This is a genomic window from Agromyces sp. P2_B3 (genome assembly GCF_056404815.1).
This window is the reverse complement of record NZ_JBFUDH010000006.1, coordinates 57,672-169,302: the sequence shown is the minus strand read 5'-3', so window position 1 is coordinate 169,302 and position 111,631 is coordinate 57,672. Positions and strand designations below refer to the sequence as shown.

At 70.8% G+C, this 111,631-nt stretch carries 108 protein-coding genes and 3 tRNA genes (2 of these 111 only partly in view); 60 read left to right on the top strand and 51 right to left on the bottom strand.

Going from position 1 to position 111,631, the window contains the following annotated elements; genetic code table 11:
• Positions 1-1,248, top strand: the 3' portion of a protein-coding gene (locus AC1DZA_RS11445; protein WP_476772838.1) for an amidohydrolase. The gene continues 459 nt to the left of window position 1, outside the view; the window shows 1,248 of its 1,707 coding nt (coding positions 460-1,707); its start codon lies beyond the left edge, outside the window; the stop codon is at positions 1,246-1,248.
• A gap of 68 nt (positions 1,249-1,316) precedes the next feature.
• On the top strand, positions 1,317-2,207 hold the full coding sequence (locus AC1DZA_RS11440) for a DNA-methyltransferase (RefSeq protein WP_476763197.1): 891 nt from the start codon (positions 1,317-1,319) through the stop codon (positions 2,205-2,207).
• 28 nt (positions 2,208-2,235) lie between these two features.
• On the opposite strand, the gene AC1DZA_RS11435 is transcribed toward AC1DZA_RS11440, so the two are convergent.
• The 5 genes from AC1DZA_RS11435 to AC1DZA_RS11415 all read right to left on the bottom strand — a co-directional run bounded on the left by AC1DZA_RS11435 (position 2,236) and on the right by AC1DZA_RS11415 (position 8,148).
• Entirely contained in the window at positions 2,236-3,264 is a 1,029-nt protein-coding gene (locus tag AC1DZA_RS11435; protein ID WP_476763198.1) for a LacI family DNA-binding transcriptional regulator, read from the bottom strand.
• Positions 3,265-3,313: 49 nt separating this feature from the next.
• On the bottom strand, positions 3,314-4,753 hold the full coding sequence (locus tag AC1DZA_RS11430) for a GH1 family beta-glucosidase (RefSeq protein ID WP_476772867.1): 1,440 nt from the start codon (positions 4,751-4,753) through the stop codon (positions 3,314-3,316).
• A 29-nt stretch (positions 4,754-4,782) separates the two neighbouring features.
• A complete protein-coding gene (locus AC1DZA_RS11425) occupies positions 4,783-5,682 on the bottom strand; it encodes a carbohydrate ABC transporter permease (RefSeq protein WP_396133115.1) in 900 nt (299 codons plus the stop codon).
• A gap of 5 nt (positions 5,683-5,687) precedes the next feature.
• A complete protein-coding gene (locus AC1DZA_RS11420; RefSeq protein WP_476772837.1) occupies positions 5,688-6,791 on the bottom strand; it encodes a carbohydrate ABC transporter permease in 1,104 nt (367 codons plus the stop codon).
• A 79-nt stretch (positions 6,792-6,870) separates the two neighbouring features.
• The gene (locus AC1DZA_RS11415) at positions 6,871-8,148 is read right to left on the bottom strand and encodes an ABC transporter substrate-binding protein (protein ID WP_396133113.1); all 1,278 of its coding nucleotides are present in this window, start codon (positions 8,146-8,148) and stop codon (positions 6,871-6,873) included.
• Positions 8,149-8,392: 244 nt separating this feature from the next.
• Here AC1DZA_RS11415 and AC1DZA_RS11410 point away from each other — a divergent pair, with 244 nt between their 5' ends.
• Together AC1DZA_RS11410 and AC1DZA_RS11405 are read left to right on the top strand one after the other, a co-directional pair.
• Positions 8,393-9,205, top strand: coding sequence for a M15 family metallopeptidase (locus tag AC1DZA_RS11410; RefSeq protein WP_476761270.1), 813 nt, complete (start codon positions 8,393-8,395; stop codon positions 9,203-9,205).
• 4 nt (positions 9,206-9,209) lie between these two features.
• On the top strand, positions 9,210-10,577 hold the full coding sequence (locus tag AC1DZA_RS11405) for an MFS transporter (RefSeq protein ID WP_476772836.1): 1,368 nt from the start codon (positions 9,210-9,212) through the stop codon (positions 10,575-10,577).
• Between the two features lie 26 nt (positions 10,578-10,603).
• On the opposite strand, the gene AC1DZA_RS11400 is transcribed toward AC1DZA_RS11405, so the two are convergent.
• A complete protein-coding gene (locus AC1DZA_RS11400; protein WP_476772835.1) occupies positions 10,604-11,200 on the bottom strand; it encodes a CGNR zinc finger domain-containing protein in 597 nt (198 codons plus the stop codon).
• A gap of 95 nt (positions 11,201-11,295) precedes the next feature.
• Here AC1DZA_RS11400 and AC1DZA_RS11395 point away from each other — a divergent pair, with 95 nt between their 5' ends.
• On the top strand, positions 11,296-11,520 hold the full coding sequence (locus tag AC1DZA_RS11395) for a hypothetical protein (RefSeq protein WP_476772834.1): 225 nt from the start codon (positions 11,296-11,298) through the stop codon (positions 11,518-11,520).
• A 204-nt stretch (positions 11,521-11,724) separates the two neighbouring features.
• Positions 11,725-13,044 carry an amidase domain-containing protein gene (locus tag AC1DZA_RS11390; RefSeq protein ID WP_476772833.1) on the top strand — a complete coding sequence of 440 codons (1,320 nt, stop codon included), beginning with the start codon at positions 11,725-11,727 and terminating at the stop codon, positions 13,042-13,044.
• Here AC1DZA_RS11390 and treZ read toward each other — a convergent pair.
• From treZ to AC1DZA_RS11365, 5 genes are all read right to left on the bottom strand, one after another.
• On the bottom strand, positions 13,026-14,822 hold the full coding sequence (treZ, locus tag AC1DZA_RS11385) for a malto-oligosyltrehalose trehalohydrolase (RefSeq protein ID WP_476772832.1): 1,797 nt from the start codon (positions 14,820-14,822) through the stop codon (positions 13,026-13,028). The genes AC1DZA_RS11390 and treZ overlap by 19 nt on opposite strands.
• Entirely contained in the window at positions 14,819-17,149 is a 2,331-nt protein-coding gene (gene treY / locus AC1DZA_RS11380) for a malto-oligosyltrehalose synthase (RefSeq protein WP_476772831.1), read from the bottom strand. Before treY ends, treZ begins: the two co-directional genes overlap by 4 nt.
• A 54-nt stretch (positions 17,150-17,203) precedes the next feature.
• Entirely contained in the window at positions 17,204-19,462 is a 2,259-nt protein-coding gene (glgX, locus tag AC1DZA_RS11375; protein WP_476772830.1) for a glycogen debranching protein GlgX, read from the bottom strand.
• Between the two features lie 148 nt (positions 19,463-19,610).
• Positions 19,611-21,245 (bottom strand): phosphoglucomutase (alpha-D-glucose-1,6-bisphosphate-dependent), encoded by a 1,635-nt coding sequence (pgm, locus tag AC1DZA_RS11370; protein WP_476772829.1) that lies wholly within the window; start codon positions 21,243-21,245, stop codon positions 19,611-19,613.
• A 53-nt stretch (positions 21,246-21,298) separates the two neighbouring features.
• Positions 21,299-22,591, bottom strand: a complete 1,293-nt coding sequence (locus AC1DZA_RS11365; protein WP_476772828.1) for a DUF445 domain-containing protein — start codon at positions 22,589-22,591, stop codon at positions 21,299-21,301.
• An 80-nt stretch (positions 22,592-22,671) separates the two neighbouring features.
• On the opposite strand from AC1DZA_RS11365, the gene pheA reads away from it, so the two are divergent.
• The 4 genes from pheA (at position 22,672) to AC1DZA_RS11345 (ending at position 25,164) form a co-directional block, all read left to right on the top strand.
• On the top strand, positions 22,672-23,625 hold the full coding sequence (pheA, locus tag AC1DZA_RS11360) for a prephenate dehydratase (protein WP_309975104.1): 954 nt from the start codon (positions 22,672-22,674) through the stop codon (positions 23,623-23,625).
• Positions 23,626-23,714: 89 nt separating this feature from the next.
• The gene (locus AC1DZA_RS11355; RefSeq protein WP_476772827.1) at positions 23,715-24,329 is read left to right on the top strand and encodes a hypothetical protein; all 615 of its coding nucleotides are present in this window, start codon (positions 23,715-23,717) and stop codon (positions 24,327-24,329) included.
• Positions 24,326-24,625 carry a hypothetical protein gene (locus AC1DZA_RS11350; RefSeq protein WP_476772826.1) on the top strand — a complete coding sequence of 100 codons (300 nt, stop codon included), beginning with the start codon at positions 24,326-24,328 and terminating at the stop codon, positions 24,623-24,625. The genes AC1DZA_RS11355 and AC1DZA_RS11350 overlap by 4 nt, the downstream gene beginning before the upstream one ends.
• A complete protein-coding gene (locus tag AC1DZA_RS11345; RefSeq protein WP_476772825.1) occupies positions 24,622-25,164 on the top strand; it encodes a hypothetical protein in 543 nt (180 codons plus the stop codon). The genes AC1DZA_RS11350 and AC1DZA_RS11345 overlap by 4 nt, the downstream gene beginning before the upstream one ends.
• A gap of 253 nt (positions 25,165-25,417) precedes the next feature.
• Here the strand turns inward: AC1DZA_RS11345 and AC1DZA_RS11340 are convergent, their stop codons facing one another.
• Entirely contained in the window at positions 25,418-26,440 is a 1,023-nt protein-coding gene (locus AC1DZA_RS11340) for a diacylglycerol/lipid kinase family protein (protein ID WP_476772824.1), read from the bottom strand.
• A 43-nt stretch (positions 26,441-26,483) separates the two neighbouring features.
• On the opposite strand from AC1DZA_RS11340, the gene serS reads away from it, so the two are divergent.
• The 6 genes from serS (at position 26,484) to AC1DZA_RS11310 (ending at position 31,699) form a co-directional block, all read left to right on the top strand.
• On the top strand, positions 26,484-27,752 hold the full coding sequence (gene serS, locus AC1DZA_RS11335; protein WP_476772823.1) for a serine--tRNA ligase: 1,269 nt from the start codon (positions 26,484-26,486) through the stop codon (positions 27,750-27,752).
• A gap of 8 nt (positions 27,753-27,760) precedes the next feature.
• Positions 27,761-28,579, top strand: coding sequence for an HAD family hydrolase (locus AC1DZA_RS11330; protein ID WP_476772822.1), 819 nt, complete (start codon positions 27,761-27,763; stop codon positions 28,577-28,579).
• A gap of 107 nt (positions 28,580-28,686) precedes the next feature.
• Positions 28,687-29,979, top strand: a complete 1,293-nt coding sequence (locus tag AC1DZA_RS11325) for an LCP family protein (RefSeq protein ID WP_476772821.1) — start codon at positions 28,687-28,689, stop codon at positions 29,977-29,979.
• 121 nt (positions 29,980-30,100) lie between these two features.
• Positions 30,101-30,185 (top strand) — tRNA-Ser (locus AC1DZA_RS11320).
• 35 nt (positions 30,186-30,220) lie between these two features.
• Positions 30,221-31,522, top strand: coding sequence for an LCP family protein (locus tag AC1DZA_RS11315; protein ID WP_476760948.1), 1,302 nt, complete (start codon positions 30,221-30,223; stop codon positions 31,520-31,522).
• 88 nt (positions 31,523-31,610) lie between these two features.
• A tRNA-Ser gene (locus AC1DZA_RS11310) sits at positions 31,611-31,699 on the top strand.
• A gap of 81 nt (positions 31,700-31,780) precedes the next feature.
• Here AC1DZA_RS11310 and AC1DZA_RS11305 read toward each other — a convergent pair.
• Entirely contained in the window at positions 31,781-32,002 is a 222-nt protein-coding gene (locus tag AC1DZA_RS11305) for an amphi-Trp domain-containing protein (protein ID WP_476772820.1), read from the bottom strand.
• 135 nt (positions 32,003-32,137) lie between these two features.
• Between AC1DZA_RS11305 and AC1DZA_RS11300 the strand changes: the two genes are divergently transcribed.
• Positions 32,138-32,923, top strand: a complete 786-nt coding sequence (locus tag AC1DZA_RS11300; protein WP_476772819.1) for a maleylpyruvate isomerase N-terminal domain-containing protein — start codon at positions 32,138-32,140, stop codon at positions 32,921-32,923.
• Between the two features lie 161 nt (positions 32,924-33,084).
• On the opposite strand, the gene AC1DZA_RS11295 is transcribed toward AC1DZA_RS11300, so the two are convergent.
• On the bottom strand, positions 33,085-34,002 hold the full coding sequence (locus AC1DZA_RS11295) for a LysR family transcriptional regulator (RefSeq protein ID WP_476772818.1): 918 nt from the start codon (positions 34,000-34,002) through the stop codon (positions 33,085-33,087).
• An 82-nt stretch (positions 34,003-34,084) separates the two neighbouring features.
• Between AC1DZA_RS11295 and AC1DZA_RS11290 the strand changes: the two genes are divergently transcribed.
• Positions 34,085-35,062 carry a DMT family transporter gene (locus tag AC1DZA_RS11290; protein WP_476772817.1) on the top strand — a complete coding sequence of 326 codons (978 nt, stop codon included), beginning with the start codon at positions 34,085-34,087 and terminating at the stop codon, positions 35,060-35,062.
• A gap of 14 nt (positions 35,063-35,076) precedes the next feature.
• On the opposite strand, the gene AC1DZA_RS11285 is transcribed toward AC1DZA_RS11290, so the two are convergent.
• Positions 35,077-35,439, bottom strand: a complete 363-nt coding sequence (locus AC1DZA_RS11285; protein ID WP_476772816.1) for a carboxymuconolactone decarboxylase — start codon at positions 35,437-35,439, stop codon at positions 35,077-35,079.
• Positions 35,440-35,569: 130 nt separating this feature from the next.
• Positions 35,570-36,280, bottom strand: a complete 711-nt coding sequence (locus AC1DZA_RS11280; RefSeq protein ID WP_476772815.1) for a TetR/AcrR family transcriptional regulator — start codon at positions 36,278-36,280, stop codon at positions 35,570-35,572.
• Positions 36,281-36,472: 192 nt separating this feature from the next.
• On the opposite strand from AC1DZA_RS11280, the gene AC1DZA_RS11275 reads away from it, so the two are divergent.
• The 5 genes from AC1DZA_RS11275 to AC1DZA_RS11255 are packed head-to-tail and all read left to right on the top strand — an operon-like array spanning position 36,473 to position 43,395.
• Positions 36,473-38,131 (top strand): amidohydrolase, encoded by a 1,659-nt coding sequence (locus AC1DZA_RS11275; protein WP_476772814.1) that lies wholly within the window; start codon positions 36,473-36,475, stop codon positions 38,129-38,131.
• 16 nt (positions 38,132-38,147) lie between these two features.
• On the top strand, positions 38,148-39,821 hold the full coding sequence (locus AC1DZA_RS11270; RefSeq protein WP_476772813.1) for an ABC transporter substrate-binding protein: 1,674 nt from the start codon (positions 38,148-38,150) through the stop codon (positions 39,819-39,821).
• 48 nt (positions 39,822-39,869) lie between these two features.
• On the top strand, positions 39,870-40,829 hold the full coding sequence (locus tag AC1DZA_RS11265; RefSeq protein ID WP_476760939.1) for an ABC transporter permease: 960 nt from the start codon (positions 39,870-39,872) through the stop codon (positions 40,827-40,829).
• Positions 40,826-41,686 carry an ABC transporter permease gene (locus AC1DZA_RS11260; RefSeq protein WP_476772812.1) on the top strand — a complete coding sequence of 287 codons (861 nt, stop codon included), beginning with the start codon at positions 40,826-40,828 and terminating at the stop codon, positions 41,684-41,686. The genes AC1DZA_RS11265 and AC1DZA_RS11260 overlap by 4 nt, the downstream gene beginning before the upstream one ends.
• Entirely contained in the window at positions 41,683-43,395 is a 1,713-nt protein-coding gene (locus AC1DZA_RS11255; protein WP_476772811.1) for a dipeptide ABC transporter ATP-binding protein, read from the top strand. Before AC1DZA_RS11260 ends, AC1DZA_RS11255 begins: the two co-directional genes overlap by 4 nt.
• A gap of 21 nt (positions 43,396-43,416) precedes the next feature.
• Here AC1DZA_RS11255 and AC1DZA_RS11250 read toward each other — a convergent pair whose 3' ends face one another.
• Both AC1DZA_RS11250 and AC1DZA_RS11245 read right to left on the bottom strand, forming a co-directional pair.
• Positions 43,417-43,614, bottom strand: coding sequence for a hypothetical protein (locus AC1DZA_RS11250; RefSeq protein WP_476760936.1), 198 nt, complete (start codon positions 43,612-43,614; stop codon positions 43,417-43,419).
• Between the two features lie 32 nt (positions 43,615-43,646).
• The gene (locus AC1DZA_RS11245) at positions 43,647-43,940 is read right to left on the bottom strand and encodes a hypothetical protein (protein WP_476772810.1); all 294 of its coding nucleotides are present in this window, start codon (positions 43,938-43,940) and stop codon (positions 43,647-43,649) included.
• Positions 43,941-44,071: 131 nt separating this feature from the next.
• On the opposite strand from AC1DZA_RS11245, the gene AC1DZA_RS11240 reads away from it, so the two are divergent.
• Positions 44,072-44,479: a hypothetical protein gene (locus AC1DZA_RS11240; protein ID WP_476772809.1), complete on the top strand. Its 408-nt coding sequence runs from the start codon at positions 44,072-44,074 to the stop codon at positions 44,477-44,479.
• Positions 44,480-44,622: 143 nt separating this feature from the next.
• A complete protein-coding gene (locus tag AC1DZA_RS11235) occupies positions 44,623-45,054 on the top strand; it encodes a hypothetical protein (RefSeq protein ID WP_476772808.1) in 432 nt (143 codons plus the stop codon).
• Between the two features lie 34 nt (positions 45,055-45,088).
• Here the strand turns inward: AC1DZA_RS11235 and ku are convergent, their stop codons facing one another.
• Complete coding sequence (gene ku, locus AC1DZA_RS11230) at positions 45,089-46,081, bottom strand: non-homologous end joining protein Ku (RefSeq protein WP_476772807.1); 993 nt, start codon at positions 46,079-46,081, stop codon at positions 45,089-45,091.
• A gap of 155 nt (positions 46,082-46,236) precedes the next feature.
• Between ku and AC1DZA_RS11225 the strand changes: the two genes are divergently transcribed.
• Positions 46,237-48,801 (top strand): ATP-dependent DNA ligase, encoded by a 2,565-nt coding sequence (locus tag AC1DZA_RS11225; protein ID WP_476772806.1) that lies wholly within the window; start codon positions 46,237-46,239, stop codon positions 48,799-48,801.
• A 32-nt stretch (positions 48,802-48,833) separates the two neighbouring features.
• On the top strand, positions 48,834-49,178 hold the full coding sequence (locus AC1DZA_RS11220; RefSeq protein WP_476761244.1) for a DUF7882 family protein: 345 nt from the start codon (positions 48,834-48,836) through the stop codon (positions 49,176-49,178).
• Between the two features lie 3 nt (positions 49,179-49,181).
• Here the strand turns inward: AC1DZA_RS11220 and AC1DZA_RS11215 are convergent, their stop codons facing one another.
• The 3 genes from AC1DZA_RS11215 to AC1DZA_RS11205 are packed head-to-tail and all read right to left on the bottom strand — an operon-like array spanning position 49,182 to position 51,337.
• Positions 49,182-50,153 carry a DNA topoisomerase IB gene (locus AC1DZA_RS11215; protein ID WP_476761245.1) on the bottom strand — a complete coding sequence of 324 codons (972 nt, stop codon included), beginning with the start codon at positions 50,151-50,153 and terminating at the stop codon, positions 49,182-49,184.
• Positions 50,154-50,160: 7 nt separating this feature from the next.
• Positions 50,161-50,427: a DUF7218 family protein gene (locus AC1DZA_RS11210; RefSeq protein ID WP_476772805.1), complete on the bottom strand. Its 267-nt coding sequence runs from the start codon at positions 50,425-50,427 to the stop codon at positions 50,161-50,163.
• A gap of 25 nt (positions 50,428-50,452) precedes the next feature.
• Positions 50,453-51,337, bottom strand: coding sequence for an SDR family oxidoreductase (locus AC1DZA_RS11205; protein WP_476761247.1), 885 nt, complete (start codon positions 51,335-51,337; stop codon positions 50,453-50,455).
• A gap of 274 nt (positions 51,338-51,611) precedes the next feature.
• Here AC1DZA_RS11205 and AC1DZA_RS11200 point away from each other — a divergent pair, with 274 nt between their 5' ends.
• From AC1DZA_RS11200 to AC1DZA_RS11190, 3 genes are all read left to right on the top strand, one after another.
• Positions 51,612-51,776 carry a DUF2207 domain-containing protein gene (locus AC1DZA_RS11200; RefSeq protein WP_162529547.1) on the top strand — a complete coding sequence of 55 codons (165 nt, stop codon included), beginning with the start codon at positions 51,612-51,614 and terminating at the stop codon, positions 51,774-51,776.
• Between the two features lie 100 nt (positions 51,777-51,876).
• Positions 51,877-52,269 carry a DUF7882 family protein gene (locus tag AC1DZA_RS11195; RefSeq protein WP_309975016.1) on the top strand — a complete coding sequence of 131 codons (393 nt, stop codon included), beginning with the start codon at positions 51,877-51,879 and terminating at the stop codon, positions 52,267-52,269.
• A 44-nt stretch (positions 52,270-52,313) separates the two neighbouring features.
• Positions 52,314-52,532 carry a hypothetical protein gene (locus AC1DZA_RS11190; RefSeq protein WP_476761248.1) on the top strand — a complete coding sequence of 73 codons (219 nt, stop codon included), beginning with the start codon at positions 52,314-52,316 and terminating at the stop codon, positions 52,530-52,532.
• Positions 52,533-52,589: 57 nt separating this feature from the next.
• Here the strand turns inward: AC1DZA_RS11190 and AC1DZA_RS11185 are convergent, their stop codons facing one another.
• The gene (locus AC1DZA_RS11185; RefSeq protein WP_476772804.1) at positions 52,590-53,084 is read right to left on the bottom strand and encodes an SRPBCC family protein; all 495 of its coding nucleotides are present in this window, start codon (positions 53,082-53,084) and stop codon (positions 52,590-52,592) included.
• A gap of 127 nt (positions 53,085-53,211) precedes the next feature.
• Positions 53,212-53,535: a DUF7882 family protein gene (locus AC1DZA_RS11180; RefSeq protein WP_159600946.1), complete on the bottom strand. Its 324-nt coding sequence runs from the start codon at positions 53,533-53,535 to the stop codon at positions 53,212-53,214.
• A 122-nt stretch (positions 53,536-53,657) separates the two neighbouring features.
• Between AC1DZA_RS11180 and AC1DZA_RS11175 the strand changes: the two genes are divergently transcribed.
• From AC1DZA_RS11175 to AC1DZA_RS11160, 4 genes are all read left to right on the top strand, one after another.
• On the top strand, positions 53,658-54,833 hold the full coding sequence (locus AC1DZA_RS11175; protein WP_476772803.1) for an alcohol dehydrogenase catalytic domain-containing protein: 1,176 nt from the start codon (positions 53,658-53,660) through the stop codon (positions 54,831-54,833).
• A gap of 115 nt (positions 54,834-54,948) precedes the next feature.
• Entirely contained in the window at positions 54,949-56,331 is a 1,383-nt protein-coding gene (locus AC1DZA_RS11170; RefSeq protein ID WP_476772802.1) for an extracellular solute-binding protein, read from the top strand.
• On the top strand, positions 56,328-57,302 hold the full coding sequence (locus tag AC1DZA_RS11165) for a carbohydrate ABC transporter permease (protein WP_476772801.1): 975 nt from the start codon (positions 56,328-56,330) through the stop codon (positions 57,300-57,302). The genes AC1DZA_RS11170 and AC1DZA_RS11165 overlap by 4 nt, the downstream gene beginning before the upstream one ends.
• On the top strand, positions 57,299-58,264 hold the full coding sequence (locus AC1DZA_RS11160; protein WP_476761253.1) for a carbohydrate ABC transporter permease: 966 nt from the start codon (positions 57,299-57,301) through the stop codon (positions 58,262-58,264). The genes AC1DZA_RS11165 and AC1DZA_RS11160 overlap by 4 nt, the downstream gene beginning before the upstream one ends.
• Before the next feature lie 65 nt (positions 58,265-58,329).
• On the opposite strand, the gene AC1DZA_RS11155 is transcribed toward AC1DZA_RS11160, so the two are convergent.
• The 5 genes from AC1DZA_RS11155 to AC1DZA_RS11135 all read right to left on the bottom strand — a co-directional run bounded on the left by AC1DZA_RS11155 (position 58,330) and on the right by AC1DZA_RS11135 (position 61,246).
• Positions 58,330-58,611 carry a hypothetical protein gene (locus tag AC1DZA_RS11155; RefSeq protein WP_476772800.1) on the bottom strand — a complete coding sequence of 94 codons (282 nt, stop codon included), beginning with the start codon at positions 58,609-58,611 and terminating at the stop codon, positions 58,330-58,332.
• 134 nt (positions 58,612-58,745) lie between these two features.
• The gene (locus AC1DZA_RS11150) at positions 58,746-59,096 is read right to left on the bottom strand and encodes a PRC-barrel domain-containing protein (protein ID WP_476761255.1); all 351 of its coding nucleotides are present in this window, start codon (positions 59,094-59,096) and stop codon (positions 58,746-58,748) included.
• Positions 59,083-59,550, bottom strand: coding sequence for a PRC-barrel domain-containing protein (locus AC1DZA_RS11145; protein ID WP_476761256.1), 468 nt, complete (start codon positions 59,548-59,550; stop codon positions 59,083-59,085). Before AC1DZA_RS11145 ends, AC1DZA_RS11150 begins: the two co-directional genes overlap by 14 nt.
• The gene (locus tag AC1DZA_RS11140; RefSeq protein ID WP_476772799.1) at positions 59,547-60,776 is read right to left on the bottom strand and encodes an Nramp family divalent metal transporter; all 1,230 of its coding nucleotides are present in this window, start codon (positions 60,774-60,776) and stop codon (positions 59,547-59,549) included. Before AC1DZA_RS11140 ends, AC1DZA_RS11145 begins: the two co-directional genes overlap by 4 nt.
• Positions 60,773-61,246: a hypothetical protein gene (locus AC1DZA_RS11135; RefSeq protein ID WP_476761258.1), complete on the bottom strand. Its 474-nt coding sequence runs from the start codon at positions 61,244-61,246 to the stop codon at positions 60,773-60,775. Before AC1DZA_RS11135 ends, AC1DZA_RS11140 begins: the two co-directional genes overlap by 4 nt.
• Positions 61,247-61,353: 107 nt before the next feature.
• Between AC1DZA_RS11135 and AC1DZA_RS11130 the strand changes: the two genes are divergently transcribed.
• From AC1DZA_RS11130 to AC1DZA_RS11095, 8 genes are all read left to right on the top strand, one after another.
• Positions 61,354-62,361 (top strand): LacI family DNA-binding transcriptional regulator, encoded by a 1,008-nt coding sequence (locus tag AC1DZA_RS11130; RefSeq protein ID WP_476772798.1) that lies wholly within the window; start codon positions 61,354-61,356, stop codon positions 62,359-62,361.
• 398 nt (positions 62,362-62,759) lie between these two features.
• Positions 62,760-64,445: a glycoside hydrolase family 13 protein gene (locus AC1DZA_RS11125; protein ID WP_476772866.1), complete on the top strand. Its 1,686-nt coding sequence runs from the start codon at positions 62,760-62,762 to the stop codon at positions 64,443-64,445.
• A 79-nt stretch (positions 64,446-64,524) separates the two neighbouring features.
• A complete protein-coding gene (locus AC1DZA_RS11120) occupies positions 64,525-65,883 on the top strand; it encodes an ABC transporter substrate-binding protein (protein WP_476772797.1) in 1,359 nt (452 codons plus the stop codon).
• A gap of 108 nt (positions 65,884-65,991) precedes the next feature.
• A complete protein-coding gene (locus AC1DZA_RS11115; RefSeq protein ID WP_476772796.1) occupies positions 65,992-66,972 on the top strand; it encodes a carbohydrate ABC transporter permease in 981 nt (326 codons plus the stop codon).
• On the top strand, positions 66,969-67,958 hold the full coding sequence (locus tag AC1DZA_RS11110; protein WP_476762975.1) for a carbohydrate ABC transporter permease: 990 nt from the start codon (positions 66,969-66,971) through the stop codon (positions 67,956-67,958). The genes AC1DZA_RS11115 and AC1DZA_RS11110 overlap by 4 nt, the downstream gene beginning before the upstream one ends.
• Before the next feature lie 77 nt (positions 67,959-68,035).
• Positions 68,036-68,434, top strand: a complete 399-nt coding sequence (locus AC1DZA_RS11105; RefSeq protein WP_476772795.1) for an MmcQ/YjbR family DNA-binding protein — start codon at positions 68,036-68,038, stop codon at positions 68,432-68,434.
• An 89-nt stretch (positions 68,435-68,523) separates the two neighbouring features.
• Positions 68,524-68,596 (top strand) — tRNA-Arg (locus tag AC1DZA_RS11100).
• Between the two features lie 275 nt (positions 68,597-68,871).
• On the top strand, positions 68,872-70,575 hold the full coding sequence (locus tag AC1DZA_RS11095; protein ID WP_476772794.1) for a GNAT family N-acetyltransferase: 1,704 nt from the start codon (positions 68,872-68,874) through the stop codon (positions 70,573-70,575).
• Between the two features lie 317 nt (positions 70,576-70,892).
• On the opposite strand, the gene tal is transcribed toward AC1DZA_RS11095, so the two are convergent.
• A complete protein-coding gene (gene tal / locus AC1DZA_RS11090) occupies positions 70,893-72,005 on the bottom strand; it encodes a transaldolase (protein WP_476772793.1) in 1,113 nt (370 codons plus the stop codon).
• A gap of 119 nt (positions 72,006-72,124) precedes the next feature.
• Here tal and AC1DZA_RS11085 point away from each other — a divergent pair, with 119 nt between their 5' ends.
• Positions 72,125-73,168, top strand: coding sequence for a CorA family divalent cation transporter (locus tag AC1DZA_RS11085; RefSeq protein WP_476772792.1), 1,044 nt, complete (start codon positions 72,125-72,127; stop codon positions 73,166-73,168).
• Between the two features lie 7 nt (positions 73,169-73,175).
• On the opposite strand, the gene AC1DZA_RS11080 is transcribed toward AC1DZA_RS11085, so the two are convergent.
• From AC1DZA_RS11080 to upp, 5 genes are all read right to left on the bottom strand, one after another.
• Entirely contained in the window at positions 73,176-73,469 is a 294-nt protein-coding gene (locus AC1DZA_RS11080; RefSeq protein ID WP_309974958.1) for a hypothetical protein, read from the bottom strand.
• An 87-nt stretch (positions 73,470-73,556) separates the two neighbouring features.
• Positions 73,557-74,234, bottom strand: a complete 678-nt coding sequence (locus tag AC1DZA_RS11075; RefSeq protein ID WP_476772791.1) for an HAD family hydrolase — start codon at positions 74,232-74,234, stop codon at positions 73,557-73,559.
• Positions 74,235-74,287: 53 nt separating this feature from the next.
• The gene (locus tag AC1DZA_RS11070) at positions 74,288-74,770 is read right to left on the bottom strand and encodes a MarR family winged helix-turn-helix transcriptional regulator (RefSeq protein WP_309974952.1); all 483 of its coding nucleotides are present in this window, start codon (positions 74,768-74,770) and stop codon (positions 74,288-74,290) included.
• A 241-nt stretch (positions 74,771-75,011) separates the two neighbouring features.
• Positions 75,012-75,800: a winged helix-turn-helix domain-containing protein gene (locus AC1DZA_RS11065; RefSeq protein WP_309974948.1), complete on the bottom strand. Its 789-nt coding sequence runs from the start codon at positions 75,798-75,800 to the stop codon at positions 75,012-75,014.
• 508 nt (positions 75,801-76,308) lie between these two features.
• Complete coding sequence (gene upp, locus AC1DZA_RS11060) at positions 76,309-76,941, bottom strand: uracil phosphoribosyltransferase (protein WP_476763796.1); 633 nt, start codon at positions 76,939-76,941, stop codon at positions 76,309-76,311.
• Between the two features lie 45 nt (positions 76,942-76,986).
• Between upp and tadA the strand changes: the two genes are divergently transcribed.
• Positions 76,987-77,469 carry a tRNA adenosine(34) deaminase TadA gene (gene tadA / locus AC1DZA_RS11055; protein WP_476763795.1) on the top strand — a complete coding sequence of 161 codons (483 nt, stop codon included), beginning with the start codon at positions 76,987-76,989 and terminating at the stop codon, positions 77,467-77,469.
• A 3-nt stretch (positions 77,470-77,472) separates the two neighbouring features.
• Here tadA and AC1DZA_RS11050 read toward each other — a convergent pair whose 3' ends face one another.
• Together AC1DZA_RS11050 and AC1DZA_RS11045 are read right to left on the bottom strand one after the other, a co-directional pair.
• The gene (locus AC1DZA_RS11050) at positions 77,473-78,246 is read right to left on the bottom strand and encodes a glutamine amidotransferase-related protein (RefSeq protein ID WP_476772790.1); all 774 of its coding nucleotides are present in this window, start codon (positions 78,244-78,246) and stop codon (positions 77,473-77,475) included.
• Positions 78,243-79,205 (bottom strand): cation diffusion facilitator family transporter, encoded by a 963-nt coding sequence (locus tag AC1DZA_RS11045; protein WP_476772789.1) that lies wholly within the window; start codon positions 79,203-79,205, stop codon positions 78,243-78,245. The genes AC1DZA_RS11050 and AC1DZA_RS11045 overlap by 4 nt, the downstream gene beginning before the upstream one ends.
• 23 nt (positions 79,206-79,228) lie before the next feature.
• Here AC1DZA_RS11045 and proC point away from each other — a divergent pair, with 23 nt between their 5' ends.
• From proC to AC1DZA_RS11030, 3 genes are all read left to right on the top strand, one after another.
• Positions 79,229-80,080, top strand: a complete 852-nt coding sequence (proC, locus tag AC1DZA_RS11040; protein WP_476772788.1) for a pyrroline-5-carboxylate reductase — start codon at positions 79,229-79,231, stop codon at positions 80,078-80,080.
• Positions 80,077-81,378, top strand: a complete 1,302-nt coding sequence (locus tag AC1DZA_RS11035) for a beta-N-acetylhexosaminidase (protein ID WP_476772787.1) — start codon at positions 80,077-80,079, stop codon at positions 81,376-81,378. The genes proC and AC1DZA_RS11035 overlap by 4 nt, the downstream gene beginning before the upstream one ends.
• 145 nt (positions 81,379-81,523) lie before the next feature.
• A complete protein-coding gene (locus AC1DZA_RS11030; RefSeq protein WP_476772786.1) occupies positions 81,524-82,984 on the top strand; it encodes an APC family permease in 1,461 nt (486 codons plus the stop codon).
• Positions 82,985-82,994: 10 nt separating this feature from the next.
• On the opposite strand, the gene AC1DZA_RS11025 is transcribed toward AC1DZA_RS11030, so the two are convergent.
• The 6 genes from AC1DZA_RS11025 to kdpF are packed head-to-tail and all read right to left on the bottom strand — an operon-like array spanning position 82,995 to position 90,753.
• The gene (locus AC1DZA_RS11025; protein ID WP_476772785.1) at positions 82,995-83,699 is read right to left on the bottom strand and encodes a response regulator; all 705 of its coding nucleotides are present in this window, start codon (positions 83,697-83,699) and stop codon (positions 82,995-82,997) included.
• The gene (locus AC1DZA_RS11020; protein ID WP_476772784.1) at positions 83,696-86,185 is read right to left on the bottom strand and encodes a DUF4118 domain-containing protein; all 2,490 of its coding nucleotides are present in this window, start codon (positions 86,183-86,185) and stop codon (positions 83,696-83,698) included. The genes AC1DZA_RS11025 and AC1DZA_RS11020 overlap by 4 nt, the downstream gene beginning before the upstream one ends.
• A 6-nt stretch (positions 86,186-86,191) precedes the next feature.
• On the bottom strand, positions 86,192-86,797 hold the full coding sequence (gene kdpC, locus AC1DZA_RS11015; RefSeq protein ID WP_476761026.1) for a potassium-transporting ATPase subunit KdpC: 606 nt from the start codon (positions 86,795-86,797) through the stop codon (positions 86,192-86,194).
• Positions 86,798-86,824: 27 nt separating this feature from the next.
• On the bottom strand, positions 86,825-88,942 hold the full coding sequence (gene kdpB / locus AC1DZA_RS11010; protein ID WP_476772865.1) for a potassium-transporting ATPase subunit KdpB: 2,118 nt from the start codon (positions 88,940-88,942) through the stop codon (positions 86,825-86,827).
• A 48-nt stretch (positions 88,943-88,990) separates the two neighbouring features.
• Positions 88,991-90,664 carry a potassium-transporting ATPase subunit KdpA gene (kdpA, locus tag AC1DZA_RS11005; RefSeq protein WP_476772783.1) on the bottom strand — a complete coding sequence of 558 codons (1,674 nt, stop codon included), beginning with the start codon at positions 90,662-90,664 and terminating at the stop codon, positions 88,991-88,993.
• Positions 90,664-90,753, bottom strand: coding sequence for a K(+)-transporting ATPase subunit F (kdpF, locus tag AC1DZA_RS11000; RefSeq protein WP_476761024.1), 90 nt, complete (start codon positions 90,751-90,753; stop codon positions 90,664-90,666). Before kdpF ends, kdpA begins: the two co-directional genes overlap by 1 nt.
• A gap of 297 nt (positions 90,754-91,050) precedes the next feature.
• On the opposite strand from kdpF, the gene AC1DZA_RS10995 reads away from it, so the two are divergent.
• Complete coding sequence (locus tag AC1DZA_RS10995) at positions 91,051-91,446, top strand: hypothetical protein (protein ID WP_476761023.1); 396 nt, start codon at positions 91,051-91,053, stop codon at positions 91,444-91,446.
• A gap of 6 nt (positions 91,447-91,452) precedes the next feature.
• Here the strand turns inward: AC1DZA_RS10995 and AC1DZA_RS10990 are convergent, their stop codons facing one another.
• The 5 genes from AC1DZA_RS10990 to AC1DZA_RS10970 form a co-directional block, all read right to left on the bottom strand.
• Positions 91,453-91,938, bottom strand: coding sequence for a GbsR/MarR family transcriptional regulator (locus AC1DZA_RS10990; RefSeq protein ID WP_476761022.1), 486 nt, complete (start codon positions 91,936-91,938; stop codon positions 91,453-91,455).
• 29 nt (positions 91,939-91,967) lie between these two features.
• A complete protein-coding gene (locus AC1DZA_RS10985; RefSeq protein ID WP_476772782.1) occupies positions 91,968-93,590 on the bottom strand; it encodes an ABC transporter permease in 1,623 nt (540 codons plus the stop codon).
• Positions 93,587-94,519 (bottom strand): ABC transporter ATP-binding protein, encoded by a 933-nt coding sequence (locus tag AC1DZA_RS10980; protein ID WP_476772781.1) that lies wholly within the window; start codon positions 94,517-94,519, stop codon positions 93,587-93,589. The genes AC1DZA_RS10985 and AC1DZA_RS10980 overlap by 4 nt, the downstream gene beginning before the upstream one ends.
• A gap of 99 nt (positions 94,520-94,618) precedes the next feature.
• On the bottom strand, positions 94,619-95,287 hold the full coding sequence (locus AC1DZA_RS10975) for a potassium channel family protein (RefSeq protein WP_309974914.1): 669 nt from the start codon (positions 95,285-95,287) through the stop codon (positions 94,619-94,621).
• Positions 95,280-96,722 carry a TrkH family potassium uptake protein gene (locus tag AC1DZA_RS10970; RefSeq protein ID WP_476761019.1) on the bottom strand — a complete coding sequence of 481 codons (1,443 nt, stop codon included), beginning with the start codon at positions 96,720-96,722 and terminating at the stop codon, positions 95,280-95,282. The genes AC1DZA_RS10975 and AC1DZA_RS10970 overlap by 8 nt, the downstream gene beginning before the upstream one ends.
• A gap of 74 nt (positions 96,723-96,796) precedes the next feature.
• On the opposite strand from AC1DZA_RS10970, the gene AC1DZA_RS10965 reads away from it, so the two are divergent.
• Positions 96,797-97,237 (top strand): ArsR/SmtB family transcription factor, encoded by a 441-nt coding sequence (locus AC1DZA_RS10965; RefSeq protein WP_309974908.1) that lies wholly within the window; start codon positions 96,797-96,799, stop codon positions 97,235-97,237.
• A 3-nt stretch (positions 97,238-97,240) separates the two neighbouring features.
• On the opposite strand, the gene AC1DZA_RS10960 is transcribed toward AC1DZA_RS10965, so the two are convergent.
• Entirely contained in the window at positions 97,241-97,750 is a 510-nt protein-coding gene (locus AC1DZA_RS10960) for an N-acetyltransferase family protein (RefSeq protein ID WP_476761018.1), read from the bottom strand.
• 142 nt (positions 97,751-97,892) lie between these two features.
• On the opposite strand from AC1DZA_RS10960, the gene AC1DZA_RS10955 reads away from it, so the two are divergent.
• From AC1DZA_RS10955 to AC1DZA_RS10930, 6 genes are all read left to right on the top strand, one after another.
• Entirely contained in the window at positions 97,893-97,991 is a 99-nt protein-coding gene (locus tag AC1DZA_RS10955) for a 30S ribosomal protein bS22 (RefSeq protein WP_003792170.1), read from the top strand.
• A gap of 110 nt (positions 97,992-98,101) precedes the next feature.
• Positions 98,102-98,371: a glutaredoxin family protein gene (locus tag AC1DZA_RS10950; protein WP_476761017.1), complete on the top strand. Its 270-nt coding sequence runs from the start codon at positions 98,102-98,104 to the stop codon at positions 98,369-98,371.
• 43 nt (positions 98,372-98,414) lie between these two features.
• The gene (locus AC1DZA_RS10945; RefSeq protein WP_476772780.1) at positions 98,415-99,974 is read left to right on the top strand and encodes an FAD-dependent oxidoreductase; all 1,560 of its coding nucleotides are present in this window, start codon (positions 98,415-98,417) and stop codon (positions 99,972-99,974) included.
• Between the two features lie 106 nt (positions 99,975-100,080).
• Positions 100,081-102,462, top strand: coding sequence for a sulfatase-like hydrolase/transferase (locus tag AC1DZA_RS10940; RefSeq protein ID WP_476772779.1), 2,382 nt, complete (start codon positions 100,081-100,083; stop codon positions 102,460-102,462).
• Entirely contained in the window at positions 102,459-103,406 is a 948-nt protein-coding gene (locus tag AC1DZA_RS10935) for an HAD family hydrolase (protein ID WP_476772778.1), read from the top strand. Before AC1DZA_RS10940 ends, AC1DZA_RS10935 begins: the two co-directional genes overlap by 4 nt.
• Before the next feature lies 1 nt (position 103,407).
• Positions 103,408-105,042, top strand: coding sequence for a SulP family inorganic anion transporter (locus tag AC1DZA_RS10930; RefSeq protein WP_476772777.1), 1,635 nt, complete (start codon positions 103,408-103,410; stop codon positions 105,040-105,042).
• Between the two features lie 34 nt (positions 105,043-105,076).
• Here AC1DZA_RS10930 and AC1DZA_RS10925 read toward each other — a convergent pair whose 3' ends face one another.
• Positions 105,077-106,000, bottom strand: coding sequence for a formylglycine-generating enzyme family protein (locus tag AC1DZA_RS10925; protein WP_476772776.1), 924 nt, complete (start codon positions 105,998-106,000; stop codon positions 105,077-105,079).
• Positions 106,001-106,429: 429 nt separating this feature from the next.
• Between AC1DZA_RS10925 and AC1DZA_RS10920 the strand changes: the two genes are divergently transcribed.
• The gene (locus AC1DZA_RS10920; RefSeq protein ID WP_476772775.1) at positions 106,430-107,161 is read left to right on the top strand and encodes an endonuclease domain-containing protein; all 732 of its coding nucleotides are present in this window, start codon (positions 106,430-106,432) and stop codon (positions 107,159-107,161) included.
• Positions 107,162-107,270: 109 nt separating this feature from the next.
• On the opposite strand, the gene aspS is transcribed toward AC1DZA_RS10920, so the two are convergent.
• Positions 107,271-108,617: an aspartate--tRNA(Asn) ligase gene (gene aspS, locus AC1DZA_RS10915; protein WP_476761991.1), complete on the bottom strand. Its 1,347-nt coding sequence runs from the start codon at positions 108,615-108,617 to the stop codon at positions 107,271-107,273.
• Between the two features lie 89 nt (positions 108,618-108,706).
• Between aspS and AC1DZA_RS10910 the strand changes: the two genes are divergently transcribed.
• From AC1DZA_RS10910 to AC1DZA_RS10895, 4 genes are all read left to right on the top strand, one after another.
• On the top strand, positions 108,707-109,663 hold the full coding sequence (locus AC1DZA_RS10910) for a Dyp-type peroxidase (protein WP_476772774.1): 957 nt from the start codon (positions 108,707-108,709) through the stop codon (positions 109,661-109,663).
• Positions 109,664-109,764: 101 nt separating this feature from the next.
• Positions 109,765-110,409: a histidine phosphatase family protein gene (locus AC1DZA_RS10905; RefSeq protein WP_476772773.1), complete on the top strand. Its 645-nt coding sequence runs from the start codon at positions 109,765-109,767 to the stop codon at positions 110,407-110,409.
• Positions 110,410-110,420: 11 nt separating this feature from the next.
• A complete protein-coding gene (locus AC1DZA_RS10900) occupies positions 110,421-111,041 on the top strand; it encodes a TlpA family protein disulfide reductase (RefSeq protein ID WP_476772772.1) in 621 nt (206 codons plus the stop codon).
• A gap of 13 nt (positions 111,042-111,054) precedes the next feature.
• A protein-coding gene (locus AC1DZA_RS10895; RefSeq protein WP_476772771.1) for a cytochrome c biogenesis CcdA family protein crosses the window boundary here: on the top strand, positions 111,055-111,631 show its 5' portion. Its footprint extends 179 nt past the window's final position; 577 of the gene's 756 nt are visible here — the first part of the coding sequence; it begins with the start codon at positions 111,055-111,057; its stop codon lies beyond the right edge, outside the window.

Sequence of the window (111,631 nt, the reverse complement as noted above, 5' to 3'; positions counted from 1 at the left end):
GCCGACGGCGGCGACATCGCCTGGGGTCGCCCCGAGCGGCATCCGGTCAGCGGTGAGCCGACGGGCTGGGTCACCGACTTCTACACCAGCGCCATGACGCAGGCCGGGCTCGCGGAGCTGCAGCGCGACATCCCGATGTACTCGCCCGAGCGCCGGTACCGCAAGCTCCGGTCGAGCATGCGGATGGCGACGTCGCTCGGCATCACCACCGTGGTCGAGCCGCAGGTTCCGCTCGCCGAGCTGCCGCTGTTCGAGCGGGCGCTCGCCGAGGGCGTGCTCTCGTCGCGCGTGATCGCCGCGCTGTTCCATCCGGTCGGGGCGGATGCCGCGTTCCGCGCGCAGCTCCGCGACGCCGTCGACTCGGCGCCGGCGCGCGACCGCCTGCGCCTCGGGCCGGTCAAGCTCTACGCCGACGACGTGATCGAGCCGCACACGGCGCTCATGCTCGAGGACTACGCGAACCGGCCGGGGCAGCGCGGCCGCCCGAGCTACGCCGACGGAGAGCTCGGTGCCGTGATCCGCGAGCTCGACCGGCTCGGCTTCCAGACCCACACGCACGCGACGGGCGATGCCGGCATCCGGCTCGCGCTCGACGCGATCGAGGGCGCGGCCCGGGCGAACGGAACCCGGGACCGGCGTCACGGGATCGTGCACGTCGAGTGCCTGCATCCCGACGACCTCCCGCGGTTCCGCGCCCTCGGCGTGACCGCCGCGATGCAGCCCAGGCACTGCTCGCCCGACCTCGTCGCGGGCACCTGGATGGAGAACGTGGGGGAGGAGCGCTGGGATCGCGCCTGGCGGTTCCGGAGCCTGCTCGACTCGGGGGCGACCGTCGCGTTCTCGAGCGACTGGCAGGTCGGCGAGATGGACCCGCTCGTGGGCATGTACTCCGCCGCGACCCGCGCCGGCCTCGACGGTTCGGATGCCTGGACGGTCGGGGAGCGCGTCGGCCTCGACCGGTCGCTCGAGGCGTACACGGTGCACGGCGCCCGCGCCTGGCACGCCGAGGCCTCGCTCGGCCGGATCGCACGGGGGATGCTCGCCGACCTCGCCGTGTGGTCAACCGACCTCTCCGGCCTCGAGCACGATCCTGCGGCGCTCCTCGACGCGCACGCCGAGCTGACCGTCGTGGGCGGGGGGATCGCCTACTCGGCGGGCGCCCTCGCCGAACCCGCAGGAGGCGAGGCGGCGGCCGACCCCGTCGCGGCGCGAGGCGGGCAGGACGACGCCCACGTGCACGCGCACTGACGCGGCGTGCCTCCGCCACGGCACGCATCCGCCCAGCGCACCACGCACCGCTGGGGCAGACTGGACCCGTGCCAGCCGACGAGCCCGACCGCATCATCCACGCGGACAACCTCGACGTGCTGCCCACCCTGCCCGACGGCTCGTTCACGCTCGTCTACCTCGACCCGCCCTTCAACACCGGGCGCGCGCAGGCCCGGCAGGCGATGCGGCACGAGCGGGTGCTGCCGACGGATGCCGCCGAGCCCGCGGCATCCGGAACCATCACCGGGTTCGCGGGCAAGCAGTACCGGCGGGTACGGGGCGACCTGCTGCGCTACGACGACCGGTTCGAGGACTACTGGGGGTTCCTGGAGCCACGGCTCGCGGAGGCGTGGCGGGTGCTCGCCGACGACGGCACGCTCTACCTGCATCTCGACTACCGCGAGGCGCACTACGCGAAGGTGCTGCTCGACGCGCTCTTCGGCCGCGAGTGCTTCCTCAACGAGATCGTGTGGGCCTACGACTACGGCGCCAAGGCGAAGCGGCGTTGGCCGACGAAGCACGACACGATCCTCGTGTACGTGAAGGATCCCGACCGGTACTGGTTCGACTCGACCGCGGTCGACCGCGAGCCCTACATGGCACCCGGGCTCGTCACGCCCGAGAAGGCCCTGCTCGGCAAGCTGCCCACCGACGTGTGGTGGCACACGATCGTGTCGCCGACGGGTCGCGAGAAGACCGGCTACCCGACGCAGAAGCCCGAGGGCATCCTGCGCCGCATCGTGCAGGCCTCGACGCGCGAGGGCGACTGGGTGCTCGACTTCTTCGCCGGATCGGGCACGACGGGCGCGGTCGCGGCCACGCTCGGGCGCCGCTTCGTGCTCGTCGACGAGAACCCCGAGGCCATCGCGATCATGCGCGCGCGGTTCTCGGAGATCGCGGGCGTCGAGTTCCAGGAGGGGGTCCGCAGGGCGGGCTGAGCGGATGCCGCGGCGCGGCGTCGTGGCCCTACGCCGACGCGCGCCGCACGAGGTGCGTGGGCATGATGTTGCGGCGGGGCACGTCGGCATCGCCCGAGAGATGCCGCAGCAGCAGGTCGGCCATCTCGAAGCCCATCTGCTCGGACGGCTGGTGCACGGTGGTCAGCGGGATCGCCGACGACCTCGCGGCGGGACTGTCGTCGAAGCCCACCACGGCGATGTCGCCGGGCACCGATCGTCCGCGTTCGCGCAGCACGGACAGCGCGCCGGTGGCCATGAGGTCGCTCGCGACGAAGATGCCGTCGAGGTCGGGCACCCGGTCGAGCAGCCGCCGGGTGGCGGCGACGGCGCCGGCCGCCGTGAAGTCGGCGGTCTCGACGGCGTCGGTGGGCAGGTCGGCCTCGCCCATGGCGCGGCGGAAGCCCTCGAGTCGGTCGACACCCGCGGGCATGTCGAGGGGGCCCGAGATCGTGCCGATGCGACGGCGTCCGACGTCGACGAGGTGCCGCGTGCCGATGGCACCGCCCTCGACGTTGTCGACGTCGACGAAGATGTGGTCGCCGGGCTGCGACGGCCGGCCGCCGTACACGAGGGGAAGCAGCATGTCGGCCTCGTGCTGCAGGTCGTCGCCCTCGTGGTGCGAGATCACGAGCGCGCCGTCGACGACGCCCGAGCGCAGGTACCGCACGGTCTTGTGGCCGGGATCGGTCGAGGCGACGAGCAGGTTGAGCAGGTACTCGCTCTCGTCGAGCCGCCGGGTGATGCCCTGCACGATCGCGGCGAAGTAGGGGTCGCCGAAGAACATGGCCGTGTCCTCGGGCACGATCAACGCGATCGCGCCCGAGGTGCGGCTGGCCAGCGACCTGGCGGCCCGGTTCGGCACGTAGTTCAGCTTGGCGATCGCCGCGTTCACGGCGGTGACCACGTCGGGGCTCACCTTGGGGGAGCCGTTGACGACCCGGCTCACGGTGGCTCGCGAGACGTTCGCCTCGCGCGCGACCGCTTCGAGCGTCGGCGCGGTGGGTCGCGTCCGGATACCACTTCCCCCCTGCTGCATGGCGTTCAGTCTATTTCCGTCTCGGGGTGATGGCTGGCGGGGCTGGCCGTCAGCTCGACGGCAGCGCGCGGTCGCGGATGACGGCGGCGTACGAGCGTCCGCTGTCCTTCACGGTGCGCTGCTGCGTGTCGTAGTCGACGCGCACGAGGCCGAAGCGCTTGTCGTAGCCCCATGCCCACTCGAAGTTGTCCATGAGCGACCAGTAGAAGTACCCGTGCACGGGCACGCCCTCGTCGATGGCGTCGAGGATCGCCCCGAGGTGCGAAGCCAGGAACTCCGTGCGCTCCGCGTCGTGCACCACGCCGTCATCGCCGACGACGTCGTCGTAGGCGGCGCCGTTCTCGGTCACGAAGAGGCGAACGCCGGCGGATGCCGCGTAGTCCTGGTGCACGCGCACGAGCAGTTCGCGCAGGCCGTCGGGCTGCACCTCCCACTCCATCGCGGTCAGCGGCAGGTTCTGCGGGTGGTTGAACACGCCGTCGGCCGCGGGGAAGGGCGACCGGGTGGGCCGGTCGGTGGGCGCCTGGGCCAGCAGCGGGTGCTCGGCCGGGCGGTCGCTCACGTACTCGCCGTGGTAGTAGTTCACGCCCAGCGTGTCGATCGGCGTCGAGATCACCTCGAGGTCGCCCGGGAGCACGACGTCGCGGAGGCCGAGGTGGCCGACGTCGGCCATCAGGTCGCCGGCGTAGTGGCCGCGGAAGATCGGATCGAGGAAGAACCGGTTGAACTGGCCGTCGATACGCCGGGCCGCGTCCACGTCACCGGGGTGCGTCGGGTCGACGGGCTTGGCGACCGTGAGGTTCAGCGTGATGCCGAGCTCGAGCTCGGGGTCGCGTTCGCGCAGCGCCTGCACGGCGAGCCCGTGGGCGAGCAGCAGGTGGTGGCCGGCGGCGAGGCCGGCCGCGACATCCTGGCGACCCGGTGCGTGCGCGCCGCCCGTGTAACTGAGGAACGACGAGCACCACGGCTCGTTGAGCGTGGTCCACACGTCGACGCGGTCGCCCAGCGCCTCGTGCAGGTCGAGGGCGTAGTCGCGGAACAGGTAGGCGGTGTCGCGGTTGGCCCAGCCGCCGCGCTCCTCGAGCGCCTGGGGCAGGTCCCAGTGGTAGAGCGTGAGCCACGGCTTGATCCCGGCCTCGAGCAGCTCGTCGACGAGGCGCGAGTAGAAGTCGACGCCCTCTGGATTGACCGGGCCGCCGTCGGGCCGCACCCGCGACCACGAGGTCGAGAACCGGTAGGTCTGGAGTCCGAGCTCCTTCATCAGGGCGACGTCCTGCGGCATCCGGTGGTAGTGGTCGCAGGCGACATCGCCGTTGTCGGCGTTCACGACGGCGCCGGGCACGCGGCAGAAGGCATCCCAGATGGAGGCGGTGCGTCCGCCCTCGAAGGCGGCGCCCTCGATCTGGAAGGCTGCCGTCGCGGCGCCGAACAGGAAGTCGGAGGGGAACGGGCGCGTGAGCAGCGCGGGGTTCGCGAGGGTGTCGGTCATGGTGGTGGTGTCAGCTCCGAAGTCGATGGTCATCCCTTCACGGCTCCCGCCATGATGCCGCTCACGAGCTGCTTGCCCGCGAAGACGAAGAGGATGAGGAGGGGGATGGTGGACAGCAGCACGCCCGCGAGCACGATCGAGTAGTCGACGAAGTAGTTCGACTGCAGGAGCGAGAGCGCGACGGGCAGCGTGGGGTCGCTGCGGTCGAGGACGATGAACGGCCAGAAGAAGTTGTTCCAGGCCGAGACGAACGTGAACAGGCCGAGCATCGCGGCGGCCGGGCGGGCGGCGGGCAGCCCCACGGTGAGGAACGTGCGGAACGAGCTCGCGCCGTCGACCCGGGCCGCCTCGATGAGCTCGTCGGGCACGGCCTGCTGCAGGTACTGCGTCATCCAGAACACGCCGAACGCGCTGGTGAGCGCCGGGATGATGATCGCACCCACGTTGCCGGTCCAGCCGAGGTCGGCGAAGAGGATGTAGAGCGGCACGACGCCCAGCTGGGTGGGCACCGCCATCGTGGCGACCACGAAGACGAGCAGCCACTTGCCGCCGCGGAAGCGGAGCTTCGCGAAGGCCCAGCCGGCCAGCGTCGAGAAGAAGACCACCGAGAGGGCGATGAGCGCTGAGCTGTAGATGGAGTTCCACAGCGCCTTCCAGAAGTTCACCGCCGGATCGTTGACGACCGAGATCGCGTTCGCGATGAAGTTGCCGCCGGGCAGCCACGACATGTTCGGATCGCGGATGGTCGAGGCATCCCCCGAGCCGATCAGGAACGACCAGTAGAAGGGGAACAGTGCGGCGCCCAGCACGATCACGAGGCTCGTGTACACGAACCATCCGGGTCGCGACCCGCGCACGGGCCGGCGCCGGGCGGCCTTGCCGGCGTTGGGGATGTTCTCCTCGGCGATCGCGAGGGGAACGGGGTTCATGACGGTCATCGTGCCGCCTCCGGGGTCTCGAGGGTGGAGTCGGTGGCGCGGGCGGCGAGGTCGCGGCGGGCCGCGCGGGCGGCGGCGCGGCGCTGGCGCCCGCTCGCGGCATCCCGCCGGCCCTCGTCTCGGACCACCTTCTGCGTGACGAGCAGGTTGATGACGCCGATGGCCAGGATGATGAGGAAGAGGATCCAGGCGAGGGCCGCAGCCCGGCCGAAGTTCCACTGGCCCCAGCCGATGTCGTAGAGGTAGAGCGTGATGGTGAGCCACTGCGAGTCGGCGCCGCCGGTGCCGTACTGGTCGTACATGCGCGGCTCGTCGAAGATCTGCAGGCCGCCGATCGTCGACGTGATGATCACGAAGATGAGGGTGGGCCGGAGGCTCGGCACGGTGATGGCGAAGAACTGCCGGAACTTGCTGGCGCCGTCGATGGCGGCCGCCTCGTAGTAGTCGCGCGGGATGGCCTGCATCGCGGCGAGGAGGATGAGCGTGTTGTAGCCGGTCCAGCGGAAGTTCACCATGGTCGCGATGGCGATGTGACTGGCGAACGCGTCGCTGTGCCACATGACCGGCGGCAGGCCCAGGTCGGTCAGCACCGAGTTCACGAGGCCGAACTTGTCGCCGAACATGTTGCTGAAGATGAGGGCGACGGCGACGGGCGCCATCACGTAGGGGACGAGCACGCCCATGCGCCAGAAGGTCTTGGCGCGGATGTTCTGGTCGAGCATGGCGGCGATGAAGATCGCGGCGACCAGCTGGGGGATGCTCGAGAGCAGGAAGATGCTGAAGGTGTTGCGCAGGGCGATCCAGAACTTCGGCTGGGTGAGCACGTAGACGTACTGGTCGAAGCCGATGAACGTGCCCGAGTTGCGGACCAGGTCCCAGTCCATGAAGGAGATGACCGCCGTGTAGGCGATCGGGAACAGCCCGACGACGATGAAGAGGATGAAGAACGGCGAGATGTAGAGGTAGGGCGAGAGCTTCAGGTCCCACCGGCTGAGGCGGTGGCCGAACGCGATGCGCCGCGGATCCCTCGGCGCCGGTGCGCCGCCGGCCTGCTGCGGTCGTTCGGTGGATGACGGGGGCGCGGTGGCGGTGGATGTCACGGTCGTTCCTCTGCTTCCGGATGCTGTGGACGGGAGTCCGCGGGGGGCCGGGCGCGCCCGGCCCCCCGCGGRGGGCCGACTAGCCGATCGCCTCGACTTCGGAGACCCACTGGTCCCACGACGCCTGCTTGTCCTGCGTGCCGTCCTCGACACGGGTCAGGGCCTTCTGCATGGCGTCGTTGATCTGGAAGTAGTACTCGCCCTTGAACGGCGCCACCGAGACCGCCTTGGCACGATCCGTGAAGATCTGGCCGACGGGCGCGTTGTTGAAGTACTCGTTCACGAAGCCGGTGAGGGCCTCATCGGTGTAGGCGTCGTTCTGGCTCGGGAAGGTGCCGGCATTGACGAAAGCCTTGATCTGCTGCTCGGGAGCGGTCAGCCAGTCGGCCAGCTTCTGCGCCTCTTCGACGTGAGCGCCGTTGGCGGGAACGGTCAGGTACGAGCCGCCCCAGTTGCCGCCGCCGCTCGGGAAGACGTTCGCGACGTCCCAGCCGGTGACGCCCTCGGCGTTGCCGGAGATGACACCGAGCATCCAGCCCGGGCAGAGCATGGTCGCGTACGCGCCGTTGCCGACGCCGGCGAACCAGTCGTCGCTCCACTGGCCGAGGTGCGCGGACTGCGTGGCGCTCGCGTCGAGCACGGCGTTGTAGATGTCCTCGACGTCGGCGTTCTCGGTCGCGGTGATGTCACCGGAGTCGGGGTCCTCGTAGGCGGCCTCGACCTGGTTGATCATGCCCTGGTAGGTGCTGCCCGCCGAGTCGAACCAGGCCTTGCCGGTGGCGGCGGTGTACTGCGCGCCGACCTCGAAGTACTTGTTCCAGTCGCCCTCGAGCAGCGCGGCGACCTCTTCGCGGTCCGTGGGGAGCCCGGCGGCGGCGAACAGGTCGGAGCGGTAGCACACGCCCTCGGGGCCGATGTCGGTGCCGTAGCCGATGAGGCGGCCGTCGGCGTCGGTCGCGGCGTCGACCTTCCAGTCGAGCCAGCGGTCTGCGGTGCCCGCGGGCACCTCGGCGAGGAGGTCGGAGTACTTCATGACCTCGGGAAGCCAGTCGACCTCGATGGCCTCGACGTCGGCCAGGCCCTTCTTGCCGAGCTTCTGGAAGTAGTTGGCGCGCGCATCGTTCGACGTCGCGGCCTTGTTCTGCACGACCTTCACGTTCGGGTTCTCGTCCATGTACTCCTGGAGGAGCTCGTCGGTGTAGCCGAAGTCGTTGAACGTCGCGACGCTCAGTTCGATCGGGCCGTCGCTGGAGCCCGAGTCCGAGCTCGGGGAACAGCCCGAGGCGAGGAGGGCGATGGATGCGGCGCCGGCTACGGCGGCGATCGCCTTGGTGCGTCGTGAAAGCTTCACGGTCACTCCCTTGTGTGCGTGGTGGGGTTGCGGAATGGTCACGTGAGATCGCGCTCAGGCTTGAGGTGAGAGCGCTCTCACGATGCAGGCCGATGTTATGAGAGCGCGATCATCGCTGTCAAGAGAGCGCTCTCATTCTGGGCGTTCGTTACTGAGCTGTAACCAAATGCGAGCTGCATATCGGCGCGCGCGGGCGGCGCGGCGATGGCGCGACACGCGGTCCCTCCGCGACGCCGCGTACACTCGAACGGTGTCTGGAAGCGAGCGCCGGGAGCCGAGCGACGCCGTGCGGGAGCGGCGGCGCATGGTCATCGCACTGTCGCTGAGCGTCGTGCTGATCGCGATCGCCGTGCTCGTGGTCGGGTACGTCAGCGGCGCCGACCCGGCGGTCGCGGGGTCCTCGACCGGTTCCGGCGACAGCGCCACCGAGACGCCCCGACCGGCCCCCGAAGCCCTTCCCGCACCCGCCACCGTCGCGTCGTTCGACAAGGCAGCCCGCTCCATCGACGACCCGACGAGCATCTGGGTCGTCGTCAACAAGCTGCGTCCGCTCAACCCGCAGGACTACGAGCCCGACGACCTCGTCGCGGTGCCGGTGGAGCACACCTGGGAGCCCGAGCTGCGCCAGGAGGCATCCGACGCCGTGGTCGCGATGTTCGACGCGGCTCTCGCGGAAGCCGGCCTCGAGCTCGCCTCGAACAGCGCCTACCGCTCGTACTCCGCCCAGGAGGAGGTCTACGACGGCGACGACCTCACCACGGCGCGGCCCGGGTTCAGCGAGCACCAGACCGGCCTGACGATGGACATCGGCGCCGCCTCGGGCGACTGCTCGCTGGCCGAGTGCTTCGCGGACACCCCCGAGGGTGCATGGCTGCGCGACAACGCCTGGCGCTTCGGCTTCATCATGCGCTACCCGGCCGACAAGACCGACGTCACCGGCTATTCGTTCGAACCGTGGCACTACCGCTATGTCGGCACCGAGCTGGCCACCGAGATGCACGACACCGGCTTCACCACCCTCGAGGAATTCTTCGGCCTTCCGGCCGCGCCCGACTACGAGTGAGTCGATGACCGGTCAGGGCGAACGGATGCCGCGACGCGGCCTCGCGCTGACGGTGCTGATCGTCAACCAGCTCCTCGCCGGCGCCGGGGTCGCGACGGGCATGGCCCTTGCGGCGATCCTCACCGCCGACCTCACCGACACCGTGGCGATGGGCGGACTCGCACAGTCGTCGAGCGTGCTCGGCGCCGCGATCGTCGCCATTCCGCTCGCGCGCCTGGCCGTGCGCGCCGGCCGCCATGTCGCACTCGCGACCGGGTACGCGTTGGCCTTCGGCGGCGCCGTGCTCGTGGTCGCTGCGGCGACGAGCGGCATGCCGGCTCTCGTGTTCCTCGGACTCGCGGCGTTCGGCGCCGCGAGCGCCGCGGGCCTGCAGGCCCGATTCGCGGGGACCGAGGTGGCGGCGCCCGGGTTCGAGGCGCGCTCCATGTCGCTCGTGCTGTGGGCGACGACGATCGGCTCGGTCGCGGGGCCGCTGCTCTCGGAGTCGGGCGACGAGTTCGGCCAGGCGCTCGGGCTGCCGCCGCTCGTGGGACCCTTCGTCTTCTCGGCGGTCGCGTTCGCGCTGTCGGCCCTGCTCGTGGGCACGCTGCTGCGCACGCCCCGGGCCGGGCACCTGGCGGTGGATCCGTCGGCGCCTGCGGCCGATGAACCGAGTGCTCCGCCCGACCTCGGGGACCCGGCCGTCGCACTCGACGCATCGCCGGACGCATCGCCGGGCGCATCGCCGGACGCATCGCCGGACGCATCGCCGGGCGCATCGCCGGCCAAGGTCGGCGCGTGGGCGGCGCTGAGCGTGGCGCTCCGCAACCCGAGGGCGCTCGTCGCCTTCCTCGCGATCGTGTGCTCGCACACCGTGATGGTCGGCGTGATGGTGATGACGCCGCTGCACATGACCGAGCACGGGCTGTCGCTCTCGCTCGTCGGCGTCGTGCTCAGCATCCACATCCTCGGCATGTACGGGGCGAGCCCGCTCATGGGCTGGCTCTCCGACCGCATCGGGTCCGAGCGGGTCATCGCGATCGGCGCCGCGCTGCTCATCTCAGCGACGGTCATCGGCATCCTCGCCCCCGCCGACAGCCTGCTCGTGCTCATGCCGTTCGCGCTCGGCCTGCTCGGCCTGGGTTGGTCCGCCGGCCTGATCGGCGGGTCCACGCTGCTCACGACCTCCGTCGACGAGCCGCTGCGGGTGCCGTTGCAGGGAGCCACGGATGCGTCGATGAACATCGCCGCCGCGGCATCCGCTGCCCTGTCCGGCGTCGTGCTCGGCGTGGGCGGATTCGCGGGCGTGAACGTGGTGGCGATCTTCGTGCTCGTGCCCCTGGCGATCGCGGGGCTGCGCGCGCGCGTGCTCGCCCGCAGCGCCGCCGCCTGATCCCGCGGCCCGGGGCCCCGGCGGCCTCAGTCGTCGTCAGGCCGGCGGTCCTTTCGCGCCGCGTAGACCTTCTTCATCTTGACCGCGTTGCCGCAGCCGGCCATGGTGCACCAGCGGCTCGACCGGTTGCGCGAGTGGTCGTAGTACGCCCAGCGGCAGGAGTCGCGGGCGCAGGCCTTGAGCCTGGGCCACGTGCCGTCGTCGATCGACCGGCGCATGGCGTCGAGCAGGCCGCCGAGCGCTCGTCGGACGGGGTCGGCCCCGGCGGGTTCGAGCTTGAACGACTCGGCCTCGACGAACTGCACGTGCACCGGCAGCTGGGCGAGCGCCTCATTCAGTCGCGCGACGGCGGCGGGGTCGGGCTCGTGCCCGGCGTGGAGTTCGAGCACTCCGCGAAGCCCCTCGCGCAGTTGCGTCGCGACGGCGAGGTCGTCGGCGGTCACGCGCGCACCCTCGTCGAGGAGGCCGCGTGAGCCGAGCCAGGCTGCGAGGTCGGCAGGCTCGCCCAGCCGCTCGTCGTCGAGCTGGTACTCGACGGTGTTCACGAAGTCGCGCACGAGCCGAAGGGACGGGGGGATGACCTCGTCCTCCTTCTGGAACGCTAAGTCGGTCTGTGCACCCATGACACCAGCGTAATCCCTTGACAGGTGTGACGGAAGCGCGCACGGTAGAAACACCACTGAAAACATTTCACTGGTGTCAACGAAGGAGGATCATCATGTCGGGCATCACTGACACGGGCGCGCGCGACCAGCGGTTCGGCCGCGCGCCGGCGGTCGCGACGACGGGCACCGAAGTTGTGACCCAGACAGGACTCCGGAGCCGATTCTCAGTTTGGCGGGCACGTCGACGCGCGACGCGGTTCGAGCGGCAAGCCGCCCGCAGCGACTGGGTCGACCAGATCCCGCCGTGGGCGTTCGGCATCCTGCATCGGGGCGGCTGAGCGCTGAGGTCGGAGCGTGGCGCGACCGCGGGGCGCCGACGAGCGACGTGGCGGGCGAGGGGCTCGCGCGTGGTGCATCCGTGAAACCCGAACGCTCCGTGTGATCACGCTCTCACGGCTTTCCCAGTGTCCGAGAGGGATCCTCACAAAAACGCGTGATGGGCTGTCATGTCCCCCTTCCTGCCGACACGGAATCCCCTCGCTGTGCCCCACACTCCTGAACTGCCCCTGCTTCGCCGCGCCACCTTCCGCGCACCATCGACTCGACCCGACGCCGTTCCGGCGCTCGATGCCGGCGGCGAACCCGCCGACCTCGCCGTGCCCCTGCCGGTCGACCCTGCCCCGATCGCCCTGCAGACGCAGGAGCAGGAGCAGGAGCCGGAGCAGGAGCCCGAGCAGGCCCAGGCCCAGGCTCCCGCCCCCACGCCGCGCACCGTCTCGCACAAGCCCCGTCATCGGGCCGACCACGTGCGCAACCGCCGGGCGACGGGCGGCGCGTTCCGCCGCACGGTGGCGCTCGGCTGCGCCACGGCCATCATGGGCGTGAGCGCATTCGGCGCGGTCGCGGCATCCGCCGACGACGACCGAACCGGCTCCTCGACGATCGCCGCGGCATCCGGCACGAAGGCGACGACCGTCACCGACACCATCGCCGCACCCGACGTCGAGGTCGACGCCTACGACGGCCCGACCGTCACGAGCGACCTCTCGGTGGCGGCCGCGCCGTTCACCGGCGGCACGCAGGTCACCGTCTCGGGCGACCGGCTCGACGAGGTGGCCGCGGTCAGCGTCGGCGGCGTTCCCGCCACCATCGTCGCCGCCGCAGACACGCAGATGACCTTCGCGGTGCCCGCGGTCGCCGACACCGCGCTCGGCACCGCGGCCGTCGTGAGCTTCGCGGATGCCGCGGGCGCACCCGTGGAGGTCGAGACGCCGACCGCCGTGGTCGCCGCCGGCACCTCGGTGGTGCAGCCGCTCACGGGCGAGCTGACGGGCGCGGCGGAGCCGAAGGCGCCGATGGCCCCGCGCACGCTCAGCCTCACGTACACGAGCGACCCCGGGATCGACGCGCAGGTCGCCTACGTGCTCGCGCACTGGAGCGACTACAACTCGGGCGCCTACCCGGTGCTCTCGGGCAACGACTGCGCGAACTTCGCCAGCCAGTCGCTCGTCGCGCGCGGCTGGTCCATGGACGGCGGCTGGTACTACGACGGCGGCTCGGGTGGGATGTCGCCCACGTGGGCGAGCTCTACGGCGCTCGGCGACTACCTGCGCGGCCGCACCGACCGGGCCACCGAGCTCGACGACTCCCAGCGCACCCTCGTGAAGGTCGGCGACATCGCCCAGTTCGACTGGGACGGCTCGGGCGACCGGGACCACACCGCCGTCGTCACGCGCGTCGAGCACTCCGCCGCGGGCACCAAGGTCTGGGTCGGCGGCCACACCAAGGACGCCGACTACTGGGACGTGGACGAGGCGCTCGCCAGCGGCGGCGGCTCGGTGCACTACTTCTCGATCCGCTGACCGCCTCCGGGTCGATCGAGCGGCGCGTCCGCGGTATCGACCACCGTGACCGACCGTGCCGGCAGCACCAGCGAGGCGACCCGCGCCTCCGTGCCCCAGCCGCCGTCGGCCGAGCGGAGCAGGACCCGGCCGGCCGGCGGCACGTCCGCCGCGGCATCCGTGCCCAGGTTCACCGCGATCACGAGTGAACCCCGGTGGACGAGCACCGTTCGGGCCGCCTCGTCGACCTCGACGCGCGTGGCGAGCATCGACGGGTCGGTGAGCTCGGGCCGGAGCCGACGCAGCGCGATGAGCTGCCGGTACCACCGCAGCATCCGCGTGTGGATGGTCTCGCCGCCGCCGGCATCGGGGTACGGCTCGCTCCAGTCGAGCCTCGACCGCCGGAACGTCTCGGGGTCCTGCGGGTCGGGCACGACCGCCGGGTCCCACCCCATGCGCGCGAACTCGGCGATCCGGCCCTCGGCGGTGGCCCGGCCGAGCTCGGGCTCGGGGTGCGACGTGAAGAACTGCCACGGCGTCGACGCCGCCCACTCCTCGCCCATGAACAGCATGGGCGTGAACGGCGAGAGCAGGGTCAGTGCGGCGGCGATCGCGAGTCCGCCTTCGTCGACGGATGCCGCGAGCCGGTCGCCCGCGGCCCGGTTGCCGACCTGGTCGTGGTCCTGGTCGAACACCACGAGGCGCCAGGCGGGCGTGCGCTCCCGGTCGATGGGCCTGCCGTGCACCCGGCCGCGGAAGCTCGACCAGGTGCCGGCGTGGAAGAACCCGCGCTCGAACACATCGCGGAGCGCCGTGAGCGGCGCGAAGTCGGCGTAGTAGCCGACGGTCTCACCCGACACGGCGACGTGCACGGCGTGGTGGAAGTCGTCGCTCCACTGGGCGGTGATGCCGGTGCCGTGCGCCTCGCGCGGGCGGATCATCCTCGGGTCGTTGAGGTCGCTCTCGGCGATGAGGGTGAGCGGACGGCCGACATACGCCGACAGGGCGTCGACCTCGGTGGCGAGCTCCTCGAGCAGGTGCACGGCGCCGTGGTCGACGAGCGCGTGCGCGGCGTCGAGGCGCAGCCCGTCGACATGGAAGTCGCGCAGCCACATGAGCGCGTTGTCGATGATGAACCGCCGCACCTCGCCGGAGTCGGGGCCGTCGAGGTTCACCGAGGCGCCCCAGGTGTTGGCGCGCGCGTCGTGCAGGTATGGGCCGAACTCGGGCAGGTAGTTGCCGCTCGGGCCGAGATGGTTGTAGACGACGTCCTGGATCACGGCGAGCCCGCGCGCATGGCATGCCTCGACGAAGCGCTGGTACGCGTCGGGCCCGCCGTAGGCCTCGTGCACCGCGTACCAGAGCACGCCGTCGTAGCCCCAGTTGTGCGTGCCGTTGAACGCGTTGACGGGCAGCACCTCGACCAGGTCCACGCCGAGCTCGACGAGGTGGTCGAGCCGTTCGATCGCGGAGTCGAGGGTGCCCTGGGGCGTGAACGTGCCGACGTGCAGCTCGTAAATCACGCCGCCGGCGAGCTGCCGCCCGGTCCAGCCGCCGTCCTGCCATGCGTACGCGCCGGGGTCGAAGACGCGGGAGAGCCCGTGCACCCCATCGGGCTGGCGCCGCGACCGGGGGTCGGGCCGCGGGGTGTCGGCATCGTCGATGAGGTAGCCGTAGTCGCGTCCGGCGGCGGCGGTCGTCCACCAGCCGCCGCCGTCGTCGGTCATCGGATGCCGCGTGCCGTCGAGCCACAGGGTCATCCGGGTCGCCCGTGGCGCCCACACGCGGAACTCGGTCACGCGAGGCCTCCCTCTTCGACGAGCAGTGCCACCGGGTAGTCGTGCAGCACCTCGGCCAGCCGGAGCACGCCGCCCTGGTGATGGTGTCCGGTGAGCACGTCGGTCAGCGGCGCGCTCCCGACGTCGACGACGGTGTCGCGCCACCCGCCGCGCTCCGCGAGAGCGAGGGGCAACCGGGTGGCCAGCGTGATCGCGCCGCCGCGGTCGAAGGCGACGAGGTGATCGGCCGCAGTACCCGATGCCGCGAGCGGCATATAGTCCCCGAAGAGCTCGGGGCGGTCGCGTCGCAGACGGAGCGCCCGGCTCGTGACGAGGAGCTTCGCGGCGCCCGAGGCGTCGATCGGAGGCCGCGCGCCCGCGTCGAGCTCGGCCAGCATGCGTCGTCGCGCATCGAAGTCGATCGGGCGTCGGTTGTCGGGGTCGACGAGCGACTGCTCCCACAGCTCGCTGCCCTGGTACACGTCGGGCACCCCGGGTGCCGTGAGTTGCAGCAGCTTCGCGCTCACTCCGTTCGACCAGCCGGGCGGCTCGAGCCGCGCCACGAGTCGGTCGACCACCGCGCGCACGCGCTCGTCGTCGAACGCCGCGTCGACGAGGCCGTGCATCCGCTCCTCGAAGGCGGCGTCGGGCGCCGCCCACCCCGTCGAGTTCCCCGCCTCCCGGGCGGCCTTCTCGGCATAGGCGTGCAGGCGCTCCCGGCTCGCAGGCCAGGCGCCGACGACGGCCTGCCAGAGCAGGTTCGCGAGCGGCCGGTCGTCGAGCGGGGCAAGCTCGTGCAGCTCGTCGAGCGCCGCCGACCACTCCTCGGGCACCTCCGCGATCACGTCGATGCGGGCGCGCACATCCTCGCCGCGCTTCGTGTCGTGCGTCGACAGGGTGGTCATCGACCGTGGCATCCGCTCGTGCCGGGAAGCCGACCGGGCATGGAAGTCGGCGACCTCGATCGCGAACTCGGCCGGGTCGCCGCCGACTTCGGTCAGGCTGGTGAGCCGCGGGTACCGGTAGAACGCGGTGTCCTCCACGCCCTTGGCCATGACCATGCCGCTCGTCTGCTGGAAGCGCTGCGCCGCCGGGTGCTCCGGATCGGCGAGGATCGGCAGCAGTCGTTCGATCTCCGGGGCGAGGTCGGGCCGGTGCCGGGTCGCGAGCTCCGCGGCCTCGCGGAGGTGCTCCTCGCCGAACGGCAGGTACGACCGATAGACCGGGAAGCAGGCGAGCAGCTCGGCGACGGCGTCGGCGACCTCGGCCAGGTGCTCGGCGGCGGGGGAGGCCGCCGCGAGCTCGCGGTCGAGGCGCAGCACCTCGGAGCGGAGGATGCCGTCGGCCACCGCGCGCTTCGTGTCGTGGATGAGCTCGGCCCAGTCCACCGGCTCGCCGCCGCGCAGGCGGGTGTCGAGGTCGGTGAGCGGCGCCTCGCCGGCGGGATCGACGAGCACCCGGTCGATGTCGCCGAGGGCGTCGTACCCGGTGGTGCCCTCCGTGGCCCAGCCCCGCGGCATCCGCTCGTCGCCCTCGAGGATCTTCTCGACGAGCACGTAGGCACCGCCGGTCAGTTCGGCGAGGCGGTCGAGGTAGGCGCCCGGATGCCGCAGCCCGTCGGGGTGGTCGACCCGCAGGCCGTCGGCGAGGCCCGCCTCGAACCAGCGCGCGATCTCGGCGTGGCTCTCGTCGAACACGCGCGGCACCTCGACCCGGATGGCGGCGAGCGTGTTCACTGCGAAGAAGCGCCGGTAGTTGAGGTCGGCGTCGGCGCGGCGCCAGTCGACGAGCTCGTAGTGCTGGCGGGCGTGCACCGCCACGGGATCGTCGCCGTCGGCCGCGGTGCCCGCCGCCACGGGGAAGCGGTGGTCGAAGTAGTGCAGCTCGAACGCGGCATCCGTCGCCACGAGCCGCAGCGCGCCGAGGTCGTCGGCGCTGCCGAGCACCGGGATGCGCAGGCGCCCGCCGCCGAAGTCCCAGTCGATGTCGAACGCCTCGGCGTGCGCGGAATCGCGTCCGTTCGCCAGCACGTCCCACCACCAGGCCATCGCCGCGGGCGTCGCCACGCCGACGTGGTTCGGCACGATGTCGACGAGCACGCCCATGCCGTGGGCGCGCGCCGCGGCCGCCGCCCGTTCGAGGCCGTCGGCCCCGCCCCGCGCGGGATCGACGAGCGCGTGGTCGATGACGTCGTACCCGTGGTCGGAGCCGGACTCGGCCTCGAGGATGGGCGAGAGGTACACCCAGTCGGCGCCGAGCTCGTGCAGGTAGCCGATCACGTCGGCGACCGCGTCGAGGTCGAACGAGGGGCGCACCTGGATGCGGTAGGTCGAGACGGGTGCCTTCACGGATGTCCCTTCGGTCGTCGCTCGGTGGCGTGAGGTCGGGCGGCCGACGCGGGCCTACGTCGGCGGGTGCACGGTCGTGGACTGCACGCCGCCCGAGGTGCCCGGTGCGCCGCCCGGCAGTTGCGCCTGGCTGCCCTGCGACGTGCGCACCGCGAGGGAGGCGGCGACCGAGTGGTCGGGCTCGGTCTCGGGCTCGGTGTGCGCGCAGAGCACGAGCATCGACCTGCCCTCGAGCGTGAACGTGTCGCCGGCCGACTTCGGCTCGCTGTCCGCCGACCGGCCCGCCGTGTCGATCACGACGTCCCACATCTGATTCGTGCGGGGAGGGATGCGGAACTCGGCATCCTCGGGCTCGGCGTTGTAGAACAGCAGGAAGTCGACGTCGACGATGGGCTCGCCGCGCGCGTCACGCTGGCGGATGCCCTCGCCGTTGAGGTAGACGCCGACGGCCCGGCCGAGGGGGGCGTCCCAGTCCTGCTCCCGCATCTGCGTGCCATCGGGCCGCAGCCAGACGATGTCGGGCAGCGGAGCGCCCTCGGGGCTCTCCTCGCCGTCCTCGATCTCGACCGGCCGGCCGTCGAAGAACCGGCTCCGGCGGAACGTCGGGTGGTCCTTGCGCAGCCTGGCGACCGCCGCCGTGAACTCGATGAGCGGCTTGTCGGCCTGGTCCCAGTGCACCCAGCTCAGCTCGTTGTCCTGCGCGTAGGTGTTGTTGTTGCCATGCTGCGTGCGTCCGAGCTCGTCGCCGTGCAGGAGCATGGGCACGCCCTGCGACAGCAGCAGGGTCGCAAGGAAGTTGCGCTGCTGCCTGGCCCGCAGCGCGAGCACCTCTGGGTCGTCGGTGTCGCCCTCGGCGCCCGCGTTCCACGAGCGGTTGTGCGATTCCCCGTCCTTGCCGTCCTCGCCGTTCGCCTCGTTGTGCTTCTCGTTGTACGAGACGAGGTCGCGGATGGTGAAGCCGTCGTGCGCGGTCACGAAGTTGATCGAGGCGACCGGCTTGCGCCCGCTGTTCTCGTACAGGTCGGCCGAACCCGTGATGCGCGAGGCGAACTCGCCGAGGCTCGACGGCTCGCCGCGCCAGAAGTCGCGGACCTCGTCGCGGTACTTGCCGTTCCACTCCGACCACTGCGGCGGGAAGTTGCCCACCTGGTAGCCGCCGGGGCCGACGTCCCACGGCTCGGCGATGAGCTTCACCTGCGACACCACCGGGTCCTGTTGTACGAGCTCGAAGAAGCTCGAGAGGCGGTCGACGTCGTAGAACTCGCGCGCCAGTGTGGCCGCGAGGTCGAACCGGAACCCGTCGACGCGCATCTCGGTCACCCAGTAGCGCAGGCTGTCCATGATGAGCTGCAGGGCGTGAGGATGCCGCACGTTCAGCGAGTTGCCGGTGCCCGTGTAGTCGGTGTAGTACCGCTTGTCCTTCTCCTCGAGGCGGTAGTAGGCGGCGTTGTCGATGCCGCGGAACGCGATCGTCGGGCCGAGGTGGTTGCCTTCGGCGGTGTGGTTGTAGACCACGTCGAGGATGACCTCGATGCCCGCCTCATGCATGGCACGCACCATGCTCTTGAACTCCTGCGCCTGCTGGCCGAGCTCGCCCGTCGACGAGTACTCGTTGTGCGGCGCGAAGAACCCGATGGTGTTGTAGCCCCAGTAGTTGCGCAGGCCCTTCTCCTCGAGCGTCGAGTCCTGCACGAACTGGTGCACGGGCATGAGCTCGATCGCCGTGACGCCGAGCTTGCGCAGGTGGTCGATCACGGCGGGGTGGGCGACGCCGGCGTACGTGCCGCGCTGGTCCTCCGGGACATCCGGATGCAGCTGCGTGAGCCCCTTGACGTGCGCCTCGTAGATCAGCGTCTCGGAGTAGGGCGTGTTGGGGTGCCGGTCGCCCGCCCAGTCGAAGAACGGGTTGATCACGACCGAGTGCATGACGTGGCCGGCGGAGTCGTCGTCGTTGCGCGAGTCGGGGTCGCCGAAGTCGTACCCGAAGAGCGACTGGTCCCAGTCGAACGCGCCCGCCATCGCCTTGGCGTACGGGTCGAGCAGCACCTTGTTCGGGTTCGCGCGCTGCCCGTTGTTCGGGTCCCAGTGCCCGTGCGCGCGGTAGCCGTAGCGCTGCCCGGGCTGCACGTGCGGGAGGTAGGCGTGCCAGACGAACGCGTCGACGTCCTGGAGTTCGACCCGCGTCTCGGTGCCGTCCTCGTCGAACAGGCAGAGCTCGACGCGGTCGGCCGACTCGCTGAACAGGGCGAAGTTCGTGCCGCTGCCGTCGAACGTCGCGCCGAGCGGGTAGGCGGATCCGGGCCAGGCTTCCATCGCAGCTCCTCGTGGTCGGATGGGACTCGGGGTCGGCGCTGATCGAGCAGCGGGCGGATGCCGCGCATGGGCGATCCTCGCATCATCGCGGCGTTCGCCCGAATCCCGTGAAGGGGGTTGCACTCGGGCGTCGGCCTGCGGAAGGGCGTCAGCCCGCGGAAGTCAACGCCTCCGTGACGACGCGCTTCGCCTCCTCCTGCACGAGCGCGAGGTGCTCAGGCCCCCGGAACGACTCGGCGTAGATCTTGTACACGTCCTCGGTCCCGCTCGGCCGTGCCGCGAACCAGGCGTCGGCCGTCGCCACCTTCACACCGCCGATCGCCGCGTCGTTGCCGGGTGCGCGCGACAGCTTCGCCGTGATGGGCTCGCCCGCCAGTTCGGTCGCGGCGATCGCGTCGCCGTCGAGCTTGCCGAGGGCGGCCTTCTGCGCGGGGGAGGCCGCGGCATCCGTGCGCTGGTAGGCGGGGTCGCCGAACCGCTCGACGAGCTCCGCGTACAGCTGCGACGGCGACTTGCCCGTGACGGCGCGGATCTCTGACGCGAGCAGGCACAGCAGGATGCCGTCCTTGTCGGTCGTCCAGACCGTGCCGTCGAACCGCAGGAACGAGGCGCCGGCGCTCTCCTCGCCGCCGAAGCCCACCGAGCCGTCGACGAGGCCGGGCACGAACCACTTGAAGCCGACGGGCACCTCCCAGAGGCGTCGGCCGAGCGACTCGGCGACCCGGTCGATCATCGAGCTCGACACGAGGGTCTTGCCGATCGCGGCATCCGACCGCCAGTTCGGGCGGTGTGCGAAGAGGTACTCGATCGCCACCGCGAGGTAGTGGTTCGGGTTCATGAGGCCGCCGTCGGGCGTGACGATGCCGTGCCGGTCGGCGTCGGCGTCGTTGCCCGTGAGGATGTCGAAGCTGCCGCCGTGCTCGAGCACGGACGCCATGGCGCTCGGCGACGAGGGGTCCATGCGGATCTTGCCGTCCCAGTCGAGCGTCATGAACGCCCACCTGGGGTCTACCCGCTCGTTCACCACCGTGAGGTCGAGCTCGTAGCGGTCGCGGATCGCCGTCCAGTAGTGCACGGATGCCCCGCCCAGCGGGTCGGCCCCGATGTGCAGGCCGGCCTCGCGGATGGCGTCGAAATCGATGATGTTCGCGAGGTCGTCGACGTAGTTGCCCCGGAAGTCGTAGGTCTCGACGCCGCTCGGCTCGGCCTGGTTCACCTCGGCGAGCCCGCCGGCGATGAGCTCGTTCGCCCGGTTCGCGATCCAGTTCGTGGCGTCGGAGTCGGCGGGGCCGCCGTGCGGCGGGTTGTACTTGAAGCCGCCGTCCTGCGGCGGGTTGTGGCTCGGGGTGATCACGATGCCGTCGGCCTCGCCCTCGGCGCGCTTCGCCGGGTCGTTGTTCCACTTCAGGATCGCGTGCGACAGCGCGGGCGTGGGCACGTAGTCGTCGAACTCGTCGGCGAGCACCCGCACGCCGTTGGCGACGAGCACGTCGAGCGCGGTGGTCTGCGCGGGGGCGCTCAGGGCGTGCGTGTCGGCGCCGATGAACAGCGGACCGGTGATGCCCTGCGACGCCCGGTACTCGACGATGGCCTGGGTGATGGCGAGGATGTGGTCCTCGTTGAAGGCCGTGTTGAACGCCGAGCCGCGGTGGCCCGAGGTGCCGAACGCCACCCGCTGCTCGGCGATCGAGACGTCGGGTTTCCGCTCGTAGAAGGCCCTCACGAGGGCCTCGACGTCGATCAGGTCGGATTCGGTCGCCGGGGTTCCCGCTCGCTCGTGCATCTGCCCAGTCTGCCGAAGGAGGGCCCTCGCCGACACCCCTTGCCGCATCGGCGTCACATGAGCGATCGGATGCCGGTGGCCACCGTGTAGATCGCGAGCCCGGCGAGCGCGCCCACGACGGTGCCGTTGATGCGGATGAACTGCAGGTCGCGGCCGACCTGCAGTTCGAGCTTCTCGGTGGTCTCCTTCGGGTCCCACCGCTCGACGGTCTCGGTGATGACCCCGGCGATCTCGTGGCGGTAGTTGCGCACCACGTAGGCCGCGGCATCCGTCACCCACTCGTCGACCTTCGCCGCCAGCTCGGGGTCGGTGGAGAGCCGGATGCCGACCTCGACGACCGCCGACCGGAACCCCTGGCGCAGCTCGCTGTCGGGGTCTTCGAGTGCCGTGTCGAGGGTGTCCTTCACGCTCGACCACACCTCGCCGGCGAACTCGCGCACCCGCGGGCTCTCGAGCAGGTCGACCTTGAGCTGCTCGAGCCGGCCGATCATGAGGGGGTCGTGCTGCAGGTCGTTCGCCAAGTCGGCCAGATAGCGGTCGATGGTCTCGCGCATCGGATGCCCCGGATCCTCGCGCACCGCCCGCACGAAGCCCAGCACCTCCTTGCGCGCCCGCTCGTCGACCATCTTCTCGACGAAGTCGGGCATCCACCGCGGCAAGCGGCCGGAGACGATGCCGCCGATGGACTCGGGATGCGCCTCCAGCCACTCCTCGGCCTTCTCGAAGAGGGCGTCGACGGCGGCGCGCTGCTGGTCGGCGGCGACGAGCCGCTCGCCCATGCGCCCGATCGCGGGGCCCCACTCGGGTTCGAACAGGTGCCGGCGCGCGAGCTTCTCGATCACGTCCTCGACGTCGTCGTCGCCGAGCAGGGTCATCACGCCGCGGGCGGCGACGGATGCCTCGGCGGTGAGCCGCTCGGCGTTCCCCGGCCTCGACAGCCACTCGCCGAGCCGCGCGGAGATGCCGATCGAGCGCAGCTTGCCGACGACCACCTCGTCGGAGAGGAACTCGTCCTCCACGAACGCCCCGAGCGTGGCGCCGATCTCGTCCTTGCGGTTCGGGATGATCGCGGTGTGCGGGATGCGCAGCCCGAGCGGGTAGCGGAACAGCGCAGTGACCGCGAACCAGTCGGCGAGCGCGCCGACCATCGCGCCCTCGGCCGCCGCGCGCACGTAGGCGAGCCACGGCACCTGCTCCTGCAGCGCGAACGACACCGCGAACACGACTGCGGCGACGAGGAGCAGGCTCGTCGCGAGCCGTTTCATGCCGCGAAGCGCGACCCTGCGCTCCTCGTCGGTGGGTGTCGTGCGCACTGGCGTGGCACGGAGCTCGTCGATCGCCGTCATCTGCCGGCCCCCTCGCGTCGGGATTGCGGTCCGTTTCGACGCTAGCGCCTGCCGCCCGCCCGCTCACTAGGCTTGCGTGCATGACGGATGCCGCCTCCACGCCGCCCGAGCAGACATACTCCTACCTCGGACCGGCCGGCACCTTCACCGAGGCGGCGCTGAAGCAGGTGCCCGAGGCGGCCGGCAAGCACTGGCGGTCGGTGAACAACGTGGGCGAGGCATTGGCGGATGTCACGAGCGGGCGTTCGACCGCCGCGATGATCGCGATCGAGAACTCGGTCGAGGGCGGGGTGTCGGCCACCCAGGACGCGCTCGCGACCGTGCCCGGCCTCCGCATCGTCGGCGAGTACCTCGTGCCCGTGAACTTCGTGCTCGTCGCCCGGCCCGGCACCACGCTCGCCGACGTGCGCATCGTGAACGCGCATCCCGTCGCCTACGCACAGTCGCGGGGCTGGCTCGAGCGCGAGCTGCCCGACCACGGCCACATCCCGGCGACGAGCAACGTGCAGGCCGCGGCATCCCTCTTCGAAGGCAGTCAGGCGGATGCCGCGGTGGCCCCGCCCGGCATCACCGAGCACCTCGACCTCGCCGTGCTCGCCCGCGACATCGGCGACAACCCGAAGGCCGTCACGCGCTTCGTGCTCGTGTCGCGCTCGCGCGTGCTCGCCGAGCCGACCGGGGCAGACAAGACCAGCCTCATCGTCGAGCTGCCCGACGACGAGCCCGGATCGCTGCTCGCGATGCTCGAGCAGTTCTCGACCCGCGGCGTGAACCTGTCGCTGCTCGAGTCGCGGCCGATCGGCGACGAGCTCGGCCGCTACCGCTTCGTCGTCGACCTCGACGGGCACATCGGCGACGAGCGGGTCGCCGACGCCCTGCTGGGCCTCCGGCGCACCAGCCCCAACGTGATCTTCCTCGGTTCGTACCCCCGCGCCGACCAGCGCGCGATCGAGTACCACTCGAAGTTCGACGACGAGATCTTCATCGAGGCGCGCGACTGGCTGCGCGGGCTCCTCAGCGGCGAGCCCGACTGAGTCCCGGCAACCTGGGTCGGCCGGGGGCCTCGCGGCCTATTCTGGAGTTCGGTGCGGGCGCTGCGGCCCGGCCCGCGAAGGAGCTGCGAGTGAGCGAGGGTTCGGCGACGGGGATCGACCCGCGGTTCGATCCGAGGTTCCAGCGCGGCTACGCGCACGACCCGCCCGAGACGGCCCTCGGGGACGACGACGGGGCGCCGACGGATGCCGCGGCGCCACGGCCGCGCGAGGAGGCCGACCCGCGCGCCGCGCCCGCTGTCTCCTTCCCTCCCTCCGCGTCCCCGGCCGACACCTCCTCGTCCCCGGCACCCGCGGACCCATCCCTCGACGGGAGACCGTCGACCTCGCCCCTCGGGAGCGCGCCCGATGCCGCGGTCCTGGCAGAGGGCGGGCCGGTCGACGTCGACGACGCGCCCGACGACCCGCTCGTCGACCAGTCCCTGAGCCCCACGCGATGGCTGTGGATCGCGCTCGCCGCCTGCGCCGCGTTCGTCGTGGTCGGCTGCGTCGCGTTCTGGGTGCAGGCCTCCGACCCGTCGAACTACATCGGCGGCGTCCGCGCCGGCCTCGATGAGAGCGTCCGCCTCGTCATCAACGCGATGGCCCCCGCGCTGGTCGAGGCGGGACTGGTCGGCATCGTCGCCGTGCTCGTGACCTGGGCGGTCACGGGCCGCCGCGCGGCGAGCACCGAGGAGCAGCGGTGAGGCGGCCGCACCCCGCCGCCCTCGCGCTGGTCGGCTTCGGGACGGTGGCGCTGCTGGTGCTGTGGTGGGTCATCACCAGCATGCAGGCGATCGAGAGCAAGCTGCAGTGGTCGGGCGACTCGCCGTCCGCCGAGGTCGTGCAGGCGTGGGCGTTCTTCAACTTCGGCTACTCCGTGGCGCTGCCGGCGCTCGGGCTCGCCGTCGCGGCATCCGCCCTCGGCCTCGTGCTCGTGTGGTGCCTGCCGCGGCTGCGCCGGGCGCGGCATCCGGTTCATGCAGTGGAGGAGCAGGAGTGAACGAACGTACGGCGGGCATCGACCCCAGGTTCGATGCCCGGTATCAGCGCGGCTATTCGGGTGGGCATGCCGAGTCGCAGGCCGAACCGACCGTCTCGACGCCCGCGGATGCCGAGCGTCCGCAGCCGGCACGACCAGACCCGGAGGATGATCCGGCCGACCTCATCCGCGCACTCGTCGCCGACCCTGAGGCGTCCGATCCTCGCCCGACGACGATCCCGGAGTCGATGCCCCCCATCGACCGGCTCGATGAGGAGCCGGAGCCCGCGCGTGCTGATCGGGTACCGACGGGACGCCTCTGGATTGGCCTCGCGGCGAGCCTCCTGCTGGTCATCGCCGGGCTCGCGCTGGTGTGGAACGCCGCCACCGATCGTTCCGTGTATACCGGCACTTCGAGCGGCTCCGAGGGCGATGCCATCCGGTTCCTGGCCTCCGTCGCGCCCGGGTTCATCCAGGCGGGTGCGCTCGGCTGTGTCGTGGTGCTCGTCGTCTGGGCTGTCCTGGCACGGAGCACGGCGGCCGTCGAGGGGGAGGAGTGAGGCGCCGACGGGTCCACCCGACGGTGATCGCCCTCGGCGCGTTGATGGTCCTGCCCCTGCTGATCGCGGCGGAGCTGTACAACGCCTCCCGGCGCACCATGACCATGGGCTTCTCGTGGCAGGGCGAGCCGAGCGACGAGCAGGTGATGGCGATGGCCATGAACCAGCTCTCATGGACGCTCGGCCCGATCCTGGCGGCGACCTCCGCTGCGGCGGCTCTCGGCTTGGTGATGTTCTGGTGCCTCGCGCCGCGTCAGCGCGGCACGCGCACGACGAGCGACGCGGGGTCGACGCGGAAGCGCGCCGCCACGACGGTGCCGAACTCGTCGCCGTCGATCTCGAACTCCTCGGGCTCCGCCTCGATCTCGATGTCGACCGCCCGACCGCGCGAGTAGACGATCTCGCGACGGCGGCTCCCGCCCGTGAGGTCCATGAACTGCCGGCCGAGCGCCGACTTGCGCAGCACCCGGTTCTCCCACGTGACGCGTCGCCACACGAGCAGCCAGCCGAGCGCGTTCCGCGGTTGCAGCACGACGACGTCGAGCTTGCCGTCGTCGATCTCGGCGTCGGGGATGAGCTCGATGTTGCCCGGCAGGTAGCCGAGGTTCGCCACGAGGATGCTCGACACGCGCGACCGGTGCAACCGGCCCGCGTCGGTCCGGTGCACCACGCGGAACGGCTTGGACGCCGGGATGGCACGCAGCCCGGCGTCGACGTAGGCGAGCCAGCCCACCCGCTTCTTCAGGTCGGGATTCGTGTTCGCGATCATCGTCGCGTCGATGCCGATGCCCGACATCACGAGCGAGACGTGCGACTCGGGCCGGCCGTCCGGCCGGGTGACCTCGGCGATGAGCATGTCCACGGCGCGATCCATGCCCGAGAAGGCGAGCACGACGGCGTCGCCCTGGTCGTTGACGGGGATGCCGAGGTTGCGCGCGAAGAGGTTGCCCGTGCCGAGCGGCACGAGTCCCAGCGGCATGCCGCTGCCGCGCAGGCCCGCCGCCACCGATCGCACGGTGCCGTCGCCGCCGGCCGCGATCACGAGGTCGACACCCTGACGCAGCGCGGCCTTCGCCATGCCCTTGCCGGGGTCGTCCTCGGTGGTCTCGATCCACACCGACGGTGCGAAGTGCTGTCGGGACTCGGCTCGCGCCACGGCGGCTCGCAGCTCGGCGACGCCGCTCTTCGTCGGGTTGAAGATCACCGCGGCGCGCAATGCCGTGGCCGCGGCATCCGCAGCTGCATCCGTCGTCTCGTCCGTTCCGACCGCCGTCACCCTGCCAACGGTAGGCCATGTGCCCCGGGCTAGACTGGCTCGCGTGATCGACCCCGTGCTGCTTCGCGAGAACCCCGAGCTGATCAAGCATTCCCAGGAGCTGCGCGGCGAGTCTTCCGCCTTCGTCGACGAGGCGGTCGCAGCTGATGCCGTGCGCCGGGCCGCGATCACCGAGTACGAGTCGCTCCGCGCCGAGCAGAACGCCTTCGGCAAGCAGGTCGCGAAGGCGCCGAAGGAGGAGAAGGCCTGGCTCGTCGCGCAGGCGCAGGAGCTCGCGGCGCGCGTGAAGGACGCGAACCAGCGGGCGAACGACGCCGAGTCGGAGTTCCTCCTGGCCGTGCAGCGCCTCGGCAACGTCGTCATCGACGGGGTGCCCGCGGGCGGCGAAGACGACTTCATCGTGCTGCGCGAGGTCGGCGAGGTGCCGACGTTCGACTTCGAGCCGCGCGACCACCTCGAGATCGGCGAGCTGCTCGACGCCATCGACATGGGCCGCGGGGCCAAGGTCTCGGGTGCGCGGTTCCACTTCCTCAAGGGCATCGGCGCCCGCCTCGAGCTCGCACTCATGAACATGGGCCTCGACCGCGCGCTCGCCAACGGCTTCACGCCGCTCATCACCCCCACGTTGGTGCGACCCGAGATCATGCAGGGCACCGGATTCCTCGGCGCCCACTCCGAGGAGATCTACTACCTCCCCGACGACGAGCTCTACCTCACCGGCACGAGCGAGGTCGCGCTCGCCGGGTACCACTCCGACGAGATCGTCGACCTGTCGAACGGCCCGCTCCGCTACGCCGGCTGGTCCACCTGCTACCGCCGTGAGGCGGGAAGCCACGGCAAGGACACCCGCGGCATCATCCGGGTGCACCAGTTCAACAAGCTCGAGATGTTCAGCTACGTCGACCCGGCCGACGCCGAGGCCGAGCACGAGCGGCTGCTCGGCTGGCAGGAGGACATGCTCCAAGCTCTCGGGCTCAGCTACCGCGTCATCGACGTGGCCGCCGGCGACCTCGGCTCGAGCGCGGCACGCAAGTTCGACGTCGAGGCGTGGGTGCCTACGCAGGGCGCCTACCGCGAGCTCACGTCCACCTCGAACTGCACGACGTTCCAGGCGCGTCGCCTCGACATCCGGCACCGCACGGAGTCGGGCAGGACGGCGCCCGTCGCGACGCTCAACGGCACCCTCGCGACGACACGGTGGATCGTCGCCATCCTCGAGACCCACCAGCAGGCCGACGGCTCGGTCAGGGTGCCCGAGGCCCTGCGCGGCTACCTCGGCGGCCTCGAGGTGCTCGAGCCCGTCACGCGATGAGTGAGCGGATGCCGCAGCCGGCCCCGGACGGCCTGCCCTGGCTGGTGGCGCTCGACGTCGACGGCACGATCCTGCACGAGGACGAGTCGATCGACGAGCGCGTCGCCGACGCGATCGCCGCCGCGCGTGAGCGCGGCCACGAGGTGACGCTCGCGACCGGGCGGTCGTGGTCGACCACGGCGCCGGTGCTGCAGCGCCTCGGGCTCGCGCCCGAGTACGTGGTGTGCGCGAACGGGGCGATCACGATGCGGCGCGATGACGCGGCATCCGACGGCTACGTGCGCGAGCACGTCGAGACCTTCGACCCCACGCGCGTGCTCGAGCGGATCCGCGCCTTCCTGCCCAGCGGCCGGTTCATGGTCGAACTGCCCGACGGCTATCGCCTCTACACCGAGGGCATGACCGACTGGAACCTCGAGAACGCCCGCGAGGTGACGTTCGAGGGGCTGCTGGACCAGCGCGCCACCCGCGTGGTCGTGGTGTCGCCCGACCACGAGCTCGAGGACTTCCTGCGCATCGTCGAGGAGATGGGCCTGCACCAGGTCAGCTACGCGATCGGCTGGACCGCCTGGCTCGACATCGCGCCCGACGGCGTGAGCAAGGCCACCGCACTCGAGCGCGTGCGCGGCTGGCTCGACGTGCCCGCCGAGCGCGTGCTCGCCGTGGGCGACGGCCGCAACGACCTCGAGATGTTCGCCTGGGCCGGCGCCGTCGGCCGCTCGGTCGCGATGGGCCAGGCGCCCTCCGAGGTGATCGCCGCGGCATCCGAGACGGCCGACGACGTCGACCACGCCGGACTCGCGGCGGTGCTCGACTCGCTGCCGTGAGCTGTGCCGCATCCTCGAGCTGAGTAGCCCTGGCGCGCTGGAATGACAAGGGTCCTGCCGCCGCACGGTTGCGCCGGATAGGATCAGCGCGTCGGAGGGGGCTCGCCATGAGCGGTCGGACCGGGCAGCAGCCAGTGTCGCCGCCAGTCGTGCCGCGACACGGCCGATTGCCGCGTCACAGCGCCTGGGCCACCTACGGCAAGATCGCGGCATCCGTCGTCGCCGTGCTCGCGGTGAGCGCCGCGGCCATCGGCGCGTACGCCGCGGTCGACCTCGTGCAGTCGGTGAAGCCTGCCGTGAAGCTCGAGAGCGAGAAGGTGCTCGAGAACGTGCCCGACATCGGCGCGATGGAGGGCGGGTTGACCTTCGTGCTCGTCGGCAGCGACAAGCGGCCGGAGGACGGCGCGTTCGGCGACCCCGAGGAGGAGTCGGCGGTCCTGAACGACGTCACCATGCTGCTGCACATCTCGCAGGACCACTCGCATGTCGAGGTGGTGAGCTTCCCGCGCGACATGTACGTGTCGGTGCCCGAGTGCACCGATCCGAACGATCCCGAGGGCGAGAAGCTGTCGGCCATGTCGCAGGTGAAGATGAACGAGGTGCTCTCGTACGGCGGGCTGGGCTGCGTGGCGACGACGCTCGAGCAGCTCACCGGCGTGACGATCCCGCTCGGCGGCATCGTCGAGTTCTACGGCGTCGCCGCCCTCTCGTCCGCCGTCGGCGGCGTCGACGTGTGCGTGACCGACCGCATCGAGGACCCGTACACCGGGCTGTTCCTCGACCCGGGAACGCATTCCCTCTCGGGCATGGATGCGCTGGCGTTCCTGCGCACCCGACACGGGGTGGGCGACGGCAGCGACCTGGGCCGCATCTCGAGCCAGCAGACCTTCCTCGCCTCGCTCATGCGCACCCTGCAGAGCTCGGGCACGCTCGGCGACCCGGTCAAGCTGTACTCGATCGCGAAAGCCGTCTTGTCGAACATGACGCTGTCGACGGCGCTCCAGAACCCCACCCAGCTCATCTCGATCGCGAAGACCCTCCAGGACGTCGACCTGTCGAAGGTCGTCTTCCTGCAGTACCCGACCGGCTACACCGACGACAAGAGCGGCGTGGTGCCGAGCGACTCGGCGCAGATCGTCAATGCCGCACTGCAGGCCGACCTGCCGGTCGCGATCGACCCCGCAGCGACGGGGGAGTCGGAGTTCGGCACCGTCGCCGATCCCAACGCCGCGGCTCCCGCACCGCCCGCGGCCGATACCCCGGCCACGGGGGAGGCGCCCGCCACCGGTGACGCGTCCGCCCCGGCCGACCCGGCTGGGCCGGCGCCCGAGGTGCTGCCGGAGGACGTGACCGGGCAGAACGCCGCCGAGGTCCGCTGCGCGAGCGCGAACGCCGGCTGACGCGGCATCCGCTTCAGGACCTTCCCAGACTGTGCTGCGAGGCTCGTCGGAACTGCGCTTCGGCTAGAATCGGGGCCTGCCGTGCGACGTCGCCCCTCACGGGGCGTCAGCGTGCCGGCGAGGAGGGCTGTCCGAGCGGCCGATGGAGCTGGTCTTGAAAACCAGTGGGCAGCAATGCCTCGTGGGTTCGAATCCCACGCCCTCCGCACACGACCGACATGACTGGAACGAGAGGAACCGGGTGAACCAGGACTTGCGTCACAGCTCGCGTCGCGCGGCGAAGAACCCCTCCGTCGCCCGCCACGGCCGACTCAAGACCCACAGCGCGTGGTCCACCGTGGCCAAGGTCGCGGCATCCGTCGTCGCCGTGACCCTCATCTCCGGCTCCGCCGTCGCCGCCTACGCCGCCTGGGACCTCGCGAGCACCGTGCAGCCCACCGTCAAGCTCGAGAGCGAGAAGGTGCTCGAGGGCGTGCCCGACGTCGGCGCGATCGAGGGTGGCGTCAACCTGCTGCTCATCGGCAGCGACAGCCGCCAGGGCCAGGGCGAGGCCTTCGGCGATCCCGACGAGGAGACCGCCGTCCTCAACGACGTGACGATGCTCATGCACATCGCGCAGGACCACTCGCACGCCTCGGTCGTCAGCTTCCCGCGCGACATGCTGGTCGACGTCCCCGCCTGCACCGACCCCGAGGATCCGAGCAGCACGCTCGACGAGCTCTACGACGTGAAGATCAACACGGTGCTCTCATACGGGGGCATGGACTGCGTCGCGAAGACGGTCGAGTCGCTCACCGGCGTCACCATCCCGTTCGCCGGCATCGTGCAGTTCATGGGCGTCGCGGGCCTGTCGGAGGCCGTCGGCGGCGTCGACGTCTGCGTCGCCGAGCCCATCGAAGACGAGTACACCGGCACGTTCCTCGACCCCGGCACGCACACCCTGAGCGGCGTGGCCGCGCTGCAGTTCCTCCGCACCCGGCACGGCGTGGGCGACGGCTCCGACCTCGGCCGCATCTCGAACCAGCAGGTCTTCCTCTCGGCGCTCGCGCGCAAGCTGCAGTCCGACGGCACCCTCGGCGACCCGGTCAAGCTCTACTCGATCGCCAAGGCCGCGCTCGCGAACATGCAGCTGTCGAGCAGCCTCACCGATCCCACGCGCATGATCTCCATCGCCAAGGCGATGAAGGACATCGACCTCGCGAAGCTCGCGTTCATCCAGTACCCGACCTCGTACGTCGCGGGTGGTGGAGCCGTGGCGCCCAACGCCTCGGCGGAGCTCATCAACCAGGCGCTGCAGGCTGACCTCCCCGTGACGTTCGATCCCGACGCGCAGAACAACGACTTCGGCTCGGCCGCCGACCCGGCCGTGCAGCCGCCCGCCGAGGCTCCGGCTGAGGAGGCTCCCGCCGAGGAAGCCCCCGCTGAGACGCCCGCCGACCCGGCCGCTCCGGCTCCGACGGCCGAGGCGCTGCCCGAGGACGTCGCCGGCCAGACCGGTGCCGACGTGCGCTGTTCCGCGGGCCGCACGCTCGACGACCAGTAGGGCAGACCGGAGGCCCCGGCGCCGAATCGTCATCCGCGGCATCCGCGGGTTATGATGGCTGTCGCGTGTCCGCCATGGCGGTTCACGAGGAGACGTCGCATAGTCCGGTCGAGTGCACCACCCTGCTAAGGTGGAGTCCCCGTAAGGGGACCAGGGGTTCAAATCCCCTCGTCTCCGCTCTCGCTTCATCGAAGGCCTCCGCGTGCAGCGGGGGCCTTCGTTCGTCGTGATCGTGTCTCGTCGCCGGCCTGCCGGCTGTCACCAGGTGAGCTCGACCTCGAGCTCGTTCTCGCCCTCGTCACCGAGCTCCACCTCGACCTTGAGGTTGACCTGGTCGGGGATGTGCACGGTGATCTGCCGTCCCGCGCGGTGGAATTCGACCGAGTTGTTCTTCGCCAGGGCGTCGGCGAGTGTGCGGAGCTTGGCGGCTGCCTGCTCGCGGCTCATGCGCTGGGCGTCGTCGATGTCGAACAGGTCCATGGTGTCGCTCCCTGGTGTCGTGTTCTCGACCGTACCGACTCCACCCGCCGCCCACTAGCGTCTCGGTACGGATGCGGGCATGCCGGCCTCTGCGGATCCGCACCCGGGCGCCGGGGCACATGGTAGAACGGCGGGATGCTTGAGATTCTGACGTTCGCCGATCTGCTGCGGTTGGTCGACGAACGGTCGGCCGCCTTCGGCGCTGCGGTCGCCGCGGCGCCCGGCCTCGACGTTCAGATGCCGACCCATCCCTCGCGGACGCTGTTCGAGCACGTGCAGCACGTGGGCATGAGTCGCCGCAAGGCAGCCGCCATCGTCGCCGCCGGGCCCGCGGACGGTCCGCCGGAGGAGTCCGCATGGGGAGGCAGCGCGGGTGCGCCCCGGGAGCGCGAGGCTCTCCTGGCCTGGTGGGCCGAGTCCATCGAGCACCTCGAGCGTGTGCTGCACGGGGCAGGCCCGGATCGCAGTTGCTGGACATGGTGGGCGGACTCGCCGTCACCGCAGACCTCCGGGGAGTGGGCGCGGCGCCAACTCCACGAGATCGCCGTGCACACCTACGACGTCCAGCTCGCGGGCAGTGCCCCGCAGCCCATACCGGAGAAGATCGCCCTCGACGGTTTCGACGACTGCCAGTTCACCCTCTGCGCGACGACGGTCGCCTGGCCACACGACCCCGCCATCGTCGACTACCACGCCACCGAGGGCCACTCCTGGCGCCTCCGGCTGTCGCACGACGGCGCACAGGTCGGCCACCTCGCGTCAGCTGCCGGCCAGGACCGCGACACGGCCGACGCGTCCGCCCGGGGCACGGCCAGTGACCTGGTCCTGTTCTTCTACGGGCGCATACCGCTGGATTCGCTCAAGTTCAAAGGTGACCGTCGCATCTTCGACCAGCTCGCAGCGTGGGACCCGTCCGAGTGACAACCGACAACGTGCGATCTCCTGCATCAAGGCGATCTCCTGCACCAAAGGCCCGCCGGAAGCCAGGCGCCCGATAGCCGGTCCATGATCGCGCCCCGGCGAGACCGCCTGACCGGTCGGTCACTCGGCAGCCGGTCGCGACGGAAGCGGGGCGACGCCGCTCAGGCGGTGGCGGCGGCCTCGCGCAGCAGCTCCGCGGTGCGCGCGACCGCGGGGTGCGTGCGCATCGAGCGCTTCACCCGCAGCATGATCCGACGTCGTGCCGCGGCATCCTCGACGGGCAGCATCACGACGCCTTCGGGCAGCGCGAGCGCCCCGAGCCGGGGGAGCACGGTGATGCCGACGGCCTGGGCGACGTAGTCGAGGGCACTCGTGTAGTCGGGCGCCTGGATGCGGAACGGCGGTGCGAAGCCCAGCTCCCGGCAGGCGGTGAGCACGATCTCTCGGCACGGGCCGCGTGCGTGGTCGTTGTCGATCCAGGCTTCGCCCGCGAGTTCGGCGAGGGTCACCGACGAGCGCAGGGCGAGCGGATGCCGCGAGGGCACGACGGCCACGTAGCCCTCGGTGCGCAGCTCCTCGATGTCGTATCCGTCGGTGTCGCCCTCGGCCACGGCGGGATCGCGGTCGCCGCGCACGGCCTCGGCGATGTACAGCTCGACGTCGAGGTCGCCCGTCGACTGCGAGCCGCGCAGCTCTGCGAGGCTCAGCTCGAGCCGCAGGGTGGGGAACTGCTCGACGAGGGCGGCCACGACCGAGGGCATCCAAGCGCGGTTGGCCGACATGAAGCATCCGATGTGCAGGGTGCCGCTGCGACCGGAACGCAGGTCGTCGGCCATCGCGTCGAAGTCGGCGAGCTGGTCGAGCACCCGCGAGGCGCGGTCGGCGACCGCGATGCCCGAGGCGGTGGGCACGATGCCGCGGCCGCGCTTCTCGATGAGGGTCAAGCCGGTCTCGCGCTGCAGCGCGCTGACGTGCTGGCTGACAGCCGAAGGGGTGTAGCCCAGCCGTGACGCGGCTCGATTGATCGAGCCCGTCTGCACGACGGCACGGAAGACGCGGAGGCGGTGCGGATCGACCATGAAGCGATCGTACAGTCGCGCTGAATGGATAGGAAGGATCGTTCGCTTGTGCTCAGGTGATCATGGCAGGGAAGGTGGAGGGATGCAGCGACCCTCCCCGACCTGGCCCCCCGACGCCCCCGCCGTCACTCCGGCAGTCGCCAGGAACTGGAAGGTGCTCGCCGCGACCCTCGTGGTGCTCGTGCTCTGGGCCTCGGCGTTCATCGCGATCCGGGGCATCGGCGATGCCCTCTCGCCCGGCGCGCTCGCCTTCGGCCGGCAGCTCGTCGGCACCGTCGTGCTCGTCGCGCTCGCCGTGTGGCGTCGCCCACCGCTGCCGCGCGGTCGCGGGCTGCTGCTCGTCGCCGTCTACGGCGTGCTCTGGTTCGCCGGCTACACGGTCGTGCTCAACCTGGCCGAGCGCCACCTCGACGCGGGCACCGCGGCGATGCTTGTGAACATCGCGCCGTTGCTCGTCGCCGTCGCCGCGGGCGTGTTCCTCAAGGAGGGCTTCCCGCGTCCGCTCATGATCGGCATGCTCATCGCGTTCGCCGGGGTCGTGCTCATCGCGACGGGCGGGGTGGGCGTGCACAGCGACCCGCTCGGCATCGCCCTCGGCATCCTCGCCGCCGTGCTCTACGCGTCGGGCGTGCTCGTGCAGAAGGTCGCGCTGCGGCACACCGATGCCCTCAGCGCGACCTGGGTCGGCTGCGCGATCGGCGCGGCGGTGCTGCTGCCGTTCGCGCCGCAGGCCGTCGCCGAGGTCGCGGCGGCGCCCACGCCGGCGGTGCTCGCGATGGTCTACCTCGGCGTCTTCCCCTCAGCCGTCGCGTTCGTGCTGTGGGCGTACGTGCTGCAGCGCAGCTCCGCGGGCGCCACGGCCTCGGCGACCCTCGCGGTGCCGGCGATCGTCGTCGTGCTCTCGTGGCTCCTGCTCGGCGAGCTGCCGACGCTGCTCGGCCTCATCGGCGGAGCGCTCTGCCTCCTCGGCGTGGCCTGGAGCCGCCGGAGGTCCGGTCCCGCCCGCGAGCGCGATGCAGCAGACCGGGGCCGGTCGGTGCGAGCGACCCCGGCCGGCTGACGTCGGCGTGCGCGTCAGGTGAGGCCGTCCTCCTCGTCCTCGAGTTCCTCCTCGAGGGCGATCTCGAGGTCCTCGAGCTCGATCTCGGCCGCCAGGGCCTTCACGATGTTGCCGGTCGCCGCGGCGATCCGGGCGGTGCCGACGATCGGCGCGATCGCGGTGAGCACGCCTCTGAGGTCCTCGGCGTCGAGCCCGACCTCCCCGCCGACCTCGAGGTTGAGCGCGTAGGAGACGGGTGGCGCGTCGACCGCGACCAGTGCGGCGATGCGGACGAGCACCAGCGTCTCGGGGTCGAGGGTGGACGCGTCGAGGGAGTCGGCGGTCATTCGCGCGAGCAGGTCGAGCACGGGCGCGTCATCGTCGGGCGTATCGGACATGATGGATCCCTTCACCACTGGTGGAACCGGATTGTGCGCAGCGAGGCTGCAGGCTCATTGCACCCCGGTCTCCCGGCTGCGGCATCATCGAGATCGCATGAAAGGCGACGCCGAGCGGTCGGCTCGCGCGTCAGGGCGTCGCGGCGCCCCGGGCACCAGCGGCCGTTCGCTCGGCCGAGTCGAGCACCGACTCGACACCGAGCAGGAAGAGGTCGCGGTCGTCGAGAGCCCGAAGTCGGGGGCCGACCGACGCGATGAGCGGATGCCGCGCCGGGTCGACCAGCAGCGGACTCTCGATCCACGGGCTGGGCGCCGACGGCGCGGTGCCGCGCTCGCTGCGGCTGCGGGCGATGCCGGCCGCGCTGGAGATCACGTGCGACGCCATGAGCGCGTAGTGGTTGACGAGGTCATCGCCCTCGAGCCCCGCGCGGGCGAAGGAGTCGAGCATGAACTCGATGATGTCGAGCTCGTGCGGTCCGTTCGTGGTGAGCACGGTCGCCTCGACGCCGATGGCGGGGTAGGTGGCGAAGAGGTCGAGGGTGGCGACCGCCAGCTGCGTGAGGCGTCCGCGCCAGTCGCCGGCTGCGGCATCCACCCGGTCGAGGCTCATGCCGATGACCTCGTCGAGGAGCGACCGCATGAGGTCGTCCTTGCCGCGGAAGTGCCGGTAGATCGCCGTCGGGTCGGCACCGAGCTCGGCGCCGAGGTCGCGCACCGACACGGCGCCGACGCCGGGCTGCGCGGCGAGCCTGAGACCGGCGGCCACGATCGCGTCGTGGTCGAGGCGGGCCTTGCCCCCGCGGCGTGCGCGGGCGCCGCCGGATCGCGTCGCTGTCGTCATCGGTTGCCGTGTTCCTTCGTTTCAGGACATGCTGCCACGCCCGCGGCCCCCTCGGGCCGGTCGCCCGCCGAGCGCGGCGCACGCCTCAGCATAACGAATTGATCAACGCCGATGTCAACAGTGTTGACATCGGGATCCTGGCGCAACTACAGTCGCCGCAACCCACACGTTCGACGAGGAAGCGAGGGCGACGTGCCCGCAGACCTGCTCTTCACCGGAGGCCCCGTCTTCACGGGCACCGGAGACCCGCTGCCCGGCCAAGCCGTCGCGGTCACCGCCGGCCGTATCACGGCGGTCATCCCCGAAGCCGACGCCGGCCCGCTCATCGGCGAGCACACCCGTGTGGTGCAGCTCGACGGGGCACTCCTCAGCCCGGGCTTCCAGGACGCGCACATCCACCCCGTCGGCGGCGGCGTCGAGCTCCTGCAGTGCAACCTCACCGAGGCGACGGATGCCGCCGACACGGTCGCCCTCGTGCGGGCCTACGCCGACGCGAACCCCGACGAGCCGTGGATCCTCGGCGGCGGTTGGTCGATGGACCACTACCCGGGCGGTGCGCCGGTGCGTGCACTGCTCGACGCGGCCGTGCCCGACCGCCCGGTGCTGCTGCTCAGCCGCGATCACCACAGCACCTGGGCGAACACGGCCGCCATCCGCCTCGCCGGGATCGACGCGTCGACACCCGACCCGGCCGACGGCCGCATCGAGCGGGAGGCCGACGGCGCACCGGCCGGCACCTTCCACGAGGGTGCTGGCGACCTGTTCGACGGCGTGCGCCCGGCCCTCGATCCCGAACTGGTCTACGCGGGTCTCCTGCGCGCGCAGCGCGAGCTCCTCGCGCTCGGCATCACGGGGTGGCAGGACGCCATGGTCGGCGGCGGCTCGGGGGTCGTCCCGGATCCGCTCGACGCCTACCGGCGCGCGCTCGAGGCCGGCGAGCTCGTGGTGCACGTGGTCGGCGCCCAGTGGTGGGCCCGCGACCGCGGCATCGAACAGGTCGACGAGATGGCCGCCCGTCGCGAGGCCATCGCCGCGCTCGGCCATGAGGAGCGCCTCTCGCTCGGCACGACGAAGATCATGGTCGACGGCGTCGCCGAGAACCAGACCGCCGCGATGCTCACGCCGTACCGCGACGCGCACGGCCACGACACGCACAACCACGGGCTCTCGTTCGTCGACCCCGAGCTGCTGCAGGGCTATGTCACCGCCCTCGACGCCGCCGGATTCCAGGTGCACTTCCACGCACTCGGCGACCGCGCCGTGCGTGAGGCGCTCGACGCCCTCGACGCGGCGAAGGCGGCCAATGGCGCGACCGACGGACGCCATCACCTCGCCCACCTGCAGGTCGTGGAGGAGACCGAGACCGCCCGCTTCGCCGGGCTCGGCGCCGTGGCGAACATCCAGGCGCTCTGGGCCACCCACGAGGACCAGATCGACGAGCTGACCCTGCCGTTCCTCCAGGACGGCGCCGAGTCGCGCCAGTACCCGTTCGGCGACCTCGTGCGCCACGGAGCGCGCCTCGCCGCCGGGAGCGACTGGCCGGTGTCGAGCGCCGACCCGATGGACGCGATCCACATCGCGGTCACGCGGGTCGCGCCCGGAATCGATGCCGGGCCGCTCGGCGGGGCCCACCAGCGCCTCGACCTGGCCACCGCGATGGCCGCCTACACCTCGGGCACGGCCTACGTGAACCACCGCGACCACGACACCGGGTACCTCCGCGAGGGCTACCTCGCGAACCTCGTCGTGCTCGACCCCGACCCGTTCTCGGTGCCCGCCGAGGAGATCCACCGTTCGACGGTGGTCTCGACGTGGGTCGAGGGCGAGCCCGTCCACCTCCGCAACGACTGACTCCGAGGAGCGCACGATGTCCGACCCCCAGCACCGCACCTCCCCCCACCGCGGGGTCCGCCGCGTCTCGCGCCGTGCGACGGCCGTCGTCGCCGGCACCCTTGGCGCCGCGCTCGCGCTGACCGGGTGCACCCCGCCCGCGACCGAGGCGCCCGCCGACCCCGACTACGAGCTCACCACGCAGACCGATGCCCCGTCGGGCGACATCGACTCGTTCTCCTGGGTGAGCTACGCCGAGCCGTACTCGCTCGACTACGCCTACGCGTTCGACTACTCCGACAACCAGGTGCTCGCCAACGTGTGCGAATCGCTCCTGCGCCTGAACCCCGACTACACGCTCACCCCGGCGCTCGCCGAGTCGTTCGCGCATCCCACCCCGACGACGTGGGTCTACACGATCCGCGACGGCGTGACCTTCCACGACGGCACGCCGCTCACGGCCGCCGACGTCGTCGCGTCGATGAGCCGCCACCTCGACCCGGCGGTCGGCTCCTCGTGGTACTCGGTGTACCAGAACGTCACCTCGATCGAGCAGACCGGCGACCGCGAGGTCACCGTGACCGAGGCATCCGCCGACTCGCAGTTCAATCTCGCGATGGGCGGCTCCGCCGGTGTCATCGAGTCGGCGGCCACGCTTGCCGACGCGGGCGCCGACTACGGCAACTCGACCGGAGGCGTGAACTGCACCGGCCCCTTCAGCCTGACCGAGTGGAAGGCGGGGGAGCGCATCACGCTCACCCGCTACGACGACTACTGGGACGAGTCGCTGCGCGCCAAGTCCGGCGAGGTGCAGTTCCTCTTCATGAACGACGCCAACGCCCGCGTGAACGCGCTGGCCTCAGGCGAGGTCGACGGCGGCTGGATGGTGCCGCTCGAGGCGGTGCCGCAGCTCGAGAACTCGAGCGTCGGCGACATGATGTTCGGCATGAGCACGGCCGTGTCGAGCCTCATCGTGTCCAACCTCGACGGGCCGCTCGGCGACGTGAACGTGCGGAAGGCGCTGCTCATGGCGCTCGACCGCGAGGGCATCGTCTCGGCCGCGGCCAAGGGCTACGGCGAGGTCACGGATGCGCTCACGACGGAGTCGGTCTGGGTCGGAGCCAGCGACGCGGGCCTCGACGCCGCCTTCGACGACCTCGAGGAGTACCCGTACGACCTCGCGGCGGCGAAGCAGCTCGTCGAGGACGCGGGCGCAGTCGGCGAGGAGATCGTGTTCGCCACCGCGCCGATCAGCAGCGACTTCAACGTGATCGCGCAGGCGACGGCGGCCGCCGCCGAGTCGATCGGCCTCAAGGCCACCATCGAGACGGTGACCCCGAGCGCCTACACCGCGCTGTTCTCCGACCCGAGCGCCCGCGAGGGCATCGACCTCTTCTACACGTCCTGGTACCTCTCGAGCCCCGACCCGCTGGAGATGTACAGCGTGCTGCGAACGGGCGAGTTCAGCAACTACGGCGGATGGTCCGACCCCGAGTTCGACCAGGTCGTGAACGACGCGATCGCGATCGACGACCCCGCCGCCCGCTCGGAGAAGACCGCCGAGGCCCAGCGCATCGCCAACGAGGAGCTGCCGTGGCTGCCGCTCTACACCGGTCCGATGCCGCTGTTCCTGGGGGAGCGCATCACCGGCGTCGCCCCGTCGATCGCGTTCCTCTACTACCCCTGGGCGGCGACCATTGGCGCCCGCTAGCGGCATCCGTCGGCATCGCGCCCCAGCCGGCGGAGCGGCGGTCGTCCCGTGACCGCCGCCCGGCGGGTGGCCGGCAAGCTCGGCGGCCTGCTCCTCACGCTGTTCCTGGCGTCGCTCCTGGTCTTCTTCTCGCGGTTCCTGGTGCCCGGCGATCCCGTCACCTTCCTGCTGCGCGGACGCAAGCCGTCGCCCGAGGCGATCGCGCAGGTCACCGCGCAGTACGGGCTCGACCTGCCGCCGTGGCAGCAGTACCTGCAGTGGCTCGCCGGCGTGCTGCACGGCGATCTCGGGCGGTCGCTGCAGTACCGGCAGGACGTGACCGCCGTGATCGGCGAGCGCCTGCCCGTGACGCTCGGCCTCGTGGTCATGGCCGGGCTGATGATCGCCGTGGTCGGCCTGGTCGGCGGCATCGTCGCCGCCCTCAATCGGGGTCGCATCCTCGATCGCGGCGTGCTCATCGGGCTGACCGTACTCGGCGCCATCCCCTCGTTCGTCGGGTCGATCGTGCTCATCGCCGTGTTCGCGGTGCAGCTCGGCTGGTTCCCGTCGTTCGGCTCGGGCGACGGCGGATTCCTCGACACGGTGTACCACCTGGTGCTGCCGTCCATCGCCTTGGCCGTGGTGTTCGTCGTGCTCGTGGGCAAGGTGACCCGATCGTCGATGGTCGACCAGCTCGGCCGGGAGCACGTCGAGGTCGCCACGAGCCGCGGACTCGGCCGCGCCACCGTGGTGCGGCGGCACGTGTTCCGCAACGCGATCGGGCCGATCCTCACGGTCAGCGGCGTGCTCGTCGCCGGCCTCATCGTCGCGAGCTCGATCGTCGAGGCCGCCTTCGGCCTCGCGGGCATCGGCTCGCTGCTCGTGCAGTCCGTCGACCGTCTCGACTTCCCGGTCGTGCAGGCCATCGTGCTGCTCGTCGTGTTCGCCTTCGTTGTGGTGAACGCGATCATCGACATCCTCGAACCCTGGGTCGACCCCCGATCCGCCGCAGGAGCTGGTGCCAGATGACCACCCCCACCCTCGCGCTCGAGGTGCTGCGCGCTCCGCGTGCCCGCCCTGCGAACACGGCCTACGTCATCAGCCTCGTCGTCCTCGGCGTGCTGACCTTCGCGGCGATCTTCGCGCCGTGGGTCGCGCCCTACGATCCCGACCAGGTCGACCTCGCCGCGGTGTACGCGAGCCCGTCGTCGGCCCACTGGCTCGGCACCGACGCGCTCGGCCGCGACATCCTGAGCCGCATGATGTACGGCGCCCGCACCGCCCTGCTCGCACCCCTGATCGTGGTGATCTCCTCGACCGTCATCGGCATCCTCCTGGGGCTCCTGGCGGGCTGGCGCGGCGGCTGGGTCGACTCGGTCCTCGGTCGAATCTTCGACGTGGTGTTCGCCTTCCCGTCGCTGCTGATCGCGATCATGGCGGTCGCGCTCTTCGGCAAGGGGCTCGTCGCCCCGGTGATCGCGATGAGCATCGCGTACGCACCGTTCGTCGCCCGCCTCACCCGCTCGCTCGTGGCCTCCGAGCGCAGCCGCCCCTACGTCTCGGCCTACCGGGTGCAGGGCTTCTCGGGCGGCTGGATCGCGACCCGTCGCGTGCTGCCCAACGTGACCCCGATCGTCGGCGCCCAGTCGACGCTGAACTTCGGGTACGTGCTCGCAGAGTTGGCCGCCCTGTCGTTCCTCGGCCTCGGCGTGCAGGCGCCCACCGCCGACTGGGGCGCCATGATCAACGAGGCCCAGGCGGGGCTCCTCGGCGGCCACTTCCTGCCGGCGATCGTGCCGGCGGTGGCCGTCGTCATCGCCGTCGTCGCCGTGAACGTGATCGGCGAGGAGCTCTCCGACCGCATCGGAGGAGGAACCCCAGCATGACGCTGCTCGACATCTCGGACTACACGCTCGACCTGCCGGGCGGCGCCCGCCTGCTCGACGGGGTCTCCCTGCGCGTCGCGGAGGGGGAGACGGTCGGCCTCGTCGGCGAATCCGGCTCGGGCAAGTCGCTCACCGCCCGTTCGGTGATCGGCCTGCAGCCCCGCGGCGCGAGGACAGCCGGCTCGGTGCGGCTCGACGACCGCGAGGTCCTGGGCGCCCCGACCGGGGAGTTGCTCGCCCTGCGCCGGTCGAACGCCGGCATGGTCTTCCAGGACCCGCGCGCGGGCATCAACCCGATGCGCACCATCGGCGACCACCTCACCGAGACGCTCCGGCTGGTCGACGGCCGGTCGCGTGCCGACGCCGACGCGCGGGCGATCGAGCTGCTGCGCGCCGTGCGGCTGCCGCGCCCCGAGGACCACCTGCGCCAGTACCCGCACGAACTGTCGGGCGGCATGCTGCAGCGGGTCATGATCGCGGGTGCGCTCACGAGCTCGCCGCGGCTGCTCATCTGCGACGAGCCGACCACCGCCCTCGACGTCACCACGCAGGCCGAGATCATCGGCGTGCTCGGCGAGCAACGTGCGTCAAGGGGCATGGGCATGCTCTTCATCACCCATGACCTGAACCTCGCGGCATCCATCTGCGACCGCGTCTACGTGATGAGCGCCGGCCGGGTCGTGGAGCACGGCGACGCCCGCCAGGTGTTCCTCCGGCCGCAGGCGCCGTACACGCGGCGGCTGGTGGCGGCGACGCCGACGATCGCGGTCGTCGAGGCTCCCGCCGTTGCGGTGTCGGATGCCGCCGGGCCGGCGCTCGTGACGTCGGTTCCGGATGCCGCCGGGCAGGCCCTCGTCGCCGACCCCATGCTCGACGTCCGAGCCGTCTCGAAGACCTACCGCGCGCACGGCACGGCCGGGGTGCGCGCCGTCGTGGACGCGTCGATGGCGATCCCGCGCGGCGGTGCGCTCGCCGTGGTGGGGGAGTCGGGATCGGGCAAGTCCACGCTCGCGCGCATGATCGTCGGGCTCGAGTCGGTCGACGAGGGGGAGATCGTCGTGGCGGGCGCCGTCCGCACCGCCATGCCGCGCCGCCGTTCGGATCGCCTCGCGCACTCCCGGTCGGTGCAGATGGTCTTCCAGGACCCGTACCTGTCGCTCGACCCGCGCATCCCGGCCGGACGCGCGATCGAGGACGCGCTGCGGCTGCACGCCGCGCTCACCACGAGCGACGCGCGCACCCGGGTCCTCGACCTGCTCGAGCAAGTGGGCCTCGACGCCACGCACGCCACCGCCCGCCCTCGGACCCTCTCGGGCGGTCAGCGGCAGCGCGTGGCGATCGCCCGGGCGCTCGCGATCGAGCCCGACGTGCTCGTGATGGACGAGGCGACGAGCGCGCTCGACGTCTCCGTGCAGGCGCAGGTGCTCGACCTCGTGGCGGCGATCCGCCGGGAGCGCGGGCTCACGGTGCTGTTCATCAGCCACGACCTCGCCGTGGTGCGCCGGGTCTGCGAGCAGACGGTGGTGATGCGCGCCGGCGAGATCGTGGAGCGCGGCGACACGGCCGCGCTGCTGGCCGCGCCGCGGCATCCGTACACCCGGCTCCTGCTGGACTCGGTGCCGAGGCCCGGCTGGGACCTCGACGGGCTCGCGTCCGACGCCGGAGCGCCTCGCGCGGCCCCCGAGCGGGCGGCGGGGGTCACCGCATGACGGCAGCCGCCGGCCGGACGCTCACTCCCAGTTGTCCACGGGGGTCGTCTCGTCGAGCGGGTCGCCCTCGCTCGCGCTGGTGACCTTGGTGCCGTCCTGGGCCGCCTGACGGTCGGCCTCCGACGAGTCGACGCGCGCGTCGTCGACGTCGGGGTCGAGCGGTCGCGGGTCGCGGTCGGCGTCGAACGGCTCCTCCAGCGGGTCCACGAAGTCGGTCATGTCGGTCCTCTCCTCTCGTCGGTCTCCGCGGTTCACTCGGGGATGCCCCGGATGCCGCGGATCTCCCCGATCTCCTCGGGGTCGAGCTCCACGTCGCCCGCGTCGTCGGGGCCGCCGGTGCCCGGCACCGCCCGGATCCGCGACGTGTCGATGTCGTCGTCGATCCCCTCGGGGAGGGGATCGGCCTGCTTGGCCGCAGTCTCCGCCTCGCTGCCTGGGCTGTAGCTCACGTCCTTGCGCGTCTGCTCGGGATCGTTCAGCGGCGCGGCCGCCCCGCCCCCGGCCTCGGGATTCGGACGCGCACCCGACTCGTCTGGCGTGCTCATGCCGGCGAGCCTAGGTCGCGCACGGCCGGGTCGTCAGGCCCTTGACACGGGGACGCGGCGAGTGTCGGAGGGTGCTCGCTATGGTGGGAACCACCACCACGATCAGGGGGACCATCACCATGCAACGAATCATGACGTCCACCGCGCTGGTCTTCGCCGGCGCGCTGCTGCTCGCCGGATGTGCGGCCGGCGGGAGCGGAGCCTCGTCGAGCGCCGACGAGTGCGACACGGTGAAGTCCGACGTCCGCGACATCTCGAACGGCGCGCAGAACACGCTCGCTGCGGGCGGCGACCCCGCCGAGATCCAGTCCGCGCTCGAGGACTACAGCGACCGCGTCGACCAGCTCGGCGAAGACACGTCCGACGCCGTGAGCGATGAGCTCGAGAAGCTCGCCGGGGCGCTCGACGACGCGGCCGAGTTCGCCGCGACGCTGCCCTCCGATCCCGATGCCGAGGTCGACTCCGACGCGGTCGCCGAGCACCAGACCGCGATCCAGGACGCGGCGTCGGGCGTCAACGACGCCTGCAGCGCCGACTAGCGAGGCACCGGCACGAGCGCGGGGCGCGGCATCCGATCAGCGGATGCCGCGCCCGTCGTCGTCCGTCCGGCAGGCTCGATTCCCCTGAACCGGCGAAGCGCAACCCCCGTCCGCGTCGAAGCGACGGTCCTTAGGCTGCACCCATGCAACGAATCACCAGTTCCGCGGCACTCGTCTTCGCGAGTGCACTGCTCCTCTCCGGCTGCGCCGCCGGCGGTGGCGGCGAGGGCGCCGGTTCGAGCGTCGACGCCTGCACCGCCGTCGAGTCCGAGGTCCGCGACATCTCGAACGGTGCGCAGAACGCGCTCGGCGCCGGCGGCGACCCGAGCGAGACGCAGGCGACGCTCGAGGGCTACAGCGAGCGCGTCATGGCGATCGACCGCACCGGCGGCGACGACACCCAGCTCTCCGATGCGCTCGACGAGCTCGACGCGAGCATCCAGGACGCCGCGGAGTTCGCGGGCACCCTGCCGAGCGATCCCGACGCGGAGGTCGACGCCGACGCGGTCGCCGAGCACCAGACGGCGATCCAGGATGCGGCGGACGCCGTCGGCGAAACCTGCACCGACGACTGAGCCGCCCGCGATCAGCGGATGCCGCGCGCCGGCGTCAGGACGCCGCCTTCTTCTTGGCCGCCGGCGCCTTCTTCTTCGCGCCGTCGGCCGATGACGTCGCGGCCTTCGAGCGGCTCGAGCCGGCCTTGGACGTGTCCGATGCCTTCGCGCCGGCGGAGGACGACTTCGACGCGCCCGAACCCGGCGCGGCCTTGCCGCCGCCACCGCTGCCCTTCGCGCCGCCGCCCTTCGCGGCATCCGGCCCGCCGCGCTTGGACGCGATCGACTGGCGCAGGGCCTCCATGAGGTCGATGACCTCGCCGCCCTCCTCCTCGGGCTCCTCGCCGAACGTCGCGGCCGTGTCGACGGCGTCGCCCTGCTCGAGCTTCGCGGCGATGAGCGTGCGCAGCTCGGCCTGGTACTCGTCGACGAACTCGTCGGGTTCGAAGTCGGACACGAGGCTCTCGACGAGCTGCTTCGACAGGTCGAGCTCCTTGTCGGAGATCTTCACGGGCTCGTCGAGCGACGGGAACTTCGCCTCGCGCACCTCGTCGCTCCAGAGCAGCGTCTGCACCATGAGCACGTCGCCGTGGACGCGCAGCGCCGCGAGGCGGGTCTTCTGGCGCAGTGCCATGCGCACGATCGCCGTCTTGTCGGTCGACTCGAGCGTGCGGCGCAGCAGCACGTAGGCCTTGTTCGACGCCGAGTCGGGCTCGAGGTAGTAGCTCTTGTCGAACATGATCGGGTCCACCTGCTCGGTGGGCACGAACTCGACGACCTCGATCTCCCGGCTGCGCTCGGCTGGCAGCGACTTCAGGTCCTCATCGGTGATGATCACCGTGCGCTCGCCGTCGTCGTAGGCCTTGTCGATGTTCTTGTACTCGACGACCTTGCCGTCGATCTCGCACACGCGTTGATACCGGATGCGCCCGCCGTCGGCGTCGTGCACCTGATGCAGTGACACGTCGTGATCCTCGGTGGCGCTGTACAGCTTGACGGGCACATTGACCAGGCCGAATGTGACCGCCCCTTTCCAGACGGCTCGCATCACACCAGTAGACACCCGAGCGGATGTCGCGCGGTAGCCCTTGCGGCATTCAGCCGTGGCATCCGCCGCCCGCGAGATGACGCGAATCGACCCTCGCTCCGCGCGCGAAGGTCGATTCGCGTCACTTCGCGGGCGGACCGGGCAAGATGGGGAGCATGGCCGAGGGCACCCGCCAGCTCGTGGAGGTCGACGGCCGGAGACTCCGGCTGACGAACCTCGACAAGGTCATGTATCCCGAGACCGGCATGACCAAGGGCGAGGTGATCTCCTACTACGCGGAGATCGCCCCGGTCATGGTGCCGTTCGTGATCGGCAGGCCGGTGACGCGCAAGCGGTGGGTGCAGGGCGTCGGCACCACGGATGCACCGGGGCAGGTGTTCTTCGAGAAGAACCTCGCCGAGCACGCGCCCGACTGGATGCGCCGCGGCGTCATCGAGCACTCCGACGGTCCGAAGACCTACCCGATCGTCGATCACCGCGCCGCACTCGTGTGGCTGGCGCAGCAGGCGTCGCTCGAGATCCACGTGCCGCAGTGGCGGTTCGCGCCCGACGGCTCGCGCGGCAATCCCGACCGCATGGTGTTCGACCTCGATCCGGGGCCCGGCATGGGGTTGCTCGAGTGCGCCGAGGTCGCCCGGCTCGTGCGCGCGATCCTCGACGGCATGGGTCTCGAGGCGTTCCCGGTGACGAGTGGCAGCAAGGGCATCCACCTGTATGCGGCCCTCGACGGCTCGCAGACGTCGCAGCAGGTGTCGGATGTCGCGCACGAGCTCGCGAGGGCGCTCGAGGCCGACCACCCCGACCTCATCGTGTCGAGCATGCGCAAGACGCTCCGCGAGGGTCGGGTGCTCATCGACTGGAGCCAGAACAACCAGAACAAGACCACGATCGCGCCGTACTCGCTTCGCGGCCGCCCCACGCCGACGGTCGCGGCGCCGCGCACGTGGGACGAGCTCGACGACCCGGGCCTCCGTCAGCTCGACGCGCACGAGGTGCTGGCCCGGGTGGCCGAGGGCATCGATCCGATCGCGCCGCTGGCTGCGGCCGGCACCGGTCCGGGACCGCTGGCCGAGTACCTCTCGATGCGGAAGACCGGCGTGACCCCCGAGCCGATGCCCTCGTCGAGCTGGGGGCAGCCGTCGACGGGCGATCCGCGGTTCGTCATCCAGGAGCACCACGCGCGCCGCCTGCACTACGACCTGCGGCTCGAGCGCGACGGCGTGCTGAAGAGCTGGGCGGTCCCCAAGGGCATTCCCGACGACGCGGGCGTGAACCACCTGGCCGTGCAGACCGAGGACCACCCGATGGAGTACGCGACCTTCGAGGGCACCATTCCCGCGGGGGAGTACGGCGCGGGTTCCATGACCATCTGGGACACCGGCACGTACGAGACCGAGAAGTGGCGCGACGACGAGGTGATCGTCGACCTCGACGGCCGTCCCGGCGGACCGCTCGGCGGCCGGGTGCGGCTGGCGCTCATCCGCACCGAGGGCTCGGGCGAGAAGAGCAACTGGCTCGCGCATCGGATGAAGGACCAGCGGCCGGGGCACTGGAGCCCGTCGTCCAAGGCGCGCCACGCGAGCGACACGTCCTCCGAGACGGTGACGGATGCCGCGGGCGCGGCGGAGGCGACCGAGCCGCCGGATCCCGCCGACCCAGCCGAGCCTGCAGGGGACCCGCCGGCGCCCGCCGAGCTCACGGCGGACCCGCTCGCGCCCGCCGAGCCCCACGAGTCCGACGACGGCCCGCACGAGGTCGAGCCGATCCTCGTTCGCCCGATGCTCGCGACGTCGGGCACCCTCGGGCAGGTGGCGCACGGCGACTGGGCGCTCGAGTGGAAGTGGGACGGCATCCGGGTGCTGGCCCGCGCCGACGGCGGCGGCATCCGCCTGCTGAGCCGACGCGGCAACGACGTCACCGCGACGTATCCCGAGCTGGCCGGGCTGCCGCGGGTGCTGCGTGGCGACGCCCTCGTCGACGGCGAGATCGTCGCCCTCGACGACCACGGCCGGCCCAGCTTCGAGCGCATCCAGCAGCGCATGAACCTCGCCCGTCCGCGGGAGATCGAACGCGTGATGGCGGCCGTGCCCGTGCGGCTCCTGCTCTTCGATGTGCTCGAGATCGCCGGCTCCTCCGTCACCGAGCTGCCGTACCACCGTCGACGGGAGCTCCTCGAACGCCTCGTCCGCCCGCGCCGGGGCGTGCCGGTCGAGCTGCCCGCCGCGGCATCCGGAACCCCTGAGGAGGCGTTCGCCGAGAGCCGGCGACTCGGCCTCGAGGGGCTCGTCGCCAAGCGCACCGAGTCGACCTACCAGCCGGGCGTGCGCAGCGAGGCGTGGCTGAAGCTGAAGCTCACGCGCACCCAGGAGGTGGTGATCGGCGGCTACCGCAAGGGCAGCGGCACTCGCCTCGGCCGCATCAGGTCGCTGCTGGTCGGCATCCCGGGCGAGCACGGCCTCGAGTACGCCGGTCGGGTGGGCAGCGGATTCCGCGAGGTCGAGCTCGACCGGCTGCTGGCGCGGCTCGACGGGCTGGCACAGTCGACGCCGCCCTTCGTGGCGGTGCCGCCCCTGGACGCGGCCGACGCGGTCTGGGTGCGACCCGAGGTGGTCGGCGAGATCGAGTTCGGCGAGTGGACCAGCACGGGCGTGGCGCGGCATCCGCGGTGGCGTGGACTGCGACCCGACAAGTCGCCCGAGGAAGTCGTTCGGGAAGCGTGATCCGTGACCCCCGTTCGGGGTACGCTTCGACCGTGGGCACTCTCTACTACGGCCAGTCGGCGGCTCCCATCGGCATCGAGGACCGCGCGCTCGCGCACCTCAAGGTCGCGATCACGACCAAGCTCCGCCGTGGCGAGAGCCTCACCCTGTCGTGGATCCACCCCGACGGCCAGGCCGGCGGGCGAAGCACGATCTGGGTCAATCCCACGATCCCCATGCGGTTCGTCTTCGACGAGCCCGAGGCGCCCGACCTCAGCCGCGACTGGGTCGAGGAGCTGATGCGGTCGGCCAACAGCACCGGCGGCATCACGCTCGTCGAGGAGCACATCGACGCGGCAGCGCCTGAACCGGTCACGCAGCCGTTCGCCGCCGCCTGACCGTCACGCGTCATCGACGAGCAGTGCGAGGAGCGCGGTCTCGCGCGCGCCGCGCAGGCTGACGATGCGGCCGTGCTCGTAGGCGTCGAGCACGCGCGGGTCGACGTAGCTCGCCTTCGCGATCGTCGGCGTGTTCCCGAGCACCTCGCTCGCGTGCACGATTGCCTCCCGGATGGCCCGGCCTCGCGCGCGCGCGGTGCCCTCCACGCCGAGCTGCGCGAGCCGGTCGGCCGCCTCGATCGTGCCGCGCAGGGTGCGGAAGTCCTTCGCGGTGAAGTCGCCGCCGGTGCGTGCACGGATGTCGTCGTTGACGTCGGTCGCGATCGCCGCACGCATGCGCCGCCCGTCGGTCCACGCGTAGAGGCGCGACGCCGGCGACCGCTGGGAGTTGTGCTCCACGAACGTCGCGAGCGCGGCGTCGTGCACACGCAGGTTCTGCGTGATGCCGCCCTTGGCCCGGAACCGGAACCGCACGGTCTCGGGCGGGTCGAGGGCGGCGTTGCGCACGAGCAGCGTCGTGAGCCCGCGGTTGCGGAAGCCGGCGAGCGACTCCTCCGAGCCGATCCGGATCGCGCCGAGGTCGAGCGTGCGGAACGCCGCGGCCAGCACCCGCTCCCGCGGCAGGGCGTCCAACGCGAGATCGCGGAGTGCGGAGCGTCGGGCATCGGGCAGCACCCCGGCCAGGGCGGTCATCCGCAGGAACTTCTCCTGGTCCTGCTGCTCGCGCCACACGGGATGGTAGAGGTACTGCCGCCGCCCGGCGGCATCCACTCCCACCGCGAGGATGTGCGCGTTCTGCGCCTCCGCGATCCACACGTCCTTCCATGCCGGCGGGATGGCGAGGTCGGCGATGCGAGCACGTTCGGCACGACCCGCCACCCCTCCGTCGCTGTGCACGTAGGCGAACCCACGGCCGCGCCTCACCCGGGCGAATCCCGGCGAGACGTAGGGCGTCACCCGTTTGAGGCGCGGCATCCGAGGCTCAGTGGTTGCGCAGTGCCGAGATGAGTTCGGCCTTGCGCTTGCTGCTGTACCCCGTGAGGCCGATCTCCTTCGCCCGCTTCTTCAGCTCCTCGACGGTCCAGTCGTCGTAGTCGCCGCTCTTGCCGCCCTTTCGTCCGACGGCGCTGCGTCCCTGGTTTGCTGCCGCGTTCGAGATGCGGGCGGCCTTCTCCTTCGAGGCGCCGTCGTCGCGGAGCTTCTCGTAGAGCTCCGGGTCATTCAGCGACGCGTTCCTGCGTCCGGGCATGGTTCCCTCTCCTTCCTCTGCGGCTTCAGAGCCCTCGGCCGCCGGTGACCGGCAGTACGGCTCCCGAGACGTACGACGCGTCGTCCGACGCGAGGTACACGTAGGCGCCCGCCAGCTCCGCCGGCTGGCCGGCCCGGCCGAGCGGAGTGTCCCGCCCGAAGCCGGCGAGCTTGTCGGGCCAGCCCGTCGACGGGATCAGCGGCGTCCAGATCGGGCCGGGGGCCACCGCGTTCACCCGGATGCCGCGTGGCCCGAGCTCTTCCGCGAGCGCTGTCGTGAACGCCACGAGCGCGGCCTTCGTCATGGCGTAGTCGACGAGGGCGCTCGACGGATCGAAGCCTTGGATGGACGTGGTGGTGATGATGCTCGATCCGGCGTCCATGAGCGGCACGGCAGCCCTGGCCAGGAACACCGGCGCGAACAGGTTGACGCGCATGACGGCCTCGAAGTCATCGGTCGGGATCTCATCGATGCCGCTGCGGTTCCGCTGGTGCGCGGCGTTCAGCACGAGCAGGTCCAGGCCGCCGAACGCCTGTTCGGTGTGATCGACGAGGTCGATGCAGTGCTGCTCGCTGCGCAGATCGCCGGGCAGGAGCAGCGGAGCGCCGCCGGCGTCGGCGATCCACTCGCCGGTCTCGTCGGCATCGCGCTGCTCGCCCGGCAGGTAGGAGATGGCGACGCGGGCGCCCTCGCGCGCGAACGCGATCGCGACGGCACGACCGATGCCCGAGTCGCCGCCCGTGATGAGGGCACGCCGCCCGACCAGGCGACCACTGCCCCGGTAGCTCTGCTCGCCGTGGTCGGGAAGCGGCGCCATCGCCTCGGTCAGGCCGGGCGGCTCCTGTTCCTGCCGGGGGAACGGGTCGGTGGTGTGCTTCGTGGTGGGATCGATGAGCTGCTCATCGAGCATGGTGATTCGCCCCCTTCGACCGCAGTCACGCTACGCGCGGCGTTCGCGCGAGTCAGGGGGTTGACAGGCATTCGGATGCCGCGAAGCCCGGGTTTCCGGGCTTTCCGCCCGTGATTAGCACTCGGCGCGAAGGGCGGTCAACCCCTGTGCACCGCGCCCGCGGCCGTCCTATCTTCATGGCATGGACGTACCCGCGTCCCGAGGTGCCGCCGGGAACGGCGTCACCGAATCCGCACCCGTCGATCACGGGGGCGGGTCACACGAAGGAGAGATCATGAACATCCTCGTCGCCATCCTCGCCGTCATCGCGATCATCCTGCTCATCACGGGCGGCGTCGTGCCCACGCTGAACTTCCTGCTGTGGGTCGGAATCGTGCTGCTGGTCATCGCGGCCATCGTGTTCCTCGTGCGCTACCTCAGCGGTCGTCGCACGGTCTGATCCATCGCGAGACCTCACAACGCAGCGGGCGGCCCTCGGGCCGCCCGCTCTGTTTGTTCCGATGAGTGCCGGAACCGCCGCCGAGACGTATGCTGAGGCGGTGGGAACCCTGTACTACGGCGACTCCGGCACCCCGATCGGCATCGAGGACCGGGCACTCGCGCACCTGAAGATCGCCATCACGACGAAGCTGCGCCGAGGCGAGAGCTTCACCCTGTCGTGGCAGCACGCCGAAGACCAGCCGCGTGGCCGCAGCACGCTCTGGCTGCACCCGTCGATCCCGCTGCGCTTCGTCTTCGACGAGCCCGTCGCACCCGAGCTGAGTCGCAGTTGGATCGAAGAGCTGATGCGGTCGGCGAACAGCACCGGCGGCATCCGCCTGGTTCCCGAGCAGCTCGACACCGATCCGATCACTTCCGTGCCGGGTCAGCCGGTGCAGGTCGGCGTCGATGTGCAGCAGGTCGACGTCGACAGCGAGACGCAGCCCGCGTAGTCGAGCGAGCTCGGCCGCGGCGGAGCGCCGGAGGAGGAGCACAGATGGGCAACGCTCAGGACGCCGCGGCTCGCGCGGAGATCGAACGCTGGTGGCCGCACCTCTCGATCGAGGCGAAGCATCGGCTGCTGGCCCGGTTGGAGGCGGATCTCGACGCCGAGACCGTCGCGGAGATCATGTCGCTCACCGGCGGCACGGCACCCGATCGGTTGACACTCGCGGAGCGGCAGTTCGTGATCACCCAGATCGAGGCCGTCGACTGACGCACGACGAGACGCAGCCCGTGCAGGGCTGCGTCCCGTCATCCGTTCGTCGTCGCGTCAGATGACGCCGCTGCCCGAGCGGTCCGTCCGCTCGCCCTCGTGCACCTCGCCGCGCCAGGCGCCGGTCTCGGCGCCGCGACGCTCGATGAACTCCTTGAAGCGCTTGAGGTCGCTCTTGACCTGCAGGTCGTCGAGTTGCAGTGCCGCACCGGTCTGCTCGACGAAGCCCTCCGGCTCCCACTCGATCTCGAGGTCGATGCGGGTGCGGTCGGCGTCGAGCTCCGTGAAGCTCACGCTTCCGCGATGCAGCACCTCCTCGTTCACGCTGCGCCAGGCTACGTGCCGGTCGGGCACCTGGTCGACGATCTCGGCGTCGAACTCGCGCTTCACGCCGCCGATCGACACGACCCAGTGGGTCATCGTCGAGCTCAGCTGGGTGACGCGGTCGACGCCGCCGAGGAACCCGGGGAACGACTCGAACTGGGTCCACTGGTCGTACGCCACGCGAACTGGAACGTCCACCTCGGTCGACGCGGTCAGGGTCGTGCTCATGATGCGGTCCTCCGTTCCGGGCACGGTGATGCGCCCCGAACCACGCTAGGAAGGCACGCGTTCGGTCACGAGGGGCTTGCCGCTTCCGCGGGCTCCTGCTACCCGGTCGGGGAGGTGCTCGGGCGGGTCAGTCCGCGTCGATCGGCTCGTCCTCGGCGGGCTCGGGCACGAACTGGAGGCCCGAGGTGCTGTTCGCCGAGAGCAGCAGCTGCTCGATCCACAGCTTGTTGAGCTTGGGGGTGCGGTTGCCGCTGAAGACGAACTGCAGGGGAATGGACTCGTGCAGCCAGATCGTCGTGCGGCCGCTGCCGTTCTCGACGCCGTGCTCCCACGTCATCGAGAAGCTCTCGGAACGCCGCAGCTTGTTGAGGATTGCGACGCGCAGGTGGGCCAGGGTGCGGTCGTCGATGTCGATCTCGCGCGCTGACGAGTTGTAGATGAACTTGCCCATGCCGAGACTCTAGTCGCCGCCCGAGCCCCGTCGATACGCGGCGTGGCCGGCCGACCGGGGATGGAGGCGCGGTGGCGTCAACCCCCTGCCACGGGCGAGGGCCGCCGCGTAGGAACGAGGGCATGAAAGCGCTCACCTGGCATGCCACCAAGGACGTCCGGGTCGTCGACGTTCCCGACGCGACCATCCTCGATCCCACCGACGCGGTCGTGCGAGTGACCTCGACCGCGATCTGCGGCTCCGACCTGCACCTCTACGACCTGTTCGGGCCGTTCCTGCACCGCGGGGACATCCTCGGGCACGAGACGATGGGCGTCGTCGAGGCGGTCGGCGCGGAGGTGCGCCGGGTGGCCGTCGGCGACCGGGTGGTCGTGCCGTTCGTGATCTCGTGCGGGCACTGCTTCATGTGCGCCCGAGGCCTGACGACGCAGTGCGAGACGACCCAGAACCGGGACCAGGGGACCGGCGCCGAGCTCTACGGCTACACCGAGCTGTACGGGTCGGTGGCGGGCGGGCAGGCGGAGTACCTGCGGGTGCGGCGGGCAGATGCCAACGCGCAGGTGGTCGGACGCGACCTGCCGGATGAGCGCTACCTCTTCCTCAGTGACATCCTGCCCACGGCATGGCAGGGGTTCCGCTACGCGGAGGTGGTGCCAGGCAGCACCCTCACGGTGCTCGGCCTCGGTCCGGTCGGGCAGCTCGTGGCGCGGATCGCACGCCACCACGACGTCACCGTGCACGCCGTCGACCCGGTGCCGGAGCGGCGGCTCATGGCCGAGCGCCACGGCGCGATCGTGCACGACCTCGACGACGACGTGGCATCCGTCATCCGCGATGCGACCGAGGGCCGCGGGCCCGACGGCGTGGTGGACGCCGTCGGCCTGGAGGCGCACGGCAACCCGGCCACCGCCTTCGCCCAGGCCGCGGTCGGGGTGCTGCCCGACGGCCTGGCGAAGCCCCTCATGATGAACGCGGGGCTCGACCGCCTCGCCGCGATCGACCTCGCCATCGACCTCGTGCGGCGCGGTGGCACCGTGTCGGTGAGCGGGGTGTACGCGGGCTCGCTCGACCCGATGCCGCTCATGACGATCTTCGACAAGCAGCTCACGATGCGGTTCGGCCAGTGCAACGTGCATCACTGGCTTCCCGAGCTGCTGCCGCTCGCCGAGGATCCGGCGGACCCGTTGGGACTCGAGGACCTCGCCACGCACCGCGTGCCCCTCGAGCAGGCGCCCGAGATGTACGAGAAGTTCCGCGACAAGGAGGACGGCTGCATCAAAGTCATCCTGAAGCCCTGATCGAGCCTCATTTCTTGGAGAAGCGCTTCTGTCAAGCCCCTGACGAGAAGCGCTTCTCGATACCTACCGTGACGGTGAACCGGCCACCAGCCGGTGCCCGAAACGGAGGCTCACCATGCATCGTGCTCGAATCGGATTGGCGCTCGCTGCCGCGACCGCCCTGGCGCTCAGCGGGTGCGCGGTGGGGACGGGCGGCGCGGCCTCCGACGACGCGACCTACGACCCCGATGCGGAGCTCAGCGGCGACCTCTCGGTCATGGGCTTCTCCGGCGTCGACGAGGTCGCCACCTCCCGCGTCGACTACGCCAAGGGCGAGCTCGGCGACGTGAAGGTGAAGCTCATCGAGGGCGACCTCGACATCCAGCAGTTCCTCTCGGCCGTGGCATCCGGTGAACCGCCCGAGCTGCTCTACGCCGACCGCGACCAGGTCGGCTCGCTCGCGGCCCGCGGCGCCATCATCCCGCTCGACCGCTGCATCGACGGCGAGGGCATCGAGATGGACCAGTTCCGCGAGTCCGCCGTCGACCAGGTCACGCTAGACGGCAAGGTCTACGGCATCCCCGAGTTCAACCAGGTGCAGGTCACCATGGCGAACGCCAACCTCCTGTCGGCCGCCGGGCTCACGATCGACGACGTGAACGGCTCCGACCGCGAGGCGATGACCGCGGCGAACAAGGCCCTCACGAAGTCCGACGGCGGCTCGCTCAGCGTCATCGGCGTGGACTCCAAGCTGCCCGAGTTCCTGCCCCTCTGGGTCGCCGCCGCCGGCGGGTCCCTGCTCTCCGAGGACGGCAAGACGGCGAGCCTCGACTCGCAGGAGGCGATCGACTCGCTCACCTGGGCGGTCGGCATCTACGACGACCAGGGCGGCTTCAGCGCCGTGAAGGCGTTCCGCGACTCCGCCGACTTCTTCGGTGAGGGCAACCAGTTCGCCACGAACGTGCTCGGCGCCATGCCGATGGAGCAGTGGTACATCAACGTGCTGAACGAGGTGTCGCCGGACGCCCCGATGGCGTTCGACACCGTGCGCACGACGTCGGGCGACCCCATCGCCTTCGCCGGCGGTTCGGCGTGGGCCATCCCGTCCGGCACGAAGAACGCCGCGGCGGCGTGCCGCTGGGCCAAGGCCATGACCTCGGTGGACGCATGGAAGGCCGCCGCCGAGGCTCGCATCAGCGCTCGTGAGGCGGAGGGCAAGCCGTTCACCGGCATCCTGACCGGCAACACCACCGCCGACGAGCAGATCCGCGAGATGGTGACGTCGGGCGGGGAGCCGTGGGACTCGGGCATCGAGGCCATGTACGAGGCGAACGACAACACGGTGTCGCTGCCGGCCAACCCGGCCGACGCCGAGTTCGAGCAGGCGATGCAGGACGCGGTGAACAGCGTGCTGAACGGCCAGGCCACCCCCGAGGAGGCGCTCGGCAAGGCGCAGGAGATCGCGCAGAAGGCCCTCGACGAGGGCTGGAAGAAGCTCGAGGACGGCGGCGGAAAGTGACCATCGCACCGGCCCGCCCGGGCAGCCGAGTGCAGGAGCACTCCGCCGCCCCGGGCGAGCGCGAGCGGGGTCGCCGTCGGGCCCGCCGGCGCAACGTCCTGTCGGCGCTGCTCTTCCTCAGCCCATGGATGATCGGGTTCGTCGTCTTCACGGCGTGGCCGATGATCTACAGCGGCTACCTGTCGCTCACCGACTACGACGTGATCAACGACCCGCACTTCGTCGGGTTCGACAACTACGTCGAGATGGGGTCCGACCCGAAGATCCTGCTGGCGCTCGGCAACACGGTGTTCTTCACGATGTTGCAGGTGCCGCTCTACGTCATCGTGTCGCTCACGCTCGCGCTGCTGCTCGATCGCGCGGGACGGGCGTCGGGATTCTTCCGCACGGTGTTCTTCCTCCCGAAGATGACCCCTCCCGTGGCGGTCGGCGTGCTCTTCCTGCTGCTGTTCAACGGCCAGAACGGGCTCCTGAACACGGTGCTCGGATGGTTCGGCATCAACGGGCCGGCATGGACCACGGACCCCGCGTGGGTGAAGCCGGGCTTGATCCTGATGTCGCTGTGGACCGTCGGTGCGTCCATCATCATCCTGCTGGCAGCCCTGCGGAACGTGCCGACCGAGCTCTACGAGTCGGCGAAGCTCGACGGCGCCGGCTTCTGGCGCACGTCGTTCAGCATCACGCTGCCGATGATCAGCCCGGCGCTGTTCTTCGTCATCATCGTGAACACCATTGCGGCCCTGCAGACGTTCGACGAGGCGTATACGGCATTCTTCGGCGCCGGCAACACGACGTACAGCAATGACGCCGCGCTCTTCTACTCGATCTACCTGTTCCAGCAGGCGTTCGAGTTCCTGAACATGGGCTACGCGTCGGCGATGGCGTGGGGGCTCTTCGTCGTCATCATGATCGTGACGGCGATCCAGCTGATCGTGTCCCGCCGATTCGTCTACTACGAGGGGGACCGATGACCGGCGTCGATGTCGACCTGCCCGTCGGCGGTGCCGCCGCTCCCGCCCCCAGGCGCGATGCTGCGGTCGCCGCCGCCGCGACCACCGTGCCGCCGACGGATGCCACTGCGCTGCGTGGCGGCGGACGACGCCCGCGCACGCGCGCGAGTCGCGTCTTCGCGTGGATCGCGCTCACGCTGCTCGGCGTGATCTTCGTCTACCCGTTCGTGTGGCTCGTCAGCGCGTCGTTCAAGCCGCGCACCGAGGTCTTCGACAACAAGCTCATCCCCGACACGTTCACGTTCGACAACTACGTGACGGTCTGGCAGCAGGCGCCGCTCGGGCTGTGGCTGATGAACACGGTCATCGTCACGGTGCTGGCCGCGGTGACGGTGACGTTCTCGAGCGCCATGGTCGCGTGGGGGTTCGCCTACTTCCGGTTCCGCGGGCGAGGTGCGCTGTTCGCCCTGGTGCTCGCGACGATGATGCTACCCGGCGCGGTCACGATGATCCCGACGTTCCTGATCTGGAACGGGCTGGGCCAAGTGGGGACGCTGACCCCGCTGTGGGCCGGCAACCTCTTCGGCAGCGCGTTCTACATCTTCCTGCTGCGACAGTTCTTCCTCGGGCTGCCGCGCGACCTCTTCGAGGCGGCACGCATCGACGGGGCATCCCAGTTCGGGGTGTTCTGGCGCATCGCCCTGCCGCTCTGCAAGCCGGCGCTCGCCGTCGTGCTCGTGTTCGAGGTGCAGGCCGTGTGGACCGACCTCATGCGCGCGCTCATCTACCTGCGGGACTCGGCGACGTTCACCGTGCCGCGCGGGCTCAAGTCGCTCGTCGACGCCTTCGGGTTCGGCGGCGAGTGGCACTGGGAGATCATCGTCACGGCGAGCGTCATCACCACCATCCCGATGATCATCGTGTTCTTCATCGCGCAGCGGCAGATCATCGACGGCGTCGCGTCGTCGGGGCTGAAGGGCTGAAGGGCTGAAGGGCTGAAGCGGGCGGACGGCTGCGGGCTCGAAGGGCCGGGGCCGCCCGTCCGCGATCAGCGCGCGTCGCGCTCGGGGTCGAGCGGGTCGTCGGTGAGGCGACGCGGTCTGCGCGGATCGAGTGGGTCGATGTGGCGTTGCAGCTCGTCGAGGTCGGTGATGCCCGTGTCGTCGCGGTACCTCGAGGGTGGCAGGTCGCGGAGGCGGCGCTGGATGTCGGCGTCGACTTCGGGGGAGTGCGATGACGGGCTCGCGGGCTCGGCGTCGTCGGGCTGCCGGGCGTCGGGCGCGTCCGGCCGGGTCGTCGGTTCGGTGTCCCGACCGATCGACTGTTCCATGGTGTCGCTCCTTCCGTGCGAGCGGATGCTTCGGGGCGTCCGCTCCTCGGGACGCTACGCGCGTCGTCGAAGCGCGGCGAGGCCTTGACGGCACCGGATGCGGCGAGTAACCGGACTGGGCGGTTCGCCGGGTCTCAGCCTTCTCGCGGCGCCTGCGGCAGCATGGGGTCGAGTTGTTCGTACCCGGCGCGGAACACGACTCGCCCGACGTCGACGAGCTCCACGTCGTCCCACGCCACGAGGAACGACCCGCGATGCAGCCGGCGCTGCAGCCACGCGATGAGGAACGGACCGTCCTCGCCGCGACGCTCGTACCCCCACGTCGAGAAGCGGCTGTGCGAGCTCACGAGCACGCCCGTGACGACGGTCTCGGCGAGGAGCTGTGCGGGGGCGCCCGAGATCTCGAGCCGCACGTCGAGGACCGCGCCGAGCCGTCGGCCGTCGGCGTCGAACGCGTCGCTGCCGAGCAGGTCACTCAGGATCATGGCGGCCTCCGGGGATCCGGCCGATGAGGTGGCGGCTGACCCAGCGCTCCACCCACGACGCGTCGAGCGAGTCGGCGTCGACGCCGAGCCGCACGGTCGTGCCCACCGCCGACACGAGCTTCCACGGGATCACGATGCGCCGCGAGGCCGGCGCGTGGCCGCCGAAGAGGCGCATGAGCAGTTGGGGCCCGGTGAGGATGGCGGCGAGCGTGGGCGGCGGCGAGCCGGGTTCGATGCGCACTCCGAGCTCGATGCCGTCCAGCTCGAGGTCGTCGACCGTCGTCACGGGAACGCCTTCGCGGTCGAGCACCTGGCGGTCGAGGAGGTGCAGGTGCGCGTCGAGCACCCGCCCGCGCGGTGCGCGCGGGTCGCGCCGCGGCATCCGTCGCCCCGCGTCGCGGTCGTGGTCGCGGTCGTCGCGTGCGTCGGGCTCGTGCTCGTGCTCGTCGTTCATGCGCCGGCTCCCGTGATGATGAGCAGGGGGATCGCGGCCAGGGCGGCCGCCAGGATGATGACCAGGTACACCTGGCCCACGAAGTTCATGCCGCGGCCGTTGACGCGGTCGCCCATGTACTCGCGGTCGTTGGCGATGACGAGGATCGGCAGGTAGGTGAGCGGCAGCGCGACCGCCGAGAACACGACCGAGTACTCCGTGACGAGGATGGGATCCACCCCGGTCGCGAGGATCGCCACCGCGATGAGGAGGCACACGATCATCGAAAGATGGAACCGCGCCGCCTTCGCCGGCTTGCGGAACTTGCCCCACGACCAGCCGAAGTACTGCGCCAGCGTGTAGCCGCTCGACAGGGTGGTCTCGAGCGCCGCGCCGAACGTGGCGGCCAGGATGCCGACGATCACGAACGACAGGGCGATCTTGCCGCCGGCCTCGGCGACGGGCAGCACGACCTGGCTGAGGCTCGTCACGTCGATCGCCGCGGGCAGCAGCACCACGGCGGCGCAGCCGGCGATGGCGATCGAGAGCAGCCCGCCGAGGGGGAAGCCGACGAGCACGTTCAGCCGCGACTTCGCGAGGTCCTTCTCCGTCCACTTCTCCTCGATCGCGCCCGAGGAGAAGAAGAACACCTCGTAGGGGGTCATCGCCGCGCCGAACAGCGCGACCGCGTAGAACCAGTACGTCGCGACGGGCTCGTCGGCCGGCGGACCCGGCTGCAGGGCCTGGCCGGCCAGCTCGCCCCAGTCGGGTGTGAGCATGAACAGGGCCACCGCGAAGACGATGAGGGTGAGCCCGAGCAGCCCCGTCACGTTCTCGAGCAGCTCGAAGCGCGCCCGCCAGATCACGATCCAGACGCCGAACGCCGCGACCGGGACCCACCAGCCGGGGTCGACGCTCGTCGCCAGCTGCAGTGCGAGGGCGACGCCGCCGATCTCCGCGGTGACCGTGAGCAGGTTGATGAGGAACGACGCGGCGAGGTTCGCGAGCCCCGCGCGGGGGCCGAGGCGCTCGCGGATGATCTCGAACGTCGCCCGGCCGCTCACCGCGGCGACCCGGCCCGACATCTGCGCGTACACGCAGATGCCCACGACGCCGACCAGGACCACCCAGGCGAGGCCCAGCCCGAAGCGCGATCCCACCACGGCGTTCGTCACCAGGTCGCCGATGTCGACGAACCCGCCGATCGCGGTGAGCACCCCGAGGGCGACGGCGAAGATGTTCTTCACGGCCCGCCCTCCACGTCCTCGAGCCCGTCGGCGGCATCCTCCAGCTGCGGCACCGTGGCCTCGAGCGAGCCCACGCCGCCGAGCGCGTCGCGGGCGTCGTTCACGGCATCGAGCCCGTCGCCGAGTGCCCTCAGCACCTCGTCGCGGTAGGCGGCATCCGCCTCGCCCGTGACGTCGGTCTGGGACACGGTCGTCGCAGCACTGACGAGCTCGCGCCGCGCGTCACCGAGCGTCGCCTTGGCGGTCGTGGTGAACGTGCGGTCGTCGAGCTCCTGCTGCACCACGAGCCGTGCGGTCTCGACCGCGGCGATGCCCTGCCCGACGGCCTGCTCCATCGTGGCGGCGGCGTTCGTGCAGCCGGTGAGCAGCAGCGCGGCGGCGAGCACGAGGCATCCGGATGCCACGGGGCCGGCCGGCCCCGGATGGCGCCGTGCCTGCCGGCCGCGCGCGGATCCGCTCGCCCATCCCATGGCGAGATGCTCGCGCGATCGCGCGGACCTCGACAAGGCCTTGACAAGCGGTTCTCGCCGTACATGTGGTTGTCGAGTTCTTGCGAACGCTGACGTAGCATGGCCGCATGTCGAGAAGACTCGCGGATGTCGCGCGCAAGGTCGGGGTGAGCGAGGCCACCGTCAGCCGCGTGCTGAACGGCAAGCCCGGGGTCTCGGCGTCCACTCGCGACGCGGTGCTCACCGCCCTCGACGTGCTCGGCTACGAGCGGCCGACCAAGCTGCGCGGCGAGCGCGCCCGCCTCGTGGGCCTCGTGATGCCCGAGCTGCAGAACCCCATCTTCCCCGCGCTCGCCGAGGCGATCGGCGGCGGTCTCGCGCAGAACGGCTACACGCCGGTGCTCTGCATCCAGACCGCCGGCGGCATCTCCGAGTCCGACTACGTGGAGCTGCTGCTCCACCAGCAGGTCTCGGGCGTGATCTTCGCGGGCGGCGCGTACGCCCAGGCCGACGTGAACCACGACCACTACGACCGACTCGTCGAGCTGAAGCTGCCGACGGTGCTCGTGAACGCGCCGATCGACGGGCTCGGGTTCGCCACGGTCTCGTGCGACGACGCGACGTCGATGGAGCAGGCACTCGGGCACCTGCTGCAGCTCGGGCACGAGCGCATCGGCATCCTGCTCGGGCCGCGCGACCATGTGCCGTCCCAGCGCAAGCACGCCGCCGCGGTGCGCATGGCCGAGCGGCACGGCATCGAGCTGGGCCCCGACCGCATCGTGCACTCGCTGTACTCGCTCGAGTCGGGGCAGACGGCGGCCACGAAGCTGCTCGCGGCGGGCGTCACGGGCATCGTGTGCGCGAGCGACCCCATGGCGCTCGGCGCGATCCGCGCGGTGCGTCGCGCCGGGCTCCGCGTGCCCGACGACGTGTCGGTCATCGGCTACGACGACTCCGCGCTCATGAACTGCACCGAGCCGCCGCTCACGACCGTGCGCCAGCCCATCGAGGCCATGGGCCGCATGGTGATCGAGCTGCTCATGCGGCAGATGTCGAGCGAGGCGGCGATCGGCGACGAGGTGTTCTTCGCGCCCGAGCTCGTCGTGCGGGCGTCGACGGCGCCCGCGCCGCGCTGACCCGCGGCATCCCGACAGCTCCCTCCCCTCCCCGCCGGACCCCGCCGCCCCGCCGCCCCGCCGCCCCGCCGCCCTCGCCTCGAAATGTAGGAACTCCTGGCGCCGCCACGGCGTGTCGGGCGCGCGCCGCCGGCGCGGCATCCGGATCCTTCCTGCATTTCGGCGCTGGTCTGGGCCGCCCGCGGATGCCGCCGCCCCGCCGCCGCGGCATCCATGGCGCGTGAAATGAGCAAACCGCTCTCGCAACTTCATGAAACTGAGAGCAAGCGGATGCCGGTTTGTTGAAAAGTTGCACCAATCTGTTGCTGTCATTACGTTTCGGGGTATCGACGACGCCGTCTCCGACCGGACCGGCGCGCCGCCCGCCCGCCCGCACGGAGGAGACCGACCGCGTGACCATGCCACTCACCGAACCAGGCACGGTTCCCCCCGCCCTCGCCGACGACGCGACGTGGTGGCGCAGCGCCGTGATCTACCAGGTGTACGTGCGCAGCTTCGCCGACTCCGACGGCGATGGCACCGGCGACCTGCGCGGGGTGCGCAGCCGCCTCGGCTACCTCAAGGAGCTCGGCGTCGACGCCCTCTGGTTCAACCCCTGGTATCCGTCGCCGTTCGCCGACGGCGGCTACGACGTGGCCGACTACCGCGACATCCACCCGGCCTTCGGCACGCTCGAGGACGCCGAGCTGCTCATCAGCGAGGCGGCGCAGCTCGGCATCCGCACCATCATCGACATCGTCCCGAACCACGTCTCGAGCGAGCACGCGTGGTTCCAGGAGGCCCTGGCGGCCGGCCCGGGCAGTCCCGAGCGCGAGCGCTTCTGGTTCCACCCCGGCAAGGGCCCGAACGGCGACGAGATGCCGACGCGCTGGGTCTCGAACTTCCAGGGCGACACGTGGACCCGCACGACGAACGCCGACGGCACGCCGGGGGAGTGGTACCTCCACCTGTTCACCCCCGAGCAGCCCGACCTCAATTGGAACCACCCCGACGTGCGGGCCGAGCACGAGGACATCCTCCGCTTCTGGTTCGATCGCGGCGTCGCGGGCGTGCGCATCGACTCGGCCGGCCTGCTCATCAAGGATCCCGAGCTCTCCGAGGTGCCCGAGGTCGTGGCGCCGGGGCAGCACCCCACCGAGGACCGCGACGAGGTGCACGACGTGTACCGCTCGTGGCGGCGCATCGCCGACTCCTACGACGGCACCCGCGTGCTCGTCGGCGAGGTGTGGGTCCCCGACGCCGAGCGGTTCGCGGCCTACCTCCGTCCCGACGAGATGCACACCGCGTTCAACTTCGACTTCATGTCGCGCCCGTGGGATGCCGCGGCGCTGCGCACGTCGATCGACCTGATGCTCGCGGCGCACGCGCCCGTCGGCGCCCCGAGCACCTGGGTGCTCTCGAACCACGACGTGACGCGCCCCGTGACCCGATACGGCCGCGAGGACTCGAGCTTCGCCTTCGCGACGAAGCGGTTCGGCACGCCGACCGACCTCGACCTCGGCCGCCGGCGGGCCCGCGCCGCCGCCCTCCTCACCGCCGCGCTGCCCGGCTCGCTCTACCTCTACCAGGGCGACGAGCTCGGCCTGCCCGAGGTCGAGCTGCCCCGCGAGGTGCTCGAGGATCCGATGCACTTCCGGTCGGGCGGGGTCGACCCGGGCCGTGACGGATGCCGCGTGCCGCTGCCCTGGCGCGGGGCCGAGCCGCCCTTCGGCTTCAGCCCGGCGAGCCCCGCTGACGCCGCCGACGGCACCGCCGCCGCGCCCTGGCTGCCCCAGCCCGCCGAGTGGGCGGCCCTGACCGTGCAGGCGCAGGAGGCCGACCCGGGGTCGATGCTCTGGCTCTACCGCCAGGCCCTCCGCATCCGCAAGCGCGAGCGGGCGCTCGGCGACGGCCCGATGACGTGGCTCCCGAGCGAGCCGACCGCGCTCGTCTTCCAGCGCGGCGACGACGTCGTCAACGTGACCAACCTCGGCGCCGCGCCGATGGCGCTGCCCGACCACGACCGCATCCTCCTCGCGAGCGCCCCGCTCGTCGACGGGATGCTGCCCCCAGACTCCACGGCCTGGCTCCACCGATCCGCCTGACCGTCGAGGCCGCGGCCCGCACCACGCCGCGGCGCTTCCGCACCACATCCGCACCACACAGCACCGAAAGGACTGGACAATGAAGTCACCGAAAACAGTCGCGATCGCCGGCCTCGCCGCGTTCGCGATGGTGGGCGCCCTCGCCGCCTGCAGCGCAGGAGGCGCCAGCGACAGCGGCAAGACCGAGCTGCGCGTGGCGACCTTCCCGCCCGGCGCCGACGAGGCGGCCTACACCGCCTTCGCCGAGCAGGAGAAGCAGTTCGAGAAGGAGCACCCCGACATCGACATCATCGGTGTCGAATACGAGTGGGAGGGCCCCACCTTCGCCGTGCAGCTCGCCGGCGGAAGCCTGCCCGACGTCTTCACCGTGCCGTTCACCGACTCGAAGACGCTGCTCGAGAACGGCCAGCTGATGGACGTGACCGACGAGATCGACGAGCTCGGCTACACCGACAAGTTCAACCCGATCATCCTCGACGCCGTGAAGGACGGCGACCGCATCTACGGGTTCCCGCGCCAGGCCTACGCGATGGGCCTGCACTACAACCGCACCCTGTTCGAGCAGGCCGGGCTCGACCCCGACAACCCGCCGACGACGTGGGACGAGATCCGCGAGGCCGCGAAGACCATCTCGGAGAAGACCGGCAAGGCCGGGTTCATGGAGATGACGCAGAACAACACGGGCGGCTGGCAGCTCACCGCGGCCACCGCGGCGCGCGGCGGCAGCATCCAGGAGGACAACGGCGACGGCACGTACACGTCGACGATCGCCAACGACGCGACGAAGGCGCACCTGCAGTACCTGCACGACCTGCGCTGGGAGGACAACTCGCTCGGGTCGAACTTCCTGCTCGACTGGGGCACCATCAACCAGGAGTTCGCCGCCGGCAACATCGGCATGTACTCCTCGGGCTCCGACGTCTACACGGCGCTCGTGCGCGACTTCTCGCTGAACCCCGATGACTACGGCCTCACCGTCGTGCCCGTCGAGGACGGCGGCGGCACGCTCGGCGGTGGCGACATCGCGGTCGTCAGCCCGACGGTCGACGACGAGACCAAGGCCGCGGCGGTCACGTGGATCGACTGGTACTACATGCAGAAGCTCCTCGACGAGGACGCCGCCGTGCTCGACGCAAAGACCCTCGCCGAGAGCGACCAGGCCGTCGGCACGCCGGTGCTGCCGGTGCTCGACCGCGAGACCTACGAGGAGTCCCTCACCTGGATCGAGCCGTACATCAACGTGCCGCGCGACCAGATGACGCCGTTCATCGAGGGCGTCTGGGACCAGACCCCCATGGGGGAGCCGAAGGGCAAGACGCAGGAGATCTACGCGCTGCTCGACACCGTGGTGCAGGCCGTGCTCACCGAGGAGAACGCCGACATCGACGCGCTCCTCGAGCAGGCCGACGCCGACGCCCAGGCCCTGCTCGACGAGTAGGAGCCGAGCGGATGCCGCGAGCCGAACGTCCTCCCTGGGGCGGCTCGCGGCATCCGCCACCAGCACCCCCGACCCGACTGCCCTACCGGCGCCCACGAAGGATCACCGATGACCCTCACCGCCAAGCCGCCCGCCGCGCCACCCTCGGGCGGTGACGACGTGCCGCCCGCGGCATCCGCCCCACCGCGACGACGCCGCGGCATCCGCACCTGGGTGCGCGGCGGCGGGCTGTCGACGCTCGTCTTCTTCGCGCCGATGCTCATCGTCTTCACGGTGTTCAGCTGGTCGCCGATCGTGCAGTCGATGATCATGAGCCTGCAGAAGACGAACCTGCTCGACCCGCCGACCTGGGTGGGGCTCGACAACTTCGCGCACGTGCTGAACGATCCGCTGCTCGGCACCGCCGTCGTCAACACGGTCTACTTCGCGCTGCTCGCGCTGCTGTTCGGGTTCCCGCTGCCCATCTTCGTGGCGGTGCTGATGAGCGAGGTGCGGCGCGCGAAGGGCTTCTACTCGGCGCTCGCGTACCTGCCCGTGGTGGTGCCGCCGGTCGTCGCCGTGCTGCTCTGGAAGGTCTTCTACGACGCGAGCCCGACCGGCCTGTTCAACACGATCCTCGGCTGGGTCGGCATCCCGCCCCAGCCCTGGCTGCAGTCGTCGGCCACGGCGATGCCGTCGCTCGTGCTCGAGGCCACCTGGGCTGCGGCCGGCGGGGCGATCATCATCTACCTCGCGGCGCTGCTCAGCGTGCCGCCCGAGCTCTACGACGCCGCCGAGGTGGACGGCGCCACGATCTGGCAGAAGGTGTGGAACGTCACGCTGCCGCAGCTGCGCGGCATCCTCTTCATCATGCTTATCCTGCAGGTGATCGCGACGGCGCAGGTGTTCCTCGAGCCCTACCTCTTCACGGGCGGCGGGCCGAACAACGCGACGGTCACGATCCTGCTCCTCATCTATCGCTACGCCTTCCAGAACAGCCTCGGCGGCGACTACGGCGAGGCGACCGCGCTCAGCGTGATGCTCGCGATCGTGCTGGCCCTGCTCAGCTGGCTGTACTTCAAGCTCACCGAACGTTGGAGCACCTCATGACGACGACCCCGCCCCCGGTCTTCGAGGAAGTCGACGCCCCCCACGCGGCGACCGGCCTGCGCGGGGTCATCGGCCGCCGCCGGGCCGACCGCCGCAGCGACGAGCAGGGCGACCGCGGCATCGTCTCGGGCTTCGACCGCAAGAAGCGCGGCGTCCGGCTCGGAATGGGCGGCGTGCACCTCTTCCTCTTCGTCGGGCTCGTCGTGGCCGGCCTCGGCCCGCTGCTCTGGCTCGCGAAGTCGGCGGTGACGCCCACGCAGGACACGCTGCGCCAGCCGCTCGCGCTCTGGCCGAACGGCATCGACTGGGCCAACATCCCCCAGGCGTGGAACGACGTGCACATCGACCAGTACTTCTGGAACACGATCGTGATCGCCGCCGGCTCCTGGTTCTTCCAGCTGCTCATCGCCACGACGGCCGGCTACGCGCTCTCGGTGCTGCGCCCGAAGTACGGGCCGATCCTGAATGGTGCGATCCTGGCGACGATGTTCATCCCGGCGGTCGTGCTGCTCGTGCCGCTGTACCTCACGATCGTGAATCCGCCCCTCCTCGGCGACGTGTCGCTGCTCAACAACTACCTGGCGGTGTGGCTGCCGGCTGCGGCGAACGCGTTCAACATCCTGCTCGTGAAGCGCTTCTTCGACGCGCTGCCGCGAGAGGTGTTCGAGGCGGCGAAGACCGATGGCGCGGGGCCGTTCCGGCTGTTCTGGTCGGTGGTGCTGCCGATGTCGAAGCCGATCCTGGGGGTCGTGTCGGTGTTCGCGATCATCGCCGCGTGGAAGGACTTCCTCTGGCCGATGCTCGTGCTGCCCGATCCGGCGGTGCAGCCGCTGTCGGTGCGCCTGCCCGCGGTGCAGCAGTCGATCGAGCTCGACGTGTTCCTCGCGGCGCTTGCGATCTCGACGCTCATCCCCGTCGTGATGTTCCTCCTGTTCCAGGGTGTCTTCCTGCGCTCGGCCGGGCTCGGGGGCGCGGTCAAGGGCTGACGGGATGCCGCAGGGGTGACGGATGCCGCGGCGCKGGGCCCGCGGCATCCGTCACCCCGGCGCGTAGGCTGACTCGCGTGGAGCATCCGCGCGTCGTCGACCCGGCGCATCCGCTCATCGATCGCGTGCGCCGGATCTGCCTCGCCATGCCCGAGGCTGTCGAGGTCGAAGCCTGGGGCCGGCCGACGTTCCGGGCGGCGAAGCCCATCTTCGTGCACGTGGCCGCGACCGCCGACAACCCCTTCTCGATCATCGTGAAGACCGACCCCGAGGAGCACCTCGCGCTCGTGCAGGACGGCCGGTTCTTCGGCGCACCGTACTACGACCGGAACCGCTGGCTCGCGGTCGCGCTCGACGACCCCGACACCGATTGGGACCTGCTCGCCGAGGTCATCGAGACGTCGTACCGACAGGTCGCGAACCGCCGCCAACTCCTCGCGCTCGACGCCCTTCGGCCCGAGCACGCGGACGGCTGACGGCACCGCCGCTCGATTGGCATGATCGCACCTCGTACGTTAGAGTTGCGTGGTTGCCTGATCGCGCGGAAGCGAAGGTGACAACCAACGCGCCCGTAGCTCAACGGATAGAGCATCTGACTACGGATCAGAAGGTTGGGGGTTCGAATCCCTCCGGGCGCACACTGGTTGAGACAGTAGAGAAGCGGTTCGCGAAAGCGGGCCGCTTCTGTCGTTCCCGCGCGAGTTGTCGCGCATTCGGCACTTCCTGCGGCTTTGACCCCCGGTCGGGGGGTATTTTCGGCGCCGTGCAGATGTGATGCTGAGAATCCGCCGAACATCGGCGCGTGCGGCCCGACGCAGTCATGCTCGATGCTTTGCGTCCCGGCTATGCTCGGCTCAGATCTGATTCCGGTGATGGAAGTCGGGATATGCGGGGTGCGCGAAACGGGGGGACCGTGGTCTCGTCGAATCGGGAGGGACGCCACGACGTCGGGCGAGTCGCCAGCCTCATGCGTCGGGGGTACGCGCTGCTGATCGGAGCGGCGATCACCCTGGTGGTGTTCCACGAGCTGACGTCCATCTTCACGGGCAGCCACTCGCACGGCGGCCACCTCGGGTTGATCCCCGAGCTCCACACCGGCGACCTCGTCTGGGCGGCGCCGGCGATCGCGGCCGGCATCGGCGTCGGGGTGTCGCTCGTCGTGGTCTCCGCGTCGCAAACGGGCATCGCCATGCTCGAGCGGTTCGGGCTCCCGGGGCTCGGCGCCGACGCCCGCGCCCGCGCCAACGGGCTGACGTGGGGAGCGATCGCGATGCTCGGCGTGCACTTCACCGGCGCCGCGTTCGACGTGGTGCCGGGCGGGCACACCGTGGCCGCCATCAGCCTGGGCGTCGTGCTGTGCCTCGGAACGGCCAGGCTGCATCGCATCGCCATCGAGCACGAGGCCTACCGCACGTTCAACCTCATCGCCATGCTGCTCGCGGCCGGCAGCCTCGCGAGCATGAGCCTCACCCCGACGGGCGCGTGGTGGACCCACAACTTCAGCACCCTCGGCACGTCGGACGATGTCGCGGCTGCATGCTTCAACATCGCGATCGTGGTGTCGGGCGCCGGCATGGCGGCGATGTCCGGGGGACTGACCCGCGCGGTCGCCGACGTGCGCTTCGGCGTGCGGCGCGGCGGACTCACGACCATGCGCGTGCTCATCGTGCTCATCGGGGTCAGCCTCATGGGCGTCGGCCTCTTCCCGATCGACGGCGACAGCACCATCCACAACGCCGCCGCCCTCGGCGCGGCCGTGTCGTTCGCCGTGCTGGCGATGGGCGTGCAGCTCTGGGCGCGACGCCTTCCGCGCACGCTCGTCGTCGCGTCCTACGCGTCCATCGTCGTCGAGGTCGCGGCGATGGTGGCCTACGACCGGCTCGGCGTCTTCAACCTCACCGTGTTCGAGATCGTCGCATTCACGCTCGTCTTCGCGTGGCTCATCGCCCTCGTCGCGATCACGCACGCGAGCCCGGTGGTGACGGATGCCGCGGCGGCTCCGCATCTCGCCGCACGGCGTCCGGGCGGCTCGCACGTGCCCGCTCACCGCGGGCGCCGCCGGATCGCGACCGCCGCCCACCCGGGTGCCGCCGCGGGTCCCGCGTCGCGCCCGGTTCCGAGGCCGCCGGCTTCCCGGCCGGCTCCTCGCCGACCCGAGCGGCGCGACCGGACGCTGGAGCACGCCGGGATTCCGTCACCCGACCTCGTCGGTGCGCCGTCTCCGGCCGGCGCAGGAATGCGGTGGGGCGGTGAGCGCGTTGTGATGAGCGGGCGGGTCGCACGGGGCATCCGGCGATGGCCCGGTCTCGCGATGGAGGAACTCATGCACGACACCGTCAAGATCGAGCGCAACGATGCGGCGGAGCGCTACGATCTCACCCTGGACGGCGAGCGCGTGGGCTTCGCGCAGTATCGTGCCACCCCCGGGCGCATCGTCTTCACGCACACCGTCGTGGAACCCGACCACGAGGGCCAGGGCCTCGGCAGCCGCCTCGCGAAGTTCGTGCTCGACGACGCCGTCGCGCGCGGCGACCGCATCGTGCCGCGCTGCCCGTTCATCGCGGCCTACCTGCGCGAGCATCCCGGGTACGAGGCGTCCGTCGACTGGCCCGCGTGACCGCTGAGCCGGCGACGGCCGGCACTGCCCCGTCCTCGGCTCCCGAGTCGTTTTGACCCTCATTCGGGGCCCTGTGGGATTCGCCACGCGCGATTAGATTCGAGGGAGCCCGAGTCGGCCCGATACCCGACAGTTCCGTCATGCCATGACGACCTGCGACCGTCGACAGATGTTTGCTCGGGATCCTGCTCGCCGAGCTCAGTTCGGGTCGCTCGGTGGGAGAGGTCTCCCCTGGAGACCGCGGTGGGGTGGGAGGTAGGGTTCCCACCCCACCGTCCCGGCGGACCGGGAGTGCGCGGACGTCGGCCCGGCAACCGCTATCGGGCTGCCTCCAGTGCGCCGCGGACGGTGTCGAGCAGTTCGTGCCAGGAGACGATGAACTTCTCGACGCCTTCGCGTTCGAGGACCGCGGTGACGTCGTCGTAGTCGACGCCGACCCGGGCGAGCGCGTCGAGCACGGCGCCGGCGTCGGCGTACGCGCCGGTCACCGTGTCGCCGACGATCTCGCCGTGGTCGAAGGTCGCCTCGAGGGTCTTCTCGGGCATGGTGTTCACCACGCCGGGCGCGACGAGCTCGGTGACGTAGAGGGTGTCGGGCAGCGCCGGGTCCTTGACCCCGGTCGACGCCCACAGCGGACGCTGCCGGTTCGCGCCGGCCTCAAGGAGCGCGGTSGCCCGSTCRCCGCCGAACACCTCCTCGTACAGCTGGTACGCGAGCCGGGCGTTCGCGATGCCCGCCTTGCTCTTCAGGCCCAGGGCCTCGTCGGTGCCGATCTGCGCGAGTCGCTTGTCGATCTCGGTGTCGACSCGGGACACGAAGAACGACGCGACCGAGTGGATCGTGGCCAGGTCGATGCCCGCGGCCTTCGCCTGCTCCAGGCCGGTGAGGTACGCGTCGATGACCTGCCGGTACCGGTCCAGGCTGAAGATCAGCGTCACGTTCACGCTGATCCCCGCGCCGATCGCCGCGGTGATCGCCCCGAGCCCCTCGACCGTCGCCGGGATCTTGATCATCACGTTCGGACGATCCGCCTTCTCCCACAACGCATGCGCCTCGCCGACCGTCGCGTCGGTGTCGTGCGCGACCCCCGGCTGGACTTCGATGGACACGCGGCCGTCGTAGCCGTCAGTGCGGTCGTACACCGCTCGCAGGTGATCCGCGGCGTCGCGCACGTCATGGGTCGTGATCTCGAAGATCGCGCGCTCCACGTCGGCCCCCTCGGCGGCAAGGGCGTGGATGGCATCGGTGTACGACTCTCCGTCGGCGAAGGCCGTGGCGAAGATGGTCGGGTTCGTCGTCACGCCGACGACATCGCGTTCGCCGATGAGCCGCTCGAGCTCACCGGTGGTGATCCGCTTCCTGGACAGGTCGTCCAGCCAGATGCTGACGCCGGCTCGTGACAACGCGGCGGTGGGGGTGTTGGTGCTCATGGGAGTAGTCTCCGCCCTTTCCGTTCGAGCGGCGAGGGCGGTGACTACCACGAACCGACGGCACGGGCAAGGGTCGTGCGGTCTCGAACGGACGCGCGGGGAGCGCCATACGATCAGGCATGGCGTCTCCCCGTCCGCCGCAGCCCGATGCGGCGAAGATCGAAACCGAACGTGTCGAGTCGGCGAGCATCTTCGTCGTCGATTCGGCCATCGACGCCACCGCGGTCGATGGGCTCCACGAGGTGCCGCGCCTGGTCGCGAAGGCGAAGCGGCATCACGGGTTCGTGTGGCTGCACCTCGTCGATCCCGAGGAGGAGACCGTCGACCGGGCACGCGAGACCCTCGGCATCCATCCGATCGCGGCCGCCGACGTGGTGTCGGGGCGACAACAGCCCAAGGTGCAGAAGTTCGCCGAGCACCTCTTCATCCTGCTGTGGAGCATCCTCCCGCGCGGCGACTCGGGCGACCTCGTCCTCGGGCAGACGTACCTCTACATCGGCGACGGCTGGCTGCTCACGGTGCAGCGAGGCGAGGGCGGTGAACTGACCGACCTCCCCGAGCTGCTGAACGACGCGCCCGAGAACCTCCGGAACGCGGCGATGCCGGCAGCGTACACGATCATGGCCGAGGTCGTCGACGGGTACGCGAAGGCGGCCGCCGACGTCGAGTCCGATCTCGAGTCGCTCGAGGAGCAGGTGTTCAGCGAAGCCACCACCGAGGATCACCGTCGCATCTACGAGATCCGCAAGGACATCGGCCGCATCGACCGGGCCGTCTCGAGCATCGCGGCCGCACTGCGCGAGAGCACGCAGCACCTCGAGGCCCTCACGGTGGGAAACGACGAGATCGTCCCCTACCTGCACGACCTGCTCGACGATGCGGCCGGGACGGCGGCACTGATCAACAACCAGAGCCGAGCGCTGGACGCGATCCTCTCCAGTCACGAGAACAACGTGGCCGCGCGACAGAACCAGGACATGCGGACCATCTCGGCATTCGCGGCCCTGCTCGCGTTGCCGACGCTCATCGCGGGCCTCTACGGCATGAACTTCAAGAACCTGCCGCTCGTGCAGTGGCAGTACGGATGGCTGGTCGTCGCCGGCGCGATCGTCGTGGTCGATGTCGTGATCTACCTGATGTTCAAGCGACGCCACTGGCTCTGACGAGCCTTCACATCAAGAGCGGGTCGGCCGCCTGCGCGACCGTGTGGTCCAGTCCGGATCCGGGCATGACAGTCGCGACCGACGGGGCGAAGGCACGCACCTCGCCGCGACGGATGGCGAGCCCGTAGGACGAGAGCACGTCGCGCACCGCGCGGGTGTCCAGCGCGGTCGTCAACGTCCAGACGATCGCACGTTCGATGTCCTCGGCGTCGGCAGGGTCGGGCATGTTGCCGAGCAGGACGGACTCGTCTTCGATCTCGATTCCGAGCCGGACCTGAACCTCGTGGGTGAGATGGTTCATGGCTCGAACCTCGCACATCTGCGTTCGCGCGTCGATGGGGTTGCGGTCGCAGCCGTATCGTCGTAGCGCCGGCTGCGCCGGGGCCAGTCAGGCCGGGCGCGGCCCGTCGACCAGCGCCTCGAGGTGCGCGAGCAGGTCGGCGGGGTCGTCGAACACCCGCTGCGCACCCGCCGCTCGGAGCTCCCCGTCGGAGATGCCGCCCGAACGCAGGCCGTAGGCCGTGACGCCGGCGCGCCCCGCGGCGATCATGTCCCAGGTGGAGTCGCCGACGAACAGGGCCTCGGGCGCTTCCGCTCCCGCTCGCTCGAGCGCCACCTCGATCAGGGTCGGTGCGGGCTTGGCGGTCTCGACGTCGTCGGCCGACGTCGCGGCGTGGATGGCGGCATCCGCGTCGATGGCCTCGCGCAGCAGTCGCAGCTCGTCCTGTGGTGCCGATGTCGCGAGCACGACCCGGATGCCGCGGCCGTCGAGTGCCGTGAGGAGCTGCCGAACACCGTCGAACCTGCGGAGCCGCGGCGCGAGCTCGCCGTAGTACTCGGCGTGCAGGCGCTTCACCTCGTCGACCCACGCGGAATCGCGGTCACCCGCGAGCGACTCGACGAGCAGCGCCGAATCCTGTCCGATCGCGCGGTGGATGCGCCAGCTGTCGACCTCGACGCCGCACCGCGCGAACGCCCGCTGCCAGGCGTCGACGTGCAGCAGGTTCGAGTCGACGAGCGTGCCGTCGACGTCGAACAGGACGGTGCGCGTGGCGGAGGATCCCATCGCTCCGGTCTACACCCGACCGCGGGACGGGGCGACGGGTTGACGGGCGCGGTTCAGCTGCCGGATGCCGCGTCGGCGTCGAGCTGGGAGGCGGGCCGTTCCCCGACCGACTCCCGGAGCCGGTCGCACAGCGCGATGAGCTCGCGGAGCTCGGCTTCGTCGAGGGCCGAGCCGACGTGGCGGTCGATGGTGTCCATGTGCCGGAATGCGACGCGGCGGAAGAGGGCGAAGCCCTCCTCGGTGATGCCGACGATGGTGCCGCGACCGTCGTCGGGGTCGTGCATCTTCGTCACGAGTCCGCGGGAGGCGAGACGGTCGACGAGGCGGCTGACGCTCGGCTGGGTGATGAGCACCGAGCGGTTGAGGTCTTTCAGCCGCAGGCGGCGTCCGGGTGCCCGCGTGATGTTGAAGAGCACGTCGTACTCGTTGAGCGAGATGACGTCGCTCGGGAACTCGGCGGCGAGTGCCCGCATGATCGTGACCTGGGCGCGGAAGAGCGACTCCCATGCGGCCACCGTGATCGCGCGTTCCGCCACCTTGGTCTCCCCTCGACGTGTCGACGCCGGGCCTTCCGACCCGGACTCATCCAAGGATAGGGAAACCGGGGCGGGAACGGGTGAGGGCCGGTCGTAGAGGCTGACGACCGACCCTCGCCCTTGCACCAAGAGTGTCCTGCAATCACATTCCGCATCCACCGCCACAGCAAACAGTGGATGCGTAATGAATATATAACGGATCGATAACGGGCGCTAGTTATCGTTCTGTGATTTTCGGAAATCAGTACAGGTCGGGCGACGGCGTCGAGGCCTGGCGGATCGACACGTCGGCGTGGCGGTCGAACCGGTACCCCACGCCGCGCACCGTGCGCACGATGTCCTGGTAGTGCGCGAGCTTCGAGCGCAGCCGCCGCACGTGCACGTCGATGGTGCGCTCGCTCGGTGCCTCGTCGTCGGCGTCCCACAGGCTGTCGATGAGCTCGTGCCGGTCGATCGTGCGGCCCTCACGGAGCACGAGGTACTGCAGGAGCTCGAACTCCTTGTAGGTGAGGCCGGCGGCCTCGCCGTCGAGCAGCACGCGCTTGCGGGAGATGTCGATGATGACGCCGTTCGGGTGGCGGTCGGCGTCGTCGCGCGTGCCCTGGCCCTCGCGCTGCTTGGCGAGGGCGGCCGGGTCCTGTAGGGCGAGGCGCACGACGTCGACATCCCGGCCACCCGAGCCCTCGGGGGCCAGGGCGACGGCCGCGTAGGTCTCGGCCGACGGGGCGACCTCGGCCGTCAGGGTGCGGAGCGCCTCGACGATGCGGTGCAGCGTCGTGCCGTCGGCGATGGCCTTCGCCTCGTCGATGCCGACGTAGAGCACGAAGCCGCGCGCCTCGGTGCCCTCCGGAACGGCGCGGACGCGGGGAGCGGCGGCGCGGGCGGCGGGCGCCGACTCGGCCGGAGCGGCCTGCGTGGTCGGCGCCTCTGCGGGGCGCGGCGCGATCGAGACGGGGCGGGCCGGCACATCGGGCAGCGACGGGGCGGTGCGGACGGCGGCGGTGCGGACGGGTGCGAGAGCGAGAGACATGACGATTCCTTGTGCGAAGAAGGTGCGGCGATGGACCCCTCGAGACGGGGTCGATGCGAATGGCCGTTCGGCCTGGCGAACCGCCGGTGCGGCTGGTTCAGTGGAGTCGCGGTCGATCGGGGTGCGGATCGGCTGCGGGACTCGGCGGTCGGGTCGCGGTCAGCGGCACATTCGACAACACATGGACGCGCGCGCCGGCATCATCATGCCGGTCGTCCTGAGAGCCTCGGGGGCGGTCAGGGTGCGTGCGGTGTCGGTCATGGGGAGAGTCAATCCGAGGTCGGAGCGTGTGTCAATTCATGACGGCGGGATGACGCGGTGTGACGGCGCAGACGGTGCGCGTCGCGGTGCGGCATCCGGGAGGATCGGGTGGGCGGATGCTGCGTGCAAAAGGATCTGCGAGAAAAGATCGTTCAGAAAAATCTTCCGCAGTTCCATCTCGCCCGTGCAGCGGTCAGCGTGAAGATCCTTCGGCGCGAGGACGGAAGCTCGCAGAGTGTAACGGTCGTCAGACCGTGCCGTAGAGGCGGTCGCCGGCGTCGCCGAGGCCCGGCACGATGTAGCCGTGCTCGTTGAGGCGCTCGTCGACGGCGCCGAGTACGACGGTGACCTCGCGGCCGTGCAGCGCCTCCTCGACGGCCTTCAGGCCCTCGGGCGCGGCGAGGATGCAGATCGCCGTGACATCCGTCGCCCCGCGGGCGAGCAGGAACTCGATCGCCGCGGTGAGCGACCCGCCGGTGGCCAGCATCGGATCGAGCACGAAGCACTGGCGGTCGCTGAGGTCGTCGGGCAGGCGCTCGGCGTAGGTCGTCGGCTCCAGCGTCTCCTCATTGCGCGCCATGCCGAGGAATCCGACCTCGGCGCTCGGCAGCAGCTTCACCATGCCGTCGAGCATGCCGAGGCCCGCGCGGAGGATCGGCACGATGAGCGGCTTGGGATCGGCGATGCGCACGCCCGTCGTGGGGGCCACCGGGGTGACGATGTCGACCGGTTCGACGCGCACCCCGCGGGTGCCCTCGTAGGCGAGCAGCGTCATCAACTCCTCGACCAGCGCGCGGAAGATCGGCGACGGCGTGTTCACGTCGCGGAGCACCGTCAGCTTGTGGGTGATGAGCGGGTGATCGGCAACGTGGACTCGCATAGGCTCGAGTCTAGTTGCGGGGAATCCCGCGGACGGGAGGGGCTCGTGGAGCTGCCGATCCACCGCGAGTGGATGCGCCTCGCCCTCGCCGAGGCCGAGCAGGCGCCGGCCACGCGCGACGTGCCGGTCGGTGCGGTCGTCGTGAACGGCAACGGCATCGTCATCGCGGCGAGCCGCAACGAGCGCGAGCTCGTGGGCGACCCGACGGCGCACGCCGAGGTGCTCGCGCTCCGTGCCGCGGCGGAGTCGACCGGCGACTGGCGGCTCACCGACTGCACGCTCGTGGTGACGCTCGAGCCCTGCGTCATGTGCGCGGGCGCGATCCTCGCCGCGCGCGTGCCGACGGTGGTGTTCGGCGCCTGGGACGAGCGCGCCGGCGCCGCCGGGTCGCTCTACGACGTGCTCCGCGACCGGCGGCTCAACCATCGGGTCGAGGTGTTCCCGGGCGTCGAGGCCGAGGCATCCGCTCGCCTGCTGCTCGCCTTCTTCGAGGACCCGCTCAGGCGTCCGCCGAGCGAGCTCGATTAGCGGCTAGCTCGCGCGCTCGCGCAGCACGCGCTCGCGCGCCTCGAGCCCGTCGAGGTACTCCGAGAGCAGGGCAGCGGATGCCGCGTTCGCGCGCGGCCCGTGCCAGGCACGCTCCGCGCGCAGCTGCTCGGCGCTGCGGCCGTACTCGGGCAGTTCGTGGCCCCAGAGGCGGAGCCACTCCTCGTGGATCGCGTCGTCGACCTCGGGATGGAACTGCACCGCGAGCAGCCAGTCGCCTCGGGCGAACGCCTGGTTCTCGTACTGCTCCGACGACGCGAGGCGCTCGACTCCCTCGGGCAGTTCGAACGTGTCGCCGTGCCACTGCACCGTCGGCACGCCGGCGAAGTGCCGCACAGGTGAGGCCGCGCCGGCGTCGGTGAGCTCGACCTCGAGCCAGCCGACCTCCTTGCGCGGGCCCTTGCGCACCTCGGCCCCGAGGGTCTTCGCGAGCAGCTGCGCGCCGAGGCACACGCCGAAGACCGGCGCCTCGGCGTCGACGCGGGCGGCGAGCAGGCGCACCTCGTCGGTGAGGTACGGGAAGCGATCGGCCTCGTACGCCCCCTCCTCGCCGCCGAGCACGACGACGAGGTCGGCGGCGAGCGGGTCGAGCGCGCCCAGGTCCTGGTGAGGCGTGTCGACGGTCACGATCTCGTAGCCGTGCGCCTCCAGCGTCGGGCGCAGGTTGCCGAGCCCGATCGCGGCATCGTGCCGCAGCACGAGCGCGGTGCGTCGAGCGGATGCCGCGTGGCGCGCGGCATCCGTCGCGGCATCCGTCACTCGAGGCCCTTGATGACGATGGCGTCGGTGGGCGGTGCCGCGAGGTTCGGGTCGACGTAGATGTCGGGCTCGATGTAGATGATCCGCGCCGCGGGCACCGCCTCGCGGACCCGCCGTTCGATGATGTTGGTCGCGGTCGACACCTCGAGGAGTGACTGGTCGCCGTGGAAGCCGACCTTCGCGGCGACGAGCAACTCATCGGGTCCGACGTAGAGGGTCTTCATGTGGATGATGCGCTCGGCCTCGGGGCCCGCGAGGACGGCCCGCTCGATCTTCTGGAGGTCGTCGTCGTTCGCGCCCTCGCCGACGAGCAGGCTCTTCGTCTCCATGCCGAGCACGATGGCGACGACGATGAGCAGCGCGCCGATGAACAGGGTGCCGATGGAATCGAAGACCGGGTTGCCCGTGAGCCACGTGAGCCCGACGCCGATGAACGCGAAGACCAGGCCGATGAGCGCGGCGACGTCCTCGAGCAGCACCACGGGCAGCTCAGGCGCCTTCGCGCGGCGCACGAACTGCACCCACGTCTGCTTGCCGCGCACGTGGTTGGACTCCTTGACGGCCGTGCGCAGCGAGATGGACTCGAGGATGATCGCGATCGTGAGCACCAGCATCGGCAGCCAGGGCACCTCGAGCGGCTCGGGGTGGTTCAGCTTCTCGATGCCCTCGTAGATCGAGAACACGCCGCCGACCGAGAACAGGATGATCGAGACGACGAAGGCGTACACGTATCGCTCGCGGCCGTAGCCGAACGGATGCTCCTTGTCGGCCTGCTTCTTCGCCTGGCGGCCGCCGAAGATGAGCAGCAGCTGGTTGCCCGAGTCGGCGAGCGAGTGCACGCCCTCGGCCAGCATCGCCGACGACCCCGAGAAGAACCACGCGATGAACTTCGTGATCGCGATGCCGAGGTTGGCGAGAAATGCCGCGATGATGGCCCTGGTGCCGCCCGATGCGCTCATGGCGTCAATCCTAGGATGGTCGCATGAGCGCCGAAGCCCCCGTGCACCTGCCCGCGATCGCCTTCCTCGGGGCCGGGTCAATGGCCAGGGCGATCCTGTCGGGGCTGCTGCAGCCGGGCATCGAGGTCGACGGCGGCATCCGCGCGACGAACCGCTCGGCGGAGCGCGCGGCTGAGCTCGAGGGGCTGCCGGGGGTCACGTCGTACGCCACCGAGACGGATGCCGCGGCGAACCGCTCAGCGGTCGCGGGCGCCAAGGTCGTGGTCGTCGCGGTGAAGCCCGCGATGGTGCCCGACCTGCTGCGCGAGATCGCGGATGCGCTCGAACCCGACGCGATCGTCGTGTCGGTGGCCGCCGGCGTCACCGTGGCGACGTTCGAGTCGCTGCTGCCGCCGTCGGTGGCGGTGATCCGCTCGATGCCCAATACGCCGGCCGTCGTGGGCCGCGCCGTCACGGGCGTGTCGGCCGGCACCCGGTCGAGCGACGACGACCTCGCGCTCGCCGTGCGCCTCTTCGAGACCGTCGGCGAGGTGATCGTCGTGCCCGAGGAGCAGATCGACGCGCTCTCCACCATCTCGGGGTCCGGGCCCGCCTACGTCTTCTACCTGATCGAGCAGCTCACCGCGACGGCGATCGCCAAGGGGTTCACGCCCGAGCAGGCGGCGCGGATGGTGCAGGGCACGTTCCGCGGGGCGTCCGAGCTGCTCGCGGCATCCGACGTCGGGCCCGCCGAGCTCCGTCGCCGCGTGACGAGCCCGAAGGGCACCACCGAGCGCGCGGTCGCGGTGCTCGAGGAGGCACGGCTCTCCGAGGTCTTCGACCGGGCGACGGATGCCGCGCTCGCCCGGGCCCGCGAGCTCGCCGCCGGCGCGTGAGCGCCATCGACCGCGCGCCGCTCCGGCTCGACGGCGAGCCTCGGTTCGCCTGGCGCGGCGTCATGCTCGACGTCGCCCGCCGGTTCCGGCCGATACCCGACCTGCTGCGCTTCGTCGACCTCATCGCCGCGCACGGCCTGAACGTGCTGCAGCTGCATCTCACCGACGACCAGGGCTGGCGGTTCGAGGTGCGGCGATACCCGCGGCTCACCGACGTGGGTGGGCGACGCAGCGAGTCGCAGCTGGGCCACGGGCCGTCGGCGACGGGCGACGGCGTGCCGCACGAGGGCTGGTACACCCAGCACGAGTTGCGCGAGCTCGTGCGGTATGCCGACGCGCGCGGCATCCGGATCGTGCCCGAGATCGATGTGCCCGGTCATGCCTGCGCGGTGCTCGCGGCCTACCCCGAGTACGGCGTCGGCGACGTCGAGGCCGTACGGGCGCGGGTGCCCGAGCCGTGGACCCGCTTCGGGATCTCGGACGAGGTGCTGAACGTCGAGGAGGAGGCGGTGCGGTTCTTCTGCGACGTCTTCGACGAGGTGTGCGAGGTGTTCGACTCGGAGGTCGTCGGCATCGGCGGCGACGAGGCGCAGAAGCGCCGGTGGCACGAAGACGCCCGCACCCGGGAGCTCATGGCCGAGCGCGGGCTCGCCCACGAGGAGGAGCTGCAGGCCTGGTTCCTCGGCCGCATCGCGTCGCACCTCGCGGAGCGCGGACGGCGGGTGATCGGCTGGGACGAGATGCTCGAGGGGCGCCGGCCCGCCGCCGATGCCGTGGTCGCCTCGTGGCGCGGACCGGTCGGTGCCGGCCTCGCCGCTCGGCTCGGCCACGATGTCGTGCTCTGCCCCGACCTGTGGACGTACCTCGACTACCGGCAGTCGGATGACCCCGAGGAGCCGATCCCCGTCGGCACCGTGCTCTCCCTCCGAGACGTCGCCTCGTTCGACCCGGTGCCCGCCGATGCCCCCGCTGCGCTGCGCGACCGGGTCGTCGGCGTGCAGGCGAACGTCTGGACCGAGCACCTCGACAGCCGGGAGCGGCTGGACTACGCCGTGTTCCCGCGCCTCGGCGCCTTCGCGGAGGTCGCGTGGAACGGCGGTCCGCTGGACTGGTCGGACTTCGAATCGCGATTGCCCGGGTACCTGGCCTGGCTCGAGGCGCAGGGCGTCGACTTCCGTCCCCTGGGCGGTCCGCGTCCCGACCAGCAGCGGCCGGGGGTGCCCGGGGTGCCGCGCCGGCGTGCCGATCGGATCGCCCAGCTGGCACGCCTCACGGCAGACCTCGCGGATCCCGCCTGACCTTCGGAATCCGCTTCAGAAACGTTGGCGGGCGACGTATCCGACTGCGCGGGCCGGGTCGATCAACGAAATCCGCACGTGGATTCGTCGTCGTTGTGCTAGCGTCCCCCTGTCCTTCCCCCTCACGGACCACAGGAGCGATGCGATGACGCAGCCCGACCTCGAGACCGAGACCTCCCACATCCGGGCGGTCGAGTACGAGCAGCACCAGTTGAAGGCCGACGGCGTGAGCCCGGCCGGCTCGATCGTGATGGCCGTGGCCGGCAGTGCCCCGGCCTACTCGATCGCGGCCACCACCGCGACCCTCGTCGGCGTCGCCGGCCTGGGCGCGCCCGGCGCCCTCCTCTGGTGCGGGCTCCCGATGCTCGGCATCGCCTGGGCGTTCCTCTACCTCGGCCGGGTCGACGTGCACGCAGGCGCCTCCTACTCGTGGGTCGCTCGCGGCCTGCACCCGATCCTCGGCTTCCTCTCGGGCTGGGCGCTCGTGATCTCGGCGACCATCTTCATGGTGGCCGGCGCCCTGCCGGCCGGCGCCATGACCGTCTCGCTCTTCGACCCCTCGCAGGCCGACAACGTCCCGCTCATCACGGCGGTCGGCGCGCTGTGGTTCCTCGTCATGGCCGCCTGCGTGATCTTCGGCGTGACCGTCACGGCCCGTGCGCAGTGGATCATGTCGGTCGTCGAGGTCGGCATCCTCGTGGTGTTCGCCGCCGTGGCGATCTTCCGGGCGTCCACGAGCGAGCACGCCGGCCCGAACTTCTCGTGGGACTGGCTGGGCTTCACGCACCTGTCGGGAGCGGGCGTCTTCGTGGCATCCGCCCTCATCGCCGCCTTCTACTACTGGGGCTGGGATGTCGCGGCCAACCTCAACGAGGAGACGAAGGACGGCCACAAGTCGGCCGGCTCCGCAGGCATCATCGGCGTCATCATCGTCTTCCTGCTCTTCGAGGTCTTCACCATCGCGACGCTCGTCATGCTGCCCACCGAGACGATCGAGGACAACAGCGCGAACATCCTCTCGGTGCTCGGCGACGTCGTCTGGCCGGGCATCGGCGGCAAGATCCTCATCGTCGCGGTCGCGCTCTCGACGATCGCCACGCTCGAGACGACGCTCATCCAGGTCACGCGCACGCTCTTCGCGATGGGCCGGGACCGCACCATCCCGTTCGCCTTCGGCCGGATCAACCGTCGGTGGAAGACGCCGGTGTTCGCCACCCTCGTCGTGGTCGGCGTCTCGGTGGTGCTCTTCGTCGGCTCGAACTTCCTCGGCAGCGTCGGCGACATCCTGTCGAATGCGATCAGCTCGATCGGCCTGCAGATCGCGTTCTACTACGCGCTGGCCGGGCTCGCCGTGGTGGTCGGCTTCCGCAAGGTGATCTTCAAGTCCGCGAAGAACTTCCTCCTCATCGGCCTGTGGCCGGCGATCGGGGCCGTCTTCATGATCTTCATCTTCTTCAGCTCGATTCCCAACAACGACCCCATCGTGAACATCCTCGGTGTCGGGCTCATCGTGGTCGGGCTCGTGCCGCTCGTGCTCTTCTACCGGAAGGCGCGCGCGTACTACACGCGCCGTCCGCTCGACGTGCCCGAGGACTTCCAGGCGTAGGGCTCGAACGCTACGGCTCGAAGCGGTAGCCGAGCCCCGGCTCGTTGAGGAAGTGCCGGGGCTCCGACGGCACCTCCTCGAGCTTGCGCCGCAACTGCGCGACGTACAGGCGCAGGTAGCCGGCGTCGTTCGCGTGGTACGGCCCCCACACCTCCGACAGGAGCATCTGCCGGGTCAGCAGCTTGCCGGGATTCCGGAGGAACAGCTCGAGCAGGCGCCACTCGGTTGGGGTCAGGCGCACGGATGCCGCGGCGCCCGCCTCGGCGCCGGGCAAGCCGGACGGGCGCCCCACCGTCTTCGCCGCGAGGTCGACGACGAGATCGCCGATCGCGAAGGCCGCGGCATCCGGCTCCTCGCCCGCGGTCGCCCGCGCGCGTGCCCGGATGCGGGCGAGCAGCTCGTCCATCGCGAACGGCTTCGTGACGTAGTCGTCGGCGCCGGCGTCGAGGGCCTCGACCTTCTCGGCAGAATCGGTGCGGCCTGACAGCACCAGGATCGGCACCTTCGACCATGCCCGCACGGCGCGGATGACGTCGACGCCCTCGACCTTCGGCATGCCGAGATCGAGGACGATGAGGTCGGGGTGCGCGTTCGCCGCGAGGTCGATGGCCTGGGCGCCGTCGTGCGCGGCGATCACCTCGTAGCCGCGGGCGCCGAGGGTGATGCGCAGGGCGCGCTGCAGTTGGTCGTCGTCATCGGCGAGGAGGATCCTCATCGCGCCTCCTCGGCGGTCGCAGCGGGCAGGGTGACGACCATGGTGAGGCCACCGCCCGGGGTGTCGTCCGCCTCCAGTGTGCCGTCCATGCCCTCGATGAAGCCCTTCGACAGCGCCAGGCCGAGGCCGAGGCCGGTGTCGTTGTCGGTGTCGCCGAGGCGCTGGAACGGCACGAACACCTCGTCGCGCCGCTCGAGCGGGATGCCCGTGCCGCGATCGACCACGCGCAGCTCCACGTGGCCGCGGAAGGCGCTCGCGGCGAGCCGCACGCGCTCACCCGGCGGACTGTGGCGCACCGCGTTCGCGAGGAGGTTGACGACCACGCGTTGCAGCAGCACCGCGTCGGCCAGCACGAGCGGCAGGTCGTCGGCGAAGTCGAGCTCGACGTCGCCCGGACCGACGCCGAGTTCGTCGACCGCGGGGAACACGACGTCGGCCAGGTCGGTCGGCGCGAGCTGCACGGCGAGGGCACCGGCCTGCAGGCGGCTCACGTCGAGGAGGTTCGTGACGAGCGCGGCGAGCGAGTCGAGGCTCTCGGCCGCGGTGTCGAGCAACTCCTCGCGCTGCTCGGCGCGGAGGGCGAGGTCGGGTGTGCGCAACGCGCTGACGGCCGCCGACGCCGACGTGAGCGGACGCCGGAGGTCGTGACCCACCGCGGCGAGGAGCGCCGAGCGCACCCGATCCGTCTCGGCGAGCGACCCGGCCGCTTCGGCGGCCTCGGCGAGCGCGCCGTGCTCGATCGCCTGGTCGATCTGCGCCGCGATGACCCCGAGCAGCCGGCGCTCCGACGCCTCGAGGTCCTGGCCGTGCAGTTCGAGCACCGCGTGCTCGCCGATCGGCACGGTCGTCACCCGATCGTCCTTCGACGGTTCGCCATCGGCGACCCGCGGTTCGCCGTCGACGAGCAACCGCACCCCGGTGAGGCCGAACGCCTCGCGCGTGCGGGTGACCATCGCCTGCAGTGCGTCCTCGCCGCGCAGCACGCTGCCGGCGAGGGTGGCGAGCAGCTGGGACTCCGCGGCGGAGCGCTGGGCGGCTCGCGATCGCCGGGCGGCCTGGTCGACGACGTAGCTCACGAGCAGGGCGTTCGTGACGTAGAGGACGACGGCGAGGAACTGCCGCGGGTCGCTGATGGTGAGCGTGAACCGGGGCTCCACGAACAGGAAGTTCAGCGTGAGTCCCGACAGCACCGCGGCGAAGAGGGCGGGCCAGATGCCGCCGATGAGCGCGACGATGATGACGAGCAGCTGGTAGGCGAGCACGTCGCTCGTGATCGACTCATCGGTGCGGAACGACACGAGCAGCCAGCTGAGGAGCGGCCCGGCGATCAGGGCGACCGCGAACCCGATGACGAGCCGTCGCCGGCTGAGCGCACCGCCGAGCCTCGGCAGCGCGAGGTTCCGTCCGGCCGCCTGGTGCGTGACGATGTGCACGTCGATGTCGCCCGACTCGCGGATGACGGTCGCGCCGATGCCGGGCCCCGTGAAGGCGGCCGCGAGGCGCGACCTGCGGCTGACGCCGATGACGAGCTGCGTGGCATCCGACGCCCGGGCGAACTCGACGAGCGCACGGGGCACGTCCTCGCCGACGACCTGGTGGAACGTGCCGCCGAGCTGCTCGACGAGCGTGCGCTGGCGCTCGAGGGCGCCCGGATGCCGCGCCTGCAGCCCGTCGGGACTGGTCACGTGCACGACCATGAGCTGACCGCCCGAGGAGCGCGACGCGATGCGCGCGCCGCGGCGGATGAGCGTCTCGCCCTCGGGCCCGCCGGTCAGTGCGACCACGACCCGTTCGCGCGCCTCCCAGTTGCCGCGGATGCCGTGCTCGGCACGGTAGGCCTTGAGCGCGGTGTCGACCTCGTCGGCGAGCCAGAGCAGCGCGAGCTCGCGCAGGGCGGTGAGGTTGCCGAGGCGGAAGTAGTTCGAGAGCGCGGCGTCGATGCGCTCGGCCGGGTACACGAGCCCGCTCGCGAGCCGGTCGCGTAGCGCCTGCGGGGCCAGGTCGACGACCTCGATCTGGTCGGCCGAGCGCAGCACGGAGTCGGGGATGGTCTCGCGCTGCGGCACCCCGGTGATCTGCAGCACCACGTCGCCGAGCGACTCGATGTGCTGGGTGTTCACCGTGGAGATCACGTCGATGCCGGCGGCGAGCAGGTCCTCGACGTCCTGCCAGCGCTTCGGATGCCGCGAGCCGGGCGCATTGGTGTGCGCGAGCTCGTCGACGAGGGCGATCTCGGGCTTCCGCTCGAGCACCGCGTCGAGGTCCATCTCCTCGAGGGACATGCCGCGGTGGTCCTCGGTGCGCCGGGGCACGATCTCGAGTCCTGCGGTCATGGCGGCGGTGGCCGCGCGGCCGTGCGTCTCGACGAAGGCCACGACCACGTCGTGGCCCTCGTCGGCGAGACGCCGGCCCTCCTCGAGCATGGTGTAGGTCTTGCCGACGCCGGGAGCGGCGCCGAGGAGCACGCGCAGACGCCCCCGTCTCATCGGTGCCTACCTCAGTCCTTCGAGGGCGAGATTCAGCTGCAGCACGTTCACGGTGGGTTCGCCCAGGTACCCCAGGTCCCGTGCCTGAATCCTAGACTCGACGAGGTCGCCCACCTCGGATTCGGGCAGCCCTCGCGCTTCGGCCACGCGGGCGACCTGGAGCCGGGCGTACTCGGGGCTGATATGCGGGTCGAGGCCCGAACCCGACGTCGTCACCGCGTCCGCGGGCACCTCGTCCTCTGCGACGCCGTTGAATGCGGCGACCTGGGCCCTGCGCTCCTCGATGGCCGCGACGAGGTCCTCGTTCTCGGGGCCGAGGTTGCTGCCGCTCGAGGCGCCGGCGTCGTACCCGTCGCCGGCGGCGGACGGGCGCGGCTGGAACCACTCGGGCAGGGCGTCGCCGGCGGCATCCGTGAACGACTGGCCGATCAGGGCGGAGCCCACCACCTCGTCGCCCGAGCGGACGACCGAGCCGTTCGCCTGCGCGGGGATGGCGACCTGCCCGATGCCGGTGATCACGGCGGTGTAGCCGACGCCCAGCACGAGGGTGAGGAGCAGCATCGCGCGGATCGCCACCCAGGTGGTGCGGGCCGTCGTGCGAGTCGTACTCATGTCTGTTGCTTCCTTTCGCGTCCGGGCTCAGAACCCGGGGATGAGGCGGACGACGAGGTCGATCAGCCAGATGCCGATGAACGGGGCGATGATGCCGCCGACGCCGTAGATGAGGAGGTTGCGGTTCAGCACGGCGGATGCCCCGAGCGGCCGGTACTTCACCCCGCGCAGCGCCAGAGGGATCAGCAGCACGATGATGATCGCGTTGAAGACGATCGCCGACAGCACCGCCGAGGCGGGCGAGCTCAGCTGCATGATGTTCAGGACCCGGAGTCCTGGGAAGATCCCGGCGAACATCGCGGGGATGATCGCGAAGTACTTCGCCACGTCGTTCGCGATGGAGAAGGTCGTGAGCGCGCCGCGCGTGATGAGCAGCTGCTTGCCGATGGCCACGATCTCGATGAGCTTCGTCGGGTCGGAGTCGAGGTCGACCATGTTGCCGGCCTCCTTCGCGGCCGACGTGCCCGAGTTCATCGCGACGCCGACATCGGCCTGCGCGAGCGCCGGCGCGTCGTTCGTGCCGTCGCCGGTCATCGCGACGAGGTTGCCGCCCGCCTGCTCCTTCCGGATGAGCGCGATCTTGTCCTCGGGTGTGGCCTCGGCGAGGTAGTCGTCGACGCCGGCCTCGGCCGCGATGGCCTTGGCGGTGAGCGGGTTGTCGCCCGTGATCATCACGGTGCGGATCCCCATCTGGCGGAGCTCGCGGAAGCGATCGACGAGCCCGTCCTTGACGATGTCCTTCAGGTGCACGACGCCGAGGATGCGGGTCATGCCGTCGGCGGTCCTCCGCGCGACGACGAGGGGGGTCCCGCCGCTGACGGAGATCGCGTCGACACGCTGGTCGAGCTCCTCCTTCACGCTCGACGGGATCGGGCCGCCCTCCTCGACCCAGCCGATGACCGCCGACCCGGCGCCCTTGCGGACGATCGACCCGTCGGCCAGGTCGAGACCCGACATCCGGGTCTGCGCCGTGAACGGCACGACCTCGCCGGCCGGGGCCTCATCGAAGCGGATGCCGCGTTCGGCCGCGAGCGTCACGATCGACGATCCCTCGGGCGTCGGGTCGGCGAGCGAGGCGAGCGCTGCGGCCCGTTCGAGCTCGACGACGTCGACCCCGGGCATCGGGACGAAGTCGCTCGCCTGCCGGTTGCCGTGCGTGATGGTGCCCGTCTTGTCGAGGAGCAGCGTCGTGACGTCGCCCGCGGCCTCGACCGCGCGGCCCGACATCGCGAGCACGTTGCGCTGCACGAGCCGATCCATGCCGGCGATGCCGATCGCCGAGAGGAGCGCGCCGATCGTCGTCGGGATGAGGCAGACCAGGAGCGCGACGAGCACCGTGATCGACGCCGGCCCTGCGGCATAGGACGCGATCGGGTTCAGCGTGAGCACGACGACCACGAAGATGATCGAGAGGCTCGCGAGCAGGATGTTCAGCGCGATCTCGTTCGGCGTCTTCTGGCGCGATGCGCCCTCGACGAGCGCGATCATGCGGTCGACGAAGGTCTCGCCGGGCTTCGAGGTGATGCGCACCACGATCCGGTCGGAGAGCACGCGGGTGCCGCCGGTGACCGCGGAGCGGTCGCCGCCGGACTCGCGCACGACCGGCGCCGATTCGCCCGTGATGGCCGATTCGTCGACCGAGGCGATGCCCTGGATGATGTCGCCGTCGCCGGGGATCGACTCGCCCGCCGACACCACGACGATGTCGCCGAGCCGGAGGTCGCCCGACGGAACCTCGCTCACCGGGGTGCGCTCGGCTGCGGCATCCGCCACCTCGTCGTACCTCGTGACGAGGTGCGCGATCGTCGACGTGCGCGTCTGCCGCAGGGTGTCCGCCTGCGCCTTTCCCCGGCCCTCGGCGACCGCCTCGGAGAGGTTCGCGAAGATCACGGTGAGCCACAGCCAGACGGCGATGGCCCAGGTGAACGAGCCCGGCACCTCGGTGCCGCCGGAGACACCGGGCCCGCCGAAGAACGGCTCGGCGATCGCGAGCGCCGTGGTGAGCGCCGCGCCGACCTCGACGATGAACATGACGGGGTTGTGCCACATGTCGCGCGGATCGAGCTTGCGCAGGGCACCGGGCAGGGCCCGGAAGAGCTGCGCGGGGCCGAACCCGCCCATGGGGCGCTTCGACGGCGAACCCATCGGCCGCGGGGTGTGGCCGGTCATTTCGGAGATGGTCGTGGACATGGATCAGTTCAGCCCTTCCGCCAGGGGACCCAGCGTGAGAACGGGGAAATACGTGAGGGCGGTGACGAGGACCGTCACGCCGACGAGGAGGCCGACGAACTGCGGCCGATATGTGGGGAGGGTGCCGGCAGTCGTGGGTACCTTGTCCTGCGCGGCGAGGCTGCCCGCGAGGGCGAGCACGAGCATGATCGGCACGAATCGGCCGAGCAGCATCGCGACGCCGAGCGCCGTGTTGAGCCATGGCGTGTTCGCCGTGAGTCCCGCGAAGGCGGAGCCGTTGTTGTTCGACGCCGACGTGAAGGCATAGAGGACTTCGGACATGCCGTGGATGCCCGGGTTCCAGATCGAGACCGATTCGACGTCCTCGCGAACGCCCGGGATGGCGAAGCTCAGGGCGGTGCCGGCGAGCACGAGGATCGGCGTCACGAGGATGTACAGGCTCGCGAGCTTGATCTCGCGCGGGCCGAGCTTCTTGCCGAGGTACTCCGGCGTGCGGCCCACGAGGAGTCCGGCGATGAACACCGCGATGACCGCGAGCACGAGCATGCCGTAGAGGCCGGATCCGACACCGCCGGGGGCGACCTCGCCGAGCATCATGTTGAGCATCGGCAGCATGCCGCCGAGGGCGGTGAACGAGTCGTGCATCGAGTTCACGGCACCCGTCGAGGTGAGCGTGGAGGTCGTGCCGAAGAGCGTCGAGGCGTAGATGCCGTAGCGCTGCTCCTTGCCCTCCATCGCGCCGCCGGCGAGCTGCGGGGCAGTGCCGGCTCCGTTGGCCTCGAGCAGCGTCAGCGCCACGAGCGAGATGACGAACAGCGACGCCATGGTCGCGAGGATCGCGTAGCCCTGCTTGTTGCTGCCGACCATCTTGCCGAACGTGCGGGGGAGGGCGAACGGGATCGCCAGCATGAGCACGATCTCGAAGAGGTTCGTCCAGGACGTCGGGTTCTCGAACGGGTGCGCGGAGTTCGTGTTGAAGAATCCGCCGCCGTTCGTGCCGAGCTCCTTGATCGCCTCCTGCGAGGCGACCGGGCCGCCGGGCAGGTGCTGCGTGTTGCCAGCTAGCGTCGTGAGCTCGGTGAAGCCGTTGAAGTTCTGCACCACTCCGCCGATGATGAGCACGATCGCGCTGAGCGCGGCCAGAGGCAGGAGCAGCCGGAACGATCCACGGAACAGGTCGACCCAGAAGTTGCCGATCGTGCCCGACCTGCGACGGGCGAAGCCGCGCACCAGGGCGATCGCGACGGCGATGCCGACGGCCGCCGACACGAAGTTCTGCACGGCCAGGCCCGCGAGCTGCACCGTGTAGCCCATCGTGAGCTCGGGCGAGTACGACTGCCAGTTGGTGTTCGTCACGAACGACGCCGCCGTGTTGAACGACAGCCCCTCGGGAACCGCCGGGAGCCCGAGCGAGTACGGCAGCACGGCCTGCGCGCGCTGCAGGATGTAGACGAAGAACACGCCGACCACCGAGAAGGCGAGCACGCCGCGAAGGTAGGCCGGCCACGACTGCTCGGAGCGGGGGTCGACGCCGACCAGGCGGTACACGCCGCGTTCGACCTTCCAGTCCTTCGTCGTGGTGTAGAGGTGCGCCATGTAGTCGCCGAGCGGGCGGTACACGAGTGCGAGGATCAGGGCGAGGGTGGCCGCCTGCAGGACGGCGAACAGGACGTCCATCAGAACCGCTCGGGCTTGATGAGGGCGTACACGAGGTACACCACGGCGGCGACACCCAACGCGGCGGCGAGCAGCTCGAAGACGATCACAGCTTCTCGACCCCCTTCGCGATGAGGCCCACGACGACGAACACCGCGATGATCGCGATGGCGTAGATCAGATCGAGCACGAGGACTCCAGGGAATGCGATGACCGCCGGCCGCGAACGCGGTGGGCGGGCAGGTTCGACTGCGCATCCGATGCAACACCGCGGCGGATGTCGCGGCGCCGGTCCTCACGGCTTCCTAACGGCCGGCCGCCCGATCCGAACGTCTTGCTCACGCCGCGCTGGGCGCGTGACGGCGGCGGGGTCGGGCGGCGCGCTCGCCGTCCGATACCGTGATCGCATGGAAGCATCGGAGGTCATCTCGGTCGTCACCGAGGTGATCGGGTGGATCGCCCTTGCGGGCGCGCTCGTGTGCCTCCTGCTGGCCCTGCTCATCCGGCTCGCCGATGGCAGGTGGCTGCGCACCGACGCGGTCGTCATCGACCAGGAGCACGGGTCGACCGTGCGCTGGTTCGCGGAGGGCGCCTTCCACCAGCGTCGCCTGAGCGACGAGGAGCGCGTGCACGTCCGGAACCTCGAAGAGGAGCCCGCCTATTATCGCGAGCGGGAGCCCGACCGGCTCCGCCTGCACGAGCCGCCGGTGGGCCGGCGGGTGACGCGCTGGCTCGGGTTCGTCCTGCTCGCGATCGCCTCCGTCGCCGGGCTCGTGAACCTCGTGCTCATGCTCGCCGGCTGAGCGTCCTCATCCAGATTCCGCCGCGGGCTCGCCGCGCAGCGTCTCCCACTCGCGCATGAGGTCGGGCATGCGCATGTCGACGAAGCGGTAGAACCGCGCCATCTCGCGGGCCCGCACGGCACCGGCGGCCGTCTCGTCGCCGATGGCGTCGGCGGCGCGGTCGCCGAGGTCGGCGATCACGCCGTAGATCGGGCTCTTCGCCATGAGCGCCGTGTACCAGGCGTCGTCGAGGAACTCCCACTTGTCGCGCCGGCTGCCGGGCTGGGGGAGCCGGTGGAGGATGCCGATCTGCTCGAGGTACCGGACCGCGCCCGAGATCGCGGCCGCGCTCACGCCGAGCTGCTCGCCCAGCTCGCTCGCGGTGAGGCCGCCGCGGTCGGCGACCACGAGCGCCATGAGCACGCGGGCCGGCATCCGGGGGAAGCCCGCCGCGGTGAGGACCGCGGCCGACTGGTCGACCGCGGCCTTCAGGCCCTGCTCGTCGCGTGGCATCCGCTCAGTCTCTCATCCGCCGCTCGCTCTCATCCGCCGCTCGCGAGCTCGCGGCGGCGCATGGCGAGCACGGCGACCGCACCGGCGGCGAGCCCGATCGCCAGCATCCAGATGCCACCCGACCAGTCGGTCTCCCCGCCCGCCGGAACCGGCGAGTGGGCGAACGGCGAGAGGTCGACGGCCCACTCGGGGAACTGCAGGATGGGGCCGAAGGTGCCGAGGATCGCCGCCACGCCGACCGCGATCCAGCCGACGGAGATCGTCGCGCGCGGCAGGAACGCGAACACGAGCAGGGTGAGCCCGAGGAACACGAGGCAGGCCGGCAGTTGCGCCGCCGCCGCTTCGAGCACGTTCGGCACGAGCGACTCGGGATCGGATGCCGCGCCGGCGCCGGCGATGCCCGCGAGGGCCGCCGCAGCGAGCACGATGACGATGACGATCGTGCCGACGACCCAGTACTCGAGCAGCCAGCGGATGCGCGGGACGGGCGTGCCGAGGATGAGCTCGGCGGTGCCGTGGGCCTCCTCCTGCCGCGCCCGGATGCCCACCTGCACGGCACAGCACGCGGCCAGCACGCCGACGATGCCGTAGAACACGGCGACGAACGCCTCCTCGATCGAGGCGTCGCTGCCGATCGCGCGCCGGAGCGTCTCGAGCACCGCGGGCGTGTCGGTCGCGGCCTGGTTGATCACCGACGAGAGCGATGTCGCGAGCAGCCCCGTCGCCACGGCGCCCGCCGTCCACGAGAGGAGGATCGACGTGTTGAGCCGCCATGCGAGCCCGAACGAGCTCGAGAGAACCGGGCCCGCGGTCGCGCGGCCGGCGCGTCCGGCGAGGAGGCTCGCGCCCTGGTCCCGCACGGACTGCAGGCCGTAGACGACGCCGATCAGCACCGCCGCGAAGGCGAGCGGGATGAGCAGCGGGGTCAGGTCGTTCTCGACGTAGGCGCCCGTGAACTGGCCGTAGCCCATGGGAGAGAGCCAGCTCGGCCAGGCCGGGGTCACATGCAGCAGGTCCTCCGACGGCGTGCCCGCCGCATCCCCGATGCCACGCAGCAGGTAGGCCACGAGCACGAAGGCGACCGAGATCCCGTTCGCGCCGCGCGACGTGCGGAACAGCTGGGCGGCGAACAACCCGAATGCGAGGAACGCGAAGCCCGACACGGCGATGGCCGCGCCCCACACGAACGAACCGACGGGCTCGAGGCCGTTCGCCATGAGCGCGAGGGCGATGAACAGGCCGAGCACGATGTTGGCGAGCACGCCGTGCACCACCGTGGCGGTCGTGGGCAGGATGCGGCCCGCGGGCGTCGCCGCGACCGACTCGGCGCGGCCCTGCTCCTCCTCCTGCCTGGTGTGGCGCACCGCGAGGAACGTGCTCATGAGACCGCCCATGAGGGCCAGCCACGCGAACAGCAGGAAGAACGCGAACGCGCCGTCGCTGATGCCGTTGGGCGTGCCGCGGAAGATGAGGATCGTGCGGCTGGCGATGGCGACGCCGAGGATCTCGCGTCGGTCCTGCTCCTCGCCGTAGGTGTCGTACACCGCCGAGACGGAGGCGTAGGCGAGCAGCGCGGTGCCGAGGATCCACAGCGCGAGCTGCAGCCGGTCGCGGCGGATGCGCTGCCGCAGCAGCACGAGGAACGGGGTCACGCGCGGGCCTCGGCTCCGGCTGGGGTGAGCTCTTCGCCGTAGTGGCGCAGGAAGAGGTCCTCGAGGGAGGGCGGGGCGACGGTCAGTCCCTGCACCTCGATGCGCGCGAGCTCGGGCAGGACTCCCGCCACGTGGTCGCTGTCGACGGTGAACCGCACCCTCCCGCTGTCGATGACGAGGTCGTGGACGCCCGGGATCGCCGTGACCGCGGCCTCTCGCGCCGGGTCGTGGGCGAAGGAGATCTCGGTGCGCGTGAGGTGGCGGAGCTCGGCGAGGGTGCCGCTCTCGACGGTCTTCCCCGCGCGGATGATGCTCACGCGGTCGCAGAGCGCCTCGACCTCGGAGAGGATGTGGCTCGAGAGCAGCACGGTCGACCCCTCGTCGGCGATGCGGTCGACCTCGCGGTTGAACATCTGCTCCATGAGCGGGTCGAGGCCGCTGGTCGGCTCGTCGAAGAGGTAGAGCTCGGCAGGAGTGGCGAAGGCGGCGATGAGCGCGACCTTCTGCCGATTGCCCTTCGAGTACGAGCGCCCCTTCTTGCGCGGGTCGAACTGGAACGCCTCGCAGAGCCGCTCCCGGCGCGCGAGGTACGCGGCCTTGTCGCCCGTGCCGCCGCGCAGCCGGCTGAGCAGGTCGATCGCCTCGCCGCCGGTGAAGTTCGGCCAGATCGAGACGTCGCCCGGCACGTAGGCGATGCGGCGGTGCAGTTCGGCGGCGTCGGTCCACGGGTCGCGACCGAAGAGCGTCGCCTCGCCGCCGGATGCGCGCGCCAGCCCGAGCAGGATGCGCAGGGTGGTGGTCTTGCCGGCCCCGTTCGGGCCGAGGAATCCGTGCACCTCGCCGGCCTCGACCGACAGGTCGAGTCCGTCGAGGGCGATGGTGCGCCCGAACCGCTTCTGGAGGCCGCGGGCGCTGATCACAGTGGTCATGATCGCGATGCTACGCCCGATTCACAATCTTGTGAATACTCGAAACAGCGGATGACGCGACGCTCGCGGCCGGGCACCGTCGGCCGCGGCATCCGCTCGCTATTCGAGCGCTGCGAACTTCTCGATGTCGCCCTCGGTGCCCGACACGATGATGAGATCGTGGTTGGACACGACCGTGTCCTGGGTGGCATACGTGAACGGCTTGCCGGGGCTCTTGACGCCCACGACGGTGACGTTGTGACGCGAGCGCACGCCCGAATCGGTGAGGTTCTTGCCGCGGATCGGCTTGGGCGGATACATCTTCACGAGGGCGAAGTCGTCGTCGAACTCGATGAAGTCGAGCATGCGCCCGCTGACCAGGTGCGCCGTGCGCTCGCCGGCCTCGCGCTCGGGGTAGATGACGTGATTCGCGCCGATGCGCTCGAGGATCTTGCCGTGCGAGGTCGAGATGGCCTTCGCCCAGATCTGCGGGACCTTCAGGTCGACGAGGTTCGCCGTGATGAGCACGGACGCCTCGATCGAGGAGCCGACCGCGCAGACCGCCGTCGAGAAGTCCTGGGCGCCGATCTGGCGCAGGGCGTCGATGTTGCGGGCGTCGGCGACGACCGCGTGGGTCACCCGCTCGGCCCACTTCTGCACCAGGCCCTCGTCGTCGTCGACGGCGAGCACCTCGCGACCGAGCCGGTCGAGCTGCCCTGCGGTGGCGGCGCCGAACCGGCCGAGGCCGATCACGAGCACCGGGGCGTCGTGTCTGATCCGATCAACCAACGATGGGCCTCTCTTCCGGACGGCGATACAACTGCCGGCGTTGGCTGGCCGCCAGCGCCGCGGCGAGTGTCACTGTACCAACCCGCCCCATGAACATCGTGGCGGCCATGACGTACACCGCCGAGGGCGGAAGCTCGGCGGTCAGGCCGGTCGACAGGCCGCACGTCGCGAACGCGGAGATGACGTCGAAGAGCACGAAGTCGAGCGGCTGCTTCGTGATCTGCGTGATCGTGATCGAGGAGACCGCGACGATGGTGGCGCCCCACAGCACGACGCTCACCGCCAGTCGCAGGATGTCGCGCGGGATGCGCCGCCCGAACGCCTCCATCGCCGGCGCGCCCCGCGCCTCGGCGAACGCCGCGAGGAACAGCACCGCGAGGGTCGTCACCTTGATGCCGCCGGCCGTCGACGCCGACCCGCCGCCGACGAACATGAGCATGTCGGTCACGAGCAGGCTCGACCCGTTGAGGTCGGCCATGTCGATGGTCGCGAACCCGCCCGAGCGGGTCATCATCGACATGAAGAGCGACTCGAAGATGGTGGTGCCCGCGTCGAGCCGCCCGTAGGTCTTCGGGTTGTTGAACTCGAGGAGGAGGAACGCCGCGGCACCGAGCACGAAGAGGATGAGGGTGGTCGTGAGCGTGAGCTTCACGTGGACGCTCCACTTGCGCGGCTGCCGCCAGGACCTCGCCAGGGCGAAGATGACGGGGAAACCGAGGCTCCCGAGGAAGACGCCGATCATCATCATCGACAGCATCCAGAAGTCATGCTGGAACGGTTCGAGACCACCCGGATTCGGGCTGAACCCCGTGTTCGTGAAGGCCATCGCGGAGTAGTAGAAGGCGTACCAGACCGAGAGCAGCGGATCGTATCCGACGGCGAGGAAGCTCGGGATCATGGCGAGGGCGATCACGACCTCGATGACGAGGGCGCTGATCGCGACCGTGACGAGCAGGCCGCCGACCTCGCCGAGCCGCACCGCCTGGCGCTCCGAGACCGGGCCGACGTGGATGCGCGACGGGTTGGAGTCGCTGGCGGCGATGAGCTTGGCCCGCAGGCCCAGCCGGCGGGAGATGACGAGGCCGAGGATGGAGGCCAGCGTCAGCACGCCGATGCCGCCGATGTTCACGCCGATGAAGACGAGGGCGTTGCCGAAGGGTGACCAGTGCGTCGCCATGTCGACGGTCGCGAGACCGGTCACGCAGATCACCGAGACCGCCGTGAACAGCGCGTCGTACAGCGGCGTGCCCGATCCTTCCCCGGCCCGCGCGATCGGCAGCGAGAAGAGGAGGGTGAACAGCAGCACCAGGCCGGCGAAGATCAGGATCGCGAATCGCGAGGGCGAGTTGCGCACCAACGCGTCGACCGCATCCCGCGACCGGCCGATCCACGAGCGCGACGGCACACCGCGCCGGCGGAACGGCTGTGCCGTCATCGGACCCCCTCACGCCACCGTCTGACAACGCGTGAGTCATGGTACTCCCCGCCGGGAATGACTAGCCTTGACGCATGGCGGACATCTTCGACGTGGTGGCGGACACGACCCGACGCGACATCCTCGCGGTCCTCCTCGAGCGTGAGACGTCGGTTCCCGCGTCCGGCGGCGAGATCAGCGTGTCCGAGATCGTCTCGACCCTCGGCCTCAGCCAGCCCACCGTCTCCAAGCACCTCAAGGTGCTTCGCGAGGCGGGTCTCGTGGGCGTGCGCGAGGAGGGCCAGCACCGGTACTACCACCTCGACCGTGGCCCCCTCGAGGTGCTGGAGGACTGGCTCATTCCGTTCGTGTCATCCGATGCCGCAGCGGATGCCGCGACCCTCGCCGGTGTCGACTCCGAAGATGCCGCCTCGCTCAACCACGACCAGCTCGCCCTCGCCTCGGCCATCGGCAAGGCGTTCGCCGAGACCGCCCAGAAGGTCACCTCGGTCGTCGGGCCGAAGAAGCGCAAGTAGCCGTCAGCGCAACGGCTTGATCATCTCAAGCTCGAGCCCGCCCGGCGCCAGCTCGTACTCGCGGCTGCGCCCGGTGAGCGTGAACCCGAGCTTCTCGTAGAAGCGTCGTGCGCGGGGGTTGTCCTCGTGCACCTCGAGCCGCAGGGTGTCGCCGTGATCGCGCGCCCAGTCCTCGACCGCCTCGAGCAGCAGCCGGGTGACCCCGATCGCATCGCCCCGGTAGTCGGGGGCGACGTAGACGCCGACGAGCAGCGGCCCGGTGGAGCCCCTCGGGATGTAGCCGCCCATGTGCCCCACCCAGCGGTCGCCGTCGATGGCGACGATCGACGTCTGCCCGCCGGTCGTGCCGCGTGCCGCGCGCAGGCGCCAGCCGGCCTCGTCGACCTGCTCGGCGTGCTCGAGGGTCTCGCCGAAGGCGAGCGGGTAGTCGCGCAGCATCTCGAGGCGCAGCGTGCGGACGGAGGCCCAGTCGTCTTCGGTCGTGGTGCGGATGACGACGTCGTGGGCGCGCATTCCTCGACGCTAATGCATGCCGCGAAGCCGGATGGAACGGGTGCGGACGGGCGCACCCGCCGGATCGGCTAGACTAGCGCGAGGCTTTCCCGCCTCTGGCTGCGGCACGCGCGGCCGTCTCGATCTTTTCTGTGAGGTTTCGATGGGTTCCGTCATCAAGAAGCGCCGCAAGCGCATGGCGAAGAAGAAGCACCGCAAGCTGCTTCGCAAGACGCGTCACCAGCGTCGCAACAAGAAGTAGTCGTCCTTCGCACGACCGGCAGAGCGCCAGGCCAGGCGGCCTGGCGTTTTCGCTTTCCTCGTCGACCACTCGTCGACGATCCTCCGCGCCGCGTGCGTAGGCTGGAACATGTGACCCGCGACATCCGACTCACCCTCATCGGCAAGCCCGGCTGCCACCTGTGCGACGACGCGCGCGTGGTCGTGCAGTCGGTGCTGGCCGAGATCCAGGCGACGGATGCCGCGAGCCGCATGTCGCTCGAGGAGCGATCCATCCTCGACGACGCCGTGCTCGCGCAGCAGTACGCCGAGGAGATCCCCGTGCTCCTCATCGACGGCGAGGTGCACGATTACTGGCGCGTGGACCCGGTGCGACTGAAGACGGCGCTGCTCGCGCGCTGACCGCGTCGTTGCGCTCCATCGTCCGTGGGCGTTGACTGGTCGCATGACGTCGCTGTGGGCAGCACAGGCCGTGGCCGACGAGCTCGGGCCGGAGCCCGCGCTCCCGCGATCCGACGGCGCCCCGCCTCCCCGCGACCGCTTCGACGTCGCCGTCGTCGGCGCGGGCATCACCGGCCTCTCCACGGCGCTGATGCTCCGCCGCACGGGTGCGAACGTCGTCGTGCTCGAGGCCGACCACGTCGCGGCGCTCGCGACGGGCGGCAATACGGGCAAGGTGAGCGTGCTGCAGTCGGCGATGCTGCAGCGCATCCGGGCGGCGCACTCGGCGCGCGTCGTTCGGGCGTACGCCGACGCGAACCTCGACGGCCTGCACTGGATCGCCGAGTTCGCCGCGCAGCACGGAGTGCCCGTGTCCGAGGAGACCGCCTACAGCTACGCGGTCTCCGACGAGGGACTCCGTACGGTCGACCGCGAGTTCGAGGCGGCCGCCGAGGCCGGGCTGCCGGTCGAACGCGTCGGCGGGCTGCCGGAGCTGCCCTTCCCCTTCGCGGGCGCCGTCGCCCTGCCGGGGCAGCTCGGGCTCGACCCGTACGCCCTCGCCCAGGCGATGGCCCGCGCGTTCGTGGCCGAGGGCGGCGTGCTGCTCGAGGGGATGCGCGTCCAGCACGTCGACGCGTCGAAGCCCGTGCAACTCCGTACACCGCACGGCACCGTGCGAGCGGATGCCGCGGTCATCGCCACGGGCGCTCCCACCATGACGCGCGGGCTCTACTTCGCGAAGACGAGCGCCTTGCGCTCGCACCTCACGTCGTATCGCGTCGGGGAGGCCCCGCCGCCCGGGCTCTTCATCTCGGTCGACGACCCGACTCGGTCGATCCGCACGACACCCGACGTCGGCGGCGGCGTCGACGCGACGCCGCTGCTCCTCGTCGGCGGCAACGGGCACCCGGTGGGCCGTGCCCCGTCGACCGAGGCCCGCGTGCGCGACCTCGTCGCATGGACCGGGCGGCACTTCCCGGGCGCCGAGCTCACGCACCGGTGGGCGGCGCAGGACTACCAGTCGGCGAACCTCGTGCCCTTCGTCGGGCGGATGCCGCGGGGCTTCGGCCGCGTGTGGCTCGCGACGGGCTACGCCAAGTGGGGGCTCGCGAACGGCGCGGCGGCCGGCATCCGGATCTCCGAGGAGATCCTCGGCGTGCCGTGGCGGGATCGCCGCCCTTGGATGCGCGTGCTCGGTACCCGGGCGACGATGCCGTCCGACCTCGCTCGCGGCGCCGCCGAGGGGGCGCGGGTGGCGAGCTGGATCGCCGTGGGCTGGGGCGGCGCGGCGCTGCATCCCGCTCCGGCTGAGGCGCCGGCCGAGCGCCAGGGCGTCGTCGTGTCCCGCGCTGGCGTGCCGTACGGGATCTCGACGGTGGAGGGCCGCACCTGCGCGGTGCGCGCCGTGTGCACGCACCTCGGCGGGGTGCTGCAGTGGAACGACGCCGAGATGAGTTGGGACTGCCCGCTGCACGGCTCGCGCTTCGAGGCATCCGGTCGCCGCATCGAGGGCCCGGCGGTGCGCGACCTGCCGCAGGAGCCGCGCGTGCCCGAGGCAAGCTGAGGCTCGCTCGCCATTCCTCCCTTGCCTTGCCGGATGCCGCATGACAGCGTGGAAGGCGAACCGCCGACGCCGGCGGTCGACGGCGCTCGGGGGAGGGGTTCGGCACGTGGCACGCGAATTCAAGGGAAACGGCACCAGTAGCGAACTCCAGCGCGGGGCATTGCCCATCCCCGATCTTGCCTACACCGGCACGGTGACGTACGACGCGACCGACCCCGACACGCACTACCCGCCGATCGAGCGACTGCTGCCACCCGAGGGAGCGCCGAACGTGCTCGTCGTGCTCATCGACGACACGGGTTTCGGCGCGTCGAGCGCCTTCGGCGGCCCAGTGCACACGCCGAACTTCGAGCGAGTCGCCGCGCAGGGGCTGAAGTACACCCGCTTCCACACGACGGCGCTCTGCTCGCCGACACGTGCCGCCCTGCTCTCCGGCCGCAACCACCACACCGTCGGCATGGGCGGCATCACAGAGATCGCCACGAGCGCGCCCGGCTACAACTCGCTGCGCCCCAACAACTGCGCGCCACTCGCCGAGACCCTGAAGCTCAACGGCTACAGCACCGCCCAGTTCGGCAAGTGCCACGAGGTGCCCGTCTGGCAGTCGAGCGCGGTGGGCCCGTTCGACCAATGGCCGAGCCCCGGCGGCGGCTTCGAGTACTTCTACGGCTTCATCGGCGGCGAGACCAACCAGTGGTACCCCGCGATCTACGAGGGCACGACGCCCGTCGAGCCCTGGGGCACTCCTGAAGAGGGCTACCACTTCATGGCCGACATGACGCAGAAGGCGATCGACTGGACCAGGCAACAGAAGGCGCTCGCCCCCGACAAGCCCTTCTTCACCTACTTCGCCCCCGGCGCGACCCACGCGCCGCACCATGTGCCCGTCGAGTGGGCCGACAAGTACGCGGGAAAGTTCGACCAGGGTTGGGACGCCGTACGCGAGGAGACGTTCGCGCGGCAGAAGGAGCTTGGCGTCATCCCACAGGACGCGGTGCTCACCGAGCGCAGCCCCGGCATTCCCGCGTGGGACGAGATGAGCCCCGACCTGCACCCCGTGCTCGCCCGCGAGATGGAGGTCTACGCCGGCTACCTCGAGTACGCCGATCACTACGTCGGCGAGCTCCTCGACGCCCTCGAGGAGCTCGACGTGCTCGGCGACACGCTCGTGTACGTGATCATCGGCGACAACGGGGCATCCGCCGAGGGCACCATGAAGGGCACGACCAATGAGGCGTTCACGATCAACCACATGAACGAGCTCGAGGACGACGCCTACCTCATCGAGCACAAGGACGACCTCGGCACCCCGCGCTCGTACAACCACTACGCGATCGGCTGGGCGCACGCCATGGACACGCCCTATCAGTGGACCAAGCAGGTCGCGAGCCACTGGGGCGGCACCCGCAACGGCACGATCGTGTCGTGGCCGAACGGCATCGCTGCCCGCGGGGAGATCCGCGACCAGTTCGCGCACGTGATCGACGTGGCGCCGACCGTGCTCGAGGCGGCGGGCATCCCCGAGCCGTCGACCGTGCACGGCGTCACCCAGCGTCCCTACGAGGGCACGCCGATGAACTCCACCTTCGAATCCTCTGACGCCGACGAGGTGCACACCACCCAGTACTTCGAGATGCTCGGCAACCGCGCCATCTTCCACAAGGGCTGGACCGCGGTCGCCAAGCACAAGGACCCGTGGCTCGGGTCGAGCCACGGCCTCGACGACGACGTGTGGGAGCTCTACAACGTCGAGGAGGACTGGACCCAGTCGAACGACCTCGCCGCCGCGGAGCCGGCGAAGCTCGCCGAACTCCAGCGGCTCTTCCTGATCCAGGCCGCGCGCTTCAACGTGCTGCCGATGGACATCCGCTCCGCGGAGCGCTTCAACGAGGAGATCGCCGGCCGCCCCGCGCTCGTGAAGGGGACGTCGCAGACCCTCTACTCCGGTATGAAGCGCCTGAGCGAGAACTCGGTCATCAACATCAAGAACAAGTCGTTCACCGTGACGGCGAAGGTGACGCTGCCCGAGTCCGCCGCGGCGGGCGTGATCATCGCCCAGGGCGGTGCATACGGCGGGTGGAGCATCTACCTGCACGAGGGAACGCTGCGCTTCGCCTACAACGTCATGGGCATCGCGACCGACTACACCACCTCCGAGGCCGTGCTCGAGCCGGGTGGGCACGAGCTCCGCGTGCATTTCGCGTACGACGGCGGGGGCCTCGGCAAGGGCGGCGAGGTGACCCTCTACGACGGTGAGGCGAAGCTCGGCGAGGGACGAGTGTCACGCACGCTCCCGTTCTTCTTCTCCATGGACGAGACGGTGGATGTCGGAGCGGATGCCGCGTCGCCCGTTACCGCTGACTACGGCGCGTCCGGCAACGCGTTCACGGGCAGCATCTCGTGGGTGCGCATCGACGTGGGGGACGACAGCCACGACCACCTCATCGATCCCGAGCACCAGATGCAGATCGCGATGACCCGGCAATGAGCACGCCGGTGGAGGCGTCGGCGGTGCTGCCGTCGTGGGCCGACGGACCGACCCGCGACGCGATCCTCGAGTTCGTGGCATCCGTCACCGAGGGCCCCGACGCCGTGCCCGAGGAGCAGCGGGTCGCGGTCTTCGACAACGACGGCACGCTCTGGACCGAGAAGCCCATGCCCACCCAGCTGCACTACATCGTGCAGCAGTGGCGGGCCGCCGCCGAGGCCGATCCGTCGCTCGCCGAGCACCAGCCCTACAAGGCCGCCGTGAGCGGCGACCTCGCGTGGCTCGGCGCCGCCATCGACAAGCACTACGACGGCGACGAGTCCGACATCGAGACCCTGATCGGCGCCATCGTGCGGCTCACCGACGGCATGAGCGTCGAGCAGTACGCGAGTTCGGTCGCCGAGTTCTACCGCACGGCCAAGCACCTCACCCTGCAGCGCGCGTACCGCAATGCCGTGTATGCCCCGATGGTGGAGCTCATGCGCCATCTCGAGGCCAACGGCTTCACCTGCTACATCGTCTCGGGCGGCGACCGCGACTTCATGCGGCCCATGAGCGAGGACTACTACGGCATCCCGCCCGAGCGGGTGATCGGCTCGGCGCTCGGGCTCCGCTACGACGACGAGGAGGCGCAGGTCCGCTACACCGATGCCTTCGACTTCATGGACGACGGCGACGAGAAGCCCATCCGCATCTGGAGCCGCATCGGCCGGCGCCCCCTGCTGGCCGCGGGCAACTCGAACGGCGACGTCCCGATGCTCGACTTCGTGCACCAGGGGGCGGTGGGGCTCGCCCTGCTCGTGCACCACGACGACGACACGGGTCGAGGTGACGCGCCCTACGACCAAGGTGCGCAGAAGGCGCTCGCCGCGGCATCCGAACGCGGCTTCACCGTCGTGAGCGTCAAGCAGGACTGGTCGAGCGTCTTCGCGGACGCGGGATGACATGACGACGGATGCCGCGAGCCGGCGCTCGCGGCTCCTGTTCCCGACCCTCGCCGGGTACCGGCGAGACTGGCTCTGGCGCGACCTGCTCGCGGGCCTCTCCGCCGGAGCGGTCGTGATCCCGCAGGCGATGGCGTACGCCACCATCGCGAACCTGCCCGTGCAGACCGGGCTCTACACGTGCATGGTGCCCATGCTGGTCTACGCGATGCTCGGTGGGTCCCGGGCGATGAGCGTGTCGACGACCTCGACGATCGCCACCCTCACGGCGACGACGCTCGTGTCGGCCGGTGTCGCCGCGGGGTCCGACGACCCCATCCCCGACCTCATCACGCTCACGCTCATCGTCGGCCTCATCCTGCTCGCCGCCCGGCTCGCGAAGCTGGGGTCGCTGGTCGAGAACATCTCGAAGGCGACGATCGTGGGCATCCAGGTCGGCGTCGGTGCGACCGTCGCCGTGGGGCAGCTGCCGAAGCTCCTCGGCGAGACCGAGAACTACTCGGGGCACGGCTTCATCCGCTCGCTCATCGCGGTGGGCGAGGCGCTGCCCGGGGCGAATGCGGCGACCATCGCGCTGTCGGTCGCGTCGATCGCGGTGCTGTTCGTGCTGAAGCGGTGGGTGCCGCGCGTGCCCGGGCCGCTGATCGTGGTCGTCGGGGGCATCCTGCTCGTGGCGTTCGCTGGTATCGAGGAGGCCGGCGTCGAACTCATCGCCCCGGTGCCGCAGGGTTTCCCCGCGCCCGAGCTGCCCTCGTTCGCGAACCTCGGCGCGCTCCTGCCCGGGGCGCTGGCGATCGCGATCATGGCGTTCCTTGAGTCCGCGGCGGTGGCCCGCGGCATCCGTCGGCCCGGCGAGCCGCAGGTCGACAGCAACCAGGAACTGTTCGCGACCGGCGCGGCCAACACCCTCGGCTCGTTCTTCCAGGTGCTGCCGGCGGCGGGCGGGTTCTCGCAGAGCGCCGTCAACCAGGGCGCCGGTGCGCGCACGCAGCTCTCGACGCTCGTCACCGTGGTGCTCGCGGTGCTCGTGGCGCTCTTCCTCGGCCCGGTGCTGAGCCTCCTGCCGCAGGCCACGCTGGCGGCGTTGGTGTTCGTGGCCGTGATCGGGCTCATCGACGTGCGCGCCCTGATCCGGTTCTGGCGCATCAGTCGCACCGACTTCTGGATCACGACGGTCACCGCGTTCGTCGGGCTCACGGCCGGGCTGCTGCTCGCGGTGCTCGTCGGCATCCTGGCGACGTTCGGCGCGGTGCTCCGCGAGCTCAACCGCCTGCGTGTCGACGTGGGCGAGGCCGTCGGCGATGTGCTGCCCGTCCGGCTGCTCGGGCCGCTCTACACGGCGAACGTGCTCGCGAACGAGAACGCCGTGCTCGATGCGGCCCGGGCGCATCCCGGTGTGCGGGCGCTCGCACTCGAGCTCACGCGCATGTCGGTGACCTCGATCACCGTGCTCGACACCCTCGCCGACCTCGATCGGGAGCTCGCCGCGCTCGGGATCGAGCTGCGCGTCGCCGCGGTGCCCGAGGCGGGGGCGGCGGTGGCGCGGCGCACGAGCTGGTTCGCCGGGCTCGAAGCCGAGGGGCGGTCGTACCCGACGCTCGCCGATGCGGTCGCGTCGCGGCATCCGTCGAACTGACGGGCTTCGTGCCGGACCGCGAGCTGCGCCTGCCTCAATTGGCGTCGCGGACGCAGCGGAACCCGATGTGGGTCGTCGCCGTGTCGTCGGCCTGGGGCGATCGCGCCGCCGGGCGGTACCGCAGGCAGTACTCGGGCGAGCACAGGTGCGAGCCGCCCTTCAGCACCCGGCGGGGGATGCGCGAGCCGGGCTCGGCGGATGCCGCGGCGAGCAGGTTCTCGCGCGTGCCGGCCTCGACCGGCACCTGCCCGGGCACCTCGTGCCGCGGCGCGTAGAAGTCGGTGGTCCACTCCCACACGTTGCCCGTGACGTCGAAGAGGCCGTAGCCGTTCGCCGGGAACGTCATGACCGGCGACGTGCCGACCCAGCCCGCGGCGCCCGTGTTCTCGTAGGGGAAGTGCCCCTGCCACTGGTTCACCATGAGCTCGCCGCCCGGCCGCTCGTCGTCGCCCCAGGCGAACCGGGCGCCGTCGAGGCCCCCGCGGGCCGCGTACTCGAACTCCGCCTCGGTGGGCAGTCGCTTGCCCGCCCAGGCGGCGTAGGCCGCGGCATCCTCGAGGCTCACCTGCACGACCGGATGCGTCGGCCGGTCGTCGACGGATGACCCGGCGCCGAACGGATGCCGCCAGCTGGCGCCCTCGCCCCAGCGCCACCACTGGCGCCAGTCGCGCAGGTCGACCGGACCTTCGGTCGGCATGAAGACGAGCCCGCCCGGCACGAGGCCGTCGGGGTCGACGCCCGGGAAGTCGGCCGGATCGAGCGGGCGCTCGGCGACGGTGACGTAGCCCGTGGCCTCGACGAACGCCGCGAACTGCTCGTTCGTGACGGGGTGCAGGTCGATCTCGAACGGACCCACGGTGCGCTCGTGCACCGGCGTCTCGTCGGGGTAGAACTCGGCCGAGCCCATGCGGAACGTGCCGCCCTCGATGCGCACCATCGGCGTCGTGTCGACCGTCATCCTCAGAGCCTACGCGGCTCGCGCGGGCGGCGGCCTCGCCGCCCCCCTCGCCGCACCCATCCACCTCGCCCAGATGACGCAGATCGACGTTCGTCCCACTCGCGAAGGTCGATTCGCGTCACTTCACGGCCGCTCATCCATCGTTGCGACTCGAACGGGCCCCCGTTGTGGGACGTCGGATCGTCCACACTTCGGTCGGCGCCGTGCGTCGGCCGCGGATTCTCGTCGCACGATTGCCGCATGCCCCCGCGCAAGGCTCTCCCGATCCCGCTCGCCGCCGCACCGTTCACGGTCGCCCATGCCCATGCGTGGAACGTGGGCGAGGGACGGCTTCGAGGGTCCGACCTCGAACGACCCTTCCACGGGGTGCGGATGCCGCGGAGCGCGTCGGCCTCGACGGAGCGGCTGTGTCGTGCGTACGCCGAGAGGATGCGCGACTGCGAAGTCTTCAGCCACCGCACCGCCGCGCTCCTGCACGGCCTGCCGCTTCCCCTCGGCGATGACCGGAGGATCCACGTCTCGGCATTCCAGCCGCACGGCATCCCGCGGTCCGCCAGCGTGAGGGGTCACCGTCTCCGACCCGGCGGCGCGGCGGTCGTCGAGGTCGGAGGGCTACGCGTGGTCTCGGCCGTCGACGCCTGGTGCCAGCTCGGTGGTGAGCTCTCAGTGCGGAGGCTCGTGGAGGTGGGCGACGCGCTCGTGCGCCGGCGGCATCCGCACGCGACTCTGGTCGAGTTGGGCGAGGCGGTCGACGGTCATGCCGGCAACCGGGGCCAGCGTGCCCTTCGGGCCGCATTCGAACTCGTGCGTCCCGGCACTGACTCTCCGGCGGAGACCGACCTGCGCCTGGACCTGACGGCATGCGGCCTGCCGGAGCCGCAGGTGAACGTGCCCATCTTCGACGCGTCAGGGCACCTGATCGCCATCGGTGACCTCGTGTACGCCGGATATCGGGTCATTGTCGAGTACGACGGTCGGCACCACGGTGAGGACCCTCACCAGTACGCCCGCGACATCGACCGTCTCGAGGATCTCGCGCATGCCGGGTGGCGCGTCATCCGCTTCAACGCCTCGCACCGCGGAGCGCGTCGAACGCGTCGATTGCAGCGCGTCCGAGAGGCGCTGCTCGCCGCGGGCTGGGTTCCAGACGCCGCGAGGTGACGCGAATCGACGTTCCCGAGGTCGCGAAGGTCGATTTGCGTCATCTCACCGCGCGCGGGCGGGAGCGGGGCGGGAAGGCGGGGGTGGCCGGCGGGGCGGGCAGGCCCCGTTAGGGGAGCAGGCGCGTCGGGCCGCGGAAGAGGTACGTCGTTTCGCGGATCGAGTGCTCCTCGAGCATGAGCATCAGCACGCGGGCGAGGCCCATGCCGAAGCCGCCGTGCGGCGGCACGCCGTAGCGGAAGAAGTCCAGGTAGAACTCGAGCTCCTCGGGGTCGAGCCCCTTCTCCTTCGCCTGCTCGACGAGCACGTCGATGCGGTGCTCGCGCTGGGCCCCGGTCGAGATCTCGACGCCGTTGTAGATGAGGTCGTACGAGTTCGTGATGCCCGGGTCGCCCTCGCGGCGCATGTGGTAGAACGGCCGGATGCTCGACGCGTAGTCGGTGAGGAACACGAAGTCGTGCCCGTACGTCTCCTTGACGTAGGCGGAGATCTGTCGCTCGCCCTCGGGGTCCATGTCCTCGTCGGTGCGGGGGATCACGTAGCCGCGGTCGGCGACGATCTGCTTCGCCTCGGCGAGCGGGATGCGGGGGAACGGCGTCGTGGGCACCTGCAGGTCGATGCCGAACAGCTCGGCGATCTCGGCGCCGTGCTTCTCCTTGACGGCGGCGAAGCCGGCCACGAGGAGCTCCTCGTGCATCTTCATGACGTCCTCGTGCGAGTCGACCCAGCTCATCTCGGCGTCGACCGACGTGAACTCGGTGGCGTGGCGCGAGGTGAACGACGGGTCGGCGCGGAACGCGGGGCCCACCTCGAAGACCTTGCCGAAGCCGGCCGGCTGCGCCATCTGCTTGAAGAACTGGGGGCTCTGTGCGAGGTACGCCTTGCCCTCGAAGTAGTCGACCTCGAAGAGCTCGGCGCGCGACTCGGACGCCGATGCCATGAGCTTCGGGGTGTGGATCTCGATGAAGTCGTGCTCGACCCAGTAGGTGCGCAGCGCGTGCAGGAACGTGGTCTGGATGCGGAAGATCAGGTGCTGCTTGGGGTGGCGCAGGTCGAGGAAGCGCCAGTCCATGCGCTTGTCGAGGCTGGAGTCGGCCGCGATGGGCGTCTCGGGGTTCGCCTCGGCGACCACGTCGAGCGAGCCGATCTTCACCTCGATGCCGCCGAGCTTGACGCGCTCGTCGTGCTTCAGCTCGCCGGTGACCGTGATGAACGAGCCGTGCGAGAGCGCCGAGATCGTCTCGGTCGTGGCGAGCGCCTCGGCCGCGCCGACGCTCACGCCCTCGGGGTCGAGCTCGCGGGTCGCGGGGTTCACGAGCTGCACGGCCCCCGACTCGTCGCGCAGGATGACGAACTGCACCTTCTTCTGATCGCGCACGGTCTCGACCCATCCGGCGACGGTGACGGGGCCGTCGGGAAGCGCGGCGAGGTTCTTGATCAAGGTGCGTGAGTTCACGATCGACCATCCTACCGGGGCGTTTCCGCGCGCCTCCCGGTACCATCAGCGAGCAGCGAGCGGATGCCGCAGCGGGAGGGGGTTCGCCGGTGGAGGACACGGACCGCAGGGTTCCGATCGATGCCCAGAAGGTCGACGCGCCGCTGTCGCAGTCGGCGGTCTTCCTCACGGTCGTGATCGGCCTCGAGCCGGGCGACCTGGCGACCGTCCGCGACGTGGTCTCGGGTCTCGACGACCTCGCCAAGACGGTCGGATTCCGCGACCTGGCCGCGAACCTCTCGTGCGTCGTCGGCATCGGCGCGTCGGCGTGGCAGCGTCTCGGGCAGACGGTGCGCCCCGCCGAGCTGCGGCCGTTCACGGCGATCACGGGCGGTGCGCATACGGCCCCCTCGACTCCGGGCGACCTGCTCTTCCACATCCGCGCCGATCGCGCGGACCTCTGCTTCGAGTTCGAGCGGCTCCTGCTCGAGCAGCTCGGCGGCGCGGTGACGGTCGCCGACGAGGTGCAGGGGTTCCGCTACTTCGACGCGCGCGACCTGCTGGGCTTCGTCGACGGCACCGCGAACCCGAGCGGCGCGGGAATGGCCGACGCGACGCTCATCGGCGACGAGGATCCGGCGTTCGCGGGCGGCAGCTACGTGGTCGTGCAGAAGTACCTGCACGACCTCACGGCGTGGAACGCGATGACCACCGAGCAGCAGGAGGCGGTGATCGGCCGCCGCAAGGCCGACAACCTGGAGCTCGATGACACCGAGCCGCAGCGGGCGCACAAGACACTCACCACGATCACCGACGACGAGGGCAACGAGCTCGAGATCCTGCGCGACAACATGCCCTTCGGCAGCCCCGCGGCCGGTGAGTTCGGCACGTACTTCATCGGGTACTCGCGTCGGCTCTGGGTCATCGAGCGGATGCTGCAGCGGATGTTCCTGGGCGACCCGCCCGGCCTCCACGACCGCATCCTCGACGTCTCGACCGCCGTCACCGGGGCGACCTTCTTCGTGCCGCCACTGCACCTGCTCGAGGCGCTCGCCGACGAGGCGTGAGACGGCGGCCGGAGCGGCGGTCGACCCGACGGCCGCGCGGTGGCCCACGAGGGCCCGACCCTCGGCGGATTCAAAGGGAACCTCTCTCTAGACTGGAGACCGTGCCGGCCGAGCAGATCCATCTCGTGCGCCATGGCGAGGTGTTCAACCCCCAGGGCGTGCTCTACGGCCGACTCCCCGGCTACGGCCTCTCGAGCCTCGGCCACGAGATGGCGCAGCTCGCCGCCGACGACCTCGCCTCGCGCGGCCGAGCGATCGGCGCCCTGCTCTCCTCCCCGCTGCAACGCACGCAGCAGTCGGCGGAGCCGATCGGCCGCGTCTTCGAGCTCGAGGCCGCCCTCGACGACCGGGTGATCGAGCCCGAGAACCGGTTCGAGGGCAAGCGCATGAGCGGCCGAGACAGCGCACTGCGCGACGTCCGCAACTGGGCCTTCCTCGTGAACCCGTGGGAGCCGAGCTGGGGCGAGCCGTTCGGCTCGATCGCCCGGCGCATGCTGCACGCCATGGATGACGCCTGGAGGGCGACCGACGGCGGGGACGCCGTGATCGTGAGCCACCAGCTGCCCATCTGGATGGTGCACCGTCGGGTCGCGGGCAAGTCGCTGGCGCACGACCCCCGGCGACGCCGCTGCGCGCTGTCGAGCATCACCACGTTCGAGCGCCGCGGCGCGTCCTTCGTCGAGGTCGGCTACCGTGACCCGGCCCGCCGCCTCTCCGCGAACGCCAGCGACGTGGGGGCGGTGTGATGCGGCGCCGGATGCAGCCCCGTGCCGGGCTCACGATCCTCGCCGCGTTCGCCGCGGCATCCGCCCTGCTGCTCACGGGGTGCACGAGCGACCCGCTCGCCGACCAGTACCGCGAGGGCAGCGGCAAGAACTACATCGCCGGCGACGGCACCATTTCGGAGTACGCGGCCGACCAGCGGGGTGAGCCGATCGCGTTCTCGGGCGAGACGGTCGAGGGCGCGAGCTTCGACTCGGCCGACACGCTCGGCGACGTGACGGTCGTGAACTTCTGGTACGCCGGCTGCGCGCCGTGCCGCGTGGAGGCGCCGATCCTCGAGGACGTGTCGCAGGGCTTCGCGAGCGACGCCGACACCGCCGACTCGGGCGTGACCTTCGTGGGCGTCAACGTGCGCGACCAGGCGGGCACCGCGGCCTCGTTCGAGAAGAAGTACGGCGTGACCTACCCGTCGATCCTCGACGTCGAGTCGGGCTCGGCGCAGCTCGCGTTCGCCGGTCCGGTGCCCCCGGCCGCGGTGCCGACCACGATCGTGCTCGACCGCGAGGGCCGGGTCGCTGCGCGCATCCTCGGCCAGCTCACCGACGCGTCGATCCTCGAGTCGATCGTCGACGGCCTCCTGGCCGAGCAGGCCTAGGGGCGGCGGCAGCGTGGGCGGCGTCGGCGACATCGTGCTGAACGGGCAGCTGCTCGCAGCCGTGCCGATCGCGCTCGCCGCAGGGCTCGTCTCGTTTCTCTCGCCGTGCGTGCTGCCGCTGGTGCCCGGCTACCTCGGCTACCTCGGCGGGTTCACGGATGCCTCGGCCGTCGCCTCCGAAGAACGACGCAACCGTCGGCGGCTCATCCTCGGCGTGCTGCTGTTCATCGCCGGATTCACGGTCGTGTTCGTCACGTTCAACCTGCTCGCCGGCGTCGCGGGAGCGTGGTTCAACGCCTACGGCGACGTGATCACCCGGGCCCTCGGCGTGGTGCTCATCGTCATGGGCCTCGTGTTCATCGGCCAGTTCACGTTCCTGCAGCGCACCTTCAAGCCGTCGTGGCGGCCGGCCACGGGCCTCGCGGGGGCGCCGCTGCTCGGCATCGTGTTCGGCCTCGGCTGGACCCCGTGCATCGGCCCGACCCTCGCGGTCGTGCTCACGCTCAGCGCCGACTCGGCGTCGGCCGGCCGTGCGCTGCTGCTCGGGCTCGCGTACTGCCTGGGCCTCGGCATCCCGTTCCTGCTCGTCG

Excerpts from the sequence above, each read along its gene's own strand:
- AC1DZA_RS11180 (WP_159600946.1), bottom strand. The coding sequence starts at position 53,535 with ATGGGCAAGTTCATCTACAACTCGTCAGCGCGCGAGATCGACATCGAC.
- AC1DZA_RS10990 (WP_476761022.1), bottom strand. The coding sequence starts at position 91,938 with ATGCCACGCGACGAGCAGGGCCTGAAGGCCGCGGTCGACCAGTCGGCC.
- AC1DZA_RS11295 (WP_476772818.1), bottom strand. The coding sequence starts at position 34,002 with ATGGTCGATCCGCACCGCCTCCGCGTCTTCCGTGCCGTCGTGCAGACG.
- AC1DZA_RS10920 (WP_476772775.1), top strand. The coding sequence starts at position 106,430 with ATGCGCGACTGCGAAGTCTTCAGCCACCGCACCGCCGCGCTCCTGCAC.
- AC1DZA_RS11270 (WP_476772813.1), top strand. The coding sequence starts at position 38,148 with ATGTCCGACCCCCAGCACCGCACCTCCCCCCACCGCGGGGTCCGCCGC.
- AC1DZA_RS11045 (WP_476772789.1), bottom strand. The coding sequence starts at position 79,205 with ATGAGCGCATCGGGCGGCACCAGGGCCATCATCGCGGCATTTCTCGCC.
- AC1DZA_RS10935 (WP_476772778.1), top strand. The coding sequence starts at position 102,459 with ATGAGCACGCCGGTGGAGGCGTCGGCGGTGCTGCCGTCGTGGGCCGAC.
- AC1DZA_RS11210 (WP_476772805.1), bottom strand. The coding sequence starts at position 50,427 with ATGCCCGGACGCAGGAACGCGTCGCTGAATGACCCGGAGCTCTACGAG.
- AC1DZA_RS10980 (WP_476772781.1), bottom strand. The coding sequence starts at position 94,519 with ATGACCACTGTGATCAGCGCCCGCGGCCTCCAGAAGCGGTTCGGGCGC.
- AC1DZA_RS11400 (WP_476772835.1), bottom strand. The coding sequence starts at position 11,200 with ATGGGTGCACAGACCGACTTAGCGTTCCAGAAGGAGGACGAGGTCATC.
- AC1DZA_RS11300 (WP_476772819.1), top strand. The coding sequence starts at position 32,138 with ATGCTTGAGATTCTGACGTTCGCCGATCTGCTGCGGTTGGTCGACGAA.
- AC1DZA_RS11110 (WP_476762975.1), top strand. The coding sequence starts at position 66,969 with ATGACGACGACCCCGCCCCCGGTCTTCGAGGAAGTCGACGCCCCCCAC.
- AC1DZA_RS11130 (WP_476772798.1), top strand. The coding sequence starts at position 61,354 with ATGTCGAGAAGACTCGCGGATGTCGCGCGCAAGGTCGGGGTGAGCGAG.
- ku (WP_476772807.1), bottom strand. The coding sequence starts at position 46,081 with ATGCGAGCCGTCTGGAAAGGGGCGGTCACATTCGGCCTGGTCAATGTG.
- AC1DZA_RS11250 (WP_476760936.1), bottom strand. The coding sequence starts at position 43,614 with ATGACCGACTTCGTGGACCCGCTGGAGGAGCCGTTCGACGCCGACCGC.
- AC1DZA_RS11205 (WP_476761247.1), bottom strand. The coding sequence starts at position 51,337 with ATGCTCGATGAGCAGCTCATCGATCCCACCACGAAGCACACCACCGAC.
- AC1DZA_RS11190 (WP_476761248.1), top strand. The coding sequence starts at position 52,314 with ATGGGCAACGCTCAGGACGCCGCGGCTCGCGCGGAGATCGAACGCTGG.
- AC1DZA_RS11120 (WP_476772797.1), top strand. The coding sequence starts at position 64,525 with ATGAAGTCACCGAAAACAGTCGCGATCGCCGGCCTCGCCGCGTTCGCG.
- AC1DZA_RS11225 (WP_476772806.1), top strand. The coding sequence starts at position 46,237 with ATGGCCGAGGGCACCCGCCAGCTCGTGGAGGTCGACGGCCGGAGACTC.
- AC1DZA_RS11125 (WP_476772866.1), top strand. The coding sequence starts at position 62,760 with ATGCCACTCACCGAACCAGGCACGGTTCCCCCCGCCCTCGCCGACGAC.
- AC1DZA_RS10965 (WP_309974908.1), top strand. The coding sequence starts at position 96,797 with ATGGCGGACATCTTCGACGTGGTGGCGGACACGACCCGACGCGACATC.
- AC1DZA_RS10930 (WP_476772777.1), top strand. The coding sequence starts at position 103,408 with ATGACGACGGATGCCGCGAGCCGGCGCTCGCGGCTCCTGTTCCCGACC.
- proC (WP_476772788.1), top strand. The coding sequence starts at position 79,229 with ATGAGCGCCGAAGCCCCCGTGCACCTGCCCGCGATCGCCTTCCTCGGG.
- AC1DZA_RS11285 (WP_476772816.1), bottom strand. The coding sequence starts at position 35,439 with ATGTCCGATACGCCCGACGATGACGCGCCCGTGCTCGACCTGCTCGCG.
- AC1DZA_RS11175 (WP_476772803.1), top strand. The coding sequence starts at position 53,658 with ATGAAAGCGCTCACCTGGCATGCCACCAAGGACGTCCGGGTCGTCGAC.
- AC1DZA_RS11330 (WP_476772822.1), top strand. The coding sequence starts at position 27,761 with ATGCCGCAGCCGGCCCCGGACGGCCTGCCCTGGCTGGTGGCGCTCGAC.
- AC1DZA_RS11430 (WP_476772867.1), bottom strand. The coding sequence starts at position 4,753 with ATGACCGACACCCTCGCGAACCCCGCGCTGCTCACGCGCCCGTTCCCC.
- AC1DZA_RS11115 (WP_476772796.1), top strand. The coding sequence starts at position 65,992 with ATGACCCTCACCGCCAAGCCGCCCGCCGCGCCACCCTCGGGCGGTGAC.
- AC1DZA_RS11150 (WP_476761255.1), bottom strand. The coding sequence starts at position 59,096 with ATGATCCTGAGTGACCTGCTCGGCAGCGACGCGTTCGACGCCGACGGC.
- AC1DZA_RS11145 (WP_476761256.1), bottom strand. The coding sequence starts at position 59,550 with ATGAACGACGAGCACGAGCACGAGCCCGACGCACGCGACGACCGCGAC.
- AC1DZA_RS11160 (WP_476761253.1), top strand. The coding sequence starts at position 57,299 with ATGACCGGCGTCGATGTCGACCTGCCCGTCGGCGGTGCCGCCGCTCCC.
- AC1DZA_RS11325 (WP_476772821.1), top strand. The coding sequence starts at position 28,687 with ATGAGCGGTCGGACCGGGCAGCAGCCAGTGTCGCCGCCAGTCGTGCCG.
- AC1DZA_RS10995 (WP_476761023.1), top strand. The coding sequence starts at position 91,051 with ATGGAAGCATCGGAGGTCATCTCGGTCGTCACCGAGGTGATCGGGTGG.
- pgm (WP_476772829.1), bottom strand. The coding sequence starts at position 21,245 with ATGCACGAGCGAGCGGGAACCCCGGCGACCGAATCCGACCTGATCGAC.
- AC1DZA_RS11020 (WP_476772784.1), bottom strand. The coding sequence starts at position 86,185 with ATGAGACGGGGGCGTCTGCGCGTGCTCCTCGGCGCCGCTCCCGGCGTC.
- AC1DZA_RS11200 (WP_162529547.1), top strand. The coding sequence starts at position 51,612 with ATGAACATCCTCGTCGCCATCCTCGCCGTCATCGCGATCATCCTGCTC.
- AC1DZA_RS11425 (WP_396133115.1), bottom strand. The coding sequence starts at position 5,682 with ATGAACCCCGTTCCCCTCGCGATCGCCGAGGAGAACATCCCCAACGCC.
- AC1DZA_RS10955 (WP_003792170.1), top strand. The coding sequence starts at position 97,893 with ATGGGTTCCGTCATCAAGAAGCGCCGCAAGCGCATGGCGAAGAAGAAG.
- AC1DZA_RS11405 (WP_476772836.1), top strand. The coding sequence starts at position 9,210 with ATGACCGGTCAGGGCGAACGGATGCCGCGACGCGGCCTCGCGCTGACG.
- AC1DZA_RS10970 (WP_476761019.1), bottom strand. The coding sequence starts at position 96,722 with ATGACGGCACAGCCGTTCCGCCGGCGCGGTGTGCCGTCGCGCTCGTGG.
- AC1DZA_RS11280 (WP_476772815.1), bottom strand. The coding sequence starts at position 36,280 with ATGACGACAGCGACGCGATCCGGCGGCGCCCGCGCACGCCGCGGGGGC.
- AC1DZA_RS11255 (WP_476772811.1), top strand. The coding sequence starts at position 41,683 with ATGACGCTGCTCGACATCTCGGACTACACGCTCGACCTGCCGGGCGGC.
- AC1DZA_RS11135 (WP_476761258.1), bottom strand. The coding sequence starts at position 61,246 with ATGGGATGGGCGAGCGGATCCGCGCGCGGCCGGCAGGCACGGCGCCAT.
- AC1DZA_RS11185 (WP_476772804.1), bottom strand. The coding sequence starts at position 53,084 with ATGAGCACGACCCTGACCGCGTCGACCGAGGTGGACGTTCCAGTTCGC.
- AC1DZA_RS11030 (WP_476772786.1), top strand. The coding sequence starts at position 81,524 with ATGACGCAGCCCGACCTCGAGACCGAGACCTCCCACATCCGGGCGGTC.
- AC1DZA_RS11025 (WP_476772785.1), bottom strand. The coding sequence starts at position 83,699 with ATGAGGATCCTCCTCGCCGATGACGACGACCAACTGCAGCGCGCCCTG.
- AC1DZA_RS11155 (WP_476772800.1), bottom strand. The coding sequence starts at position 58,611 with ATGGAACAGTCGATCGGTCGGGACACCGAACCGACGACCCGGCCGGAC.
- kdpC (WP_476761026.1), bottom strand. The coding sequence starts at position 86,797 with ATGAGTACGACTCGCACGACGGCCCGCACCACCTGGGTGGCGATCCGC.
- kdpA (WP_476772783.1), bottom strand. The coding sequence starts at position 90,664 with ATGGACGTCCTGTTCGCCGTCCTGCAGGCGGCCACCCTCGCCCTGATC.
- AC1DZA_RS11365 (WP_476772828.1), bottom strand. The coding sequence starts at position 22,591 with ATGACGGCGATCGACGAGCTCCGTGCCACGCCAGTGCGCACGACACCC.
- AC1DZA_RS11080 (WP_309974958.1), bottom strand. The coding sequence starts at position 73,469 with ATGAACCATCTCACCCACGAGGTTCAGGTCCGGCTCGGAATCGAGATC.
- AC1DZA_RS11240 (WP_476772809.1), top strand. The coding sequence starts at position 44,072 with ATGACGTCCACCGCGCTGGTCTTCGCCGGCGCGCTGCTGCTCGCCGGA.
- AC1DZA_RS10900 (WP_476772772.1), top strand. The coding sequence starts at position 110,421 with ATGCAGCCCCGTGCCGGGCTCACGATCCTCGCCGCGTTCGCCGCGGCA.
- AC1DZA_RS11170 (WP_476772802.1), top strand. The coding sequence starts at position 54,949 with ATGCATCGTGCTCGAATCGGATTGGCGCTCGCTGCCGCGACCGCCCTG.
- AC1DZA_RS11290 (WP_476772817.1), top strand. The coding sequence starts at position 34,085 with ATGCAGCGACCCTCCCCGACCTGGCCCCCCGACGCCCCCGCCGTCACT.
- glgX (WP_476772830.1), bottom strand. The coding sequence starts at position 19,462 with ATGGAAGCCTGGCCCGGATCCGCCTACCCGCTCGGCGCGACGTTCGAC.
- AC1DZA_RS11435 (WP_476763198.1), bottom strand. The coding sequence starts at position 3,264 with ATGCAGCAGGGGGGAAGTGGTATCCGGACGCGACCCACCGCGCCGACG.
- kdpB (WP_476772865.1), bottom strand. The coding sequence starts at position 88,942 with ATGGGTTCGCCGTCGAAGCGCCCCATGGGCGGGTTCGGCCCCGCGCAG.
- AC1DZA_RS11085 (WP_476772792.1), top strand. The coding sequence starts at position 72,125 with ATGGCGTCTCCCCGTCCGCCGCAGCCCGATGCGGCGAAGATCGAAACC.
- AC1DZA_RS11075 (WP_476772791.1), bottom strand. The coding sequence starts at position 74,234 with ATGGGATCCTCCGCCACGCGCACCGTCCTGTTCGACGTCGACGGCACG.
- AC1DZA_RS11235 (WP_476772808.1), top strand. The coding sequence starts at position 44,623 with ATGCAACGAATCACCAGTTCCGCGGCACTCGTCTTCGCGAGTGCACTG.
- AC1DZA_RS10945 (WP_476772780.1), top strand. The coding sequence starts at position 98,415 with ATGACGTCGCTGTGGGCAGCACAGGCCGTGGCCGACGAGCTCGGGCCG.
- AC1DZA_RS11260 (WP_476772812.1), top strand. The coding sequence starts at position 40,826 with ATGACCACCCCCACCCTCGCGCTCGAGGTGCTGCGCGCTCCGCGTGCC.
- AC1DZA_RS11065 (WP_309974948.1), bottom strand. The coding sequence starts at position 75,800 with ATGTCTCTCGCTCTCGCACCCGTCCGCACCGCCGCCGTCCGCACCGCC.
- AC1DZA_RS10960 (WP_476761018.1), bottom strand. The coding sequence starts at position 97,750 with ATGCGCGCCCACGACGTCGTCATCCGCACCACGACCGAAGACGACTGG.
- AC1DZA_RS11395 (WP_476772834.1), top strand. The coding sequence starts at position 11,296 with ATGTCGGGCATCACTGACACGGGCGCGCGCGACCAGCGGTTCGGCCGC.
- upp (WP_476763796.1), bottom strand. The coding sequence starts at position 76,941 with ATGCGAGTCCACGTTGCCGATCACCCGCTCATCACCCACAAGCTGACG.
- AC1DZA_RS10925 (WP_476772776.1), bottom strand. The coding sequence starts at position 106,000 with ATGACGGTCGACACGACGCCGATGGTGCGCATCGAGGGCGGCACGTTC.
- AC1DZA_RS11245 (WP_476772810.1), bottom strand. The coding sequence starts at position 43,940 with ATGAGCACGCCAGACGAGTCGGGTGCGCGTCCGAATCCCGAGGCCGGG.
- AC1DZA_RS11305 (WP_476772820.1), bottom strand. The coding sequence starts at position 32,002 with ATGGACCTGTTCGACATCGACGACGCCCAGCGCATGAGCCGCGAGCAG.
- AC1DZA_RS11215 (WP_476761245.1), bottom strand. The coding sequence starts at position 50,153 with ATGCCGCGCCTCAAACGGGTGACGCCCTACGTCTCGCCGGGATTCGCC.
- pheA (WP_309975104.1), top strand. The coding sequence starts at position 22,672 with ATGACGGATGCCGCCTCCACGCCGCCCGAGCAGACATACTCCTACCTC.